The organism is Streptomyces sp. NPDC002092, assembly GCF_053593775.1.
The window spans coordinates 55,957-165,709 of sequence record NZ_JBSFDG010000011.1 but is presented as its reverse complement, the minus strand read 5'-3'; the positions used below and the strand labels follow the sequence as shown (position 1 = coordinate 165,709).

Annotated in this window: 110 protein-coding genes, 1 tRNA gene, 2 pseudogenes and 1 riboswitch (2 of these 114 running past the window's edge); of the genes and pseudogenes, 41 read left to right on the top strand and 72 right to left on the bottom strand. The window is 70.9% G+C overall.

The annotated features are described in order from the left end of the window. The 5 genes from ACWCRD_RS25745 to ACWCRD_RS25725 all read left to right on the top strand — a co-directional run. Positions 1–279, top strand: partial view of a hypothetical protein gene (locus tag ACWCRD_RS25745; protein WP_450968122.1) — the 3' end only. The gene continues 540 nt to the left of window position 1, outside the view; the window shows 279 of its 819 coding nt (coding positions 541–819); the start codon falls outside the window, past its left edge; it ends in the stop codon at positions 277–279. Between the two features lie 113 nt (positions 280–392). Then, entirely contained in the window at positions 393–1,202 is an 810-nt protein-coding gene (locus ACWCRD_RS25740) for an SAM-dependent methyltransferase (protein WP_450968121.1), read from the top strand. A gap of 37 nt (positions 1,203–1,239) precedes the next feature. After that, the gene (locus tag ACWCRD_RS25735; RefSeq protein ID WP_450968120.1) at positions 1,240–2,643 is read left to right on the top strand and encodes a glutamine synthetase family protein; all 1,404 of its coding nucleotides are present in this window, start codon (positions 1,240–1,242) and stop codon (positions 2,641–2,643) included. 2 nt (positions 2,644–2,645) lie between these two features. After that, entirely contained in the window at positions 2,646–3,776 is a 1,131-nt protein-coding gene (locus ACWCRD_RS25730) for an amidohydrolase family protein (RefSeq protein WP_450968119.1), read from the top strand. Between the two features lie 15 nt (positions 3,777–3,791). After that, complete coding sequence (locus ACWCRD_RS25725) at positions 3,792–4,328, top strand: NUDIX hydrolase family protein (RefSeq protein ID WP_115910498.1); 537 nt, start codon at positions 3,792–3,794, stop codon at positions 4,326–4,328. On the opposite strand, the gene ACWCRD_RS25720 is transcribed toward ACWCRD_RS25725, so the two are convergent. The 3 genes from ACWCRD_RS25720 to ACWCRD_RS25710 all read right to left on the bottom strand — a co-directional run bounded on the left by ACWCRD_RS25720 (position 4,291) and on the right by ACWCRD_RS25710 (position 6,428). Further along, entirely contained in the window at positions 4,291–5,121 is an 831-nt protein-coding gene (locus ACWCRD_RS25720; RefSeq protein ID WP_450968118.1) for a DUF427 domain-containing protein, read from the bottom strand. The genes ACWCRD_RS25725 and ACWCRD_RS25720 overlap by 38 nt on opposite strands. A gap of 216 nt (positions 5,122–5,337) precedes the next feature. Continuing rightward, positions 5,338–6,006, bottom strand: coding sequence for an MBL fold metallo-hydrolase (locus ACWCRD_RS25715; protein ID WP_450968117.1), 669 nt, complete (start codon positions 6,004–6,006; stop codon positions 5,338–5,340). A gap of 62 nt (positions 6,007–6,068) precedes the next feature. Beyond that, entirely contained in the window at positions 6,069–6,428 is a 360-nt protein-coding gene (locus ACWCRD_RS25710) for an excisionase (protein WP_450968116.1), read from the bottom strand. Between the two features lie 68 nt (positions 6,429–6,496). Between ACWCRD_RS25710 and ACWCRD_RS25705 the strand changes: the two genes are divergently transcribed. From ACWCRD_RS25705 to ACWCRD_RS25685, 5 genes and pseudogenes are all read left to right on the top strand, one after another. Continuing rightward, positions 6,497–7,468 carry a Clp protease N-terminal domain-containing protein gene (locus ACWCRD_RS25705; RefSeq protein WP_450968115.1) on the top strand — a complete coding sequence of 324 codons (972 nt, stop codon included), beginning with the start codon at positions 6,497–6,499 and terminating at the stop codon, positions 7,466–7,468. A 68-nt stretch (positions 7,469–7,536) separates the two neighbouring features. Next, a pseudogene (locus ACWCRD_RS25700) lies at positions 7,537–8,640 on the top strand (FAD-dependent oxidoreductase). A gap of 37 nt (positions 8,641–8,677) precedes the next feature. Further along, positions 8,678–9,616 (top strand): sigma-70 family RNA polymerase sigma factor, encoded by a 939-nt coding sequence (locus tag ACWCRD_RS25695; protein ID WP_450968114.1) that lies wholly within the window; start codon positions 8,678–8,680, stop codon positions 9,614–9,616. A 64-nt stretch (positions 9,617–9,680) separates the two neighbouring features. Next, positions 9,681–10,238 carry a dihydrofolate reductase family protein gene (locus tag ACWCRD_RS25690; protein WP_450968113.1) on the top strand — a complete coding sequence of 186 codons (558 nt, stop codon included), beginning with the start codon at positions 9,681–9,683 and terminating at the stop codon, positions 10,236–10,238. Next, complete coding sequence (locus tag ACWCRD_RS25685; RefSeq protein ID WP_450968112.1) at positions 10,235–10,546, top strand: EthD family reductase; 312 nt, start codon at positions 10,235–10,237, stop codon at positions 10,544–10,546. The genes ACWCRD_RS25690 and ACWCRD_RS25685 overlap by 4 nt, the downstream gene beginning before the upstream one ends. A 21-nt stretch (positions 10,547–10,567) precedes the next feature. Here ACWCRD_RS25685 and ACWCRD_RS25680 read toward each other — a convergent pair whose 3' ends face one another. Both ACWCRD_RS25680 and ACWCRD_RS25675 read right to left on the bottom strand, forming a co-directional pair. Continuing rightward, positions 10,568–10,900, bottom strand: a complete 333-nt coding sequence (locus tag ACWCRD_RS25680; protein WP_450968111.1) for a DUF2218 domain-containing protein — start codon at positions 10,898–10,900, stop codon at positions 10,568–10,570. A 50-nt stretch (positions 10,901–10,950) separates the two neighbouring features. Next, on the bottom strand, positions 10,951–11,682 hold the full coding sequence (locus ACWCRD_RS25675) for a flavodoxin family protein (RefSeq protein WP_450968110.1): 732 nt from the start codon (positions 11,680–11,682) through the stop codon (positions 10,951–10,953). A gap of 177 nt (positions 11,683–11,859) precedes the next feature. Here ACWCRD_RS25675 and ACWCRD_RS25670 point away from each other — a divergent pair, with 177 nt between their 5' ends. Further along, the gene (locus ACWCRD_RS25670) at positions 11,860–12,312 is read left to right on the top strand and encodes an SRPBCC family protein (RefSeq protein WP_450968109.1); all 453 of its coding nucleotides are present in this window, start codon (positions 11,860–11,862) and stop codon (positions 12,310–12,312) included. Between the two features lie 8 nt (positions 12,313–12,320). Continuing rightward, on the top strand, positions 12,321–12,650 hold the full coding sequence (locus ACWCRD_RS25665) for a TfoX/Sxy family protein (protein ID WP_450968108.1): 330 nt from the start codon (positions 12,321–12,323) through the stop codon (positions 12,648–12,650). Between the two features lie 11 nt (positions 12,651–12,661). Here ACWCRD_RS25665 and ACWCRD_RS25660 read toward each other — a convergent pair whose 3' ends face one another. Then, positions 12,662–13,645 carry an aldo/keto reductase gene (locus tag ACWCRD_RS25660; RefSeq protein WP_450968107.1) on the bottom strand — a complete coding sequence of 328 codons (984 nt, stop codon included), beginning with the start codon at positions 13,643–13,645 and terminating at the stop codon, positions 12,662–12,664. Between the two features lie 88 nt (positions 13,646–13,733). Beyond that, on the bottom strand, positions 13,734–14,396 hold the full coding sequence (locus tag ACWCRD_RS25655) for an NUDIX domain-containing protein (protein ID WP_450968106.1): 663 nt from the start codon (positions 14,394–14,396) through the stop codon (positions 13,734–13,736). Here ACWCRD_RS25655 and ACWCRD_RS25650 point away from each other — a divergent pair. After that, on the top strand, positions 14,383–14,979 hold the full coding sequence (locus tag ACWCRD_RS25650) for an SMI1/KNR4 family protein (RefSeq protein WP_450968105.1): 597 nt from the start codon (positions 14,383–14,385) through the stop codon (positions 14,977–14,979). The two genes, ACWCRD_RS25655 and ACWCRD_RS25650, sit on opposite strands and share 14 nt — an antisense overlap. Here the strand turns inward: ACWCRD_RS25650 and ACWCRD_RS25645 are convergent. The 6 genes from ACWCRD_RS25645 to ACWCRD_RS25620 form a co-directional block, all read right to left on the bottom strand. Further along, positions 14,901–16,340, bottom strand: a complete 1,440-nt coding sequence (locus tag ACWCRD_RS25645) for an alpha-amylase (RefSeq protein ID WP_450968104.1) — start codon at positions 16,338–16,340, stop codon at positions 14,901–14,903. The genes ACWCRD_RS25650 and ACWCRD_RS25645 overlap by 79 nt on opposite strands. Further along, positions 16,337–19,090 carry an MGH1-like glycoside hydrolase domain-containing protein gene (locus ACWCRD_RS25640; RefSeq protein ID WP_450968103.1) on the bottom strand — a complete coding sequence of 918 codons (2,754 nt, stop codon included), beginning with the start codon at positions 19,088–19,090 and terminating at the stop codon, positions 16,337–16,339. The genes ACWCRD_RS25645 and ACWCRD_RS25640 overlap by 4 nt, the downstream gene beginning before the upstream one ends. Before the next feature lie 94 nt (positions 19,091–19,184). Next, on the bottom strand, positions 19,185–20,789 hold the full coding sequence (locus ACWCRD_RS25635) for a serine/threonine-protein kinase (RefSeq protein WP_450968102.1): 1,605 nt from the start codon (positions 20,787–20,789) through the stop codon (positions 19,185–19,187). A gap of 287 nt (positions 20,790–21,076) precedes the next feature. Next, positions 21,077–22,165, bottom strand: a complete 1,089-nt coding sequence (locus ACWCRD_RS25630; RefSeq protein WP_450968101.1) for an FAD-dependent oxidoreductase — start codon at positions 22,163–22,165, stop codon at positions 21,077–21,079. A gap of 162 nt (positions 22,166–22,327) precedes the next feature. Next, positions 22,328–22,510, bottom strand: coding sequence for a glutamate synthase-related protein (locus ACWCRD_RS25625; RefSeq protein ID WP_450968308.1), 183 nt, complete (start codon positions 22,508–22,510; stop codon positions 22,328–22,330). 15 nt (positions 22,511–22,525) lie between these two features. Further along, positions 22,526–23,020, bottom strand: a complete 495-nt coding sequence (locus tag ACWCRD_RS25620; protein WP_450968100.1) for a PaaI family thioesterase — start codon at positions 23,018–23,020, stop codon at positions 22,526–22,528. A 101-nt stretch (positions 23,021–23,121) separates the two neighbouring features. Here ACWCRD_RS25620 and ACWCRD_RS25615 point away from each other — a divergent pair, with 101 nt between their 5' ends. Further along, on the top strand, positions 23,122–23,595 hold the full coding sequence (locus tag ACWCRD_RS25615) for a winged helix-turn-helix transcriptional regulator (protein WP_450968099.1): 474 nt from the start codon (positions 23,122–23,124) through the stop codon (positions 23,593–23,595). A 48-nt stretch (positions 23,596–23,643) separates the two neighbouring features. On the opposite strand, the gene ACWCRD_RS25610 is transcribed toward ACWCRD_RS25615, so the two are convergent. Beyond that, a complete protein-coding gene (locus tag ACWCRD_RS25610) occupies positions 23,644–24,192 on the bottom strand; it encodes a DUF1062 domain-containing protein (RefSeq protein ID WP_450968098.1) in 549 nt (182 codons plus the stop codon). A 190-nt stretch (positions 24,193–24,382) separates the two neighbouring features. Further along, entirely contained in the window at positions 24,383–26,359 is a 1,977-nt protein-coding gene (locus ACWCRD_RS25605; RefSeq protein ID WP_450968097.1) for a heavy metal translocating P-type ATPase, read from the bottom strand. Positions 26,360–26,525: 166 nt separating this feature from the next. Here ACWCRD_RS25605 and ACWCRD_RS25600 point away from each other — a divergent pair, with 166 nt between their 5' ends. Continuing rightward, positions 26,526–26,885, top strand: coding sequence for an ArsR/SmtB family transcription factor (locus tag ACWCRD_RS25600; protein WP_450968096.1), 360 nt, complete (start codon positions 26,526–26,528; stop codon positions 26,883–26,885). Here ACWCRD_RS25600 and ACWCRD_RS25595 read toward each other — a convergent pair. Next, a complete protein-coding gene (locus tag ACWCRD_RS25595) occupies positions 26,882–28,051 on the bottom strand; it encodes an acyltransferase family protein (protein ID WP_450968095.1) in 1,170 nt (389 codons plus the stop codon). The two genes, ACWCRD_RS25600 and ACWCRD_RS25595, sit on opposite strands and share 4 nt — an antisense overlap. Positions 28,052–28,186: 135 nt before the next feature. Further along, positions 28,187–29,104 carry an SGNH/GDSL hydrolase family protein gene (locus ACWCRD_RS25590; RefSeq protein ID WP_450968094.1) on the bottom strand — a complete coding sequence of 306 codons (918 nt, stop codon included), beginning with the start codon at positions 29,102–29,104 and terminating at the stop codon, positions 28,187–28,189. Positions 29,105–29,392: 288 nt separating this feature from the next. Here ACWCRD_RS25590 and ACWCRD_RS25585 point away from each other — a divergent pair, with 288 nt between their 5' ends. From ACWCRD_RS25585 to ACWCRD_RS25575, 3 genes are all read left to right on the top strand, one after another. Further along, complete coding sequence (locus tag ACWCRD_RS25585) at positions 29,393–29,644, top strand: hypothetical protein (protein WP_450968307.1); 252 nt, start codon at positions 29,393–29,395, stop codon at positions 29,642–29,644. Positions 29,645–29,659: 15 nt separating this feature from the next. Beyond that, positions 29,660–30,847: a flotillin family protein gene (locus ACWCRD_RS25580; protein WP_450968093.1), complete on the top strand. Its 1,188-nt coding sequence runs from the start codon at positions 29,660–29,662 to the stop codon at positions 30,845–30,847. A gap of 187 nt (positions 30,848–31,034) precedes the next feature. After that, entirely contained in the window at positions 31,035–32,156 is a 1,122-nt protein-coding gene (locus tag ACWCRD_RS25575; protein WP_450968092.1) for a PP2C family protein-serine/threonine phosphatase, read from the top strand. A 153-nt stretch (positions 32,157–32,309) separates the two neighbouring features. On the opposite strand, the gene ACWCRD_RS25570 is transcribed toward ACWCRD_RS25575, so the two are convergent. Continuing rightward, positions 32,310–33,326, bottom strand: a complete 1,017-nt coding sequence (locus tag ACWCRD_RS25570; protein WP_450968091.1) for a sigma-70 family RNA polymerase sigma factor — start codon at positions 33,324–33,326, stop codon at positions 32,310–32,312. A 164-nt stretch (positions 33,327–33,490) separates the two neighbouring features. On the opposite strand from ACWCRD_RS25570, the gene ACWCRD_RS25565 reads away from it, so the two are divergent. The 6 genes from ACWCRD_RS25565 (at position 33,491) to ACWCRD_RS25540 (ending at position 40,278) form a co-directional block, all read left to right on the top strand. Further along, entirely contained in the window at positions 33,491–34,228 is a 738-nt protein-coding gene (locus tag ACWCRD_RS25565; protein WP_450968090.1) for an SDR family NAD(P)-dependent oxidoreductase, read from the top strand. A 151-nt stretch (positions 34,229–34,379) separates the two neighbouring features. Beyond that, complete coding sequence (locus ACWCRD_RS25560) at positions 34,380–35,147, top strand: DUF899 domain-containing protein (RefSeq protein ID WP_450968089.1); 768 nt, start codon at positions 34,380–34,382, stop codon at positions 35,145–35,147. A gap of 87 nt (positions 35,148–35,234) precedes the next feature. Further along, positions 35,235–35,921: an SDR family oxidoreductase gene (locus tag ACWCRD_RS25555; RefSeq protein WP_450968088.1), complete on the top strand. Its 687-nt coding sequence runs from the start codon at positions 35,235–35,237 to the stop codon at positions 35,919–35,921. A gap of 582 nt (positions 35,922–36,503) precedes the next feature. Continuing rightward, complete coding sequence (locus tag ACWCRD_RS25550; protein ID WP_450968087.1) at positions 36,504–37,193, top strand: aggregation-promoting factor C-terminal-like domain-containing protein; 690 nt, start codon at positions 36,504–36,506, stop codon at positions 37,191–37,193. A 137-nt stretch (positions 37,194–37,330) separates the two neighbouring features. After that, entirely contained in the window at positions 37,331–39,328 is a 1,998-nt protein-coding gene (locus ACWCRD_RS25545) for an ArnT family glycosyltransferase (protein ID WP_450968086.1), read from the top strand. 104 nt (positions 39,329–39,432) lie between these two features. Next, the gene (locus ACWCRD_RS25540) at positions 39,433–40,278 is read left to right on the top strand and encodes a trypsin-like serine peptidase (protein WP_450968085.1); all 846 of its coding nucleotides are present in this window, start codon (positions 39,433–39,435) and stop codon (positions 40,276–40,278) included. Here ACWCRD_RS25540 and ACWCRD_RS25535 read toward each other — a convergent pair. The 3 genes and pseudogenes from ACWCRD_RS25535 to ACWCRD_RS25525 all read right to left on the bottom strand — a co-directional run bounded on the left by ACWCRD_RS25535 (position 40,265) and on the right by ACWCRD_RS25525 (position 41,671). After that, the gene (locus tag ACWCRD_RS25535; RefSeq protein WP_450968084.1) at positions 40,265–41,092 is read right to left on the bottom strand and encodes a polyprenyl synthetase family protein; all 828 of its coding nucleotides are present in this window, start codon (positions 41,090–41,092) and stop codon (positions 40,265–40,267) included. The two genes, ACWCRD_RS25540 and ACWCRD_RS25535, sit on opposite strands and share 14 nt — an antisense overlap. Further along, positions 41,076–41,342 (bottom strand): annotated as a pseudogene (locus ACWCRD_RS25530) (squalene/phytoene synthase family protein); the annotation flags it as partial. The gene ACWCRD_RS25535 and the pseudogene ACWCRD_RS25530, both read right to left, overlap by 17 nt. A gap of 255 nt (positions 41,343–41,597) precedes the next feature. Then, a tRNA-Pro gene (locus ACWCRD_RS25525) sits at positions 41,598–41,671 on the bottom strand. 154 nt (positions 41,672–41,825) lie between these two features. Here ACWCRD_RS25525 and ACWCRD_RS25520 point away from each other — a divergent pair. Both ACWCRD_RS25520 and ACWCRD_RS25515 read left to right on the top strand, forming a co-directional pair. Beyond that, a complete protein-coding gene (locus ACWCRD_RS25520) occupies positions 41,826–42,533 on the top strand; it encodes a transketolase (RefSeq protein WP_450968083.1) in 708 nt (235 codons plus the stop codon). A 51-nt stretch (positions 42,534–42,584) separates the two neighbouring features. Beyond that, positions 42,585–43,508: a transketolase family protein gene (locus ACWCRD_RS25515; RefSeq protein ID WP_450968082.1), complete on the top strand. Its 924-nt coding sequence runs from the start codon at positions 42,585–42,587 to the stop codon at positions 43,506–43,508. Positions 43,509–43,678: 170 nt separating this feature from the next. Here the strand turns inward: ACWCRD_RS25515 and ACWCRD_RS25510 are convergent, their stop codons facing one another. The 11 genes from ACWCRD_RS25510 to ACWCRD_RS25460 form a co-directional block, all read right to left on the bottom strand. After that, on the bottom strand, positions 43,679–44,941 hold the full coding sequence (locus ACWCRD_RS25510) for an MFS transporter (protein WP_450968081.1): 1,263 nt from the start codon (positions 44,939–44,941) through the stop codon (positions 43,679–43,681). 325 nt (positions 44,942–45,266) lie between these two features. Next, a complete protein-coding gene (locus ACWCRD_RS25505; RefSeq protein WP_344400365.1) occupies positions 45,267–45,626 on the bottom strand; it encodes an MmcQ/YjbR family DNA-binding protein in 360 nt (119 codons plus the stop codon). Between the two features lie 78 nt (positions 45,627–45,704). After that, the gene (locus ACWCRD_RS25500; protein WP_450968080.1) at positions 45,705–46,238 is read right to left on the bottom strand and encodes an N-acetyltransferase family protein; all 534 of its coding nucleotides are present in this window, start codon (positions 46,236–46,238) and stop codon (positions 45,705–45,707) included. After that, positions 46,235–46,822, bottom strand: a complete 588-nt coding sequence (locus tag ACWCRD_RS25495) for a helix-turn-helix domain-containing protein (protein ID WP_450968079.1) — start codon at positions 46,820–46,822, stop codon at positions 46,235–46,237. The genes ACWCRD_RS25500 and ACWCRD_RS25495 overlap by 4 nt, the downstream gene beginning before the upstream one ends. Before the next feature lie 65 nt (positions 46,823–46,887). Then, positions 46,888–47,790 carry a LysR family transcriptional regulator gene (locus tag ACWCRD_RS25490; protein WP_450968078.1) on the bottom strand — a complete coding sequence of 301 codons (903 nt, stop codon included), beginning with the start codon at positions 47,788–47,790 and terminating at the stop codon, positions 46,888–46,890. 36 nt (positions 47,791–47,826) lie between these two features. Then, entirely contained in the window at positions 47,827–49,020 is a 1,194-nt protein-coding gene (locus ACWCRD_RS25485) for a glycine C-acetyltransferase (RefSeq protein ID WP_450968077.1), read from the bottom strand. Positions 49,021–49,056: 36 nt separating this feature from the next. Next, positions 49,057–50,085 carry an L-threonine 3-dehydrogenase gene (gene tdh, locus ACWCRD_RS25480; RefSeq protein WP_450968076.1) on the bottom strand — a complete coding sequence of 343 codons (1,029 nt, stop codon included), beginning with the start codon at positions 50,083–50,085 and terminating at the stop codon, positions 49,057–49,059. Positions 50,086–50,286: 201 nt separating this feature from the next. Next, positions 50,287–51,183 (bottom strand): hypothetical protein, encoded by an 897-nt coding sequence (locus tag ACWCRD_RS25475; protein ID WP_450968075.1) that lies wholly within the window; start codon positions 51,181–51,183, stop codon positions 50,287–50,289. 157 nt (positions 51,184–51,340) lie between these two features. Further along, positions 51,341–51,715, bottom strand: coding sequence for a YybH family protein (locus ACWCRD_RS25470; RefSeq protein ID WP_450968074.1), 375 nt, complete (start codon positions 51,713–51,715; stop codon positions 51,341–51,343). A 32-nt stretch (positions 51,716–51,747) separates the two neighbouring features. After that, positions 51,748–52,461 carry an SDR family NAD(P)-dependent oxidoreductase gene (locus ACWCRD_RS25465; RefSeq protein WP_450968073.1) on the bottom strand — a complete coding sequence of 238 codons (714 nt, stop codon included), beginning with the start codon at positions 52,459–52,461 and terminating at the stop codon, positions 51,748–51,750. A 129-nt stretch (positions 52,462–52,590) separates the two neighbouring features. After that, a complete protein-coding gene (locus ACWCRD_RS25460; protein WP_450968072.1) occupies positions 52,591–53,529 on the bottom strand; it encodes a LysR family transcriptional regulator in 939 nt (312 codons plus the stop codon). Positions 53,530–53,637: 108 nt separating this feature from the next. On the opposite strand from ACWCRD_RS25460, the gene ACWCRD_RS25455 reads away from it, so the two are divergent. The 3 genes from ACWCRD_RS25455 to ACWCRD_RS25445 are packed head-to-tail and all read left to right on the top strand — an operon-like array spanning position 53,638 to position 55,803. Continuing rightward, positions 53,638–53,940, top strand: coding sequence for a muconolactone Delta-isomerase family protein (locus ACWCRD_RS25455; RefSeq protein ID WP_450968071.1), 303 nt, complete (start codon positions 53,638–53,640; stop codon positions 53,938–53,940). Further along, a complete protein-coding gene (locus ACWCRD_RS25450; protein WP_450968070.1) occupies positions 53,937–55,184 on the top strand; it encodes a YbfB/YjiJ family MFS transporter in 1,248 nt (415 codons plus the stop codon). The genes ACWCRD_RS25455 and ACWCRD_RS25450 overlap by 4 nt, the downstream gene beginning before the upstream one ends. A gap of 13 nt (positions 55,185–55,197) precedes the next feature. Beyond that, the gene (locus ACWCRD_RS25445) at positions 55,198–55,803 is read left to right on the top strand and encodes a GPP34 family phosphoprotein (RefSeq protein WP_450968069.1); all 606 of its coding nucleotides are present in this window, start codon (positions 55,198–55,200) and stop codon (positions 55,801–55,803) included. A 155-nt stretch (positions 55,804–55,958) separates the two neighbouring features. Here ACWCRD_RS25445 and ACWCRD_RS25440 read toward each other — a convergent pair whose 3' ends face one another. The 10 genes from ACWCRD_RS25440 to ACWCRD_RS25395 all read right to left on the bottom strand — a co-directional run bounded on the left by ACWCRD_RS25440 (position 55,959) and on the right by ACWCRD_RS25395 (position 64,423). Continuing rightward, the gene (locus ACWCRD_RS25440; RefSeq protein ID WP_450968068.1) at positions 55,959–56,561 is read right to left on the bottom strand and encodes a TetR/AcrR family transcriptional regulator; all 603 of its coding nucleotides are present in this window, start codon (positions 56,559–56,561) and stop codon (positions 55,959–55,961) included. Positions 56,562–56,617: 56 nt separating this feature from the next. After that, positions 56,618–57,199, bottom strand: a complete 582-nt coding sequence (locus ACWCRD_RS25435) for a GAF domain-containing protein (protein WP_266963216.1) — start codon at positions 57,197–57,199, stop codon at positions 56,618–56,620. A gap of 60 nt (positions 57,200–57,259) precedes the next feature. After that, positions 57,260–57,859 (bottom strand): GTP-binding protein, encoded by a 600-nt coding sequence (locus ACWCRD_RS25430; protein WP_344400351.1) that lies wholly within the window; start codon positions 57,857–57,859, stop codon positions 57,260–57,262. After that, a complete protein-coding gene (locus tag ACWCRD_RS25425) occupies positions 57,837–58,208 on the bottom strand; it encodes a DUF742 domain-containing protein (protein ID WP_030936141.1) in 372 nt (123 codons plus the stop codon). The genes ACWCRD_RS25430 and ACWCRD_RS25425 overlap by 23 nt, the downstream gene beginning before the upstream one ends. Before the next feature lie 2 nt (positions 58,209–58,210). Further along, positions 58,211–58,645: a roadblock/LC7 domain-containing protein gene (locus ACWCRD_RS25420; protein ID WP_030936144.1), complete on the bottom strand. Its 435-nt coding sequence runs from the start codon at positions 58,643–58,645 to the stop codon at positions 58,211–58,213. Between the two features lie 74 nt (positions 58,646–58,719). Further along, positions 58,720–60,921 carry an ATP-binding protein gene (locus ACWCRD_RS25415; protein ID WP_450968067.1) on the bottom strand — a complete coding sequence of 734 codons (2,202 nt, stop codon included), beginning with the start codon at positions 60,919–60,921 and terminating at the stop codon, positions 58,720–58,722. 384 nt (positions 60,922–61,305) lie between these two features. Next, positions 61,306–61,716, bottom strand: coding sequence for a VOC family protein (locus ACWCRD_RS25410; RefSeq protein ID WP_450968066.1), 411 nt, complete (start codon positions 61,714–61,716; stop codon positions 61,306–61,308). 105 nt (positions 61,717–61,821) lie between these two features. Further along, positions 61,822–62,214 (bottom strand): helix-turn-helix domain-containing protein, encoded by a 393-nt coding sequence (locus ACWCRD_RS25405; RefSeq protein WP_450968065.1) that lies wholly within the window; start codon positions 62,212–62,214, stop codon positions 61,822–61,824. A 111-nt stretch (positions 62,215–62,325) separates the two neighbouring features. After that, complete coding sequence (locus ACWCRD_RS25400; protein ID WP_450968064.1) at positions 62,326–63,114, bottom strand: DUF429 domain-containing protein; 789 nt, start codon at positions 63,112–63,114, stop codon at positions 62,326–62,328. A gap of 55 nt (positions 63,115–63,169) precedes the next feature. After that, complete coding sequence (locus ACWCRD_RS25395) at positions 63,170–64,423, bottom strand: MBL fold metallo-hydrolase (RefSeq protein ID WP_450968306.1); 1,254 nt, start codon at positions 64,421–64,423, stop codon at positions 63,170–63,172. Between the two features lie 288 nt (positions 64,424–64,711). Here ACWCRD_RS25395 and ACWCRD_RS25390 point away from each other — a divergent pair, with 288 nt between their 5' ends. Together ACWCRD_RS25390 and ACWCRD_RS25385 are read left to right on the top strand one after the other, a co-directional pair. Further along, a complete protein-coding gene (locus ACWCRD_RS25390; RefSeq protein ID WP_450968063.1) occupies positions 64,712–65,890 on the top strand; it encodes a Glu/Leu/Phe/Val dehydrogenase dimerization domain-containing protein in 1,179 nt (392 codons plus the stop codon). A 323-nt stretch (positions 65,891–66,213) separates the two neighbouring features. After that, positions 66,214–66,834: a TetR/AcrR family transcriptional regulator gene (locus ACWCRD_RS25385; protein WP_450968062.1), complete on the top strand. Its 621-nt coding sequence runs from the start codon at positions 66,214–66,216 to the stop codon at positions 66,832–66,834. Positions 66,835–66,956: 122 nt separating this feature from the next. On the opposite strand, the gene ACWCRD_RS25380 is transcribed toward ACWCRD_RS25385, so the two are convergent. The 4 genes from ACWCRD_RS25380 to ACWCRD_RS25365 all read right to left on the bottom strand — a co-directional run bounded on the left by ACWCRD_RS25380 (position 66,957) and on the right by ACWCRD_RS25365 (position 72,585). Further along, on the bottom strand, positions 66,957–67,742 hold the full coding sequence (locus tag ACWCRD_RS25380; RefSeq protein ID WP_450968305.1) for an SGNH/GDSL hydrolase family protein: 786 nt from the start codon (positions 67,740–67,742) through the stop codon (positions 66,957–66,959). 161 nt (positions 67,743–67,903) lie between these two features. After that, positions 67,904–68,617, bottom strand: coding sequence for a DUF6250 domain-containing protein (locus tag ACWCRD_RS25375; protein ID WP_450968061.1), 714 nt, complete (start codon positions 68,615–68,617; stop codon positions 67,904–67,906). A 519-nt stretch (positions 68,618–69,136) separates the two neighbouring features. Beyond that, positions 69,137–70,036: a M23 family metallopeptidase gene (locus tag ACWCRD_RS25370; RefSeq protein ID WP_450968060.1), complete on the bottom strand. Its 900-nt coding sequence runs from the start codon at positions 70,034–70,036 to the stop codon at positions 69,137–69,139. Positions 70,037–70,040: 4 nt separating this feature from the next. Next, positions 70,041–70,208, bottom strand: a riboswitch (cyclic di-AMP (ydaO/yuaA leader). Between the two features lie 307 nt (positions 70,209–70,515). Continuing rightward, on the bottom strand, positions 70,516–72,585 hold the full coding sequence (locus tag ACWCRD_RS25365) for an alpha-galactosidase (RefSeq protein WP_450968059.1): 2,070 nt from the start codon (positions 72,583–72,585) through the stop codon (positions 70,516–70,518). A 170-nt stretch (positions 72,586–72,755) separates the two neighbouring features. Here ACWCRD_RS25365 and ACWCRD_RS25360 point away from each other — a divergent pair, with 170 nt between their 5' ends. Beyond that, on the top strand, positions 72,756–73,553 hold the full coding sequence (locus ACWCRD_RS25360; RefSeq protein ID WP_450968058.1) for a tyrosine-protein phosphatase: 798 nt from the start codon (positions 72,756–72,758) through the stop codon (positions 73,551–73,553). A 17-nt stretch (positions 73,554–73,570) separates the two neighbouring features. Here ACWCRD_RS25360 and ACWCRD_RS25355 read toward each other — a convergent pair whose 3' ends face one another. From ACWCRD_RS25355 to ACWCRD_RS25260, 20 genes are all read right to left on the bottom strand, one after another. Beyond that, complete coding sequence (locus ACWCRD_RS25355) at positions 73,571–73,696, bottom strand: DUF6126 family protein (protein ID WP_099932732.1); 126 nt, start codon at positions 73,694–73,696, stop codon at positions 73,571–73,573. Beyond that, complete coding sequence (locus tag ACWCRD_RS25350) at positions 73,693–74,298, bottom strand: helix-turn-helix domain-containing protein (RefSeq protein ID WP_450968057.1); 606 nt, start codon at positions 74,296–74,298, stop codon at positions 73,693–73,695. Before ACWCRD_RS25350 ends, ACWCRD_RS25355 begins: the two co-directional genes overlap by 4 nt. Before the next feature lie 64 nt (positions 74,299–74,362). Continuing rightward, positions 74,363–75,748, bottom strand: a complete 1,386-nt coding sequence (locus ACWCRD_RS25345) for an aspartate aminotransferase family protein (RefSeq protein WP_450968056.1) — start codon at positions 75,746–75,748, stop codon at positions 74,363–74,365. After that, on the bottom strand, positions 75,745–77,679 hold the full coding sequence (dxs, locus tag ACWCRD_RS25340) for a 1-deoxy-D-xylulose-5-phosphate synthase (RefSeq protein WP_450968055.1): 1,935 nt from the start codon (positions 77,677–77,679) through the stop codon (positions 75,745–75,747). The genes ACWCRD_RS25345 and dxs overlap by 4 nt, the downstream gene beginning before the upstream one ends. A gap of 27 nt (positions 77,680–77,706) precedes the next feature. After that, a complete protein-coding gene (gene ispG, locus ACWCRD_RS25335; protein ID WP_450968054.1) occupies positions 77,707–78,864 on the bottom strand; it encodes a flavodoxin-dependent (E)-4-hydroxy-3-methylbut-2-enyl-diphosphate synthase in 1,158 nt (385 codons plus the stop codon). Between the two features lie 4 nt (positions 78,865–78,868). Next, positions 78,869–79,891: an adenosyl-hopene transferase HpnH gene (hpnH, locus tag ACWCRD_RS25330; RefSeq protein ID WP_232650550.1), complete on the bottom strand. Its 1,023-nt coding sequence runs from the start codon at positions 79,889–79,891 to the stop codon at positions 78,869–78,871. Positions 79,892–79,896: 5 nt separating this feature from the next. After that, positions 79,897–80,538 carry a phosphorylase family protein gene (locus ACWCRD_RS25325; protein ID WP_450968053.1) on the bottom strand — a complete coding sequence of 214 codons (642 nt, stop codon included), beginning with the start codon at positions 80,536–80,538 and terminating at the stop codon, positions 79,897–79,899. Next, entirely contained in the window at positions 80,538–82,559 is a 2,022-nt protein-coding gene (shc, locus tag ACWCRD_RS25320; protein WP_450968052.1) for a squalene--hopene cyclase, read from the bottom strand. The genes ACWCRD_RS25325 and shc overlap by 1 nt, the downstream gene beginning before the upstream one ends. Before the next feature lie 116 nt (positions 82,560–82,675). After that, complete coding sequence (locus ACWCRD_RS25315) at positions 82,676–83,740, bottom strand: polyprenyl synthetase family protein (protein WP_450968304.1); 1,065 nt, start codon at positions 83,738–83,740, stop codon at positions 82,676–82,678. 68 nt (positions 83,741–83,808) lie between these two features. Then, positions 83,809–85,239: a hydroxysqualene dehydroxylase HpnE gene (hpnE, locus tag ACWCRD_RS25310; protein ID WP_450968051.1), complete on the bottom strand. Its 1,431-nt coding sequence runs from the start codon at positions 85,237–85,239 to the stop codon at positions 83,809–83,811. Further along, entirely contained in the window at positions 85,236–85,337 is a 102-nt protein-coding gene (locus ACWCRD_RS25305; protein ID WP_450968303.1) for a DUF6380 family protein, read from the bottom strand. Before ACWCRD_RS25305 ends, hpnE begins: the two co-directional genes overlap by 4 nt. 35 nt (positions 85,338–85,372) lie before the next feature. Further along, a complete protein-coding gene (gene hpnD / locus ACWCRD_RS25300) occupies positions 85,373–86,323 on the bottom strand; it encodes a presqualene diphosphate synthase HpnD (RefSeq protein ID WP_450968050.1) in 951 nt (316 codons plus the stop codon). Next, positions 86,320–87,207, bottom strand: coding sequence for a squalene synthase HpnC (gene hpnC, locus ACWCRD_RS25295; protein ID WP_450968049.1), 888 nt, complete (start codon positions 87,205–87,207; stop codon positions 86,320–86,322). The genes hpnD and hpnC overlap by 4 nt, the downstream gene beginning before the upstream one ends. Positions 87,208–87,608: 401 nt before the next feature. After that, complete coding sequence (locus tag ACWCRD_RS25290) at positions 87,609–88,397, bottom strand: ABC transporter ATP-binding protein (protein WP_450968048.1); 789 nt, start codon at positions 88,395–88,397, stop codon at positions 87,609–87,611. Beyond that, positions 88,390–89,319 (bottom strand): ABC transporter permease, encoded by a 930-nt coding sequence (locus ACWCRD_RS25285; protein ID WP_450968047.1) that lies wholly within the window; start codon positions 89,317–89,319, stop codon positions 88,390–88,392. Before ACWCRD_RS25285 ends, ACWCRD_RS25290 begins: the two co-directional genes overlap by 8 nt. Positions 89,320–89,415: 96 nt before the next feature. Next, positions 89,416–90,297, bottom strand: a complete 882-nt coding sequence (locus ACWCRD_RS25280) for a glycosyltransferase family 2 protein (RefSeq protein WP_450968302.1) — start codon at positions 90,295–90,297, stop codon at positions 89,416–89,418. A gap of 5 nt (positions 90,298–90,302) precedes the next feature. Then, positions 90,303–91,082 (bottom strand): CDP-alcohol phosphatidyltransferase family protein, encoded by a 780-nt coding sequence (locus ACWCRD_RS25275; RefSeq protein WP_450968046.1) that lies wholly within the window; start codon positions 91,080–91,082, stop codon positions 90,303–90,305. Beyond that, positions 91,060–92,121 (bottom strand): iron-containing alcohol dehydrogenase family protein, encoded by a 1,062-nt coding sequence (locus ACWCRD_RS25270; protein WP_450968045.1) that lies wholly within the window; start codon positions 92,119–92,121, stop codon positions 91,060–91,062. The genes ACWCRD_RS25275 and ACWCRD_RS25270 overlap by 23 nt, the downstream gene beginning before the upstream one ends. After that, complete coding sequence (locus ACWCRD_RS25265) at positions 92,109–92,861, bottom strand: phosphocholine cytidylyltransferase family protein (RefSeq protein ID WP_450968044.1); 753 nt, start codon at positions 92,859–92,861, stop codon at positions 92,109–92,111. Before ACWCRD_RS25265 ends, ACWCRD_RS25270 begins: the two co-directional genes overlap by 13 nt. Beyond that, positions 92,858–94,645 (bottom strand): DUF5941 domain-containing protein, encoded by a 1,788-nt coding sequence (locus ACWCRD_RS25260; protein WP_450968043.1) that lies wholly within the window; start codon positions 94,643–94,645, stop codon positions 92,858–92,860. The genes ACWCRD_RS25265 and ACWCRD_RS25260 overlap by 4 nt, the downstream gene beginning before the upstream one ends. Positions 94,646–94,921: 276 nt before the next feature. Between ACWCRD_RS25260 and galE the strand changes: the two genes are divergently transcribed. From galE to idi, 3 genes are all read left to right on the top strand, one after another. Continuing rightward, positions 94,922–95,947, top strand: a complete 1,026-nt coding sequence (gene galE, locus ACWCRD_RS25255; protein ID WP_450968042.1) for a UDP-glucose 4-epimerase GalE — start codon at positions 94,922–94,924, stop codon at positions 95,945–95,947. A gap of 182 nt (positions 95,948–96,129) precedes the next feature. Further along, entirely contained in the window at positions 96,130–97,071 is a 942-nt protein-coding gene (locus ACWCRD_RS25250; RefSeq protein ID WP_450968041.1) for a cation diffusion facilitator family transporter, read from the top strand. A 255-nt stretch (positions 97,072–97,326) separates the two neighbouring features. Then, positions 97,327–97,920 carry an isopentenyl-diphosphate Delta-isomerase gene (gene idi, locus ACWCRD_RS25245; RefSeq protein WP_030936227.1) on the top strand — a complete coding sequence of 198 codons (594 nt, stop codon included), beginning with the start codon at positions 97,327–97,329 and terminating at the stop codon, positions 97,918–97,920. Between the two features lie 6 nt (positions 97,921–97,926). Here the strand turns inward: idi and ACWCRD_RS25240 are convergent, their stop codons facing one another. Beyond that, positions 97,927–98,439 (bottom strand): ATP-binding protein, encoded by a 513-nt coding sequence (locus ACWCRD_RS25240; protein ID WP_450968301.1) that lies wholly within the window; start codon positions 98,437–98,439, stop codon positions 97,927–97,929. A 245-nt stretch (positions 98,440–98,684) separates the two neighbouring features. Between ACWCRD_RS25240 and ACWCRD_RS25235 the strand changes: the two genes are divergently transcribed. After that, entirely contained in the window at positions 98,685–99,434 is a 750-nt protein-coding gene (locus ACWCRD_RS25235; RefSeq protein WP_365839014.1) for an enoyl-CoA hydratase/isomerase family protein, read from the top strand. Here the strand turns inward: ACWCRD_RS25235 and ACWCRD_RS25230 are convergent. Next, the gene (locus ACWCRD_RS25230) at positions 99,421–100,056 is read right to left on the bottom strand and encodes a DJ-1/PfpI family protein (RefSeq protein WP_450968040.1); all 636 of its coding nucleotides are present in this window, start codon (positions 100,054–100,056) and stop codon (positions 99,421–99,423) included. The genes ACWCRD_RS25235 and ACWCRD_RS25230 overlap by 14 nt on opposite strands. Before the next feature lie 10 nt (positions 100,057–100,066). After that, positions 100,067–101,032: a GlxA family transcriptional regulator gene (locus tag ACWCRD_RS25225; protein WP_450968039.1), complete on the bottom strand. Its 966-nt coding sequence runs from the start codon at positions 101,030–101,032 to the stop codon at positions 100,067–100,069. Positions 101,033–101,145: 113 nt separating this feature from the next. Here ACWCRD_RS25225 and ACWCRD_RS25220 point away from each other — a divergent pair, with 113 nt between their 5' ends. From ACWCRD_RS25220 to ACWCRD_RS25205, 4 genes are all read left to right on the top strand, one after another. Beyond that, on the top strand, positions 101,146–102,015 hold the full coding sequence (locus ACWCRD_RS25220) for an SCO6745 family protein (RefSeq protein ID WP_450968038.1): 870 nt from the start codon (positions 101,146–101,148) through the stop codon (positions 102,013–102,015). A 179-nt stretch (positions 102,016–102,194) separates the two neighbouring features. Beyond that, on the top strand, positions 102,195–102,326 hold the full coding sequence (locus tag ACWCRD_RS25215) for an LPFR motif small protein (protein WP_308117073.1): 132 nt from the start codon (positions 102,195–102,197) through the stop codon (positions 102,324–102,326). Between the two features lie 100 nt (positions 102,327–102,426). Beyond that, complete coding sequence (locus tag ACWCRD_RS25210) at positions 102,427–104,841, top strand: Tex family protein (protein ID WP_450968037.1); 2,415 nt, start codon at positions 102,427–102,429, stop codon at positions 104,839–104,841. A 59-nt stretch (positions 104,842–104,900) separates the two neighbouring features. Further along, positions 104,901–105,464: a putative glycolipid-binding domain-containing protein gene (locus ACWCRD_RS25205; protein WP_450968036.1), complete on the top strand. Its 564-nt coding sequence runs from the start codon at positions 104,901–104,903 to the stop codon at positions 105,462–105,464. A gap of 77 nt (positions 105,465–105,541) precedes the next feature. Here ACWCRD_RS25205 and ACWCRD_RS25200 read toward each other — a convergent pair whose 3' ends face one another. Continuing rightward, the gene (locus ACWCRD_RS25200) at positions 105,542–107,182 is read right to left on the bottom strand and encodes an ABC-F family ATP-binding cassette domain-containing protein (protein WP_450968035.1); all 1,641 of its coding nucleotides are present in this window, start codon (positions 107,180–107,182) and stop codon (positions 105,542–105,544) included. A gap of 36 nt (positions 107,183–107,218) precedes the next feature. Continuing rightward, on the bottom strand, positions 107,219–108,241 hold the full coding sequence (locus ACWCRD_RS25195; RefSeq protein ID WP_450968034.1) for an oxidoreductase: 1,023 nt from the start codon (positions 108,239–108,241) through the stop codon (positions 107,219–107,221). A 66-nt stretch (positions 108,242–108,307) separates the two neighbouring features. Between ACWCRD_RS25195 and ACWCRD_RS25190 the strand changes: the two genes are divergently transcribed. Next, on the top strand, positions 108,308–109,264 hold the full coding sequence (locus tag ACWCRD_RS25190) for an FAD-dependent oxidoreductase (protein ID WP_450968033.1): 957 nt from the start codon (positions 108,308–108,310) through the stop codon (positions 109,262–109,264). Positions 109,265–109,410: 146 nt separating this feature from the next. Here ACWCRD_RS25190 and ACWCRD_RS25185 read toward each other — a convergent pair whose 3' ends face one another. Next, positions 109,411–109,753, bottom strand: the final stretch of a protein-coding gene (locus tag ACWCRD_RS25185) for a Xaa-Pro dipeptidyl-peptidase (RefSeq protein ID WP_450968032.1). 1,625 nt of this gene lie beyond the right edge of the window; 343 of the gene's 1,968 nt are visible here — the last part of the coding sequence; the start codon falls outside the window, past its right edge — the gene reads right to left on this strand; it ends in the stop codon at positions 109,411–109,413.

Genomic DNA, 109,753 nt, shown 5'->3' with positions numbered 1-109,753 from the left:
CGGACGGTCCAGGTGACCTCCGCCTCGGTGCCCAAGCAGGGCGACGCCCGGCAGGGCCTGCACGTGACGGTGCAGGGCACCGCGAACGGCGCTCCCGCCACCCTCACCCTGGACGTGGCCGCCGTACGCGTGGGCGGCGACGCGATCACCGTCACCGCCGGCGGCCTGGCCGGGGGCGCGCGCTCCTCGCTGGAGCTGGCGGTGCGAAAGGGCGCCCAGCGGCTCAAGGACGTCCAGTCCGGCAAGACGCCCGCCGCCGGTCCCCGCCGCACCGGCTGACGGCTGTTCAACGGGCCTACTCCGCACACCTGATCGGCCGATTCCCGGGACAGCGTGATCACCGGGCGGCACAATGGCGGCGACGGCCACAGGTGTTGAGAAGGAGCAGAGTTGTGAGTGAGAGCCACACCCCGGGCGGGTCGGCGAGGCTGAACACCGGTGTGGCGCACAACGCGCGCGTGTGGAACTACTGGATCGGCGGCAAGGACAACTACGAGGTCGACCAGCAGGTCGGCGAGCACGTCGCCGGGATGTTCCCGATCATCCGGGAGATCGCCCGCGCGGACCGCTGGTTCCTGGGCCGTGCGGTGCGGTTCCTGGCCGAGGAGCGCGGGGTGCGGCAGTTCCTGGACATCGGCACCGGGCTGCCGACCGCGGACAACACCCACCAGATCGCTCAGCGGATCGCCCCCGACGCCCGGATCGTCTACGTCGACAACGACCCCATCGTGCTCGCCCACGCCCGCACCCTGCTGACGGGCACCCACGAGGGCGTCACCGACTACATCGACGCGGACGTCCACGACCCCGACGCCATCCTCGAACGTGCTTCCGGAACCCTCGACCTGACCCAACCGGTCGCGGTGATGATGCTGGGCATCCTCAACTTCGTGCTGGACGCGGAGCAGGCCCGGGAGATCGTACGGAAGGTCGTGGCGGCGGTGCCGTCGGGCAGCTTCCTGGTCCTCACCCACCCCACCTTCGACGACGAACTGGGCGGCGCGGGCCAGATCCCGGCGATGAAGTTCTGGAACGAGAACGCGACCCCGCCGATCACCGCCCGCAGCGGCGAGGACATCGCCGCCTTCTTCGAGGGACTGGACCTCCTGGAGCCGGGCCTGGTGTCGTGCTCGCAGTGGCGTGCCGAGCCCGGATCGCCCGCCGTGGTACCGCAGTTCGGCGCGGTGGCCGTGAAACCCTGAGGGAGCAGCCCTGACGGACGCCGAGCGTGGAGGACGTATGACGACCCTTGCCGACCCCGTCCCCGGCGGCCGCCCGGGTGACGTCGAGCGGGCCACCGCGCTCGGCGACGAACTGTCCGGGCGGGGCGTGCACGGCATCGTCCTGGCCTACGTCGACACCGCGGGCGTGGGCCGGGTGAAGACCGTCCCCACGGCCAAACTCGCCTCGGCGGCGGCCTGGGGCGTCGGCATGTCACCGGTGTTCGACACGTTCCTGGCGAACGACACCATCGTCACCACCGACGTCCTGGGCTCCCCGGACGGCGACCTGCGCCTCTACCCCGACCTCGACCAGCTCGTCGTCCTGGCCGGGCAGCCCGGCTGGGCATGGGCGCCGGTCGACCGGATCACGCAGGAGGGCGAGCCGCACCCGGGCTGCAGCCGCACCGTCCTGCGCCGCGTCGTCTCCGAGGCCGCCGAACGGCACGGCCTCACCTTCAAGGCCGGCATCGAGATCGAGTGGGCCGTCGGCCGGCGCCCGGCGGAGGGCGGCGACTTCGTGCCCGCGCTCTCCGGTCCCGCCTACAGCGCCATCCGCCAGGTCGAACTCAGCGACTGCACGGCCGACCTGCTGGCCGCGTTCGCCGCGCAGGGCGTGGACGTCGAGCAGATCCATCCCGAGTACGCGGCCGGGCAGTTCGAGATCTCGGTGGGCGCCCTCGACCCGGTGGCGGCGGCCGACCGGAGCGTGCTGGTACGGCAGACGATCCGGGCGGTGGCCCAGCGCCACGGGCTGGCGGTGTCCTTCGCCCCGGCGGTCTTCGCGCAGGGCGTCGGCAACGGCGGCCACGTCCACCTCTCCGCCTGGCGCGACGGCGTCAACCTGCACTCCGGGGGCGAGGGCCGCTACGGCATGACCGCCGACGCGGAGTCGTTCGCGGCCGGGGTGCTGGCCCGTCTCCCGGCCCTCACGGCGGTGACCGCGCCCAGTCCGGCAAGCTACCTGCGCCTCAAACCCTCCCAGTGGGCCGGGGTGTTCACCGCCTGGGGCCGCGAGACCCGCGAGGCCGCGGTCCGGGTCGTCACGGGCACGGCGGGCCTGCGCGACCAGGCGGCGAACCTGGAGGTCAAACCGGTCGACCTGGCCGCCAACCCGTATCTCGTCCTCGCCTGCCTCATCGCCGCCGGACTCGACGGCCTGACCTCGTCCACGCCCCTGCCCAAGGAGATCACCGGCGATCCGGCCCGCCTCGACCCCGCGGACGCGGCGGCCCGGGGCGTACGCCGCCTGCCGACCTCACTCACCGAAGCCGTCGAGGAGTTCCGCAAGGACGAACGGCTGAGGGCCGCGCTCGGCCCGGTCCTCGCGGACGCCGTGATCGCCGTACGGCAGGGGGAGATCGCGGCGGCGCACGGGCTGGACGACGAGCGGCTGGCGGCGGCCTACCGCTGGAAGTACTGATCATGGCCGGCCCGGTCCAAGAGGGGCTTGAGGCACTGGAGTTGGTGGACCACCACTGCCACGGCGTCGTCACCGCCGACCTGCCACGGGAGGGCTTCGAGGACCTGATCACCGAGGGCGCGGCCTGGCCCGGCATCTCCCCCTTCGACAGCCCCGTCGGCGTATCGATCCGCCGCCACTGCGCCCCGCTGCTGGACCTGCCGCGCCACGCGCCACCCGATGAATACCTGGCCCGGCGGGCCGAGTTGGGCCCGGGCGAGGTACACCGCCGCTTCCTCACCGCCGCGCGGACCGGCACCTTCTGCGTGGACACCGGGTACGCCCCGGAGCGCCTCACCACGCCCGCGGAACTGGCCGAGGCAGCGGGCGGGACGGCGTACGAGGTCGTACGGCTGGAGGGCGTCGCCGAGGCGGTGGCGGCGCAGGGCGTCGAGCCCGACGACTACGGCGACGCCTTCCAGGCGGCCGCGCTGGAGGCCGTGCAGCGGCCGGGCGTGGTGGCGGTGAAGTCCGTGGCCGCCTACCGCACCGGCTTCGACCTGGACCCGGCCCGCCCATCCGACGCGGAGGTCACCGAGGCGGCCCGGCACTGGTCGGCGCGCGGCGGCCGGCTGGACGATCCGGTCCTCGTACGGCACCTGCTGTGGACCGCGGTCGACCTCGGCCTCCCCCTGCAGCTCCACACCGGCTTCGGCGACGACGACATCCGGCTGCACCGCGTCGACCCCGCCCACCTCACCGACTGGCTGCACCTGACCACCGGCACCATCCCGGTGCTGCTCCTGCACTGCTGGCCGTACCAGCGCCAGGCCGCCTATCTGGCCGCGGTGTTCGAGCACGTGTACCTGGACGTGGGCCTCACCCTCCACTACGTCGGCCCGGCGCGCGCCCGGGCGGTCCTGGAGGAGGCCTTGGAGATCACACCGTTCCGCAAGCTGCTGTACAGCTCCGACGCGTACGGTGTGGCCGAGTTCTACTGTCTGGGCGCGCTCGCCTTCCGCCGCGGTCTGGCCGGTCTGCTGCAGGACCGGGTGGACGCCGACGAACTGAGTCTGCCGGACGCGCTGCGGTTCGCCGAGTGGGCGGGAGCACACAATGCGCGCCGGGTCTACGGCCTTTCCGGCCCCTCCTGAAAGTATGATCAAGCAATGTCTGACATGACCGAAACCACGCCGGGCTGGCTCAGCTCGGACGACCTCGAGCTGGCACGCGCCCGTATGCCGATCCTGTACGTCGAGGCCGTGCCCGTGCGCGTCGACGACAGCGGCGAAGTCACCAGTGTCGGCCTGCTGCTGCGCATCGGCCCGGACGGGACGGTCAGCCGGACCCTGGTCTCCGGTCGCGTCCTGCACCACGAGCGGGTCCGTGACGCCCTGCTGCGGCACCTGGAGAAGGACCTCGGCCCGGTGGCGCTGCCCCGGATCCCGGCCTCGCTGCAGCCCTTCACGGTCGCGGAGTACTTCCCGACACTGGGCGTCACGCCGTACCACGACCCGCGCCAGCACGCGGTGTCCCTGGCCTACGTCGTCCCGGTCACCGGCGACTGCCGGCCCCGGCAGGACGCCCTGGACCTGGTGTGGTTCAGCCCGCAGGAGGCCGTCTCGGAGGCCGTGCAGAGCGAGATGCCCGGCGGGCACGGGGTGCTGCTCAGGCAGGCCCTCGCCCACGTCGGCTGCTCTGTTTGAGCATCGTGCTGAAGGGTGTGACGGGGCGCTCCACGCGCTCCCCGTCCACGGTGATGTCGGCCGCCTCGTTGTAGAACGCGAGGAGTCCCTTGATCGTGCCCACGGCGGGCAGCGGCTGCGGGTAGCTCCAGACGATGTTCGGCGGCACGTCGGCCTCGCCGCGCACCGACCAGTACTGTGCCGTGCCCTTGTAGGGGCAGCCGGTGTGGTGCTCGGTGGGTTCGAGGAGGTCGAGGCGGACGTCCTCGCGCGGAATGTAGTAGCGGGTCGGCAGACCGGTCTCGAAGAGCAGCACGGGCCGGTGGGTGTCGGCGACGAGCATGCCGCCGACCGACACCTGGACATGCCGGCTGCTCGCGATGGCATCCACCCGCTTGTGCGGGTCACGGGGGTGGATGAAGATCTCTTCCTCCTCCTCGTACCAGTGGTCCAGGCCCCTGCCGCTGCGCCGGAACCACTCGAAGGCGATGTACCCGGCCAGGTCGGCGGCCGGGAAGGTCCAGGCGGCGTTCTCCAGCAGCTCACCGTCGACTTCGAGGTCGTAGAAGATCCTGGATCCGGTGTGGGCGCCTGAGCGCGGGTTCTTCGCGGGGCGCAGCAGGTCCTCGCGTACGTCCGCGCGCGGGAAGGCGTACTGCGGTACGGGCAGCGAGGGCTCCCAGACGAGGACGGGGTGCCGGCTGTCGACGACGGTGACGTCACCCTTGCGGCCGCGCACCCAGCGTTCGCTGGGCTCCCACAGGAGTCCTTCGGGGGTGGTGCGCAGGGATCGTTCGGTGGGGAGTGCACTCATGGACCGCTCTCCTTCGGCTCGTTCCGGAGCACCACCAGCTTCGCCGTTTCGGCGCGGGGAAGCGAGGACCGGGTCGGTCGGGCGCCGGAGCGGCGCGAGACCTCGCACCACCGGTTGTCGTCCGGGTCGCCGAGCGCGGTGCGGAGGGCGCTTGCTGTTCGGCTTCTCACGACATCCCACGTTCTGCAACCCGGTGGACGCCGGGCACTCGGGTCGTCAGCCGACGGTGGCCGCGTCTCGCAGGGCGGCTGCCGCGCCGTGGCCGATCGGGTCGCCGTGGCCGAGGACCGCCGTGTCGACCTTCAGTTCGGCCAGGCGGTGCAGCGACTGGACGGCCCGGGCGCGGTCGGTTTTGAAGACGCCCGGCATGGTGCGGCCGACGTTGGCGACGGCGTCGCCGGTGAACAGGACGCTCGGCCCGGGCAGGTGGAGAGCGATCGACCCGTCGGTGTGCCCGGGCACCGACACCACCACTGCGCCGCCGCCGAAGTCCAGCACATCACCATCCGCCACCTCCCGGTCCACCCGGCACGGCGGAGCCGGGGGCAGGGGCGCAAGCGCCGCCCGGATCGGCACCTCGAAGTTTTCGAGCACCGTCGGCGCCCCGGCCGCCTCTCCCCGGATCACCGGTGCCTCCAGTCGATGCGCCAGCACCCCCGCGCCGTGCCGGACGGCCAGTTCGGCGGCCGAGCCCGTGTGGTCCTCGTGCCAGTGCGTCAGCACGATCCGCCGAAGCTCGCCGCCGAGTGCTTCCTCGATCTGAGCGGCGCGGTCCGCCGTCCCGGTGTCGAGCAGAGTCAGCTCGCCGCCGTCCCGCCACAGACAGGCCGTCCCGACCGCCAAGCGGAGCACCCGCAGCTCCGGCAGTACCTCGATCACATCCATGCCTTCAGCTGGCGGGCCGCCCTTCCGGTGGTGCGGTCGTTCGCTGACGGCTCAGCAGGCGGTCACTTCCGTTCCAGCGCGGCCAGCCGCAGTTCGAGCTGGTCGACCCGGTGCCGTAGCAGGGCGACCTGGGCTTCCAGGCTGATTTCCCGCTCCGCCCGGCGCTGAATGCGCGGGGATGCGGCGGCGCGCTCGATCACCGCGTCCAGCTGGACCAGGCGCTGCGGGCCGTTCGGGCCGTCCACCAGCCGGGACTGGATCTCGCCGTTGCGGTACCAGGCCCGCAGGGCCGAGCGGGAAACGCCCGTCTCCGCTTCCGCCTTGGCCAGTGTGACCCAGGGTTTCTCGTCCAGCTGCTCGAACAGTTCCAGCTCGTTCTGCCAGCGGGCGAGCCGGTCCTCCCAGTCCGACGGTGTCTCCATCACACCCTCCCTTCGACACGGTGACCCTATCAATAACAGTGTATTGACAGGGCTGAGACCATGAAGGCATGACTTTTGAGAGGTTCACGGGGAAAGCCCGTCAGGTGGTCGTCGCTGCTCAGGAACAGGCGAGGCTGCTCAAGCACAACTACATCGGTACGGAGCACCTCCTGTTGGGGCTGCTCGAGGTGCCGGACGGCACGGCAGCGAAGGTCCTGCACCAGCTCGGGTACGGCAAGGAAGCGGTGCAGGCCGACATCGCCGCGATCGTCAAGCCCGGCACGCAGGAGCTGAGCGGCCACATCCCGTTCACGCCGCAGTCGAAGAAGACGCTGGAACTCGCTCTGCGCGAGGCGCAGCGACTGCAGCACAACCACGTCGGTACGGAACACATCCTGCTCGCCCTGGTCAGGGAGGGTGCGGGCATCGGCGCGAAGGTGCTCGGCGAGCGGATCCATCCGGTCAGCAAGATCCGTACCGCGGTGCTGGCCTTGAGAGAGGGGTCGCAGGACGTCGCCGACGGCCCCTGGCCGACCGGCACACCTGCCACCGAGGACACCATCTCCACCGCCGGCGCACTGGCCGGCGGCGCTCCGGTCGGCAGCCATCACCTGCTGGAGGCGATGCTGCGGGCGGAGAACAGCATGGCGGCCAGGGTGCTGCGCGAACTCGGCGTCGACCCGGACGCCGTGGCCGCCAAGATCGACGAACTGGACCCGGAGACGACCACGGACGCGAACCCGGAGGAGGCCGCCGCCCGCAAGATGGAGATCCGTCTGGTCGACGACGAGGTGCACCTGATCCTGCGGGACCCGGCAACGGTCGCGACGGCCAAGAGGGTGACCGAGCTGTCCGGCGGCCCGATCCGGGGCGTGGGGCCGGTGGCAGGCCTGTTCGTCCCGCTGTGGCGCTCGGCCGACCAGCTCCTCCGGCAGATCCAGCGCATGCTGGAACCGGAGCCCGAAGAAGACGACGCATCCGCCGCGAGCAAGGTCGCCAGGGCCGTGCGCACGGTCCTCGCGCCCCGGCTCCGTCGGTGAACCGGGTGACAGGCGGGCCGGAGCCTGCCCACGGGACGGGCGAGGACGGGGGCTCGGGGAGCCGAGCCATCGCCATCGTGGGAGCCGGCTTAGGTGGTCTGGCACTTGCCCGTGTGCTGCACGTGCACGGCATCAACGCCGCTGTCTACGAGCGTGAATCGTCGCGCGGTGCGCGCGGTCAGGGCGGCATGCTCGACATCCACTCCGGCCAGCGGGCACTGCGCGAGGCCGGTCTGATCGACCAGTTCCACGCGATTGCCCGTGGTGAAGGCCAGGACATGCGTCTTCTCGAACCGGACGGCACCCTGCTGCTCCAGGAGGACACGCCCGACGACGCCCCGCTCGACCGACCCGAGGTCGACCGTGCCGATCTGCGCAACCTGCTGCTGGACTCCCTCCCCGACCACACGGTGCGCTGGGGGCACCCGGTCGAATCCGCCGACGACGGCCTGCTGCGCTTCGCCGACGGCAGCAGTGCGACGTACGACCTGCTGGTCGGTGCCGACGGCGCGCAGTCCCGGGTCCGTGCGCTCCTCACCGACGCCCGACCGGCGCACACCGGCCAGAACGTCGTCTAGCTCGGTATTCCCGACATCGACCGCACCCACCCCGACCTCGCGGCGATGGTCGGACGCGGCAACTACTGGGTGCTCGGCGACGGACAGTCCCTGTCGGCGCAGCGCAACGGCGACGGCCGCGTACGTGTCTACCTCGGCTTCCACAACACCGCCGAGGACTGGTTCGCGACGAGCGGGATCCCGTTCGGCGACCCGGCCGCCGCCCGGGGGCGGCTGATCGACCTGTTCGCCGACTGGGACCCACGGTTCACCGCACTGATCGCAGCCTGTGACGACACGGTCCTGCCGCGGTCGATCGCCACTCTCCCGGTCGGCCTGACCTGGCCGCCGAGGCCGGATGTCACACTGGTCGGCGATGCCGCGCACCTGATGCCACCGGTGGGCCAGGGCGCCAACATGGCACTGCTGGACGGCGCCCTGCTCGGCCTCGCACTGGCCGCGCACCCGGACGACCATCCCGCCGCCATCAAGAAGTACGAACGCGAGATGTTCGAACGCACCGGCGCCGCCGGCCGGCAGTCCGCGCGCATGCAGCAGCTCCTGTCGTCACCGAACCCCGCACGCAGACTGCTCGCGTTCTTCCAACCGGGCTGAAAGAAACCGCACGGGCCACGCCGGGCATGATGACCCCATGGACCTTGAGCCGTACCGGGGCGAGTTGGTGGCGTACTGCTATCGGATGGTGGGCTCGTTCCACGAGGCCGAGGATCTGGTGCAGGAGACCATGCTGCGGGCGTGGAAGGCCCGGGAGCGGTACGACGCCTCGCGCGCGTCGGTGCGGACCTGGTTGTACCGGATCGCGACCAATGTCTGTCTGACCGCGCTGGAGGGGCGGGCGCGGCGGCCGTTGCCGTCCGGACTCGGTGCGCCGAGCGAGGACCCGGGGGCGCCGCTCATGCCGGCCTTCGACATCCCGTGGCTGCAGCCGTTTCCCGACGCCCGCTACGACGTCGAGACGCGGGCCGATCTGCGGCTGGCGCTGGTGGCGGCGATGCAGCTGCTGCCGGCGCGGCAGCGGGCGGTGCTGGTGTTGCGGGAGGTGCTGGAGTTCAGTGCCGCGGAGGTCGCGAAGCAGCTCGGGACGACGGTCGCCGCCGTCAACAGCTCGCTGCAGCGGGCCCGGGCCGCGGTCGCCGAGGCGGGCGATCCGGGCGAGGTCCAGGAGCCGGACGACGCGGAGGCGCGGGAGGTCGTGCAGCGGTACGCACGTGCCTTCGAGGCTGCCGACGTCCCCGCCCTGGTGCGGCTGCTGACCGACGCTGCCGTGCTGGAGATGCCGCCGGTGCCGCTGTGGTACCGGGGCCGCCGCGACTACGGCCTGTTCATGGAGCGGGTCTTCGAGATGCGCGGGACGGGGTGGCTCACACGGCCGCTCACCGCCGGCGGACAGCCCGCTCTCGCCGCCTACGCGCCCGCCCGGGGCGGCGGGCACCGGCTGCACACGCTGCAGGTGTTCACGGTGGCCGGCGGGCGGGTCGCGCGGAACGTGGTGTTCGCGGATCCGCGCGTCTTCGAGGCGTTCGACCTGCCCGGGGAGATTTCTTCGGACGACTTCGGCCGCGGGCGATGAGTCCGGGAGGTGGCGCCGGTACATACCGGTGACCACCGATCGAGACTTCCGAGAGGACCTCGTCATGAGCGTCATCGTCATCGCATTCACCACGCTGGACGGCTTCGTCTCCGACCCGGACGGCCGCGACGGCACACCCGGCGGCGGCTGGATGTTCCGGCACGGCCCCGAGGCGGTGGCCGGGGACAAGTTCCGGCTCGGGGCCGCCCTCGACGAGGGGGTCCTGCTGCTGGGCCGCACCACCTGGGAGTTGTTCTCGCAGCTGTGGCCGCACCGCGACGACGCGTTCTCCGTGCGCATGAACGCCGCCCGGAAACTCGTCGCCACCCGCACCCTCACGGACGTGTCCGCCTGGGCGAACTCGCAGATCCTCACGGGCGACCTGGTGGACGCGGTCAAGCAGGAGAAGCGAGACGTGGTCGTCACCGGCAGCCTCAGCGTCGTCCGCGCCCTGATGGCCGAGGACCTGATCGACGAATACCGCCTGATCACCTTCCCCACGCTTCTCGGCACCGGCGACCGCCTCTTCCCCACGGACACACCGCCCGTCCACCTCGAATGCGAGTCGGCTGAGCAGACGGGTCCTGCCGTCTTCGCGCGCTACCGGAGGGCCGGGCGATGACGGCACGCTTCCTCGTCCTCTACGAGACTCCGCACGACCCGGCGGCGTTCGACCGGCACTACCGCGAGGTCCACCTCCCGCTCGCCCGCAAGCTGCCCGGGTTGCGCCGGTACACGCTCGGCCGCGAGGCCACCGCCGTGCGCGGGGGCGAACCACCCCATCTGGTCGCCGAGTTGGAGTGGGACACGATGGAGGAACTACGCGCGGCGTTCGCCTCCCCTGAGGGCCGCGTCTGCGCCGAGGACGCGGAGCGCCTGCAGAGGCTTGCGCCGGTGCGCAGCATGGTCTTCACCGTGGGCGAGGCCTGACGCCGGCCCTGGTCACGGGGGTCAGGCCGGGTCCTGCGTCCTGCGCTGGGTGGTGCCGGGGGTGCCGGTGTCGCGGTGCCATTCGACGACCAGTTCGTCCTTGGTGCCGAAGCGGACCAGGTGGCGGCCTACGACGTCCTCGAGCAGGTCGAGGTGCTCGGCGTCGGTCTCCACCGAGAGCAGCAGGGCTCCCTCGGTCGCGGTGAGGGAGCCCGTCCCGTTCTGGAAGACCAGGCTTCCCTCCCCGCTCCCCTCGTCCCAACCGGTCTGGATGCGGCGGCCGAGGTGGGAGGCGAGCTGCTTGGCATAGCGGTGCGGGCGGTCGGTGGTGACGCGGGCTTCGGAGCGGGGCATCGGCGGACTCCCGGGTTCGCAGTGACGCGGCTGGAGTCGATGGTAGGGAGTCAGCGGTGTTCGGGGTTCTCCGCGTCGAAACGGCAGCCGGCGTCCCATTCGGAACGCTGGTTGCCGTGGGCGGGGATGCCCTTGGCGCGCTTCAGCATGGCGGCCAGATGCATCAGGTTCCAGGTCATGAACGTGGTGTTGCGGTTGGTGAAGTCGTTCTCCGGGCCGCCCGATCCGGGATCCAGATACGACGGTCCGGGCCCCGCCGCTCCGATCCAGCCGGCGTCGGCCTGCGGCGGGATGGTGTAGCCCAGGTGCTGGAGGCTGTAGAGGACGTTCATCGCGCAGTGCTTCACGCCGTCCTCGTTGCCGGTGATCAGACAGCCGCCGACCCTGCCGTAATAGGCGTACTGTCCGGCGGAGTTGAGCAGCGAGGAACAGCTGTAGAGCCGCTCGATGACCTGCTTGGTCACCGAGCTGTTGTCGCCGAGCCAGATCGGCCCGGCGATGACCAGGATGTCGGCGGCCATCACCTGTTCGTACAGCGCCGGCCAGTCGTCGGTGGTGAAGCCGTGCTCGGTCATGTCGGGGTAGACGCCGGGGGCGATGTCGTGGTCGACGGCGCGGATCTCGGAGGTGGTGACCCCGCGGGACATCATGATCGACGCGCTCTTGTCGATCAGCCCCTGGGTGTGGCTGACCTGGGGCGAGGGCTTGAGGGTGCAGTTGATGAACAGGGCGGTGAGGTCCTCGAAGCGGTACGCCTCGTCGGTCGCGGGCGATGCGGTCATGGGCGTACTCCTTCAGACGGGATCGCCGGGCCGGTCCGAACCGCGGCTCAGCAGCAAGCCTCTCGCCGGGGCGGCGATTTGTCCTGCTCTGGTGGGGCGGCGTAAGACACCCGTCACATCGGGACGCCGTATGCCGTACGCCGCGCGCCCGACGCCCGGCGCGGGGATCCTGGGAAGGTGACGATCGACGTGTCCGTGGCGCGCGTGATCCCGCTGTCGCCCGAGCGGGTGGCCAAGTACGCCATGGACTGGCGCCACGACGCCGACTGGACGCAGGGCATTCGCACGGCGGAGCTGACCCGGGAGGCGGACGGGGGCGGCTTCGGCGTCGGCGCCGAGGTCACCCGGACAGCGTTCTTCCTCGGCCGGCGCATCGACTACGTCCTGCGCGTGGCCGCACACGACTTCCCGCGGCTGCTGGACATGGTGTCGGTGGCGGGCCCGATGCCCATGCACGTGACGTACTCCTTCGAGCCGAACCCGGCCGGCACCCTGGCCCGGATCCGGGTCCAGGGCGGCTCGGGCGGTTTCTACCGGCCGGCCGCGCCGCTCCTGGCCCGCCGGGTCCGCTCCTCCCTGCGCAAGGACCTCCGCGCTCTCGAACGCAGACTCACCCCTCGCATGGATTGAGGCCCCTCATGGCGTACGACGAAGGACTCGCCGAACGGATCCGGCAGCACCTGGGCGCCGATCCCGGCGTCGCCGAGAAGCGGATGTTCGGCGGCATCGCCTTCCTGCTGCACGGCAACATGGCCGTCGGTGTGACCGGCGACCACCTGATGGTCCGCGTCGGCCCCGACGCGACGGACGCCGCGCTGGCCCGCCCGGGTGCCCGTCTCTTCGACATGACGGGCCGCCCGATGCGCGGTTGGGTCGTCGTGGACTCCTCGGCGGTGACCGAGGACGAGACACTCGGCGAGTGGATCGACGAGGGCTACGCCTTCGCCGCCGGTCTGCCGCCCAAGTGAGGGTGAGCAGCTCAGTGCGCGGCGTCCAGCCGGGTCCGCTGCTCCTCGGTCAGGTCCAGGTCGACCGCGGCCAGGTTCTCCTCCAGCTGGGCGGGCGTCGAGGCTCCGGCCAGCGGGATGATCGGGAGATCGCCGCCCAACTGCCAGGCCAGTACGACCTGGTTGGCGGTGGCGCCGGTCTCGCGGGCGATCTCGTGCAGCACGGTGAGACGGGCCGGGGTGCCGGGATGGTCGTAGTCCGAGGGCAGCCGGTCGGGGTACGTGTAGCTGCCCTTCAGGAGCGGTGAGTACGCGACCAGGGTCAGGGCCGGGTCGGCTCGCAGATACGTCAGCAGGTCGGGGCCCGCGTGACCGAGGCTGCCGTACGGGAACATGTCGCTGGGCACGTCGGTGCGCGGGCTCAGATAGCTGTGCTCGTACTGGAGGACCTCGTAGCCGGGCAGTCCGGCCGCAGCGGCGATCGCACGGGCCCGCTCCACCCGCCAGGCGGCCTGGTTGCTCACGCCGAGCAGTCCGACCGTGCCCTCGGCGACCAGTTCCGCGAAGCCCTCGACCGTCTCCCGTTGGGGCACGGTCGGGTCGTCGATGTGGGCGTAGAGCAGGTCGAGCTTGTCGACGCCGAGGCGTTCGCGGCTGCGTTCGGCGGACTCGCGGATGACCTTCGCCGAGAGGCCCTCCGGGTTGTCGATGTAGCTGGTGCCGGGGGCCAGCGGGCGGGCGCCGAGCTTGGTCGCGATGAAGACTTCGTCGCCGATTCCGCGGCTGCGCCGCCAGCGGCCGAGGAGTTCCTCGCTCTGGCCGCCCTGGCCGCCGTCGACCCAGAAGGCGTAGTTGTCGGAGGTGTCGATGAAGTTGCCGCCGGCCTCGACGTACCGGTCGAGCAGGGCGAACGATGTCTCCTCGTCCGTCCGCGAGCCGAACAGCATCGCGCCGAGCGCGAGCACGCTCACCTCGCGGCTGGTGTGCGGGTCTGTTCCGATGGTGCGGTACTTCATGCCGGGTCCTCCCGTTCGCGCCCGCGGTTTCGGGTACGAACGGGAGTCTTCAGCTTGAAGCGCACACGAAGTCAAGGGGCCCCGCGCGCTACTTGCCGAACGGGCCCTCCAGCGCCGCCCACTGCAACAGCATGATCGTCTTGGCGTCGGCAATCTCGCCGGTGCGGATCATCTCCAGGGCGCGGCGGAAGGGCAGTTCGACGATCTCGATGTCCTCGCCCTCCTCGTCGAGGCCGCCGCCCTCGTGGGTGCGGGTCGAGGGACCGTAGGCGGCGGCGTAGAAGCTGACGCGTTCGGTGACCGAGCCCGGGCTCATGTAGACGTCGAAGACGTGCTGGACCTCGCCGATGGTGTGCCCGGTCTCCTCCACCACCTCGCGGCGGACGGCGAGTTCGGGGTGCTCGTCCTCGTCGTCGAGGAGTCCGCCCGGAGTCTCGACCAGCATGCCGTCGGGGTGTCCGTTGACGTACACCGGGAAGCGGAACTGCCGTGTGAGCAGCACGGTTTCGCGTTCGGTGTCGTAGAGCAGCATGGTGGCGCCGTTGCCGCGGTCATGCGTCTCGCGCTGCTGGGTGGACCAGGTGCCATCGGCGTGCCGGAAGTCGAAGGTGGTGGCCCGCTCCACGTACCAGTGGCTGGAGAGCAGTTTCACCTCCCGCACCTTCACACGGGGATTGCCGGTCAGGTCGAGTCCGGCGCGGTCCAGGCCGGTGCGGCCGCGGCCGTCCGGGGTGTCGATGCCGGCGGTCATCGGGCACCACCGGTCCTGCGGAAGGCTGTGCGAGAGTGGTTCATGCTCGCTTCTACCATGGCCGCCACCATCCGCGGCTGAGGCCCGGAGGCCTGGAGGACAGATGAAGCCGCGTCCCATCAGCGAGTCATGGTCTCGCATCGAATGCTGGTTACGAGATCGCGAACGCATCCGAGAGCTGGCTCCTGCCGCCACCGGTCAGGACATCGCCCAAGCCGAGGAACCCCTCGGCGTGAATCTCCACCCGGACCACAGGCAGCTGCTGCTCGGTCACAACGGCAGTGGTAGGTTCGCCCTCCCTCCGTACTACGAGATCCTCAGCACCAGCGAGGTCGTGGACAAATGGCGACTCAAGACGGACGTCTGGGCCGACCAGCCCTGCTCCCCCTACCGCCCTCACTGGGTGCCCTTCGCTGCCGACCGGGCCGGCGGTGTGCTCTATCTCGATGTTGTGGGAGATTTCCACGGACCCGGCGTCCTGATCGCTGCTGCCGCGGCCGCCGGTCAGGTCACGCTCAGCACGTGCGCGTGCCAGGCCGGCAGGTCGACGAAGAGGCCCGGGGTGAGCAGTTGGTCGCCGTAGCGGTCGTAGGTCTGGCCCGTGAGCAGGTCGGTCAGGTGGCCGGTCAGGTCCGGCCAGGGTAGGGGGACTTGTCCCTGGGACGGGGTGTCGGAGTAGTTGACGATCACGAGGTGGCGGGTGCCGGGGCCGGTCCAGCTCCAGGCGAGCAGGTTGCGGTGGGTGTCGTTGTCCGGCCAGCCGGTGGTGGCGAGGAGGCGCCAGTCTCCTTCGCGTACGGCGGTCGCGGCAGGCAGCAACCGGCCGTAGAAGGTGCGGAGTTGCTCGTCCGGCGGTTCCTGTGGGCGGCGCGCGAGGAAGACGGGTGGGCGGACCTTGCGGCCGTCGAACTGGCCCTCGTGCCAGAGCGTCGCGCCGGGCAGGGTGGCGATGGTGACGGCTGCGGCGCGCTCCTGCGCGCCCGGCAGGGTGGCGGCGGCCCGCGGCTCGTCGTGGTTCTCCAGGAAGCGGACCAGGCCGTGCTGGTAGGTGAGGTCGGCCTGGAGGTGGGCGCGGGTCGACTCGGCGTCCTCGTGGAGGAGTCGGTCGTAGAGCCGCTTGTCGTAGCAGTGGTCGAAGCCCTGCTGCTGCAGGGCCCATTCGAGGTCCCAGTACGCCTCGGCGACGAAGAGAAGGCCGGGGTGGTGCGCCCGGACGCGCGGGACGACGTACGGCCAGAAGTCGTCCGCGGGCAGCGGGCCCGCCCGGTCGCCCCAGGTCTTGGCGAAGACGTCGTTCATCAGCAGCATCGCCATGTCGCACCGCACGCCGTCCGCCTGGTCGCCGATGGAGACGAGGGTGTCGACGGCCGCGGTGCGCAGGTCGTCGCTGAAGGCGTTGAGCTGGACCACGTCCGGCCAGGGGGCGAAGTACGGGTCGCGGCCGTTGGCGTAGATGCGCCCGCCGACGTCGAGGAAGGCCTCGGGCGACCGTTCCAGGTCCTCGCGGGTGCCCTGGATCAGGCGCTCGGGGTGCTCGGTGAGCCAGGGGTGGTCGGGAGCCACATGGTTGGGCACGTAGTCGAGGATCAACCGCACGCCCCGGGCGGCCAGCTGGGCACGCGCCTCGGCGAGACCGTCCGGGCCGCCGAGGGAGGCGTCGACGACGTAGTTCCGTACGCAGTACGCGGATCCGGCGATGTCAGCCTCGGTCAGGTCGGGCAGCGCCTGGCGGAACGACGCGAGCAGGGACTCGTCGCGCAGGGCGATCGCGAGGCCGGCGGGACTGCGTTCCCAGACGCCCATCAGCCAGACGGTGTCGATGCCGGGCAGGCTCACCTCGTCCCAGACCTCCGCGGGGACCTCGCCGAGGGTGACGCGGCGCCCGTACCGGCCGCTCAACTCACCCAGCCAGACAAGGGTGTTGATCTCGTGGATGACGGTCATGACAGGGGCTCCTCGTCGCCCGAGCCCGCGAACCGCTCGTCCCGTTCGTCCCGTTCGCGCACCGGGCGCAGGGACTCCCGGCCGCCGCGGTGCCAGTCTTCGGCGCTGATGGAGTGGAAGAGGGTCGCGGTGGCGGCCACCAGTCCGGTCCAGCCGGTCTGGTGGGAGGCGCCGAGGCCCGCGCCGTTGTCGCCGTGGAAGTACTCGTAGAAGAGGATCAGGTCCTTCCAGTGGGGGTCCTTGGCGAACTTGGGCTGCGCGCCGTGGACCGGGCGGTGACCGTCCTCGCCGGCCAGGAAGGTGGCGGTGAGCCGGTCGGAGATCTCGCGGGCGACCTCGTAGAGGTTCAGCCGGCGTCCGGAGCCGGTCGGGCACTCCACGGTGAAGCCGGGGCCGTGGTAGCCGTGCAGGTTGAGCAGGGCGCGGATGAGGAGGAGGTTCATCGGGAACCAGACCGGGCCGCGCCAGTTGGAGTTGCCGCCGAACATGCCGGAGTCGGACTCGGCGGGCAGATAGCCGACGCCGTACGTCTGGCCGTTGACGTCGAAGTGGTAGGGGTGCTCGGCGTGGTAGCGGGAGAGGGACCGGATGCCGTGCGGGCCGAGGAATTCGTCCTCGTCGAGCATGCGGGCGAGGATGCGGCGCAGCCGGTCCTCGCCGAAGAGGGCGAAGAGGTAGCGGCCGTTCTCGTCGGCCGTGCCCAGGTCGTGCTGTTGGACGACGGCTTCGACGGCCGGGTGTCGCCGGATGAACTCCTTTGCTCCTTCTACGAGTGCGGGGAAGGTACGGTCGGCGCGGCCGCCGATGACGCTGGTCGCCGCCAGCGGTATCAAGCCGACCAGGGACCGCACCTTCAGGCGGGTGGCGGTGCCGTCGGGCAGCCGTAGCACGTCGTAGAAGAAGCCGTCCTCCTCGTCCCAGAGGCTGGCGTTGTCCTTGCCGATGCGGTTCATGGCGACCGCGATCCAGGCGAAGTGCTCGAAAAGCATCTGCGCCTGCTCGACGTAGACGGGGTTGTCGACGGCGAGTTCGATGGCGATGTCGAGGAGGTTCTGGCAGTACAGCGCCATCCAGGCGGTGCCGTCGGCCTGGTCGATGTGGCCGCCGGTGGGCAGGGGCGCGCTGCGGTCGAAGACACCGATGTTGTCGAGGCCGAGGAAGCCGCCCTGGAAGACGTTGTTGCCGTCGACGTCCTTGCGGTTGAGCCACCAGGTGAAGTTCTTCATCAGCTTCTGGAAGGCGTTCTCGAGGAAGGCGCGGTCGGCGTGGCCGGTGCGGTGCTTCTCGAGTTCGTGGACGAAGAGGACCGCCCAGGCGTGCACGGGCGGGTTGACGTCGCCGAAGTTCCATTCGTACGCCGGGATCTGGCCGTTGGGGTGCAGATAGAGGCGGCGCAGGAGGAGCTCCAGCTGCCCCTTGGCGAAGCCTATGTCGACCATGGACAGGGCAAGGGTGTGGAAGGCGAGGTCCCAGGCCGCGAACCAGGGGTACTCCCAGGTGTCCGGCATCGACATGACCTCGTCGTTGACCATGTGGTACCAGGCGCTGTTGCGGACGTTCGGGTCGGCTGCGAGGGGGTCGACGCCGTGTTCGGCCAGCCAGCGCTCGACGTCGAGGTAGTAGTACTGCTTGCTCCACAGCATCCCTGCAAGGGCCTGGCGCACCAGTCGCCGCTCGTCCTCGCCCATGCCGTCGGGGACGACGTCCTCGTAGAAGGCGTCGGCCTCGGTCCGGCGGATGTCCATGGTGGCCGCGAAGTCCGCCCAGGGATCGGCGAGTTCTGCGTCCGAGAGCCGCAGCCGGACACTCGCGCTGTCACCGGCGGGGACGGTCAGGGTGTGGTGGAGGGCGGCCTTGGTGCCGGTCTGTGCGGGGTTGACGGCGCCCGTCTCGCCGTGGACGACGCAGCGGTCGATGCCGTCCTTGACGTAGGGCGTGCTGTTGGGGCTGTGGAAGATGCGCTGGTTGTTGGTCTCGTTGTCGGTGAACAGGGCGGGGGCGTCGGTGTCGCAGTACAGCCATCGCGGGCCGAGTTCGTCGTGGTCGGCACGGATGGCGTCCGCCGTCTTCCTGAGGTTCGGTACGGCGGTGCCGCCCGCCCAGGACCAGGTGTGCCGGAACCAGAGGGTCGGCAGGAGGTGGAGGGTGGCCTCGTCGGGGCCGCGGTTGTGCGCGGTGATCTCGACGAGCATGTCCTCGGGGCCGGCCTTGGCGTATTCGACGAACACGTCGAAGTAGCGGTCCTCGTCGAAGATGCCGGTGTCGAGCAGCTCGTACTCGAAGTCGCGGCGGCCGCGGGCCTTGTTGGTGTCGACGAGCTCGGCGTAGGGAAACTCGCCCTGCGGGTACTTGTACAGGTACTTCATGTACGAGTGGGTGGGCGTGCTGTCGAGGTGGAAGTAGTACTCCTTGACGTCCTCGCCGTGGTTGCCCTCGGCGTTGGTCAGGCCGAACATCCGTTCCTTGAGGATCGGGTCGCGGCCGTTCCACAGGGCCAGCGAGAAGCAGAGCCGCTGCTTGTCGTCGCTGATGCCGGCGATGCCGTCCTCGCCCCAGCGGTAGGCGCGGGAGCGCGCCTGGTCGTGGGTGAAGTACGACCAGGCCTCACCATCGGGGCTGTAGTCCTCCCGGACGGTCCCCCACTGCCGCTCGCTGAGGTAGGGACCCCAGCGGCGCCAGTCCGCCCGGGACGCGTCGGCCTCCGCCAGCCGCTGCCGCTCGGCGCCCACCGTGCCACTGTCCGCCGCCATCGCCGTCTCCTCCGCCCAGCCAGGCATTGCTCCCAGACTCGGACGTCTCGGACGGGGCCGCAATGGGTGGGGGGCGAAGGGGTGTCGTGGAGGATCAGCTCTCGGCGGGCATCACCGTGCTGATCGTGCCCTTCGTGTCCGCCACCAGATAGCCGGTCTGGCCGTAGTCGTTGCTGAGGTAGATCCTCATACCGGTGGCAAAGCCGAAGGCGTTGCCCGGGAGGTTCAGCAACAGGTATCGGGTGTTCGCCTTGGATACCTTGAGTTTCTTCTTCGCCTGGGCCAGGAGTGAGGGGACCTTCTCCCAGTCGAAGCCGTCCAGGCGGACGGGTTTCTCTTCGCCGGACAGTGTGCCGTTGATGATGTCCTTCTGTACGCCTTGGCCGGGGCGGTAGGTGTACGAGTCGTACGCGGTGTCGCTGCCCGTCACCATCACCCCGGCCGATACATACCCCGGGTAGACCGTCAGGTCGCCGAAGCGGTCCCGGCCGGTCTCCTTCTCGATGGCCGCGATCGCGGTCCGGATGCCCTGCGGGGTCAGCAGGTCGGTCGTGGCGGTCTGTTCCGCGGTCGTGGGAGAAGCGGTGGATCCGGCCAAGGGCGTTGCCGTGGTGCGGGAGCCCGTGCCCCCGGACGCGTGCGTGCCCGACCCCGGCAGCAGGTTCCACACGAGTACGCCGGCGAGGGCGACTCCGGCGGTGGGCAGGACGAGCAGCGTCCAGCGGCGGCGACCGGCAGGCACCGGGGTGGTCGGTGGGGCGTACGGCGGTGGGGCGTCCTGCGGCGGGGTGTCCCGCGGTGGCACGGCCGGGGGCTGGAGGGGGAAGGACGTGGGGGTCTCGGTCTGGGGCTGCCGGGCCACGTCGGCCAGCATCCGTTCCAGTTGCCGGGCGCCGGGGCGGGCCTGGGGATCGCGTACGAGGACGCGGGCGAGGACGTCCGTCAGGGGGCCGGCCTTGACCGGCGGCGGTATGTCGTCGGTGAGGACCGCGGCCAGGGTCGCAAGGGTCGTGCCCCGGCGCAGTGGATGGTGGCCCTCGACGGCGACGTACAGCATCATCGCGAGCGACCAGATGTCCGAGGCCGCGCCGCCGTCCTTGCCGGAGACCCGCTCGGGTGCCATGTAGTCGGGGGTGCCGATGACCGAGCCGGTGGCGGTGAGGGCGGTGGCGTCGCGGATGGCGGCGATGCCGAAGTCGGTGAGCACCGGGCGGCCGTCGGGGCGCAGCAGGACGTTGGCCGGTTTCACGTCGCGGTGTTCGATGCCGGCCTCGTGGGCGGCCCGCAGCGCGACCAGCACTTCGAGGCCGGTGCGTGCCGCCTCGGTCGGGTTCATCGGGCCGAGGGCGAGGCGGTCGGCCAGGGAGCCGCCGGTCACGAGTTCCATGACGATCCACGGGTAGGTCCCGGGGCCGCCGTCGACGATGTGATGGATCGTCACCACGTTGGGGTGGTCGACCCGGGCCAGTGCACGGGCCTCCCGCAGCACCCGCTCCCGCAGCAGCCGTGCGGCCCCCGGGTCGCACTCGGCGAGGCCGGGGTCGGACGGCCGTACCTCCTTGATGGCCACATTGCGGTGCAGCATCAGGTCGGTGGCCCGCCAGACCATGCCCATGCCGCCGCCTCCGAGCCGTTCCGTCAGCTCGAACCGTCCGTCGACAACCCGTCTCGCAGGGGTGTCTCTGCCCTCGTCGCTCATGCGCGGGAGCCTAGTGGGCCGCCCTGACAACCTCGCGTCCAGTTCAGCGAGCGGACCCCGGCGACTGCGCCGGGCCGGTGCACGACGGGTGGACCTGGCCCTGGCTCTGCCTGGCGGTGTCGGAGCCGCTGTCCGGGGGAGGCTGATCATGGGCCGCGGCAACGAGTAGGCCTCGCAACTGCCTCATGCCTTCAGCGCGGTTGCGGGTGACCGGGCCGGCGTCCGTCTCCCGTTTCAGCGTCCTGACCCGCCGGGGCGGGGGTGGCCTGGCCGGTGACCGGCGCGTCTTATGCCGTGCGCCCCAGCCGGAAGCGGGGGTGCGGCTCGGTGCGGCCGGTCGCGAGGTCGGCGGCCATCGCGCCGATGAGCGGGGTGAACTTCGCGCCGTGTCCGGAGCACGGGGAGACGATGACGAAGGGGCCGTGCCGGTCGAGGACGAAGTCCTCGTCGGGGGTGGTGGTGTAGAGGCAGGTGGCCTCGGCGACGGGGGCGGGTTCGAGGCCCGGGAGACGGTCGCGGACGAAGCCGCTGACCCGCGTCCGCGACGACGCATCGACGACCCCGCTGCGGGTGCGGGCGGTGGTGGGCGTGCCGCGGTCGTGCTCGGCGACCTTGACCGTGGCCAGCGGGCCGCCGTCACTCCCCGACGGCAGCCCGTAGAGGTGCAGCGCCCCGTCCCAGACCAGGGTCGGCCACTGTACGGACGGGTCCCGCTGCGGGAAGTGGAAGACCTGCTGCTGGGTCACCTCCAACGGCGGCAGCGGTACGGGCAGTTCGAGTTCCGGCAGCCAGGCGCCGACGGCGATCACCACGGTGTCCGCGAGGACCTCGCGGCCGTCGTCGGTGTGCAGGAGCACCCGCTCCCCGCCCCGTGCGTCGATGCCCGTGACACGGGTGCCGGTGATCGCTTCCGCGCCGTGCTCGATCGCCCGCCGGACGCAGGCCGCCACGGTCTGGTCGGCGTCGACGACGCCCGCGTCCGGGTGGTGGAGCACCGGGCCCGTGATGCGGATGTACGGCCAGCGCTCCGCAGCTTCCTCCGGGCCGAGGAGCTCATGGGGCACTCCGGCCGCGGAGAGGAGCTCGGCGATCGCCTTCGTGTCGCGCTCCTCCCCGATGTCGAGGCCACCGGTCGTACGCAGCAAGGGGGTTGAGCTGTCGTGCTCCAGTTCCCGCCACTGCTCGTACGCCTGTCCGGTCAGCTGTACGTAGAAGGGGTCGGCGTACGCCCGCCGGATGATCCGTGAGCTGCCGTGCGAGCTGCCCTTCTTGTGGCCGACGCCGTACGCCTCGATCAGCGTGGCCTCGTGGCCGCGCCGGGCCAGCTGCCAGGCGGTGGCCGCGCCCATCAGCCCGGCACCTACGACGGCGATCACAGGCCCTCCCCGGCGATCCAGTTCGTACCCGCGAGCGGGACGCGGGCCATGGCGGCGGATTCGATGGTAAGGGCAACCAGGTCCTCGGGCTCGAGACGCAGGAGGCGTGCCTTGCCGCAGGGCGGGCGAGGGCCTGGGCCTGGGCCTGGGCCTCCATGGTCGTCACACGCAGGCAGTTCGCGAGGCGGCGACCGGCCTCGACCGGGTCCAGGTGGGCGGCGAGCTCCTCGTGATGGGCGGAGATGACGGCCGGTCGCCGCCGATCGCGATCAGCGCGGCCGTACCGATGGCGACCGCGTCCGCGCCGAGTGCGAGGGCCTTGGCCGGGTCGGCAGGGCTGAGCAGGACGGGAGCCGGGCCTCAGGCGCCCGGCACCGGGAAGAGCATGCAGCTGCTGGTGGCGTGGGCGAGCAGGCGGTCCGCCGAGTCGAAGAGCCGCGCCTCGGCGAGTGCGGTGCGCCGACCGCTGCTCAGGATGCTGCCGACGGCGCGGACCTTGCCGGTGTCGGCGGTGATCGGACGCAGGAACTTCACGGTCAGGTCGAGCGAGGTGTAGCCCATGCCCGGCGGCAGGGTGGACTGCACGGCGCAGCCGGCCGCCGAGTCGAGCAGCGTGGCGTAGATGCCGCCGTGGACGCTGCCGATGGGGTTGTAGTGCTCCTCACCGGGCTCCAGGGAGAACACCGCGTGGCCGTGGTCGACCTCTTCGACCGACATTCCCAGCGTGGCGGCGATCGGCGGCGCGGGCAGCCGGCCGGCGAGGATCTCGCGGAGGAAGTGCAGGCCGGAGCCCTGCCCGACGGCGCCCGCCGAGATCGCGGGGTCGCCCCACTCGTACGTACGAGAGCGTTCCATGCGGCTGCGATTCCTCCCTGACCCACTGACTATGTTTCTCGAAGCTAGCTCCGCGGTCAGCTGACTGTCAATGTAGAAGCCAGGTGTTCTACGATGGCGGTATGAAGTGGCTCGAGATGAGCACCGAGAACTGTCCGGTCCAGCGCAGCCTCAATCTGATCGGCGAGAAGTGGTCGCTGCTGCTTCTGCGTGACGCCTTCAACGGGGTGCGGCGCTTCGACGACTTCCGCCGCCATGTGGGGCTGTCGGAGGCGGTCCTGTCCGACCGGCTGCGCAAGCTGGTCGCGGCCGGGATCCTGCGGACGGTCCCCTACCAGGAGCAGGGCAGCCGGACCCGCTACGAGTACCGTCTCACCGCCAAGGGCCGCGATCTGTGGCCGGTCATCGTGGCGCTGCGGCAGTGGGGCGAGGCGTACGTCGGGGATCCCGAGGGACCGGTCCTGGAGGTCCGGCACCGCGACTGCGGCGCTCCGGTGCGGGTCGTGGTCGAGTGTCCCGACGAGCACACCGAGCTTTCCCCGAGGGAGGTCACGGTGACGCCGGGGCCGGCGGCGCGCCTGCAGCCTGAGGACTGAAGGCCTGTCCGGCGGAGCTGCCGGACAGGCCCGTGTCCCGGGGAGGGCTCAGCGCTTGAGCGTGAAGGTGAAGTCGCCGGAGAGCTTGCCGCTCAGCCGGACTGCCGAGACGAGCTTCCCGTCCGTGATCAGATGCGCGACCTCGGCCCGCGAGAGACCGCAGCCGTCTGCGATCAGCCGCACCGGCCGGACCGGGATCCGTGCGGCGAAGCGCACGGAGACGTCGATCACCTCGCGGTCCAGGTGATCCGTTCCGCGGGTGTCGAGGCGCCAGGCGCCGTCCCAGTCGAGGGCTGTGCGATTAGGGCGCTGCAGGGCCGGATCCTGGAGCAACTCGGCTGCCAGATCAGGGTCGTTGGCGTACATCCGGTCCAGCAGCTCAGGTCGTATCGAGCGCACGTTCGTCCGGTCCAGGACCGTGAGCTTCGCCGTGTCGCCGCAACCGGTGCAGAGCACCAGCAGCCAGGCGTCGAGGAGCTTGTGGTGTGCGTTGACGCGAAACTTGCCGTTGGCCCGGAAGCGTTCGGAGGCGCACGCGTGGCAGCGGCGCAGCACGGTCGGCAGGCAGGTGGGCATGACCCCCCAGGTATGGAGCACAGAAGTACACCGGTTTCAGTGAGAAGTCCGCAGCAAGAAGCAGCGCGGCGCAGTTGCGCGACGCGCGACAGATCAGCTCTCGGGGGGTCTCACACGGTGTACAACGGCACGTCCTTGCCTGGGCGACTCGGGTCGGCAGCACGGTAGGACAGGGCAGCGGCGCTGATCCACCGGTTTTCGGCCGCGGACGTCAGCCGACCTCGGTGACCGCCCGGCGCCAGGCCCGCTCCCCCAGCAGTCGCAGCCCGTTGAGCCCGACGAGGACGGTGGAGCCCTCGTGGCCGGCGACGCCGAGGGGCAGCGGCAGGGTGCCTGCGAGGTCCCAGACGACGAGGCCCGCGATGAAGGCCCCGGCGATCACCAGGTTCTGCACGACCAGACGCCGGGCCCGGCGGGAGAGGGCGATCACCGCGGGCACGGTGGCGAGTTCGTCGCGGACGATGACGGCGTCCGCCGTCTCCAGCGCCAGGTCGGATCCCGCGCGGCCCATGGCGACACCGGTGTGGGCGGCCGCGAGGGCCGGGGCGTCGTTGACGCCGTCCCCGACGACCAGCACCTTGCGTGCCGCGCGCTCCAGTTCCGTCACCGCGCTCACCTTGTGCTGCGGCAGCAGTCCCGCGCGGACGTCCTCGATGCCGACCTCGGCGGCCAGGTGCGCGGCCGCACGCGGGTTGTCGCCGGTCAGCAGGGTCGGGGCGGTGCCGGTGAGGCGGGTGAGGGAGGCGACCGTGGCGGCGGCGTCCGGGCGCAGCCGGTCGGCGAGGCCCAGGAGCCCGGCGGGGACGCCGTCGGCCACGACGAGGACGGCGGTACGGCCGGCCTCCTCCAGGTCGGCCGCATGGACCGCCGCGTGCGCCACCGCGTCGGTCGCGCCGCTGAGGAGCCGGGCCGGGGCGCCGACCGTGACCCGCCACCCGTCGACCGTCGCCGTCACTCCGACACCGGGCGTCGAGTCGAAGTCCCGCGCTGACGGCAGGAGCAGCTCCCGCTCACGCGCCGCCTCCACGACGGCCCGCGCCAGCGGATGCTCGCTGGGGTGCTCGGCGGCGGCCGCGAGTGTCAGCAACTCCCGTTCTCCCATGCCGGATCCGGGCAGCGGCCGTAGGTCGGTCACCCGGGGTACGCCCTCGGTCAGGGTGCCGGTCTTGTCCAGCGCGACGGTGTCGACCTGGCCGAGCCGCTCCATCACCACCGCCGACTTGACCAGCACGCCGTGCCGTCCGGCGTTGGCGATGGCCGACAGCAGGGGCGGCATGGTGGCCAGGACCACCGCACACGGCGAGGCCACGATCATGAAGGTCATGGCCCGCAGCAGCGCCCCGGTCAGCTCGGCGCCGAAGGCGAGCGGCACGAGGAAGACGGCAAGGGTCGCCGCCACCATGCCCAGCGAGTAGCGCTGTTCGACCTTCTCGATGAACAGCTGGGTGGGCGCCTTGGTCCCGGACGCCTCCTCGACCATGCGGACGATCCGCGCCAGCACCGAGTCGGAGGCGTCCCGTTCGACGCGGACCCGGAGCGCGCCCGTGCCGTTGACGGTCCCGGCGAACACCTCGTCGCCGGGCTCCTTGAGGGCGGGCAGCGGTTCACCGGTGATGGTCGCCTGGTCGACCTCGCTCGCCCCGTCCAGTACGCGGCCGTCGGCGCCGATCCGCTCACCGGGCCGTACGAGAATGGTGTCCCCGATCGTCAACTCCTCGACGGACACCGCCCGTTCGGAGCCGTCCGGGGCGATCCGGGTCGCCGTGGCGGGCGCCAGGTCCAGCAGGCCGCGCACCGAGTCGGCGGTCCGGGCCGTGGCCAGCGCCTCCAGTGCGCCCGAGGTCGCGAAGATGACGATCAGCAGGGCGCCGTCCATGACCTGCCCGATCGCAGCGGCCCCGAGGGCGGCGACGACCATCAGCAGGTCGACGTCGAGGGTCTTCCCGCGGAGCGCCTTGAGCCCCTCCCAGCCGGGCTCCCACCCGCCGGTGACGTACGCCGCCGCGTAAAGCGGCGCCCAGGCCCAGGCCGGTGCACCGGTCAGCTGGAGCGGCAGCGCGAGCAGGAAGCAGACGGTGGCCGCGGCGGCCCAGCGCACCTCGGGCAGCGCGAGCATCCGGGTGCGCCGTGGGGGCACGGGCCCGGACGTGACCGGGGCGGCCCGGGGCGGAGTGAGCGTGGAGGTCATGCTCCGACCATACAGGAACACATGAAGACTCATTCATTTCTTCATGAGTGCATGGTCATGAGTGCATGGTCATGAGTGCATGGTCATGAGTGCACGTTCATGGGTGCACGTTCATGGGTGCATGGGTACGGGACTGCGGCCGCTCACCCTCCGTAGGATGAGCGGCATGGGCCATGGAGCTGACACCACCACCGCCGCAACGGCACGCGAGCGCCTGGAGACAGTGGGTGCCGCCGACGTGGCCGCCACGCTCCAGGCCCTGGCGACCCCGTCCCGGCTGCGCATCCTGGCCCATCTGCAGGAGGGCCCGTGCGCGGCGACCGAACTCGCCGACGCCGTGGGCATGGAACAGTCCGCCTGCTCCCACCAGTTGCGTCTGCTGCGTAATCTCGGCCTGGTCACCGGCGAGCGCCGCGGCCGCTCGGTCATCTACGCGCTCTACGACAACCACGTGGCCGAACTGCTCGAGCAGGCCCTCTACCACGTGGAGCATCTGCGGCTGGGCCTGCGCGACAGTACGGCCTAGGCGTCCTGACCGTCCGGCTGCCGCACGACCCCGCGGCGCTCGGCGGAGGGGCGGCGGCGCAGCAGCAGGCGTCTCGCGGGGCGCTCCACCGCCTCGTACAGGACCCAGGACAGGCCGAGGGACACGGCGAACACGACGGCCGTCACGGCCAGGCCCGCCGTCGGGCCGAAGAGCGGTTTCGTGCCCAGCACGTTGGTCCCAGCCCGCAGCACGAGCAGGTGGACCATGTAGAACGCGAAGGAGAGCTCCCCCAGCCGTACCAGTCGCCGGTGGCGCCACATCGAGGGCAGACCGTGCAGGTCGGCGACGGCCGCCGCCGCGATGAGCAGGGCGAAGCCGATGACGGTGCAGACGGTGGACGGGTAGCCGTCGGTGATGTGCGGGACGTGCGGGACGAGGAAGTAGCCGATGATCGCGAGGGCGAGCGAGGCCTCCAGGCCGGGTCCGCGCCACCGGTCGAGCAGCACCAGCCGGGCGACGGCCACACCGAGGACGAACTCGGGCAGCCGCGCGGCAGGGAAGGAGTAGATCTGCTGGCCCAGCCAGTGGTGCGCGTCCACCCACGCCAGCCCCAGCACCGCCAGCACCGACGCTCCGGCCAGGGCGGTCGCGCCGCGGGCGCCGAGACGGCGCAGGAGCAGCGCCAGCAGCGGGAAGACGGCGTAGAAGAAGGCCTCGCAGGCCAGTGACCAGCTGACCGGGTCCAGCGTCTGCCACCAGGGCCGCCACCAGGAGTGCACCAGCAGGACGTTGGCCAGCCCCTGGCTCAGGGTCGGCTTGGACTGGTGGGCCAGCGTGTATGCCATGAGCAGCGCGATCGCGGCGGTGACCAGGTGCACCGGCAGGATGCGGGCGATACGGCGGCGCCAGAAGGCCGGCGCGCGGTCGCCCGGCCGGGCCGACCAGGTCAGGACGAACCCGGACAGCACGAAGAAGAACGACACCCCCGTCGCGCCGGCCCCGAACGCCCAGGTGACGAGGGAGCCGGCGTTGCCGTCGAAGTAGTGGAAATTGTGCACGTGCAGTCCGAAGACCAGCAGTGCGGCCATCCATCGCAGGCCGGTGAGGGACGGCAGCGAGGGCGCCGGAGCGGACGGGGAACTCCTCGTGGTGCTTGCGGTCTCGGTGCTCGACGGCGTCCGGGGCGCCCTGGTCGCCGTCGTCATCGAATCACCTGCAGGGAACTGTTCGTGCTGTGCATGAAGCGGGGCATGAAGGGGAAGCTTGCCAGTTCAGCACCTTTCATTCATCCCCGTACCCGACGTCACACCAATGGGGCCGAACCTCGGCACCGCAGCGGCTCAATCGCGGCCGTGCCCCTTGCCCAGACGTTCGAGAACGGCACGCGCCATCGCTTCCTCACCCTTGGCGTTGGGGTGCGCGGGGGCGGCGGGCGAGGCCGGCTGGAGCGGTTCGATCCAGCGGACGTCGGGTGCCTTGCACATGTCGTGGCCCACCGTGGGCCCGTAGGTGTCGACGTACCGCGCGCCGTCCCACTCGGCGACCAGCCGCAGCATCAGGTTCAATCGCTTGCCGGTGTCCCGCAGATAGGCGAAGTCCTTGGCCGCGAACGGCACTGCGGGATAGCAGCCGCTGCCGTCGTCGGGCAGCAGGTCGGGGTAGCCGACGACGAGCACGCGGGCGCGCGGGGCCCTGGCGTGCACGGCCCGCAGCACCGCGTCGATCTTCGGCGCGGTCCGCGCGATGGCGACGGTGAGCTGGTCGATGCCGGACGAGGCGTAGTAACGCCGGCACGGGTCACCGGTCGGGTCCTGGGAGCTGAGGCGGGCGCAGGTGCCGATGATGGAGCTGAAACCGATGTCGTTGCCGCCGATCTGGACCGTCACCAGACCGGTGTCGCGGTTCAGCGCGTCCAGCTGCGGCTCGTTGCTGCCCTGCGCCTTCCACATGTTGTCGGTGGTCGCTCCGCTGCAGCTCACGTCCTTGAACGCGGTCGCCTTGCGCACCGCCGCCACGATCGAGGGGTAATTGTGGTCGGAGCGGGCGCAGTTGGCGTCCACCTGCTGCGGGATGAGGGGGCCAGCCGTATAGGAGTCCCCGAGCGACACATAGCGGGTGTCCCGGCCGTGTCCCCCTCCGTATGCCGCGGCCGGCGTCGTGGACGCCGCGACGAGAGCGCAACCGCCGAGCGCCGCCCCCACCGCCATCCCCCGCCGCCGGCGTCTCGCCGCTGAGCCCGAACGCGTGTCGTCCGCCATGCGATTCCTCCCCCTGAGACCCGGACGTCGCGCGGAGCCGCACCGGGGCGCGGCATCACACGCGACGCAGTCTGTATACCGCTCGGTATGTCTCCGGGGCCAGAGGCGGGAGGCAGGCAACTGGCCTTTCCCGAAAAGGGAATCGACCGGTTCCGGGGGCCGGACTCCCCGCCGGCCGCGGACGAAGGCGTCCCTGCGGCGCGCGCCGGATCGACATGCCCGTTGGGTCCGCGACCCAGGTAGGTCTATCGTCTGAATCGTGGGCCAGAACATAGGAGAGCGGCCATGATGCCGCAGGACGAAGCCGTGATCGGCTGCACGGGGAAGGTGCTCGTCGGAACGCGCGGATCCGCGGGGCCCGGCGAAATCCTGGTGCGGGTCAGAGGCGGTTCCGAGACCTTCCTCGCCTGGTCCGAAGATCCCCTGCCCACGGGGGCGACGGTGCTGGTGATCGAGTCGCGCGGATGCCGGGAGGTCGGCGTCATCGAGTGGGTGGATCCATTGGACGCGCTCGACGGCGACGCCGTCGGCGCAGACTGAGGAGTAGAAAGAAACATGTTCGGATACCGCGTTCCCGCTCCCGACGAGGCGATGTTGATCTCGGGAGGCAGGCGGGGACTGGGGGGCGCGCCGTTCCGAGTGGTGACGGGGCACGGCAAGTTCGTGATCCCGTTCTTCCGCAAGACCCGCTTCCTGACCCTGTCGATGTGCGAGGCCGAGGTCACGGAGACCTGTGTGACCAAGCAGGGCATCGCCCTGCACGTCCGCGCGGTCATCGCGTTCAAGGTCGGCAACGACCACGAGAGCATCATCAACGCCGGCCAGCGCTTCCTCTCCGACCAGGACCAGATGTCGGTCCTGACCGGGCGGATCTTCGCCGGTCACCTGCGGGCGATCATCGGCTCGATGACGGTCGAGGAGATCGTCACCGAGAGGCAGAAGCTCGCCGCGGAGGTCCTGGACACCTCCAAGACCGAGATGGCGAAGATCGGCCTGATCGTGGACTCGCTGCAGATCCAGTCGATCGACGACGGCGACGCCGGTTACATCGACGCGATGTCCGCCCCGCACAAGGCGGCCATCCAGCGGCAGGCCCAGATCGCCCAGGCCCAGGCCACCCAGGCCTCGGTCGAGGCGGAGCAGGAGGCGGCCCGCAAGCAGGCCGAGTACGCCCGGCAGACCGCCATCGTGAAGGCGGAGTACTCGGCCGAGGTGGACCGCGCCCAGGCACAGGCCTCCCAGGCCGGACCGCTGGCCCAGGCGCACGCCCAGCAGGAGGTGCTCGCCGCACAGACCGAGCTGGCCCAGCGGCAGGCCAAGCTCCGTCAGCAGCAGCTGGTCGCCGAGATCGTGAAGCCCGCCGAGGCCGAGGCCGAGCGGATCCGGGTGCTCGCCGCCGCCGACGCGCAGCGCATGAAGATCCAGGCCGAGGCGGCGGCCTCGTACGACCGGGTCGCGCTCGACCGGATGCTGATCGACCAGCTGCCGCAGATCGTGAAGGAGGCAGCGGGCGGCCTGGCGGGCGCCAACGTCAACGTCCTCAACGGCGCGGACGGTCTGGGCGAGATCGCCGCCGGTCTGGTGTCCCAGGGCCTGACCATCCTCGACTCGGTCCGGCAGAACCTGAACGGCCAGGACGCCACGGACGGGCGCCGGCCCGAGGAGAACCCGGGCAGCGGGCTGCTCCAGCTGCGCTCGGGCAAGGAGAGGAAGTCGGACGACGGGCCGGTCGACGTCGACTAGGCGCTCCGCTGGTGCAGCCGCGATGGGCCGTCGTTTGTCCGCGGCTCCGTCGTGGCTGGTCGCGCCCCGCGGCGGAGCCGCAAGATCGATGCTGCCCCGCGCCCCTCTGGGGCGCGGTCGAACCGCCACGGACTCCCCCCGGCCTGGCATAACGTAGATGGTGATCACCATCTGACCGGGAGTCGCCATGACCGGTAGCCGACGGAAGAGACCCGTCGAAGTCTCCGATGCCATCGAGCCGCCGAGCAACGCCGAGCTGGTCGTGGGCGTGGTGTCGGTGACGGTGCTCGTGGAGGTCCTGGGGGTGCTGTCCGGGTCCGCGGTGTGGCTGCTCGGGCTGCTGGTCTTCCTGCCGGGGACGGCGTCGGCGCTGTGCACCGTGCGGCAGACGGGGTTCGTCGCCGCGTGGACCTCGCTGGTCGTCACCGCGACCGCGGTGGTGCGGGCCCCGGTGGGCGGACACTGGCTGGACCGGCTGCTGCTGGTCCTGTTCACCCTCGCGCTGGGAGTGGCCTCCGTCTACGCCTGTCAGTGGCGCATCCGGCGCGAGCACGAGATGCTGCGGCTGCGCTCGACCGCCGCGGCCATGCAGCGGCACATCCTGCACCCGCTGCCGCTGGTCACCGACGACGTGCTGGTCAACGGCGTCTACGAGCCCGTGCAGGAGGACCGGCTCGTCGGCGGTGACATCTACGACGTCGTCGACTCGCCCTTCGGCACCCGGGTGCTGATCGGCGACGTGCAGGGCAAGGGGCTGGCCGCCGTGGGCGCCGCGTTCGCCGTCATCGGTGCCTTCCGTGAGGCGGCCCACCGGGAGCCCACGCTCACCGCGCTCGTCGACGCCCTGGACGCCGCGGTCGTCCGCCACAACTCCTACGCCGAACAGACCGGCGAGGACGAGCGGTTCGTCACCGCACTCATCCTCGGCGTCGACGCCGACAGCGAGGTGCAGGTCGTCAACTGCGGCCATATTCCTCCCCGGTTGATGCACGAGGGCCTCGTCACCACACCGCCGCTGGACTCCGGTGTCCCGCTCGGTCTCGCCGAACTGGCCGCCGAACCCACGACCGTGGACTGGTTCGACTTCCCGGCCGGTGCGACGCTGCTGCTGACCACCGACGGCCTCACCGAGACCCGCGCCGACGACGGCACGTTCTACCCCCTCGACGAGCGACTGACCAAGCACCTGGGCCTCTCCCCCACCGAACTGCCCCGGGCGCTGCACGAGGACGCCCTCACGTTCACCGACGCCGACCGCCGGCACGACGACATCGCCGTCCTGACCGTCCGCCGCTCCCCGCGCCTCTGAGCACACCGTGGTCGGTGGTGCCGGTCGGCATCAGAGTTCCGGCGTGGCTCCCAGCAGAGGCGACGAACACGTTCGCCCCGTCGCGACGCCCGGCACGCCGAGAGCAAGCACCGGACGCCGCTCCTTGACGGGCAGACGTTGCCTGCGGGGGCACTAGTCGCGCAACGTCCGGGGCAATCCGAACATGGGGAAGAGGCCGTTGTCACCGAAGCGGGTGATGGCGGAGATCCTGTCGCCCTCCAGTGCGAGCACCACCAGCCCGTAGGCGTGCGCGATGGGGCTGGTGGGATCGCGCAGGTAGGAGCCGAAGGCCGGCTGGCCGTTCGCCCGCGCGGGCACCAGCCGGAGCGCCTTGCTGCCCCACCAGGCGAGATTCTCGTAGAACCGGGCGATGGCCGCGCGTCCCTGGTATTCGACAGGCTCGGGCGGCATCGTCAGCCAGGCGTCGTCGGTCAGCAGGGCGACCAGCCCGTCGACGTCGGAATTCTCCATCGCGTCCACGAACCGGCCGACGAGTTCGCGTTCACGCGGTGAGCGAGGCAGGGGCGCCCGGTCGCGGTCGCGCGCGGGCAGTTGGCCGCCCAGGGCCGCGCGCGCCCGCTGCAGGGCGCTGTTCACCGAGACACCGCTGCTGTCCAGCAGGTCGGCCACCTCGGCCGCACGGAAGCCGAGCACGTCGCGCAGCACCAGCACCGCGCGCTGCCGCGGCGGCAGCCGTTGGAGTCCGGCCATGAAGGCCACGGCCAGCGACTCCCGCGACTCGTAGCGGGCGTCCGGTCCCGGCGCCGTGTCCGGCAGGTCCTCCAGCAGGGTGTCCGGGTAGGGCTCGAACCACAGCGGTTCGGAGCGGCGCGTCGGCTCGGGCACATCGAGCGGAGGGCCGGCCGAGGGCTGCCGAGGGCGGGGGCGGCGCGCCGTGTCGCGCAGGGCGTTCAGGCACCGGTTGGTCGCGATGCGGTACAGCCAGGCGCGTACCGAGGCCCGCTCCTGGAATCCCCCGAGCCCGCGCCAGGCGGCCAGCAAGGTCTCCTGAACCGTGTCCTCCGCGTCCTGCACGGACCCCAGCATCCGGTAGCAGTGCACCTGGAGCTCACGCCGGTAGGGCTCGGTGAGCTCACGGAACGCCTCCCCGTCGCCCGCCCGCGCCCGCGCCAGAGTCGATTCGATCACCACGGTGTCCTCGCTTCGCCTCGTCGCTCGTCCTCCCGGTATGGACACCGCCCGGGCCGAAAAGTCATCGGTGACTTCCTCGATGCGGCCGTGTCTCAACGGACGACTGCAATTCACGCCGGTTTCCACACCGCATTCCATGAACAACAAGGGAGATCGCCACCATGACGAACATCGCGGGCAGTGCAGTACTGATCACCGGAGGCAACCGCGGCATCGGCCGGGCGCTGGTCGAGGAAGCCCTGAAGAGGGACGCCGCGCACGTGTACGTCGGTACACGCGTACCGTTCGACCACCCGGACGAGCGGGTCGCTCCCCTGAGGCTGGATGTGACCGCCGCCGACCAGTTGCGCCGGGCCGCCGAGGAGGTCGAATCCCGCGGCGTCCTCGACGTGCTCGTCAACAACGCCGGCATTGCCCGCTACGACGACCTGAGCGACCGCTCCGTCCTCGAACGGCACCTCGCCGTCAATCTCCTCGGCACCTATGAGGTGACGAACGCGTTCCTGCCACTGCTGCTCCGCTCCAAGGGAGCGATCGTCAACAACCTGTCGACCAACAGCCTCGCCCCCTTCCCGCTGATCGCGTCCTACTCGGTCTCCAAAGCGGCCGCGTTCTCCCTGACACAGTCGCTGCGTGCCCTGCTGGCTGAACAGGGCGTGCGTGTGCACGCCGTACTGACCGGACCGGTGGACACCGAGATGAGCCGGGGTCTCGACGCGCCCAAGGCATCCGCGCAGTCCGTCGCGCGGGCCGTCTTCGACGGGGTGGAGAACGACGAGGAGGACATCTTCCCCGACCCCGCCTCGCAGTCGCTGGCCGAGGGCTGGCGCGGTGGCGTGGCAAAAGCCATGGAGCGGCAGTTGGCGGAGCTTTCGGTGGCACACCGCGCCAAGTACTGAACCAGTGAGCCGCCGCGAGGACATACGCACCGCGTTCGCGTTCGGGCTCTCCCGCGTCGGCTCGTGCACCGGGCTGATGCTGATGCGGCACGGGCCGCACACGTCCGATCAACAAGAAGAAGCGTCAAGAAGCAAAGGGGAGCGAGAGACCATGACCGACCACAGGACGGGAACCCGGGAAGAGTGGCTCGCGGCCAGGCTGGATCTCCTCACAGCCGAGAAGGAACTGACCCGGCGCAGCGACCAACTGGCCCGGCAGCGGCAGGAGTTGCCGTGGGTGCGCGCAGAAAGGGATTACCGCTTCGAGACCGACGAGGGGCCGGCGTCCCTCGACGACCTCTTCGCCGGCCGCCCCCAACTCCTCGTCTACCACTTTATGTTCGGGCCCGACTACGAGGCGGGGTGCCGGTCCTGCTCGGCGATCGCGGACGGCTTCGACGGTTCCGTCGTCCACCTCGCGCATCACGACGTCACGCTCTGCGCGGTCTCGCGGGCGCCGCTTCCCAGACTGCAGGCGTACAAGCGGCGGATGGGCTGGAGCTTCCCCTGGGCGTCGTCGTACGGCAGCGCCTTCAACTACGACTTCGGGGTGGCCCACACCGAGGAGGAGTGGCGCGCGGGAGCCGTCACCTACAACTACCGCGAGAACCGTGACCTCCGGCTGCCGTCCGGCGAACTGGGAGACCGGCTGACCGAGTTCGCGTCGAGCGTGGGGACGGACTGGGACACCTATCGGCGCGAGGGGCCCGGCATGAGCGCGTTCGTCCGCGAGGACGGGGTCGTCTATCACACCTACTCGGCGTACGAGCGTGGCGTCGACGGCCTGTGGGGCATGTACCAGTGGCTCGACCGCGCTCCGCTCGGCCGCAACGAGACCGGCATGTGGTGGCGCCGCCACGACGAGTACGGCAGCCAGTGACACGTATCGGCGACCTCACCCCGATTTCCCGAGCCCGGAGGTGCGCGAGCGCCGGCCCGCGACCTCGACCGTATACGGAGGAACACCATGACCATCCGCAACGCCCTCGTCATCGGGGCCGGCAGCGGCGTGGGCCGTGCCACAGCCGATGCCCTCGCCGCCCAGGGAGTCGAGGTCCTGGCCACCGGGCACGAGCGGGACGCCACGGATCCCGCGCAGGTCGCCGCGCTCCTCGACGAGGCCGAACCGGATCTCGTCGTGGTCGCCGCGGGTACACGTCCGCGGATGGCGCCGATCGGGGAGCAGAGCTGGGAGTCGTTCTCGGCGCCGTGGAACGTCGACGTCAAGATCGCCTTCGAGGTGGGCCGGGCCTCACTGGCACGCCCGTTGCGGGCGGGATCGACGGTGGTGATCGTGTCGAGTGGGGCGGGACTCGGCGGCTCACCGCTGTCGGGCGGGTATGCGGGCGCCAAGCGGACGCAGATGTTCCTGGCCGCCTATCTGCAGTCCGCCGCCGACGCCCGCGGGCTCGGCATCCGGTTCGCCGCCCTGGTCCCGGGCCAGTTGCTGGTGGGCACCGCGATCGGTGAGGCCGCGGCCGCCGCGTACGGTGCCGAGCGTGGCCGGTCGGCGGAGGCATATCTCAAGGAGCACTCCCCGGCGCCGCTCGACGCCACCGGGGTCGCCCGTGCCGTCCTCGAGATCGCCCAAGGCGAGGAACACCGGAGAAACACACTGGTGGCCGTGACGGGCAAGGGACTCGAGGCCCTCTGAGGGGGGATGACCGAGGCGGGCCCAGGTACCGCCAGGAGTTGATCCCGGCCTGGGTCGGTGCCGTGCCGTTCGGCACCGCGTGCCCGCCACGAGGGCGCTGACGCGGTTCTCGTACGCGCGGCGGGCCCTGAGTTGCGCCGGGATCGCTGCGGCGCCGTCTGGCGGTGTCCGAGGGCGAGGGCGGCGATGGACTGGCCGCCATTGCCGGGCCTCGCCGAATGGCATCGGACGGCCGCCCTGAGGTGATGCTGGACAACGGCGCGTGCTGGGCCTCGCCACCCGGCAGGCCGTCCGGGCGAAGTTCCGGTTCGGCCCGGAGGCTCCCCGGACCGTCCCCGTGGAGTTCAGCATCGAGGGCGGCCCCGCGTCCTGTGGCGGATCGGCCGCGACCTCCTCCACCAGGGGTCCGCGACCGCGGATCTGCTCCAGGAACCCACTGACCTCTGTGTGACCATCCACACCTCCTTCACCATTGCGCCACCCGCCCCCGCACGGCAGAGTGTTCGAACTGCCTGACAACGCAGGCGAGTTGCCCGTGTACGTCACCTGCATGGCCGCACGGGCGAAGCGGAAGGAAGACGTGTGAGCCCGATTTCGGTCCGGGGACTGGCAGTGGCTTCGGCCTCCGCGGTCACCGCTGTCGGAAGCGTCGTCGGAGCCACCTCGCCCGGCGCCGCGCAGGCGAACGATGCCGAAGCGACGGCCGCCGGCTCCACGCTGCTCGCGGACTTGCCCGCAGGGCAGCAGGCCCAGGTGCAGACCGCGTCCCTGACGCAGCAGGCCGACGCCCAGGGCGTCCAGGCGGACGCGAGCGCCAGGAAGGACGCCGAGGAGGCGGCCCGCAGGGCTGCCGCCCAGACTGCGGTCGCGAAGAAGGAAGCCGCGCAGAAGGCCGCGGCGGAGAAGGCCGCAAAGGAGCAGACCCAAGCCAAGGTGGCCGCCGGCCACAGCAGCACGGTCGTTCCGGCCAAGAGCTCGTACACCGTCGCCGAGATCCAGGCGATAGCCCGGCAGATCGTGCCCGGCGGCCAGTTCCAGTGCTTCAGCAACATCGTGGACCGCGAGTCCGGCTGGAACATGCAGGCCCTCAACGCCTCCTCCGGCGCCTACGGCCTCATGCAGGCGCTGCCCGGCTCCAAGTACGCGTCCGCCGGCTCGGACTGGCAGACCAACCCCGCCACCCAGATCAAGTGGGGCCTGAACTACATGAACAGCACGTACGGCAGCCCCTGCCAGGCCTGGGCCTTCTGGCAGACCCACCACGCGTACTGAGCCGCGGCACCACGCCGGTCGTACGGCTGCGGTACACCTGATTTTCACCTGAATGTGAACCGACCCCAGGCATCCCCAGCGGTGTCCTCCCCCTCTTGCACGTCGTACGTCTGACGCGCGTTCGGGAAGGTTCGTCCATGGGGGTCAGCACCTCGGAACTCATCAGGCCGGTTCAGCGCACGGGTGGCCCGCCGCCTGCGCGCGGGAAAGGGTTCAACGCCGGACTGGCCTGGTGGGTGATCATGCTGGCGGCGACGGTGCTGTTCACCTGGGACATCCAGCACAGCACCTACCACTCCTTCTACTCCGAGACCGCGCGCAGCATGACGGAGAGCTGGAAGGGCTTCCTCTTCGGCTCGTTCGACCCGGGCAACACGATCACCATCGACAAGCTCCCGGGTTTCCTGTGGCCGCAGGCCCTGTCCGCGCGGATCTTCGGCTTCCATCCGTGGGCGCTGACTCTGCCGCAGGTCGTCGAGGGCGTCCTCTGCGTCGCCGTGCTGCACCGCGCCGTACGCAGCTGGGCGGGGGAGCGTGCGGGACTCCTCGCCGCCGGCGCCTTCACACTGACCCCTGTGGTCGCGGGGATGTTCCGTACGGAGGTCGAGGACCCGGCGTTCACCCTGTGTGTCCTGCTGGCCGCGAACGCCACGCTGCGCGCCGCGCGCGAGGCCCGGCTGCGTCCGCTGCTCATGGCCGGGCTGTGGGTCGGCCTCGGCTTCCAGGCCAAGATGCTGGAGGCCTGGGCGGTGCTTCCCGCACTCGGCCTGCTCTACCTGGTGTCGGCCCCGGCGACGCTGCGCCGCCGGCTGACCCATCTGGCGGCGGCCGGAGCAGTGTGCGTCGCGGCGTCGGCGTCCTGGATGGTCCTGGTGGCCCTGACTCCGGCCCAGGACCGCCCGTTCATCGACGGCACGACCGACAACTCGGCGTTCAGCCAGGTCGTCGGATACAACTTCCTCAACCGTTTCGCCAGCCTCGGCATCAGCGCCGACTCCACCGGCAGCGTCGCCGCCACGACCATGGCCGGCACCGCACCGGCACACTCCGGCGCCGGCCGGCACGCCGCCTGGGCCAAGATGTTCGGCCCGTCGCTCGCCTCCCAGGTGGGCTGGCTCTACCCGGTGGCCGCGCTGTCCGTGGTGTGCGGCCTGGTCTGGCTGCGCGGCAGACCCCGTACGGATCCGCTGCGGGCGGGCTTCCTGCTGTGGGGCGTGTGGCTGGCCACGTACTTCCTGGTCTTCAGTGCCGGCGCGGTAGGCGCCCACACGTACTACATGGGAGTGGTGGCGGTCCCGCTCGCCGCGCTGTTCGGAGGCGGCATCGTGCAGTTCTGGCGGGCGTGGCAGCGCTGCGACCGGACCCGCTCGTGGGCCCTGCCGACGGCGGTTGTCAGCACCGTGGCATGGTCGGCGTTCATCGCGACGCGGTACTCGTTCCTGCCCTGGCTGGCACCCGCCGCGATCGTTGCGGGGGCCGCAGGGCTGCTGCTGCTCGCACTGTCACGCACCACCGGCCGGCAGGCGCCCGCCCGGATCGCGGTACTTGGCATCGGGGCGGTCATCGTGGGCATGCTGCTGCCGTCCGCCGCCTGGGCGTCAACGGTCCTGGACCCGAAGTACGGCCACTCGGGCATGGGCGCGGCCGGACCGGCCTCCACCTGGCACCACCGGCACGACTGGGCCAAGACCCGCGCCTCGGCGTACGACCCGGCCCCGAGCGACAGCTCCCCCCGTGCAAGGAACCCGCACAAGAACACAGTCACGTACGACTACCGGACGGCACTCACCCCCGAACAGCAGCGCTTCCTGGCCTTCATGAAGGCCCACCAGGGCCATGCCACCTTTGTCTTCGCCACGACCAGCTGGCGCTCGGCCTCCCCCTACGTCCTCTTCGCGGGCGCCGAAGTCCTCCCCATGGGCGGCTTCACGGGCGCCGCGCCCACGCCCACCGGCGCCGCGTTCCACAACCTGATCGCCACCGGCCGACTGCGCTACGTCGTCCTCGGCGGCGTACCGACCGCCCCGGGCCGCGCCGCCGCGCAGTGGGTACGCGGCCACTGCGCACCCATGCCCCACCAGACGTTCCGTGTCTACGACTGCGCGTCGGCATCCGCCACGCCGAACAGGCACTGACACCTTGGTGAAATTGCGAAGTCTGGCGTCCGTAAGGGTTTCACAAGAAATTCTCAGCCAAGTCGAGCGGCTGCCCTCACCTTCGTGAGACAGAGTGATCACTGATGGAGCGCATCTCACGCATCATGGTCACCTCGCGTCACGCGTTGCTCGGCGTCGTGATGATGTTCACCCTGGCCTCGTCCGTGGCCGCCGCGGAGGTCGGGTACAGGCACCCGGGGCGGGCGTCGGAGGTCCCGTCGTCCGGCGGAAAAGCGGGCCCCGCGGGGCAGGCGCGACCGCCGACGCAGGCCTTAGGGGCCACCGTCGACGTCGTCGCCGATCGTGCGTCGGCGCGGATCGGCGCACTGTTCGGCGCGGACCGGGCCGACGACCTGGCCGGCGGACACAGCTGCACGGCCTCGGTCGTGCACAGCCCCCGGCGCGACCTCGTCGTCACCGCCGCGCACTGCGTGGGCGACGTCAGTACCGACCTGGTGTTCGTGCCGGGCTACCGGGACGGACACGCGCCGTACGGGGTGTGGAAGCTGGACCACCGCTATCTGCCCGACGGATGGACCAAGGCCCAGGACGAGGACAGCGACCTGGCCTTCGCCACCGTCGACGAGCAGGACGGCAGGGCGATCGAGGACGTCGTAGGAGCCAACCGGTTCACGCCCGGAACGGCCACGGGCGCCACCCCCGTGACCGTCGTCGGCTATCCCGACTCCCGGGAGACGCCCATCAGCTGCACCAACAAGCCGACCGCCTACAGCAGCACCCAGCAGCGCATCGACTGCCCCGCTTTCACCCAGGGCACCAGCGGCAGCCCCTGGATCAACGACGCCGGCCAGGTCGTCGGCGTCCTCGGCGGCTACGACCAGGGCGGCGACACCGACGACGTGTCCTACAGCGTGACACTGGGCAGCCAGGCGGCCGACCTGTACAAGACCGCCATCAGCGATCCGTGATCCGCGCGCTCCGCCCGCCGCCTTCCCGTCCGCGTCGGTCACCTCGGCGATCGCGTGAGCGGGAAGCTGCCGAGGATCCGGTCACGCATGGGTGTTGCGGGTGCGGCGGTGGGAGGCGAGAAGCGCCAGGAGTGCTGCTCCGGTGAACCACAGGAGCTCGATGGCGAGGTGGGTGGGGGTCGGGGTGGTGGTGCACTCCGCGGCGGTAGGCGATGTCGCGGATACGGTCAATGGTCTGCGATGTGCAGTCGGGACTCCCGAGAGCGGCCTTGACGGTGTTGTGTTCCTCCGCGCTGGTGGCGGCGAGCAGGTCACGGACCAGGTAGGTGAGGCGGCCGGCCCGCAGGTCGGCACCGATGGGCTTGCCCGTGAGGTCCGGATCACCGAAGAGGTCGAGGTAGTCGTCCCGCATCTGGCCGCTGATGCCGGCCAGCGCGGCGTAGCGGCGCAGGCTCTCCTCATACTGGGCCAGGCCCTCGCCCGCGGCCGGCAGGCCCAGGCGCAGGGGGGCGAGGATGGAGTAGCGCGCGGTCTTGTACTCGCACACGGTCTCCAGCAGCCCCTCATCAGCCGAGGGGGTGACGTCGCGTTCGAGGTCGAGGATCTGACCGATGACGGTATCGGTGGTCACGCCGAGTTGGACGTCGAGCATGGCCTGCTTGCGGTCGGCGGGGAGGTCTGCCTGCACCAGCACGCGCAGGGCCAGGAAACCGGCGAGAGCACCTGCCATCATGGCCAGTCCCAGTGCGGCCTGCGGGTTCTCCGGAAGGTCTTCGCGGCACGCGTAGTACGTCGAGAGGCCACCGCGGCGCAAAGGTGAACCGGTACACCTGCGCAGTGTGGGCGAACGCCTGCCCCAGCGGATCGGTGCACTGGCCGCGGCGTAGATCTGTGAGCGTCCGCTGACGCCACACCTCATACCTGCCGGCGCGTTCCTGGGGGTCGCCGCTGTCCAACAGCTGATCGGCCCACCGGCCCAACGCATAAACGGCCCAGGCGTGTGTCCGTTTGCCCGCCGGCAGCAGCAACGAGCCCGCCCAATGAAGACGTCCGTCGAAAGTCACCAGCAACCGGCCACACAGCCGGTACGCCTCCCGCAGCACCGGATCAGTAATCCCGGCCCGATCCGGAGCACCCTGGTCACCCCACACTCAGCGCCACCGTTCGGTCGGTACCTGCTCTTACTGGCGTCCCATCAGGGAAACGAAAGCCGGCAACGCCCGGCCCCAGTGCGCTGATCCTCGATCGGTCCCCAGGAATGATCAAAAGGCCGTTTCAGATGTCCTCTGAAACGGCCTTTGACCTGCGACTTCAAAAAGTCGGGACGACAGGATTTGAACCTGCGACCCCTTGACCCCCAGTCAAGTGCGCTACCAAGCTGCGCCACGTCCCGGTGCCCGTCTGACCTGGGGTTTCCCCCGGCCGAACGTGCATGGAAACCATACCGCACTCGGGTCGATGGTCGCGCATGGCTTTTGCGCGCGGCACACGAGGAGCGGCTGGCGGCGCTTGACCTGAAGCTTGGTTGAGGTTGCACGATCGTCCGCATGACGATCACCGAGGAAGAGCGGCGTACGTACGCGTACGAGGACCTGCCCAGGCTCATGGGACTGATGACCGGCGACGAGAAGCACGGCCCGGCGGCGACGTCCACGCTGGACGTGCTGTGGGTGCTGTACGACCGGGTGCTGGGGGTGGGGCCGGAGCGGATGGGCGACCCGGGGCGGGACCGTTTCCTGCTGTCGAAGGGGCACGGTCCCATGGCGTACTACGCGGTCCTCGCCGCCAAGGGCTTTGTGCCCGTGGACTGGCTGCCGCGGTTCGGCTCGTACGACTCTCCGCTCGGGCACCACCCGGACCGTGTGCTGGTGCCAGGGGCCGAGATCGGCAGTGGGTCCTTGGGACACGGACTGCCGATAGGCGTGGGTACGGCGCTGGGGCTGCGCGCCCAGGGGTTGCGCGAGCCGCGGGTCTGGGTGCTGATCGGGGACGCCGAGCTGGACGAGGGCAGCAATCACGAGGCGATCGCCTTCGCGGGGCCCGCCGGGCTGGAGCAACTGCACACCGTCGTCGTCGACAACTCCTCCGCCAGCCACGCCCGGCCCGGCGGCATCGCCGCCCGTTTCGAGGCGGCGGGCTGGTCCGCGGTCACGGTCGACGGCCGCGATCACGAAGCGCTCCATGCTGCCTTCACCTCTCCGCATCCGGGCCGCCCGCATGTCGTCGTGGCCCGGGTGGAGCCGAAGGCCGGCTGAGCCCGCTCCTCCTGCGTTACTGCCTCCACCACGAGAAAGGCTCGACCCTCCATGGACACCATGCGTGACCGTTTTGCACCTGTCGTCTCACGGCTGCTCGACGAGGATCCGCGGGTCGCCGTCGTCCTCGCCGAGATCGGCAAGGACGGTTTCGCCGAGGCGCGGCGGCGACATCCGGACCGGGTCCTCAACGTCGGCATCCGCGAGCAGTTGTTGATCGGGGCCGGTGCCGGGCTGGCGCTGACCGGGCTGCGACCCGTCGTCCACACCTTCGCCAGCTTCCTCGTCGAGCGGCCCTTCGAGCAGGTCAAGCTGGACCTCGGGCATCAGGACGTGGGCGCTGTGCTGGTCAGTGCCGCCGGGTCCTTCGACTGGCCGGCCGGCGGATACACGCACATGGCTCCCGGGGACGTAGCCCTCCTCGACACCCTGGACGGCTGGACCGTGCACGTGCCCGGGCATCCCGACGAGGCCGAGACGCTGCTGCGGCACGCGGTCGCCGCGGGCGACGACAAGGTGTACGTGCGGTTGTCCGTGCAGGCGAACGCGGAGGGGCTTTTGGTCGACGGCGAGCGTTTCCTCACCGTCCGCGAAGGCCGCTCCGGTGTTGTCCTCGCCGTCGGACCGATGCTGGACGCCGTGCTCGCCGCGACGGAGGGGCTCGATACGACCGTGCTGTACGCGACGACCGTACGGCCCTTCGACTCGACCGCACTGCGCCGGGCGACGGAGACGGCCGGGACGGATGTCGTCCTTGTCGAGCCTTATCTGGCGGGCACGTCGACGACTGCGGCGAACGACGCGCTCTCCGACCTGCCCCACCGCGTACTCGCACTCGGCGTGGGCCGCCGCGAGCTTCGCCGGTACGGCCGCATCGAGGAGCACGTGTCCGCACACGGCCTGGACGCCCGGTCACTGCGGGAGCGGATCGGCGGGTTTGTCTCGGGCGGGCGGGTGGCCGCGCAGGTCGGGTGAGGCGGGGCGTCAGGGGTGCGCGGGGCCTCAGCGGGCGAGCCAGGCCCGAGCGCGAGCGGCGCGCGGTGTCGGAGGGTGAGCCAGGGGTGGCGGCGTGAGTCAAGTCCTTGGCACGTGGCGGCTGAGCGTGTCGGGCGAGAGAGCGAGCCGAGCAGCTGGATGTCCCCCCCTCAGCCCGTCGTCTGCGAGCGCGACCGCCGGGCTGGCGCCCCCGTGCCCGAGTCCGACGCCGGTGCGTCGGCGCGTATCAGGTCGCGTATGGCCGGTACCGACAGGAGGGAGACCGGGATGGCGAGGCTCATCGCTGCGGCGGCGAGGAGGACATGGTCGGCGCCGACGGCCGTGGCGGCGGGGCCGGCGAGGGCCTGGCCGACCGGCATCATCGCGAGGGAGCCGGCGACGTCGTACGCGTGGATGCGGTTGAGGACGTCGGGCGGGACCTGGGTCTGGACGCTCGTCGCCCACATCACGCCCCAGAACGACATCCCGGCCCCGGCGACAGCCGCTCCGGCAGCCATGGCCGGTACGCCGAGCCCGGCCCCGGCGGTCGCCGGGAAGCCCGCGAAGGCGAACAGGGAAATGGCACCTGCGCGCAACATGCGGCGGGGGCGCAGACGCAGCGCGATCAGGCCGCCGATGACGGTGCCGGCGCCGAGGGCGGAGTTGACCAGGCCGTAGGCGCGCGGGCCGTGCTGCTGCACGACCTCCGCCGCGATCAGCGGGACCGAAGGGCCCCAGACGGCGATCATGTACACGCACCAGACGGCGATCACAGCCCACAGCCAGGTGCGCGCTCTGAACTCCCGCCATCCTTCGATCAGATCGGCCCGGAAGGCCTTGCCGCCACCGTGTCCCGTCGGGCCGCTGCCCGGAGCGAGCGGGGGCAGGCGGAGCAGCAGGAGGCACAGGGCGCTGACCGCATATGTGGTCGCATGGGCCGCGAAGACACCGCCGGGTGAGGCGAAGCCCACCAGAACGCCGGCGAGCGCGGGGCCCGCGAGCTGGGCGGCGGACTCGGCGATGCGTATGGCGCCGTTCGCGCCCTGGATGTCGGAGGCGAGCCGGGGCACCGTACTGGCGACGCCGGGCTGGAACACGGCGCCCGCGACACCGTTGACGAAGCCGATGGCGCAGATCTCCCAGAGCACGACGTGACCGGAGTAGAACAGCGCCGCGGCAAGGGACTGTGTGCCGAGGCGTACGAGGTCGGCGCCGATCATCAGCTTCCGCGTACTGATGCGGTCGGCGATCACCCCGCCGAAGACCACGAGCCCGGCGAAGGCGACGGAGGTCGCGGCCATCGCGAGGCCGACCGCGCCCGCTCCGTACCCGTGCTGCAGCAGGCCCGCGGCGAGGGCGACGGGCAGCATGGTGTCGCCGAGCCGGGCGACGGCCCGCGCGACGAAGAACAGCGCGAAGTCCCGCGACCACACCGGCCGCGTGTCCCCCTGTCGCCCCTGTCGTCGTCCGTTGGCGCCTGCCGCCTCCCGTCCCGCAGTCCGGGCTTCGGCAACGATGTCATGAGTTCCGCGGGTCACTCCTTCCGGGCCGCCCTGTTGATCGCCTGCGCCCGTCCCGGCCCCCAGGTCCGACGGCTGCGATGACGTCCCGGTCACCCGTCCAACTCCCCTCCCCGTTGCCCGATCCCACACAAGCCCCGCGCCCCGACGTCTCGGTGGTAGCCGAAGCCCCCTCCGCCCCGGCTCCCGCACCGCCTTCGGATCATGCCACGCGCCACTGACAACGCTCGAAGCGTTTTCAGTCCGCGCCCGGCAGCCCCAACTCCGGGTAGGCGTCAAGCAGTCGGGGCGGCGCCGCCTGGCGCCAGGAGTCGGCGAGGATGTCGCGCAGTTCGCCCTCGTCCTCGATCGCGGCGAGGCGGGCTCTCACCCAGGCGAACTGTGCCTCGTGGTCGGCGATCCAGAACTTGCCCGGCTCGGCCAGCACCAGTTCGTCGCGCTCCTCCTTGGGGCAGCGCACCGCGATGGAGGTCTCGTCCTCGGGCAGCGTGGCGAACATCTTCCCCGCCACCCGGAACGTGGGCATGCTCCAGGCGATCTTCTCCGTCGTGTCCGGCAGAGCAAGGCAGATACGGCGTACGTCTTCGGCATCCGGCATGCTCCGCACCGTAGCCGCTGCCACTGACAATCACCTGGTGAGGGTGTGTGGCAGCCATCTGGCGAGGGCGTTGGGCGATCACCTCACGAGGTCGGTGGGTGCCAGCTTCTTGAAGTAGATCGACGTCGGTCGCAGCACGCCGTCCGGGGCGGCCGCGTAGTCCGGTATCGCGCCGATCCGGGTCCAGCCGGCCGCGCGGTAGAGGTGCTCGGCGAGGCTGTCGGTCTCGGTGTCCAGGTGCAGCAGGGTGATGCCCGTCGCGGCGGCCGCCTCCTCGGCGGTGGTCAGGAGTGTGCGGCCGAGGCCCTGTCCCCGGGCGTCCCGGTGCACCATCAGCTTGACCAGTTCTGCACGGTGGCGGCTGTTGGGCTTGTCCGGGAAGGCCAGGCTGACGGTGCCCACGATCCGCTCGCCGTCGCGCGCCGCCCACACGGCGAGCTGCCCGGCGGCGACCGCAGCAGCGCGCTCCTTCCACCAGGCGAGGGCATCCGCACGGTCGAGCGGTGCGAGGAAGCCGATGGAGGCGCCGCCGTCCACGGTGTCGACGAGAAGGTCCGCCAACGCGTCCACGCGCGCGTGCAGTTCATCGCGGTCCAGCCGGTGCACGATCACGGCAGCACCACCGCCAGGACGTAGCGCACGTCGTCCGGTCCCACGCACCGGAACCGCGTCGGCCCCCACACCCGCAGCCGCAGACAGTCCCCGGTGCCGAGGTGGTGCTCCACCTCCTGTGCCGTCACCTCGAGCGCTCCTTCCAGAACCCAGATGTGCTGTTCGAGGCCGGGCACGGGCGGGCGGTCGTACGCGATGTCCGCGCCCGACGTCAGCCGTCCCTCGACGAGTTCGCCGCGCAGCCCGGCGTGCGGCGGCGACACGCAACGTCGTACGAAACCGGAGGCCCTGTCCTCCCAGACCTGCTGCTCGGCGGCCGGCACCAGCAGCGCGGGCTCTGCCTCCACCTCGCTGAGCAGCTGGGACATCGTCCGCCCGTACACACCGCACAGGCGGTTCAGGAGCGAGGCGGTGGGGCTGATCTCGGCCCGTTCGGCGCGGGAGAGAGTCGAGCGGCTGATGCCGCTGCGCTCCGCCAACTCCCCCAGTGACCAACCCCGTTCGGCCCGCAGCTCGGCCAGCCGGGCACCGAGCCGTGCGTCGACCGGGTCGGGCCCGGCCTCGGAAACGACATCTTGTTTCATATTCGGGATGCTATCCCAGATCAGAGACGCTCACCCTTGTGGCTCCCGTCACACAGCGGGGCTCTCTACGCCCGCGCCGCCTCGTCCAGCGCCTCCAGTACCGGCCTGATCAGCGGGTGCTCCTCGGCTCCCCGACGTACCGCCGCGAAGACCCGGCGGGTGGGGGCGACCCCGTCCACCGGACGTACGACCACGCCCGTGAGGTCCATTCCGCGCAGCGCCGAGCGCGGGACCAGAGCCACGCCCGCGTCCGACGAGGCGAGGGCGACGACGGCCCTGAAGTCGTCGGAGGAGTGTTCCAGGCGTGGCTGGAATCCGGCGCTCTCGCAGGCCAGGACGACCACTTCGTGGCAGGGGTTGCCGGGGTACGGGCCGATCCACGGGTCCTTGGCCAGGTCGGCCAGCGGGATCTCGGCGGCCTCTGCCAGCCGATGGCTCACCGGGACGACCGCGTCGAAGGGCTCGGCATACAGAGGTAGGTGGGTGAGGCGCGGGTCGTCGGCGGGCGGCGCCCCGCGGTACTCGACCGCCACCGCGACGTCGACCTGGCGGTCCAGGACCATCGGCAGGCTGGCGTCGCCCTCGGCGTCCTGGACGCGGATGCGGATGCCGGGCGCGGAGGAGGCGAGCCGCGCCACGGCCGGCGCCACGACCAGGGCGATGCCGGTCGCGAAGGAGGCGACGGTGACCGTTCCGGCGGCGCCCGAGCCGTAGGCGGCGAGCTCGGCCTCCGCCCGCTCCAGCTGGGCGAGGACCGCGTTGGTGTGGCTGAGCAGGATCTCGCCGGCCGGGGTCAGCCGTACGCCCTTGGCGCTGCGCTCGACCAGGCGGTGGCCCGTCTCCTGCTCCAGCGCCGTCAGCTGCTGGGAGACGGCGGAGGGGGTGAGATACAGCGCGGCGGCAGCCGCCGTCACCGTGCGGTGGTCGGCCACCGCACGGAGGATGTGGAGCCGCCGCGCTTCGATCATGGGATCGATTATCTCAATATGTCCGGGACGGCCGGATCAGGCCTCCAGTTCCGCCCGCGCCGCCACGAAGGCGTCGACGGCCCGGTCGACGTCCTCCGTCGAGTGCGCGGCGGACAACTGCACGCGGATGCGGGCCTGCCCCTGCGGCACCACGGGGTACGAGAAGCCGATCACGTACACGCCACGCTCAAGGAGCAGTTCCGCGAGGCGGCCCGCCTTGGTCGCGTCGCCGATCATCACGGGGGCGATGGCGTGGTCGCCGGGGAGGATCTCGAAGCCCTCCTCGGTCATCCGGCGGCGGAACAGGGCGGTGTTCTCGGCGAGGCGGATGCGCAGATCGTCCGCCGACTCGAGGAGGTCGAGGACCTTCAGCGAGGCGGCGGCGATCACCGGGGCGAGAGTGTTCGAGAAGAGGTACGGCCGTGAGCGCTGGCGCAGGAGCGCGACGATCTCGGCGCGGGCCGCGACATAGCCGCCGGACGCGCCGCCGAGTGCCTTGCCCAGGGTGCCCGTGATGATGTCGACGCGGTCCATGACTCCGTGCAGTTCGGGGGTGCCGCGGCCGCCGGGGCCGACGAAGCCGACGGCATGGGAGTCGTCGACCATGACCATGGCGTCGTAGCGGTCGGCGAGGTCGCAGATCTCCCGCAGGGGTGCCACGTAGCCGTCCATGGAGAAGACGCCGTCGGTGACGATCAGGCGGCGCCGGGCGTCGGAGGCGTCCTTCAACTGCCGTTCCAGATCGGCCAGATCGCGGTTGGCGTAACGGAAGCGGCGAGCCTTGGACAGGCGGATGCCGTCGATGATCGACGCGTGGTTCAGGGCGTCGGAGATGACGGCGTCCTCGGGGCCGAGCAGCGTCTCGAAGACACCGCCGTTGGCGTCGAAGCAGGAGGAGTACAGGATCGTGTCCTCCTGGCCGAGGAAGGCGGACAACCGCGCTTCCAGCTCCTTGTGCACCTCCTGGGTGCCGCAGATGAAGCGGACCGAGGCCATGCCGTAGCCCCAGCGGTCCAGCGCCTGGTGCGCGGCGGCGACGACCTCGGGGTGGTCGGCGAGGCCGAGGTAGTTGTTGGCGCAGAAGTTGAGGACCTCGCCGGGGCGGCCGCCCGCGGTGACGTTCACGGTCGCGGACTGCGGGGTGCCGATCACGCGCTCGGGCTTGTGCAGGCCGGCGGTACGGATCTCGTCGAGGGTGGCGCGCAGGTCGTCGCGCACGGAGTCGAACATGGGAAAGCTCCTGAAAGTGCTGACGGGTGAAGGGAGTTACACGGTCCAGTCGAGGATGACCTTGCCGCCGCGGCCGCTCGCCGCGTCGGCGAACGCCGCCTCGAAGTCGCCGTAGCCGTACCGGCCGGTGATCACGGGTGACAGGTCGAGGCCGGCTTCCAGCAGCACCGACATCGCGTACCAGGTCTCGAACATCTCCCGGCCGTAGATGCCCTTGATGGTGATCATCGAGGTGACGATGCGGGCCCAGTCGACCGGGAACTCCTGGGCGGGCAGGCCGAGCATGGCGATACGGCCGCCGTGCGTCATGTTGGCGATCATGTCGCGCATGGCCTCGGGCCGGCCGGACATCTCCAGGCCGATGTCGAAGCCCTCGCGCAGCCCCAACTCCCGCTGTCCGTCGGCGATTTCCGACTCGGCCACGTTCAGCGCGAGGCTCACGCCGATCTTCCTGGCCAGCTCCAGCCGCTCCTCGCTGACGTCGGTGATGACGACGTTGCGGGCGCCCGCGTGCCGTGCCACCGCGGCGGCCATCAGGCCGATCGGCCCGGCCCCCGTGATGAGCACGTCCTCGCCGACCAGCGGGAAGGAGAGCGCCGTGTGCACGGCGTTGCCGAACGGGTCGAAGATCGCGGCGACGTCGAGGTCCACCGGCGCCCGGTGCACCCACACATTGGCGGCGGGCAGGGCGACGTACTCCGCGAAGGCCCCGTCCCGTCCGACACCGAGTCCGACCGTGGCCCGGCACAGATGCCGCCGCCCGGCCAGGCAGTTGCGGCACTTCCCGCAGACGAGGTGCCCCTCGCCGCTCACCCGGTCGCCGACGGCGATGTCCGTGACATCACGCCCGGTCTCCACGACCTCACCGACGAACTCGTGCCCGGCCACCAGCGGCGTACGGATGGCCTGCTGCGCCCAGCCGTCCCAGGCCCGGATGTGCAGATCGGTCCCGCAGATGCCGGTGCGCAACACCTTGATCAGTACGTCACCGGGTCCGACGCCCGGCTCCGGCACGTCCGCGAGCCACAGTCCGGGCTCAGCCTTCTCCTTGACCAGCGCCTTCAACGCTACGGCTCCTGTCGGTGAACCCCGGGCCCGGGCATGCCGAAGGAGCCCGTAGCCGGGGAGAGGGGTGGAATCGCGTAGCAATCTGCCGCACGACGCCACCCCGGGTCCATCGAGCTTTTCTTAACCCGCGCCACAGCTCCGCTTCACACCCGGCCCACGGGCCTCAGTCCTGCCCATCGATGTGCGTGGCCGGCTCGGTCATGGTTGTGCCTCTGCGGCTTTCGCCTGCTCGATCCGGGACTGCGCGGCCGTGAGCGTCATGCTGCCCTCGCACACGGCGCGGTGCAGGGAGTTCTCCAACCGGTCGTCCGCACTCGCCTGGGAGAGCGGCACGGGGCGCAGGTTCGCCGGGTCGGACGGGGCCCCGCCCAGTTCCAGGGGGATGATGTGGTCCTCCTCGTAGTGCGAGGGGTCCTTGTCCGCCGCACTGGACGCCGCGAGCTGCTGTCTCTTCAGTTGCTCGGTCACATCGACCGGCGGGCGTATCGTCGCCGTCCAGCCCGGCACACAGATGGTCGAGTGGATCGTGGACTGGGTCACGGCCGGATTGAGGGCCCCGGCCGTGCCACTCGGCGCCGTGGGCACCGGAGTGGGAGTCGGGGGACTCGTGGCTACGAGGTGCAGCGAGCCGTAGGTGATGGTGCCGTTCTCGACGATGTACGAACCGGCGTAGTCGGCGGTGCTTCCATCGGTGTGCGTGGCGTGGAGGTGGACATCGACCGTGTTGCCGTTCACATCGTCGATGCTGATGACGTCGGCGGCCGTGTCGGCGAAGCCGCCCGCGAAGTCGGCGTAGGGCCGGCCGAGGTGGCTTCCCCCGAGATCCCACGCCCGGCGGTAGTCGTGGGCGTTGATCGCGGCGTAGAAGCTCTCGACGACGGAGGCAGGATCCGCCGGCGTGCTACTGGGAGCCGGGGGCGGCAAGGACGGCGTGGACGGCGCCGCCGACGTGCTGGGCGGCGGCGGGCGCGGTGTCCCGGTTGCGGTCGATGCGGTCGGGGGCGAGGCCGGGGACGTACCGGCGTGCTGGGTACAGCCGGCGAGACCGAGGCTGACGGTGAGGCCGAGTGCGGCAGCAGTTCTCGACGCCTTCATACTTCACGACCGGCGGGGCAGGCATGCGGATATTCCGGGCCCCCAGTGCTCCATCGGGTCAGGCGCGGCGGTCGAGGCGTTCTCGCACACACTCCGAGAGTACTTTGCCCACTTATATGCCGATAAGCGGGACCCTGCATTCCGCAGGGCCGGCCCCTCACTCCAGGCGGGACACCTGGTAGTGAGCGATCGACCACCCCTCCCCCACGCGTTTCACCAGGACGGAGAGCTTGACGGCGATCGCCGGCCGGTCGGTGAAGGTGAAGTCGACGTCCAGGTAGCCGAGCACCAGGTCCTCCGTGAACCGTCTGGTCTCGAGGATGCGGTAGGCCGCCTTCATGCCGAGGGGCTGGGAGTCGTAGTACCCGGCTACGCCCTGTCGTCCGACGCTGTACGGATGCAGGCCCTGGAAGACGGCGTCCTCGGTGAAGCGGGAGGCGACGCGCTCCGGTCGGTGTGCGTCGACGTCGGCCTTCCAGGCGTCGAGGACCGCGCTCAGGATCTCTTTGTCGTCCGTTGTGGTGGTGGTCATGGCCGCTCCTTGGTGAGTGATCTGACGAAGCGTCAATGTCCGGCGCTCATACCGCCGTCCACATGCAGGATCTCGCCGGTGACGAACGGAGCCGTCTCCAGGAAGAGCACGGCGTCGACGATGTCGCTCACTTCGCCCATCCGGCCCACCGGGTGCAGGGCGGCGAGGAAGTCATGTGTCTCCTCGGGGTGCATGGGGGTCTTGACGGTGCCGGGCGAGACGGCGTTGACGCGCAGGCCGCGGGCGGCGTACTCGATGGCGAGGGACTTGGTGGCGGACTGCAGGCCTCCCTTGGTCAGCGAGGCCAGGACGGAGGGGACTCGGGAGTCAGCGGCGTCCACCAGGCTGGTGGTGACGTTGACGATGTGGCCGCCGCCCTGGGCGAGCAGATGCGGTACGGCCTGCTGGGTGAGGTGAAAGAAGCCGGCGACGTTGATGCCGGTCACGGCGGCGTAGTCCTCGGCCGTGTAGTCCGTGAACGGCTTGGCGACGAAGATGCCGGCGTTGTTGACCACCGTGTCGATACGGCCGAAACGCTCGACGGCGGCCGCGACGACCCGCTCCGCCGTCGCCGGGTCGGCGATGTCTCCCTGGACGGTGAGGACGTCGGCGTCGTCGGCGGGGGCGATGGTGCGCGAGGTGGCGACGACCGCGTGGCCGAGCTTGCGGTAGCCCTCGACGAGGGCGGCGCCGATGCCCTGCGAGGCGCCGGTGATGATCGCGACCTTCTGATGCTGCGTGCTCACAGTGACCTTCTTCCGAGGGGCTGGCCGGTCACTAGCCGACCGGTCGACTATTTGGAAGGTAGGTCGAAGCGCTCGGCGACGGAAGGATCGGCTTGCTCCTGCGTGGGAGGTGCAGGCTTTCAGAACGGGTCAGCCCCGGAGCCGGTAGGGATCGTCGGCGGGCAGCCAGGCATCCGGGGCGTGGATGCCGAGGTCGTCGACGCCCTCGCACAGGGCGTCGACGGCGGCGAGGACGCCCGCGCGGTCCTCGGCCTCCCGCCAGACCAGGGACCAGGTCCAGTAGGCCTTCGGGGCGACGACCTCTCTGCGGACCAGGTCGGGCGGGAGCGGAGTGGTCTGCCCCTTGGGCGAGTTGAGGACCGGGCGGCGGCAGCGGCGGACGTGGTCGAAGAAGGCCGGTCCGGTGATCGCCCCGTCCGAGATGCGTACGACCCGCGCACCGGTGACCTGCGCGAGTTCCTCGGCGTACACGTTCCAGGACGCCCAGGAGGTGATGTCGTCGTCGATGAGGACGTCGGTGTCCTGGGCCGCCACATCCGGTGCGTCAGGGGAGTCGCCGCCCTTGGCGACGGCGTACAGCCGGTCCGCGCCCATCAGCCGGGCCCGCAGACCGAGCCGTTCGAGGTCCTCGGTGCGCAGCCAGCACACCGCGAGGTCCAGGCTGCCGTCGGCCACCCGGGCGGCCTGCGTGTGCGAGGGAGCCACCCATGCGTCGACGTGCACCCGGGCCACCGCTGCCGTACGTGAAGTCAGGTCCGAGGGCAGCCAGTTGACGTAACCGAGCCGTACCGACTGCGAGCCCGACAGCCGGCCGGCCCGGTGCTTGAGGTCGTCGGCCCGTTCCAGCAGGGCGCGGGTGTGCGGGAGCAGGTCGGCCCCGGCGGGGGTGAGGGAGACCGAGCGACGGTCCCGGTCGAACAGCCGGACGCCCAGATCCCGTTCGAGGGCCTTGATCTGCTGGGAGAGCGAGGGGCCCGCGATGAGCAGCCGCTCGGCGGCCCGGCCGAAGTTCAGTTCCTCGGCGACCGCGACGAAGTAGCGCAGCTGGCGCAGTTCCACGCGCGCCATGCTACGCGCGCTGGGAGGCTGCGCCTATCAGCAGCGAGGAAGCCGGTCGTGGCATCGGTGCTGGTCACGGGCGCACCATGGGCCCACCAACGACGATCGGAGCACATCATGCGCGAGTTCCTGGTCGAGATCACCACCACGATCCCCGCGGGCACCGGCCAGGACGAGGTCGACCGGCGGCGGGCCGCCGAGGCCGTCCGTGCGCGGGAGCTGGCCGCCACCGGCAATCTGGCCCGACTGTGGCGCCCCGTGGGCGAGTTGCGCAGCATCGGCGTGTGGCGGGCCGCCGACGAGGCGGAGCTGCACGAGAAGGTGCTCGGCACGCTGCCGCTGCGCCCGTGGATGACCCTCGCCGTCACGCCGCTCGAGTCCCACCCCAATGACCCGGGCCGGGTCGACGGCACCCGATGAGCACCCCCTTCTCCCCCTGGACCCATGTCGCCCGGGCCGCGGCGGCGCTCGCAGCGGGCATGGGAGTCGGCCGCTTCGTCTACACGCCGATCCTGCCCCTGATGCACACCCAGGCGGGCCTGTCCGCCGACGCCGGAGCGAATCTGGCGACCGCCAACTACGTCGGCTATCTAGTCGGGGCGCTAGCGGGCATCCTGCTGCCCTGGCTGGTGCGATCACGTGCCCTCCTGCGGGGCTCGCTGCTCGCGCTGACCGCGACACTCGCGGCGATGCCCCTCACGCACAGCACCGCGATGTGGGGCGGGCTGCGGCTGCTGGCCGGGGTGGTGAGCGCCCTGGTGTTCGTCGTCGCGGCCAGTTCTCTGCTGCACCATCTGCGCGGGCACCCGGCACACCTGCCCGGCTGGGCCATCGGTGGTGTCGGCGCCGGCATCGCGCTGTCCGGACTGCTGCTCCTGGCCCTGCGGTCCGTCGCGGACTGGCGGGTCGCCTGGTGGGCCTCGGCCGCGCTCACGGCGCTGCTCACCGTCGGCGCGTGGAACCTGCGCCCGGAGGCGGCTGCGCCCGCGAGCAGCGGGACACCGGAGAGTGCGGCGCCCCGCACACACCGCTGGTTCGGCGCGCTGCTCGTGAGCTACTCCCTGGAGGGCATCGGCTACATCGTCGCCGGAACCTTCCTGGTCGCCGCGATCGGCCAGGGCTCCCCCGGCTGGGTCGGCAACGGCTCCTGGGTGCTGGTGGGGCTGGCCGCCGCCGCGTCCCCGGCGCTGTGGGCGCGGCTGGGACGACGCTGGTCCCGGCCCGCGCTGCTGCTCGCCGCGCTGGTGGTGCAGGCGGTCGGCATCGCCCTGCCCGCCCTGATCGGCGGAACAGCTGCCGCACTCATCTCGGCGCTGCTGTTCGGCGGCACCTTCCTGGGCATCAGCATGCTCGCCCTGGCCACCGGCGCCCAGCTGCGCTTCCCCCGCTCGGTCGCCCTGCTGACCGCCGGCTACTCCGTCGGGCAGATCCTGGGCCCGCTGGTCGTCGCCCCGCTGCTGCACCACGGCTACCACCGGGCGCTGCTGTCGGCCGCCCTCGTGGTCCTCGCCGCGGCCGCGGCCGCCGCCGTGCTGCGGATCGGCTTCCCGCACCACATGGTCGTAGTACGACACACAGCCGCGCCGCGGCAGCGAGAATCGTCCGAGGACGCCCGGCCTGCAGAGGCCGGCCCCGATGCTCTCGCCCCGCACCCGGCCAACTGACGTGGAGCCGCCGATGAACACCGCACGGGACCTCGCGATCGTCGCCCTGGACGCGGCGCCCAGCCACCAGGTCCAGCAGGGCGAACTGTCGCTCGCACTCGCGGGAGCCGAGGTGCTCGACCTCATCGAGGCCCTGGCGCTCGCCCTGGACGGCGACCGCATCCTCCCCAGCGCCCCGTCACCCACGGGCGACCGCCTGCTGGACGAGGCCGCCTCCTCCCTCGTACGACAGGAGCCGTACGAGACGGTCGAGGAGTGGCTGTGGCGCCGGGGCCGCGGGCTGTCCTCGGCCTACGTCGACGACCTGGAGCGGGTGGGACTGACCGCCCGGCCGCGCGGGCGCCGGATTCCGCTGCGGGCCGGGCGGGCGGAGCTGGTCGACTCGCCGGCCCGGCGGCAGGCCGAGGAGCGCTGGGCTTCGGGCGAGCCGGTCCTCGCCGCCCTGGCTGCGGCCGCCGGGATCCACGAGGAGCAGGTCGCTGACCAGGACGAACTCTCCGGTGAGGCGGTCACGACCGTGCTGGCTGCCGTCGGCGATGCGGTGATGGAACTGGAGGCCGTGCGACAGCGGAAGGCCATCGAGGACGCTGCGTTCGACAACGTGTGGCGCGGGTACTAGGCGCTCCGCGCGAGGGCGCCGCGACGGGCCGTCAATCGTGTGCGGCTTCGTCGTGGCTGGTCGCGCCCCGCGGCACTGCCGCAGATCGACACAGCCCCGCGCCCCTCAAAAGCCGCTGCCGACCCGCGGCGGACTCCGCCAGGCTCTCTCGGCGGCTACGCGGGACCCGTGGCGCCCAGCAGTGCCCGGCAGTTGTCCCACAGCGGGGTCAGGCGCCGGGGGTTGTTGTAGAGCTTGGCGAACATCACCTGGCCCTCCAGTTGGGCGACCACCGCCCGGGCCGCCTCGCCGGTGTCGGGGGCGGTGACGTCGCCGCGGTCGCGGGCCTCGCTGATCACCGCTTCGACCATGTCGACCTGGGCGTCGAAGATCTCCTGCAGCCGGCGGCGGACGGCCTCGGCCTGGTTGCTCAGTTCCAGGGTGAGGTTGCCGAAGAGGCAGCCCGACACGGTGCCGCGGCCCTGCTGGGCGGCGAGCTGGTCGGCTTCCGTCTCCTCGAAGAGCCGCCGCAGCCGCTCCAGCGGTTCCCCGTCACCACCCAAAGTGCGTGCCCAGGCGCGCTGTTGAGCCGCCCAGTGCTCGTCGACGACGGTGAGTGCGAGGGCCTCCTTCGACTCGAAGAAGTAGTAGAAGCTGCCCTTCGGCACCCCGGCCGCCTTGCAGATCTCGGCCACGCCCAGCGCCGTGTAGCCGCATCCCTCGATGAGCGAGCGTGCGGCACCGAGGATCTTCTGCCTGGCGTCACTGGTGCGTCCCACGCGGCAAGAGTACGTAAGTACCAGACCGGCCGGCTGGTGACCAGCCGCGCCCGCCGTCACAGGAGCGGGAGCCCGTCCGCCTCCCGTCGCTCCAGCCGGGCGACCAGGTCGGCCGCCGTCGACTTGATGGTCTCCAGGCCCGGCCTGCCCCAGGGCCGTGGCTCCACGTCGACGACGCACACGGTGCCCAGCACCATCCCCGTGCTGTCGATCAGCGGTGCGCCCAGATAGGAGCGGATGCCGAACTCGTCGACCACCGGATTGCCCGCGAACCGCGGGTAGTCGCAGACGTCCTCCAGGACCAGCGCCTTGCGTCGGACCACCACATGGGGGCAGAAGCCATGGTCGCGGGCCAGTTCGCGGCCCAGCACCGGGGTGGTGCCGTCCGCCTTCACCACGGGCCGGGCCACGTCCGAGAGATGCAGGCCCGCGAAGAACTGCCGGTTCTCGTCGATGAAGTTGACCATGGCGTACGGCGTCCCGGTGAGCTCGGCGAGGTGGTCCGCGTAGGCGTCGAGGGCGGGGTCCGGGTGTTCTGCGAGGCCCAGTTGACCGAGGCGCCGGGCCCGGGCGGGGGCCTCCTTGTCCTCGGGGGTGAGCAGCAGACGACCGGCCGGGCGCGACGGGTCGTACCTCATGAGCGGGCTCCGTCACTGTGGACGCAGGGCATATACGGGCTCCGTGGCGGTGTGCGGGGATCACATGTGGGCGCCGTGGCTCGGCGCATGCGCCGGGGCGTGGGCAATGAGGTGTCGTACGAGGGTCAGCAGGGTCTGCACCCCTGAACTGGAGATCCGGGCGTCGCAGCGCACGACGGGGATCGCCGGGTCAAGGTCGATGGCGGCGCGGACCTCCTCGGGGTCGTAGCGGTACGAGCCGTCGAACTCGTTGATCGCGACGATGAAGCCGAGGCCGCGCTGCTCGAAGAAGTCGACCGCCGCGAAGCACTCCTCCAGGCGGCGGGTGTCGGCGAGGATGACCGCCCCGAGCGCGCCCTCGGAGAGCTCGTCCCACATGAACCAGAACCGCTCCTGCCCGGGCGTCCCGAACAGATAGAGCACATGTTCGCGGTCGAGGGTGATACGGCCGAAGTCCATGGCCACCGTCGTCTCGACCTTGTTCTCGATCCCTTCCAGAGAGTCGGTCGCGGCGCTGACCGTGGTGAGCAGCTCCTCCGTACTCAGCGGCGCGATCTCGCTGACCGCGCCCACGAAGGTCGTCTTGCCTACTCCGAACCCGCCCGCCACCAGGATCTTCAGTGCGGTGGGGAAGGGGTCAGAGCTGTCGTCGTAGTCCATCGAGCACTGCCTCCAGAAGGGCCCGGTCAGTCGGGTTGTGGTGGAACTCGGGTGGCTTGGTGGTGAGCGCCCCGCAGTCGACGAGGTCCGACAGCAGCACCTTGGTGACCACGGCCGGCAGCTTCAGTTGGGCGGCGACCTCGGCGACCGAGACGGGCGCGCGGCACAGATCGAGCGCCTGCGCGTGTTCGGGGCCGAGGTAGCCGAGGGGGGTGGCTCCGGTGGCCATCACGTGCGACAGGAGGTCGAGCGCGATGGTGGGCCGGGTGCGGCCGTTGCTGACCGTGAAGGGGCGCACCAGCCGACCGGCCGCGTCGTCGAGCCAGGGCCCGTCGCCGACCGCCGCCACGCTCAAGGCCTCATCGCCGTGGGTTCGACGGCGTGCTGCCGGGGCGCGGTGACCAGGTAGGGGCGAACGCTCTTGACCAGCATCGCCATCTCGTAGCCGAGCACCGCCGCGTCGGCCTCGCGGCCGGCCAGTACGGCGAGACAGGTGCCGGAGCCGGCGGTGGTCACGAACAGCAGGGTCGAGTCGAGTTCGACGACGACCTGGCGGACGTCGCCGCCGTCGCCGAAGCGGACCCCGGCACTGCGGCCGAGGGAGTACAGGCCGGAGGCCAGGGCGGCCATGTGGTCGGCGCTGTCCGGGTCGAGGCCGTGGACCGACTTCACAAGCCCGTCGCAGGACAGAAGTACCGCACTGGTCGTGTGGGGTACGCGCTGCACGAGGCCGCTCATCAGCCAGTCGAGATCGGATACATGGCCGGTGGGCGCATCGCTCGCCATGGTGGATCGACTCCTTGGGGTACGAAGGTCTGCGGGAGCGGTGGGGGTGGTGACGGGGGTGGGAACGGGCGTGGTCATCCGGCTGGTGCGCTCCCGTCGTGCCGGCTGGGATGGTTGGTGCCGCGCGCGGACGCGGGGCGCGCCTCGGCTATGTGGGCCGGATCCATGTGCGATACGTCCACGGAGGACGGCGGGGTGGTGGCGGTGACATCCGTGTGGAGCACGCCCCGGGGCGAGCTCGGGACGATGGGCGCGGCCTCTGTGTGAGCCGGGTCGGTGAGGGGACGCGACTCGATACGCGCCGTCTCCTCCATGGGCTCGACGGCCATGGAGGCGGACTCCGTGTGCGCCGACTCCGTGTGCACCGACCCCATGTGTGAAGCCCCCATGTGTGACGACCCCATATGAGGCGATTCCATATGCGGCGACTCCATATGCGGCGAAGCCATGTGGTCCGGCTCCAGATGCGCCGAGGACACCGTGTGTACGGCCCCTGTGTACTCCGATGTGTACTCCGACTGCTCCGCGTATGCGGTGGCCTCCGACTCCAGGTTCTGCTGGGCCTCCGCCAGACCGATGCCGCGCTGGAAGGCGGCCATCAGGCCCGGGTCGTGGCCGGCGAGGTACTCGGACTCCTGACGGGGTGCCGGGCCGTCCCGCAGCTGGGGTGCGATGTGCTCCTGGGCGCGGCGGCGCGGCAGTTGGGGCTTGCCCATGGTGCCGCGGACCGTGCCGGCGCGGGGCGTGGGCGGTGTGCCCGCGTTCTCCGCCACGAGCCGCCGGTCGTCCGGCCGGATGCCGGGCAGGGCCTCCGCGGGATTGGCCCGCTCCTCGTGGGCGCCGCGCACCGGGAGCGGCGCCGCTCCGCTGCCGGCCGCCGCGCTGCCGCCCAGCGGACTGCCGTTCGGCACGGCGGCCGTGGACTGCGGCGGCGTGACCCGAGGCCCGACGGTCTCGGATCGGGGGTCGGGCGGGGCCTGTGGCTGGGACCGCGGCGGTACGGACGGCTCGGGCATCCCCATCACGCCGGTGACACTGTGCGGTTGCCCCGCGCCCCCGGGAACGCCCGGCGTCGAGCCCAGCAGCCCCTGCGGTACGACGAGCACGGCCTGCACGCCGCCGTAGATGTTGGTCTGCAGCCGGACGTTGATGCCGTGCCGCCGCGCGAGCTGCGAGACCACGAACAGTCCGATGCGGCCGTCCGCGAGCAGGCTCGCCACATTGACCTGGTCGGGGTCGGCGAGCAGGGCGTTCATCTTCTTCTGCTCGCCGACCGGCATACCGAGGCCGCGGTCCTCCACCTCGACGGCGAGTCCCGATGTGACGAGGTTGGCGCGCAGCAGGACCTGGGTGTGCGGGGCGGAGAACACCGTGGCGTTCTCGACGAGTTCGGCCAGCAGGTGGATGACGTCGGCGACGGCGTGGCCGCGCAGGGTGCCGTCGATCGGCGGCACCAGCTTGACCCTGGAGTACTGCTCGACCTCGGCGATGGCGGAGCGCAGCACCTCGGTCATGGAGACGGGGTTGCTCCACTGCCGGCGGGAGACGGCGCCGCCGAGGACGGCGAGGTTCTCGGCGTGCCGGCGGATACGGGTGGCGAGATGGTCGACGTGGAAGAGGCCCTTGAGCAGGTCGGGGTCCTCGATCTCGTTCTCCAGCTCGTCGAGGATGGAGATCTCCCGGTGCACCAGCGACTGCAGACGCCGGGCGAGGTTGACGAAGACTTCGAGCTTCTGTTCGCTGCCCGCCTGGCTGGAGAGCTGGGCGGCCTGGACGACGGCGGTGACGGCTCCGTCGTGCGCGCGGGTCAGGTCGGCGGCGAGCAGCTCGAAGTCGTCGGCATCCTCCGGGGGTGAGCTGCGCGGCTTGCGCGGGGGCGGGGTGTCGCCGCGGCGCAGTGACTCGACGAGGGCGCACAGGTCGGCCTCGCCGCGGCCGCTGATGCGGCGCAGGGCGCCGAGGCGGTCGCTCACCGACTTGGCGGCGCGGTCGGCGGCGACGGAGGCGATCAGGATCCCTGCGAACGCCACCGCGGCCGCACCGGCGAGCACGCCCCACAGGGTGAGGCTGGGCCGCGCTCCGGTGGAGCGGACCGTGAACAGGACGGCCGCGCTCGCGCTCAGGGCGACCGCGATGGGCGGCAGCACGGCGAGCCGCAGCAGCTGTGGCCGTATGTGCGTCTCGGGCAGCGAGGGCACGGGACGGGCAACCGGCCGTCCGTGCCGCCCGCCCTCGCGGCGGTCTGCGCGTGCGGCCGGTGCGCGAAGGTGAGACATCGGTGTCCTCGTCGTACTGATCCGTCGGTGCCTGGGGCGCGTGTTGCGCGGTTCGGGCATGCGTTGCCCGATGGACACTCACAGTAGTCGCCAACGCATCATGTGCGGTGGGCAGTTGACAAAGTCCCACGCACAGCGTCCCGCTCTGGTATGAGCGCTCGTACGACAGACCGATAAACCCAGCGGGCGCGTGATCCCGCTGGATGACGGATCGATCAGAGCTGGTCAGATGCGGTCGCCGGGAAAAGGTGAGGGCCGGGGAGCGACTGCTCCCCGGCCCTCACCGCATGCTCTTTTCTGTCCGCCCGACAACCCGCCGGGACCGTTTCAGGACGCTCACGCGCCTTCGGAGGTCATCCCCCGAACGTCACGCAACGTATAGATCTAGCCCTTCGGCTGGGTGAAGCGGATGCTGTTGCCGAAGGGGTCACGCAGGCCGCAGTCGATCCCGTACGGCCGCTCGGTGGGCTCCTCGGTGAACTCGACGCCCTTGGCCTTGAGGGTCTCGTACGTCTTGCGGCAGTCCTCGGTCCGGAAGATGAGGAAGCCGCCCGTCGCGCCCTTGGTCAGCAGCTCGCGGACCTGTTCCGCGGTCTCCTCGGACAGCCGCGGCGGGCCCGGGCGCTCCAGGAGGACCTCGCGGTCGGGCTGGCCGGGGACGTTGACGGTGAGCCAGCGCATGAAGCCGAGGTCGGCGTCGGTGTTGACCTCCAGGCCGAGCTTGCCGACGTAGAAGTCGAGGGCCTCGTCCTGGTCGAGGACGTAGATCTGCGAGTGCGTGATTGCTGTGAACATGAGCATCACGCTACGAGTCCGGCGCCTCGAAAACTTATCCAAAACTGCTCTGTCCGCCGAAGAACGAGCAGAAGGACGAAAACGATCGGACGGACGAGGCAGCTGTCAGGCGCTCGGCCGCATCCACGCCATCGTGAAACAGGTGGGGACGTCCAGGGCGACGGCCCGTTTGCGGTAATCCCTGGGCGAGCGGCCGACGACGTCGCGGAAGGTGCGGCTGAAGGTGCCAGGGCTGCCGAAGCCGACCTCGAAGCAGATGTCCGTGATGCTGCGGTCGGTCTCCCGGAGCAGGAACATGGCGCGCTCGACGCGGCGGCGCTGCAGATAGCGGTGCGGTGTCTCGCCGAACGTGGCGCGGAAGGTGCGGGCGAAGTGTGCCGGGGACACATGGGCGATCCGGGCCAGGGCGGGCACGTCCAGCGGCTGTGCGTAGGCGCGGTCCATCGCGTCCCGGGCCCGCAGCATGCGGCGGTTCGTTTCTTCTGCGGCACGGCTCACGGCGCCATCACACCATGCTTCGACGCGACGAGGTTGCCGTGCGCCCCGACGACCGACGGCGCGGGCCCGCAACAGCGGCAAGGGCTGAGACGCCGCCCCTGCATACGGCGGTCAGCGAAGCGCGGCCGGCTCCCCGTCCGGCAGGTGGATCCAGCCCTCCTGCCCGGCTGCTGCGCGCTCCTGCGCAGTCTCCGGCCACCGGGTGTCCCCGACCAGAACGGCCCTCGCCACCAGGGCGCAGAGCAGGGCGTCGAGATGGTCGTGGCTGTCGGTGCACGTGGTGCGCACGGGCTCGGGCAGGGCCACTCCCAGGCCCTCCTCGACCGCGAGAACGATGCGCTCACGGACCTCGCGCGCTTCGGGCGTGGCGCTCTTGTAACTGCTGACCGGGCGGATGCCCCACCGTCGCAGCGCGGCGGCCGGGTACACCTCGGCGATCCGGCCCGACCCGTCCCGGGGCACCGGGGTGCCGGTGGCCGCGAGCGCGTCCAGGAGGCGGGCCGCACGCAGCGCCACGACGCCCAGCAGATCGGTGGACACCGACAGCGGAGGGCGCATCGCCGTCGCCTTCCAGGTCACGTCGTCGGTCAGCCGGAACCGCAGCGCGTCCAGGCCGGGTCGGCCGTCCGTGCGCTCCTCGAAGCGGGCCGACGGCGGCAGCCGTAGACCCTGGTGGTGGGCGAGGACCGTGTCCACGAAGCTCGACGGCCAGCCGAGCGGGCAGTCGAGGCCGGTCTTGTCGGCGGCCCGGACCAGCGCCAGCAGGTCCTCGTCCGCTTGCGGCACGACGAATTCGGCCGTCAGGGCACCGTCGGCCGCCCACACCACACGGCACACGGCGGTACGCCGTGCACTCGCCGCCAGGTCGATCCCGACCGTCACCGTCTGCTGATGGCCCATGCCGGGATCCTCTCCTGGGCATACCCGGTCGGGGCCCGGGCCTCCCCCGCCGAGGTCAGCCCGCCGACACCGTCTCGGGCTCCCCGGTGCCCTCCGCGGACTTGCCGTCGGCCTCGGCCTGGGCGTCGGCACTGGAGTCGGCGGTCGTCTTGATCGCCGCCTTCGTCAGTACGTCCGCCGTCGGCCAGCCGCCGGCCGGGGCCTGCGCGACGGCGCGCCACCACGGCTCGGAGGGAACCGTCTCGGCGGTGGGCTCGAAGGGCTCTCCGGGGCGGGGCAGGGCGACTCGGGAGCCTGTGGCGCGGGCGGCCGCGACCGTGCCCTCGCCGGGCTCCGCCCACGGGTGTGTCGCCAGGTTGAAGGTGGCCCAGTGGATCGGCATCATCACGCCGTGCGGTTCGCCGCCCTGCAGGTCGAGGTGGGCGCGCATGCCCTCTTCGGGGGTCATGTGGATGTCGGGCCAGAAATCCGAGTACGCGCCGATCTGGATCATCGTGGCGTCGAAGGGCCCGTGCTCGGCGCCGATGTCCTTGAAGCCCTCGAAGTAGCCGGTGTCGCCGCTGTGGAAGATCCGGTGCTCGTCCCCGGCGACGGACCAGGAGGCCCACAGGGTGTGCTGGGTGTTGCGCAGGCCGCGGCCGCAGAAGTGGCGGGCGGGGGTGGCGGTCAGGGTGAGACCGCCGACCTTGGTCGCCTCGTGCCAGTCCAGCTCGCGCAGCCGGTCGGCGGAGACGCCCCAGTGCTCGAGGTGGGAGCCGACGCCGAGGGGGACGGCGAACAGCGTGTCCGTGCCGGCCAGCGCCTTGATGGTGGGCAGGTCCAGGTGGTCGTAGTGGTCGTGCGAGATGACGACGACGTCGACCGGACCGAGCGCGGCGATCGGCAGCGGTGCCGGGTGCAGGCGCTTGGGACCGACGAAGGAGAACGGGGAGCAGCGCTCGCCCCACACGGGGTCGAAGAGCACCCGCTGTCCGTCGATCTCGGCGAGCACACTGGAGTGGCCCATCCAGGTCAGCCGCAGTCCGGTCGCGGGCGGCTTCGCGATGTCGGCGAGCGTCGTGGGGTGCACCGGGATCGTGCCCTTGGGGGCCCGCCTGGGGCGCTCGTCCTTGTCGAAGAAGACCTTCGCGAAGTCCAGCGCGGAGCCGGAGGGCCGGGTCCGTGCGGTGCCTCCCGGATTCTGGAAGACGCCGTCCTTGAAGTGCGGTGATCTGCGGATGCGCGCGAGGCGCTCACCGCTCGGGTCCGCGCCGAAGCCCGCGGGCTGCAGCGCGCGGAGCCCGGAACTCAGGGGACGGAAACCGGACACGGGTACCTCCAGCTGGAGTCGATGAGGCATTCCATTATGGTCGGCTCCTCCGACAACACCTGGGTCGTCCGGGTCGCTGCGGGCTCATTCCAAGGAAAGCCCAAAGATTGCCTACCGATCGGTGAACGGCGGACCGTCGGCGTCCATTCCCGCCGCCCTGCCGGCGCCGAGGTGATCGATCCGCCCGTTGACAGGGTGTGCCCCCGGTTTCGATACTGACTGTCGATTCAGTAAACGGGGCCTTCGACACTCTGTCGCCCCCTTGATCACCAGCCGCGAGGAGCTCGCATGCCCGCCCCCCTGATGTCGGTCACCTGGACCGACCACCTCACCGGCCGCCAGGGCTTCCTGGTCGTCGACCGGTTGGTGCGCGGTGTCTCCAGCGGCGGACTGCGCATGCGCGCGGGCTGCGGCCTGGACGAGGTCGCCGGGCTCGCGCGCGGGATGACCATGAAGGAGGCGCTGCACTACAACCCCGAAGGCCGGTACGTCCCGCTGGGGGGCGCCAAGGGCGGCATCGACTGCGACCCTCAGGACCCGGGGGCGTACGCGCTCCTGGTGCGCTATCTGCGCGCCATGAAGCCGTACGTCGAAAGCTTCTGGACCACCGGGGAGGACCTCGGTCTCAGCCAGGAGCTCGTGGACCGGGCGGCGGCCGAGGCGGGGCTGGTGTCGTCGATCCAGGCCGTGTATCCCCTGCTCGACGACGAGGTGGAGGCGCGGCGGCGGCTCGCGGACGCGTTCGCGATCGAGGTGGACGGCATGGGACTTGACGAGCTGGTCGGCGGGTGCGGGGTCGCCGAGTCGGCGCTCGCGGCTCTCGACCGGGCCAAGGTGGCGTACGCCGGAACCCGCGTGGCCGTGCAGGGGCTGGGCACGATGGGTGGGGCGACCGCGCGTTTCCTCGCGCGCGCCGGGCTCACCGTCGTCGCCGTCGCCGACATCAAGGGCACCATCGCCAACCCGGCGGGCCTCGACGTCGAGGCGCTGCTCGCCGCGCGGGACGCGTACGGCACCGTGGACCGTGCGGCCCTGCGCCCCGGCGACCGTGAACTGCCCGGCGACGCCTGGCTGTCGGCAGAGGCGGAGGTGCTCGTGCCGGCGGCGGTCTCCTACGCGATCGACACCACCGACCAGGAGCGGATCACCGCCCGTTGGATCGTCGAGGCGGCCAACATGCCCGTACTGCCCGAGGCGGAGGAGCTGCTGGCCGCGCGCGGGGTGACCGTGCTGCCGGACGTGGTCGTCAACTCCGGGACGAACGCCTGGTGGTGGTGGACCCTGTTCGGCGACATCGGCCCGGACGCTCAGGAGGCGTTCGCCCACATCCGCCGCTCGATGCGCGCCCTGACCGAACAGATGCTCGCCCGCGCGGAAGCCGACGGGACGAGCCCGCGGGCCGCCGCCCACGCCATCGTCGCGGACCGGCTGCCGGTGATCGCGGAACGCTTCGGCTGGTACCGGTGACGACGGTCCGGACACGTGTACCGGACATCCCGGCCGCCGGGAGAACACAAGCAGGTGTACGGCCGCACCGCGCACCCCCTCGAACCCGCCAACTGCCGACCTCACCCGCGCCAAACGAGGTGTCCGCCCACACCCGCCGCTCGATGCGCCCCCTGACCGAACAGATGCTCGCCCGCGCGGAAGCCGACAGGACGAGACCGCGGGCGGGCGCCGCACCAGTGACGAGCAGGGCAGGAGCACGGCCGACACCGCGCACCCTCTCGAACCCGCCAACTGCCGACCTCGCCCCGGCGTCACCAGCGGCGACGGAATAGGGTGACCGCGTGGCGAGAGTGCGGTTGAGTGTGGCCGAGCGGCGCGAGGAGTTGCTGCGGGCCGCCATCGGGCAGATCGAGGCGCGGGGTGTGGCGGCGGTCAGGATCGCCGACGTGGCCTCGGCGCTCGGCGTGAGCAACGCGCTGGTGCTGTACCACTTCTCCACCAAGGAGAAGCTGGTCGCCGCCGCGTTCACCTTCGCGGCCGAGGACGACCTCGCCCATCTGCGCAAGCTTCTCGGCCGCCGTACGACGGCGCTGCGGCGACTGCGGTCGGCGGTGCGCTGGTACGCGCCGACGGGCCAGGCCAAGGGCTGGCGGCTGTGGATCGAGGGCTGGGCGGCGGCGCTGCGCGAGCCCGCGCTGCAGCAGGTCACACGTGACCTCGACAAGCAGTGGAAGGCCGCGATCACCGAGGTCATCGCGGAGGGCGTGGCCGCGGGCGAGTTCAGCTGCCCGGACCCGCACGGCGCGGCCCTGCGCCTGACCGCCCTGCTGGACGGGCTCGCCGTGCAGCTGACCTCGTACGCCGGTGCGGTGTCGCGGGCGCGGGCGCAGGAGTGGGTCGACGAGGCGCTGGCCCGCGAACTGGGGCTGGAGCGGGCGGCGTTGACGGCTTCGGAGCACTGAGCCCCCGCACCGGGCGGGGGCTCGTGCCACCGGGCCGCTTCACCGCCCGCCGCAGCGAGGCCGCTCCCAAGCCATCACGAGCGCCCCGCCCAGCACGGTTTCAGGCGACCATCAGGCAGCCCTCAGGCCACCGAAGCGATCCGCATCTTGATGTCGTCCGGCGACAGCGCGCCCTTCGCCGTGACGTGGTCCCCGGACGACTCGCCGCGCAGCCGGCGGCCGATCCACGGCACCAGGTACTCGCGCGCCCAGTGCACGTCGTCCCGTCGCACCTCGAGGGTGCCGCGCGGCGGGAGCGGTGGCCAGGGCTGATCGGGGTCGGCCGGCACCTCGAGACCGAGGACCTGCCCGGCGCGCAGCGCCACGCGCGTGTGCCCGTCGGGTGAGAGGTGGAGGCGGTCGCCGTCCCACGCCCTGCGGTCCTGGACGGTCTTCAGGGACCACAGGTCCAGGACGGGACAGCCGTACCGGTCGGCGATGGCCCGGACATGTCCGTTGTAGGTGGCGATCTTGCCGCGCAGGTGCTTGAGCACGGGAACGCCACGGGTGTCGAAGCCGGTGGTCACCATGACCGTGCCGGCGACTTCGGTGAGCTTGGCCACCGCCCGCTCGAAGCGCTCGGCGACCTCGTCGGGGTCGGTGCCGGGACGGATGATGTCGTTGCCGCCCGCACAGAAGGAGACCAGGTCCGGCGCCAGTTCGACGGCCTGCGGTACCTGGTCCTCCACGATCTGGTCGAGCAGTTTGCCGCGCACGGCGAGGTTCGTGTACCTGAAGTCGCCCTCGGGTCGCCGGTCCGCGAGAAGTACCGCGAACCGGTCGGCCCAGCCGACGAACGCCCCGTCGGGGCCGGGGTCGCCGACGCCCTCGGTGAAGCTGTCCCCCACCGCAACGTACGACCCGATCACTGATCTGCTGTCACTCTTCGAATCGTCTGCCACATCGACCATGATTCACCTTCGAATGTGACCTACGCGACCGTAGGAAGGGGTTGACGCGCGGTGAGATAAGCCACTTCTAAAGTGTTCGCCAAGCCTGGAATAACCCTCCGACCAGGGATGTTGAGGCGTCAGCGATATTGTGGGGCGAGCCGCCGGACCCTGAAGTCGGCGATCCGGAAATGGCTCCATGTGGTCCGGAAGGCGAAGTGCCCCCTTGTGTACGGCTGCTGGTCCATGTAGTCGAAGACGAGCCGCCCGTTGTTCCACCAGCGGACCGTCGAGCCGTCGGAGACGATACGGACGCGGTTGGGTTCGTTCGCGACCAGGAGCGGCTCCGTGTAGTCGTAGATCAGCGGACGGACACCGGGTTCCCCGACATAACGGCGCAGCCGGGTCGTGGTGTTCGTGTTGGCGCCGTAGCCCACGTAATACGTCTTGAGGTGGTCGTACTCGGCCAGTGCCCCGCCGCGGTGGGTGGCGAAGAGGTCGTCCGGAGAGCGGACGTCGGTGGCGTTCCAGAAGTTGTTGAGGTCGGACACGCGGTCGTTCGCGCCGCCTTCCGAGACGGGCGTCGCCGTGTACTCGATGACGTACGACCCTTCGAGTCGCTGTCTGAACCAGACCGTGGCCCCGGCGGGTACGTCGACATCCAGCACCCCTCGGGAGGCGGTGACGGTGCCGCCCTGCTCCAGTTCGACGACCCACTTGCCGAGGCCGTGGCGGAAGTCGTCGCAGGCCATGAGGCGGCCGCGGGGCGAGGCACTGGCGGCGGTTGCGGGGGCGAGGGCGGCCAGGGCGGCGCCGGCGGCCAGCGCTCCGAATGCTCTACGGGTGCTCGTCACGGGAGGCGGCTCCTTGGTGTGGGGTGAGGGGTGGGTCCGAGAAGGGTGAGCAGGTGGCCGGCCACTTTGCGGGGGCCCTGGACACTGGGGTGGAGGGTGCCGTCGAAGTCCCTGTCCGCCGCGGACAGTCAGTCAGTGGTGTCGACGAAATCGGTGCGCAAGCCGACCAGTTCACCGACCACGGCGGCAATGTCGTCGGCGTGAGCTCCGTTGAATCGGCAGAGCCGTACGCGCTGTCGTTGGTGCACAGGTTCACGAGATCACATCGGCCTGACGGTGCGTCGATCGACGCCGGGCACGGGAACCTCCGTAGGCCTCGGAAGGCAAGGGTGGGGAAAGCGCTTTCATCGCTCCGGAGATCACTGTGCCCCGCCCCTCCCCCGACTGTCGACACCCATGCAGTCCCCGCCACAAGAACGCAACACGGCGAACGTGCACACAGCCGGACACACCGAAGGCCGGACCCGGGGATCGGGGTCCGGCCTTCGGCGGCGTGTCAGGCAGGTGGTTCCGAGGGGGTCAGCCGACGCCGACGCCCTTCGAGCGGAGGTAGGCGACCGGGTCCACGTCGGAGCCGTAGTCGGGCGTGGTGCGGATCTCGAAGTGCAGGTGCGGGCCGGTCACATTGCCGGTCGCGCCGGAGAGGCCGAGCTGCTGGCCCTCGGCCACGGTCTGGCCGGCGGAGACGGAGATCTGGGACATATGGCCGTACTGGGCGTAGTAGCCGTCGGCGAGCCTGACGACGACCTGGTTGCCGTAGGCGCCGCCCCAGCCCGCGGAGACGACGGTGCCCGCGCCGACTGACTTGATGGAGGTGCCGGTCGGGACGACGAAGTCGACGCCGGTGTGGTAACCGCTGGACCACATGCTGCCGGCCACGTGGTACCCGGTGCCGATGGTGCCGCCGATCACCGGGAGGGTGAAGCCGGTCGGGGCGGACTCGGAGGCCTTGGTGGCAGTCGCCTTGGCCGCCGACGAGGACGTCTTCGAGGCGGACGAGGGCGACGACGCGGTGGTGTCCTTCGCGGCCTTCCGGCCGATCGTCAGCTTCAGGCCCGGGTGGATCAGCGACGGGTCGTCGCCGACGGCCCGGCGGTTGTCCGAGTAGAGCCTGTGCCAGCCGCCGGCGACATGCTGCTCGTCGGCGATCTTCGAGAGGTAGTCGCCGGTCCGCACCGAATAGGTCCGCACGCCCGCATTGCCGGCGACGCTCTTGTGGGCCGCCTTCTTCTCGGCGACCGGAAGGGACTGGACGGCCTTATTCGAAACCGTCTGGGAAGCGGACTGAGTGGTGGCGGCATGGGCGCCGGTGGCCCCGATGAGCGGGAGAGCGAGTGCGGCGCCACCGGTTCCGGCGACGGCGATGGAGCGAGTGAAGCGCTGGGGCTTCGGACGGCGGTGCTTACCCTTCGCGGGCATGACGAATTCCTCTCCGGCGCCTGCGAGGTGAGCTGTCGGGTTCGGGCTGGAGATGCCCGGCCGCGCATGCGACGCGGCTTTACCCCTAGCCGTTCCGGAGACCGGAACAGGCAGTTGTACCTGTGGGTCCCCCGCTCCTGCCGTTCACGGGTGAGTTCTGCGGGCACCGGGCGGCGGCAGGATTGGGCGTCCGTCCGGATTGGTGGCGAACGTAAGCGACCAGGACGCAAAGGAACAAGTGCCGGTTCCCCGAGAATGCATTTCTATTGATCCCTTGAGAGAAAACCCGGTGACCCTGCGTGAATTCCCGGGTGATCGTCTCCGTCAAACGTCCTTGTAAAGCACCTGAATTACGTGGACATGACGCGCCACGCACCGTCACGGATATGACGCTCCTCACGTGCCCCTGCTCCAGGATCCCCTATTCGGGAGCGAGTTGGAATGAAGAGGCAGAAGAAGCGCCAATCCGGACAGAAGGCTCAGATGCGCCGCAGACGGAAAACTGCCGCGTCGAGGTCACCGCGCAATCCGGTACGCAGTCCGTGATGCAGCAATACGGCACCACTGTGGATTTCGCCTGTTTCAGGGCATTCATACGAGGCTGTCGAGTCGAGGCCCCGCAGTCGCAGCGCCGGTACGGGCTCGCCATGGCTCTGCGCCTGGAGCCAGGCCAGGACGACCGCCTCGTCCCCGCGCACGTACTGCACCGCACTCAGCCCACCCCGCGGCGGCCGCAGCCGGTAGAGGTCGCCGTGCTGCACCAGCGGCCGGATCTCCTTGTAGAGGGCCACCCATTCACCGGCCTCGGCGAGCTCCTCCTCGGTCCACCGGGTGAGGTCGCCGCCGACCCCGAGCACGCCGGCCATGGAGCTCACGAACCGGAAGCGCAGCGAGCTGACCCGGCCGTTGAGCTGGGTGTTCGGGCTGTCGGTGACCCAGGCGGCCATCACCCGCGCTGGATGGATCTGGCTGAAGCCGTGCTGGATGGCGAGCCGGTCGAGCGGGTCGGTGTTATCGGAGGTCCACACCTGGTCCGTACGGCTCATGATCCCGAGGTCGATGCGGCCGCCGCCGCCCGAGCAGGACTCGAAGGCGACATTCGGGTGGGCCGCCCGCAGCCGGTCCAGCAGGGCGTACAGAGCACGGACATGATCGACCCAGAGGCGCTGCGGGTAGGGCTCCCCGGGCCAGCCCGCGTCGGTGAAGCAGCGGTTGAAGTCCCACTTCACATAGTCGACCGGGGCGCTGGAGAGGAGTGCGTCGAGCTGCTCCCAGAGGTATTCCTGGACGTCTTCCCGGGCCAGGTTCAATACGAGCTGGTTGCGGAACTCCGTCCGCTTTCGTCCCGGTTGGAACTGCACCCAGTCGGGGTGGGCACGGTAGAGGTCGCTGTCCGGGTTGACCATCTCGGGCTCGACCCAGATGCCGAACTGCATGCCGAGGGCGTGCACGTAGTCCGCGAGGGGTTTGAGGCCGTTCGGGAAGCGGTCCCGGTTGACCGTCCAGTCGCCGAGTCCGGCGCGGTCGCTGGTGCGCTTGCCGAACCAGCCGTCGTCGACCACGAACAGCTCGACGCCGATCGCCGCGGCCCGCCGCGCGAGGGCGCCCTGCTGCTCCTCGGAGATGTCGAACTCGGTGGCCTCCCAGGAGTTGAACAGCACCGGCCGGTCCTGGTCGGCGTCCGGGATGACGTATGCGCGCTGATAGGCGTGCCAGGCGCGGCTCGCGCCGCCGAAGCCGCCGTCGCTCCAGAGACCGGCGAAGACAGGGGTGGTGTACGACTCCCCCGGTTCCAGGCGCAGCAGCCCGGAGTCGTCGTAGCCGGGGCCGCCGGTGATCTGCACGCGCGCGTCCGGGAGTTGCGCCACCGCGATCCGCCAGGAACCCGACCAGCCCAGAGCGCAGCCGTAGACCTCGCCGTGTTCCTCGGTGGCGTCGGTGTCGAGGGCGACCCAGGGCAGGTGCTGGTGTCCGGTGTGGCCGCGGCGGCTGCCGATGATCTTCTCACCGTAGGTGAGAGGCGAGGCGGTCAGCCGGGACTCGGCGGCCCAGCGGCCGTGCAGTTGGGACAGCCGCCACTCCTGGCGATCGGGCAGCGTCCAGGTCGCGGAGTCGGCCCGCAGCAGTTCCAGGGCGGGCCCCTCGTTGTCGAGGGTCACCCAGCGTTCCACGACGTCGTGCCGCATCCGGTAGTGCAGCGTGATCGCGAGCCCACCGTCCCGGAAGCCCAGCCGGAGGTGATCGCCCTCCGTCTCGTACTGCTCGAAGCGCCACTCGGTGCCGCGCCGTTCGTCGCCGCGCACGGACAGGGCGGGCCGGACGAACCGGGGGCCGCCCTCGACCGGGTACTCCTCGCGCCCGTCGAGCGGGGACTCGAAGGGCCGGTAGTCGGGCAGCGGGCGGACGGCGAGCGCCTCGGCGTCGGCGAGCGCGATCCGGGGGCCCCAGTGCAGGTGCAGCAGTTCGTCGTCCTCGGTGAGGTGGACGGCGTAACTGCTGGCCGGCCCCGAGAGGAGCCATGTACGGCCGTTGTCTGCGATCTCCAGCATCAAGCCCTCACACATTCGAACAGGTGCGACCAATCGGCAACATCATCAAGGCACGTGAGGCCTGGTCGCAACGCCTGTGGACAACTCATTGCCTCAGGAATCCATGTCGTATCGTCGGGAGAGCGCCCGACGACGAGCCGCGCCGGTCGGGCGGACTGGGAGGAGCCCCCGTGACGCAGCAGATCCCGTCGACCGAACCCGAGCTGGCCGGAGTCCGCAACTTCCGTGATGTGGGAGGACTTCGGACCGTGGACGGACGGCGGGTGCGCTACGGGGTGCTGTTCCGCAGCGGCCACCTCGCGCACGCGACCGAGGAGGACGCCGAGTTCCTGTCCTCCCTGGGACTGCACACGATCTTCGACTTCCGCAATGCGGCGGACCAGAAGCTGGAGGGCCCGGACGTCGAGCTTCCGGGAGTGCGCAATGTGAACCTCCCCCTGACGGACCCGGCGGACGGCGCCGGGTTCTGGAAGATGGTCAGGGAGGGCGAGATCGAGCAGCTGCGCGAGCTCCTCGGCGACGGCAAGGCGGCGAACCGCATGATCGTCTCCTACCGCACGATCATCAAGGAGCGCACCGCCGAGCACGCACGCGTGCTGCGTTCACTCGCCGAGGACAGTGTGCCCACCCTGATGCACTGCGCGGCGGGCAAGGACCGTGCGGGCCTGTCGATAGCCGTGACACTGCTCGCGCTGGGCGTCGAGCGTGAGGCGATCGTCGCGGACTACCTGGAGTCGAACGCCAAGCACCGCCGCTACAAGGTGCACCGCAGCAGCAACTCCGCCGCGGCCTACTCCCCCGAGGTGATGGAGCTGCTCAGCCCCCTGTTCGAGGCGCGCGCCGAGTATCTGGCGGCGGCCTTCGAGACGATCGAGGGGACGTGGGGCGACGTCGACACCTATCTGGAGCAGGGCCTCGGGCTCACCCCGGAGCTCCGCGGACTGCTGCGCGAGCGGCTGCTCGACTGATCACGTGGGCCGTTCCGCTATTTCGCCCCCACTTCGAACAGCAGGTAGATGAAGGCCGCGAAGAGGTGCCCCACCGCGATGTAGATGATCAGGCGCACCCACAGGGCGCGGGGGAACTTCTCCTCCATGTTGCTGTTGCTCATGGCATCTCTCCGGTGATCGGGCCCAGGCACAGCGTGGCCGTCGGGCTCTGCAGCAGGGTGTGGACGAACAGGAGCTCCACGCCGTCGGGATCCTGGGCGGCGAGCCGGTGCGGGGTCAGCGAGTCGAAGTGCGCGCTGTCGCCGGGAGCGAGCAGGTGCGTGGTGTCCCCGAGGCGCAGCCGCAGCCGCCCCTTGAGGACGTACAGCCACTCCTCGCCGGGGTGCACCCGTACGATGTCGCCCTGCGAGCCGTGCGGTACGTGGACCCGCAGGGCCTGCATGCCGCGGCCGGGCGCGCCGGCCTGGAAGTAGGTCCAGCCGCCTGCGGCGGTCGGTTCCATGTCGGCGGCGCGCACCACGGCGTCCCGGTCGGCGACCGTCTCGCCGAGCAGTTCGGACACCGTCGTACCGTAGATACGGGCGAGGGCCAGCAGCATCGGCAGCGACGGCTGGCGCTGCCCGGTCTCCAGCCGGGAAAGGTGTGCCGCCGACAGTCCGGCGGCACGCGCCGCGGCCTCCAGCGTGAGGGAGGCACGGCGGCGCAGCGCGCGCAGCTGGGGTGCCACAGCGGGAAGCTCCGCTTCGGCTTCCTGAGAGCTCATGCCCTCCATTCAGCCGGAGCTTTGCCTGTGCGGCAAATTTCTTGCCTCACAGGCAAGATGCGGCCTACCGGTTGGCGACCGCCTGCTTCACCAGCGTCTTGCCGAAGTCCCACATCAGGCCGCCGCCGCTGTGCGCGTCATCCATGACGGCGGTGAAGGCGTCGACGAACCGGTCCACGTCCTGCTCACCGATGGTCAGCGGCGGGATCAGCTTGATCACCTCCAGGTGGTCGCCGGAGACCTGGGTGAGGATCCTGTGCCGCTGCAGCAGCGGCACCACGACCATCTGCGCGAACAGGCCTTTCCGCGCGGCCTGCAGCATGGTCCAACGACTGCGCAGCTTCAGCGACTTGGGCCTGCCGAACTCGATGCCGATCATCAGGCCGCGGCCGCGGACGTCCGCGAGCAGCTCGTACTTGTCGATCAGCGCAGTGAGCCGGGATTTCAGCTGCTCGCCGGTCACGCGCGCATGGGCGACGACCTGCTCGTTCTCCATGACGGACAGCACGGCGAGGCCGGCCGCCATGGCCTGGGCATTGGACCCGAAGCTCGCCGAGTGGACCAGCACCCGGTCCATCGACGAGTACACCTTCTTGAAGATCCAGTCCTTGCCGAGGGTGGCGCCGACGGGCACATAACCGCCGGAGAGCGCCTTGGCCACGCACACCAGGTCCGGCTCGACGCCCTCCTCGTGCTGGTGGGCGTAGAAGTCCCCGGTCCTGCCCAGGCCCGTCTGCACCTCGTCGGCGATGAGCAGCGCCTTGTGCTTGTGCAGCAGTTCCTGCGCGGCCCGCAGATAGCCGGGCGGGGCCTCGTGCACGCCCTTGCCCTGGATCGGTTCGACGATCAGGGCGGCGACGTCGCCCTTCTTCAGTTCCCGTGCCAGGGCGTCGAGATCACCGAGCGGTACGGCCGTGTCGGGCAGCAGCGGGGCGAAGCCCTCGCGGAAGCCGTCCTCGCCGTTGACCGAAAGGGAGCCGGTGGTCAGGCCGTGGAAGGCATGGTCGCAGTACAGGATCCTCGGCTTCCCGGTGGCGTACCGGGCGAACTTCAGCGCGGTCTCCACCGCCTCCGTACCGCTGTTGCCGAAGAACACCCGGTCCAGGTGTGGGCTGTAGGCAAGCAGCTTCTCGGCCAGCAGCCCGGGCAGCGGCTGGCAGTCGAAGCGGGTGAGGTCGGCGAGGGAGGCGTCGAGGACGTCGTGCAGCGCCTTGCGGACGACGGGGTGGTGGCGGCCCAGGCCCATCACCCCGAACCCGGCGAGCATGTCCAGGTAGTCGTTGCCGTCCGCGTCCCAGAAGTGGGCGCCCTCGCCGCGCTCGTAGACCTTGTCGAAGCCGATGGTGTGCAGCATGCGCGGGAGCTGGTGGTTCAGGTACTTCCCGTGCAGCTCGTAGCGTTCGGCTCCGCGCTCGGCCAGGAGTGCGCCGAGGTCGAACTCCTTGGTCATTCAGCCTTCTCCTTGACTGTGCCGTCCAGCTGTTCCTTGACGGCCAGGGTGTCCTCGGCCTCCTTGACGGCGAGGCTCGCGCTGATCCGTCCGGCCACCTCGACCGGCGTGAGGCCGATGTCGGCCAGCACCTCCCCGCGCTTGGCGTGCGCGAGGAACTGCTCCGGGATGCCGAACCGCCGTACGGGGACGTCGACGTCGGCGTCACCGAGCGCCAGCGCGACCGCGGCTCCCACCCCGCTCGCGCGGCTGTTGTCCTCGACCACGGCCACCAGCCGGTGCTCGGCGGCGAGCCCCGGGAGCGACGGGTCGACGGGCTTGACCCAGCGCGGGTCGACGACGGTGCACGAGATGCCGCGCGCCTCCAGCAGCTCGGCGGCCTGCAGGCACACGGGTGCCATCACGCCGACGGCGACCAGCAGCACATCGGGGGTGTCCGGGCCGCGATGCAGGACGTCGAGACCGCCCACCCGGTCGATCGCCGGGATCTCGGGCCCCACCGACTCCTTCGGGAAGCGGACCAGCGTCGGCGCGTCGTCGACGGCGACGGCCTCCCGCAGCTGCGCCCGCAGCTGGTCGGCGTCGCGTGGCGCGGCGATCCTGAGCCCCGGCACGACCTGGAGGATCGACATGTCCCACATGCCGTTGTGGGAGGGCCCGTCGACGCCGGTGACACCGGCCCGGTCGAGCACGAACGTCACCCCGCAGCGGTGCAGCGCCACGTCCATCAGCAGCTGGTCGAAGGCACGGTTGAGGAAGGTGGCGTAGACGGCGACGACGGGGTGGAGCCCGCCGGTCGCCAGGCCGGCCGCGGACACGGCCGCATGCTGCTCGGCGATGCCGACGTCCCACACCCGGTCGGGGAAGCGGGCGGCGAACTTGCCGAGCCCCACCGGGTGCAGCATGGCCGCCGTGATCGCCACGACGTCCTCCCGCTCCTCGCCGATCGCGACGATCTCGTCGCCGAACACCGAGGTCCAGGAAGGCCCGTTGGAGGGGGCGAGGGGCTCGCAGGTGAGCGGGTCCATCACACCGACGGTGTGGAAGTGGTCCTCCTCGTGCGCGATCGCGGGCTCGTAGCCGCGGCCCTTCTCCGTCAGGCAGTGGATGAGGACCGGTCCGTGGAAGCGCTTGGCGCGCCGCAGCGCGGACTCGACGGCCCCGATGTCGTGTCCGTCGATCGGGCCGACGTACTTCAGGCCCAGGTCCTCGAACATGCCCTGCGGGGCGAATGCGTCCTTGAAGCCCTTCTTGGCGCCGTGCAGCGATTCGTAGATGGTGTTGCCGACGACCGGCGTGCGCAGCAGCACGTCCTTGCCCCAGGCGAGCACCTTCTCGTAGCCGTCGGTGGTGCGCAGGGTGGCCAGGTGGTTGGCGAGGCCTCCGATGGTCGGCGCGTACGAGCGCTCGTTGTCGTTGACGACGATGATCAACGGGCGGTCCTTGGCGGCCGCGATGTTGTTCAGTGCCTCCCAGGCCATGCCGCCGGTGAGGGCGCCGTCGCCGATGACCGCGACGACGTGTCCCTTCTCGCCCTGCACCTCGCGGGCCTTGGCGAGGCCGTCGGCCCAGCCGAGCGCCGTGGAGGCGTGGCTGTTCTCGACGATGTCGTGCTCGGACTCCTCCCGCGAGGGATAGCCGGACAGGCCGCCCTTGCCGCGCAGCTTGGAGAAGTCCTTACGGCCCGTCAGGATCTTGTGTACATAGCTCTGATGACCGGTGTCCCAGACGATGCGGTCGACGGGCGACTCGAAGACCCGGTGCAGCGCGATGGAGAGTTCCACCACCCCCAGGTTGGGCCCGAGGTGCCCACCGGTCCTGGCCACCGCGTGCACCAGGAACTCCCTGATTTCTTCGGACAGTTCGCGAAGCTCCGTCTCGGACAGCGCCTTCAGGTCGCGTGGTCCCCGGATGTTCTCCAGAATGGTCACGCTCGGGCCCCCTTCGGTCCGTGCTGTTCAACTCACGGTGACGGCCGGCTCCCCCGACGCGGTACCGTCCTGTTCCATCTGTTCGGCGATCTTCATCGCCTCCTCGATGAGGGTCTCCACGATCTTCGACTCGGGTACGGTCTTGATGACCTCGCCCTTGACGAAGATCTGCCCCTTGCCGTTGCCGGAGGCGACACCCAGGTCCGCCTCCCGCGCCTCACCCGGGCCGTTGACCACACAACCCATCACGGCTACCCGCAACGGGACTTCCATGCCCGTCAGGCCCGCCGTGACCTCGTCGGCCAGTTTGTAGACGTCGACCTGGGCGCGGCCGCAGGACGGGCAGGAGACGATCTCCAGCCGGCGCTGCTTGAGGTTCAGGGCCTCCAGGATCTGCAGGCCGACCTTGACCTCCTCGGCGGGCGGGGCGCTGAGCGAGACCCGGATGGTGTCGCCGATGCCCTGCGAGAGCAGGGCGCCGAAGGCGACCGCCGACTTGATCGTGCCCTGGAAGGCGGGCCCGGCCTCCGTCACGCCGAGGTGCAGTGGGTAGTCGCACTGGGCGGCGAGCTGCTTGTACGCCTCGATCATCACGACCGGGTCGTTGTGCTTGACCGAGATCTTGATGTCCCGGAAGCCGTGCTCCTCGAAGAGGGAGGCCTCCCACAGCGCGCTCTCCACGAGTGCCTCCGGAGTCGCCCTGCCGTACTTCTGCAGCAGCCGCTTGTCCAGCGACCCGGCGTTGACCCCGATCCTGATCGGCGTGCCGTGGTCCTTCGCGGCCCGCGCGATCTCCTTGACCTGGTCGTCGAACTTCTTGATGTTGCCGGGGTTCACCCGCACCGCGGCACATCCGGCCTCGATCGCCGCGAACACGTACTTCGGCTGGAAGTGGATGTCCGCGATCACCGGGATCTGCGACTTGCGGGCGATGGTCGCAAGCGCGTCCGCGTCGTCCTGCGTGGGGCAGGCGACGCGCACGATCTGGCAGCCGGACGCGGTGAGCTCGGCGATCTGCTGCAGGGTGGCGCCGATGTCCGAGGTACGGGTCGTCGTCATCGACTGCACCGACACCGGGGCCCCGCCCCCGACCGCCACCGGCCCGACATGGATCTGCCGCGACACGCGCCGCTCGGCGATCGGCCGGGCCGGTACCTCGGGGACGCCCAAGGAGATGGCGGTCATCGTGTCACTCCCGGTTTCCGGAGACCGTCTCGCGCATCGCGCGCAGGGACTCCTTCAGGGAGCCCATGGTGGCGAGGACGGCGGTGGGCTCGTAGCCGCAGTGCGCCATGCAGTTGGCGCAGCGCGGGTCCTTGCCGCGGCCGTACTTGTCCCAGTCGGTGTCCTCGATGAGTTCGCGGTACGTCGGCACGTACCCGTCGCTCATCAGGTAGCAGGGGCGCTGCCAGCCGAAGAGCGAGTAGTTGGGGATCGCCCAGGCGGTGCACGGGAAGTCGACCTTGCCCTCGAGGAAGTCGAGGAACAGCGGCGAGTGGTTCAGCCGCCACTTCCGGCGGTTGCCGCCCGCGAAGGCCTTCTTGAACAGTTCACGGGTCTGCTCCACGCCCAGGAAGTGCTCCTGGTCGGGCGCCTTCTCGTAGGCGTAGGCGGGCGAGATCATCATCTCGTCGACCTTGAGGTCGTCGTTGAGGAAGTTGAGCACCTCGATGATGGTCTGCGGAGTGTCCGTGTTGAAGAAGGTCGAGTTGGTGGTGACCCGGAAGCCGCGCCGCTTGGCCTCCTTGATCGCCTCCACGGCCTCGTCGAACACGCCCTCCTTCGCCACCGACTCGTCGTGGCGCTCACGCAGCCCGTCAATGTGCACGGCGAAGGCGAAATAGGGAGAGGGCTTGAACTTGTCCATCTTCTTGCGCAGCAGCATCGCGTTGGTGCAGAGGAAGACGTACTTCTTCCTCGCCACCAGCTGCCGCACGATCTCATCGATCTGAGGGTGCATCAGGGGTTCGCCGCCCGCGATGGACACCATGGGGGCACCGGATTCGAGCACCGCCCCGACGGCCTGCGCGACCGGCATGCGCTGCTTGAGCACACCCGCCGGATGCTGGATCTTGCCGCAGCCCTCGCACTTCAGATTGCACGCGAAGAGCGGTTCCAGCTCCACGATCAGCGGAAACTTGTCCCGCTTGCGGAGCTTCTGTTCAGCCAAGTACGTAGCGACCTTGATGGACTGACGCAGCGGCATGGCCATCTGGCTCACCTCCTGGGGAGCAGCAAAGAACGGTGCCATTCGAAGAAAGCTGGAAGTACGGCACGAAGGACACGGAAAGCTGATATTCCACCGCGGACCGTGCCGATTCGAACAAGTTCATGTTCAGGAGCGTCCACGACCACCCGCACGGCCGCAACCGGGCGCACGCCGGTGCGCACGGCGCTCAGCAGCGTCGCCGCGGACTCCATGTCGACCGCGATCGCGCCGGTCGCGAGCAGATCCGACCGCTCGTGACCACGTACGACATGATCGGAGCCGGTGACAGGGCCGGTGTGGACGGTGCGCCCCGGCACCGCACGCCCGAGTTCCTTGACGAGCAGGTCGGTCCCCACGCACGGAACGGTTCCGTCCGGGTCCCGGGTCTCCTCGGCGACGACCAGGTCCCCGGGGTGCATGCCGGGGGCGAGCCCCGCGCAGAAACCGGTGGCCAGCACGGCGGCCCCGCTCCAGTCCGGGTCCGCGAGCATCCGGGTGACGGAGCGCTCGGCCGCCCTGGGCCCCATGCCCGTACGGAGCAGGGTGACGGGCCCGCCGGCCCCGCCGCGGTCGCCGGCGCGCAGGGCGAGGTGCTCGATGCCGAGCGCACAGGCGATCAGCAGCGGGGCCGGGGCGGGCCGGGTGCTCATCAGCCCCCCTCGGCCTCGGCGAGAGGCTTCTTGCTGAGAGGCTTCTTGGCGAAGGGCTCCCCGTTGACGTACCGGCCGAGTGCGGTCAGCGGGAAGACCTGCCGGTAGAGGTGGTAGTTGATCGAGAAGTCCCAGGGGAAGCCGGTGCCGGTGAAGTACGGCTCGTCCCAGGAACCGTCCTCCCGCTGGGTGGCCGCGAGCCACTCCACACCGCGCTCGACGGCCTTGGAGTCCTGCTCCCCCGCGGCCAGCAGGGCCATCAGCGCCCAGGCCGTCTGCGAGGCGGTGGAGGCTCCCTTGCCGCTCCACTCCTCGACGTACTTGTAGGAGCGCAGGTCCTCGCCCCAGCCGCCGTCGTCGTTCTGCACCGACTCCAGCCAGGTCACGGCCCGCCGGATCGCGGGGTGCGAGCCGGGGAATCCGGCCGCGACGAGGGCGGGTACGACCGATCCGGTGCCGTAGACGTAGTTGACGCCCCAGCGCCCGAACCAGGAGCCGTCCGGTTCCTGCTCGGCGAGCAGCCACTCGATGCCGCGGCGGGTGCGCGGGTCGTGCGAGAGGCCCTCGACGGCCAGCATCTCCACCACGTGAGCGGTCACGTCCGCGGACGGCGGGTCGATCACCTCGCCGAAGTCGCAGAACGGCAGCCGGTTGGGGAAGGGGCTGGTGTTGTCGACGTCGAAGGCGCCCCACGCCCCGTTCTTCGACTGCATCCCGAGGTTCCAGCGCACCCCGCGCCCGATGGCCTTCTCCACCCGCTCCGGGTCGTGGTGCTTGACGCGGCGCAGCGCGAGGACGACCTCGGCGGTGTCGTCGATGTCGGGGTAGTTGTCGTTGTGGAACTCGAACGCCCAGCCGCCGGGCGGCAGTTGGGGTCTCCTGACCGCCCAGTCGCCGGGCCGGACGATCTCCTCGCCGAGCATCCAGTCCGCGGCCTTGACCAGCTGCGGATGGTCGGCGGGCACGCCCGCGTCGACGAGCGCGATGGTGGCGAGGCAGGTGTCCCACACGGGTGACTGACAGGCCTCGATCATCCGGGCCCCGTCCTCACGCCACACGGCGAAACGGTCCAGCGACGCCAGGCCCTCGCGCAGCACGGGATGTTCGAGGTCGTAGCCCAGCAGATACAGGGCGATCACCGAGTACACGGCCGGGGGCTGGATGCCGCCCCAGCAGCCGTCGTTCTCCTGCCGCTCGATGATCCAGCGGGCGGCGGAGTTCATGGCCGCCTTGCGCAGTCCGCGCGGGATGACCTTGCGCGCCCGATGCAGCACCTTGTCCAGGCGCTGGAAGGCGCCGTCCCAACTCGCCACCGGGGCAAGGGGCTTGGGCGGGTTCGGACGGTTCGGGTCGGTGTGCAGCTCGTCGAGCGGGAAGGGCGCGGGCCGCACCGGCCGCTTCGCGGAGACGACCGTCAGCGGGACGATGGTCTGCCGGGCCCAGCACCCGAAGTCGTAGATGTTGAGCGGTACCCACTTGGGGAAGTAGATGAGCTCCGGCGGGAGTTCGGGCAGGTCCTCCCACTTCCACCAGCCGAACAGGGCCAGCCAGATCCGGGTGAAGACCCGGGCCGCGGCGATCCCGCCCTGCTCGCGGATCCGGGCGGAGGCCTTCGCCATGTGCGGGGCGTCCGGCGTGTCGCCCGCCAGACGCAGGGCGACGTATGCCTCGATGGTGGTGGAGAGTTCGCCCGGCCCGCCGTAGAAGGTGGCCCAGGTGCCGTCCTCGCGCTGCTCGCCGCGGATGAACAGGGCGGCGGCGTGCGCGGTGTCCTTGTCGAGGATGCCCAGGAACTGCCTGAGGAGCAGGTCCTCGGCGTCCATGGTCACGTTGGTCTCGAGGTCGCCCTTCCACCAGCCCTGGGCGTCCTGCCGGGACAGCAGGAAGTCGGTGGAGCGTTGTACGGCGCGTACGGCGGCATCGCGTACCCCCGCCGCCACGGGGCTCGTGCTGTCGGTTTCGCTGGCCGAGGCTGCCCGGGGCGGCAGGGCCCCGGTGCTTCCGTCGGTCGTCGCTGTCATGGCTTCCCCTTCGTGCAGTCGTACAGATCGTGCTGCTGTGGGTCCGCCGTCGGCCGGTGCTCGTGTTCCCGCGGCACCGGCCGGCGACTACGCGAGGGCTATTCGACCGATAGTGATCATCTCTTTCGTACGACGACGAAGTCGGCGAGCGCCGTGAAGCGGTCCCGGACCGGGTCGGGCATGTCGATGGCGTGCAGGGCCTCGATGGCGGTGTTGTGCTGACGACGGGCCTCTTCGGCGGTCCACTCGCGGCCGCCGGCCTCCTCGATGAGGGCGGCGCGGGAGGCGAACTCCTCCTCGGAGAAGTTCTCGAAGTCGCTGCTCTTGGCGTCGGCGGCGAGGATCTCCCCGAGCCGCTCGGAGGCGGATCCGCCCGCCGCCAGCGCGGCCACGACCGGCAGGGACTTCTTGCGCTGGCGCAGGTCGCTCCAGGTCTGCTTGCCGGTGGAGACCGGGTCGCCCCAGATGCCGAGCAGGTCGTCGACGGCCTGGAAGGCGAGACCCAGGTGGTAACCGTACTTTTCCAGGGTGTCGGCGGTGCGGTCGTCCGCGCCGCCGAGCACGGCGCCGATGGAGGAGGCGCAGGCGAGCAGCGCGCCGGTCTTGTTGCCCTCCATCTCCAGGCACTCCTCGACGCTGACGCGGTCGCGGTGCTCGTAGGAGATGTCCTGCGCCTGGCCGTCGATCAGGGCGCGGGTCGCGGTGGTCAGACGGCGGGTGGCGCGGCCGGCCTCGACGGTGCCGAGTTCGAGGAGGATCTCATTGGCGAGGGCGAACAGGGCGTCGCCGACGAGGATCGCCTGGGCGGGGCCGTGCACCTTCCAGACGGTGTCGCGGTGGCGGCGCTGCTCGTCGCCGTCCATCAGGTCGTCGTGCAGCAGGGAGAAGTTGTGGACGAGTTCGACGGCCACGGCGCCGGGGATGCCGACCTCGGGTGCTGCGCCGGTGACCTCGGCGGACAGTACCGCGAGGGCGGGGCGCACGGCCTTGCCGCCGTCGCCGTCGGCGGGGTTGCCCTCGGCGTCGATCCAGCCGAAGTGGTAGGCGGAAACGGTGTCCATGGGAGGGGCCAGGCGGTCGACGGCCGCCCGCAGTACCGGTGTGGCAAGGGTCCGGCCGCGCTCCAGGAGCGCGGTCACGTCCACTGCGGTCGCTCGATCGGCCGTCTCGGCCGGGGGCACAGTGGGCACAGTCTCTCCTCTTGTTGCGGTACCGGGGGTGCGGGGACCTGCCGCATGCTGATCGAGCATCAGGCCGCCTCCTCGAAGTCGAAGAGGTGACTCGGACGGGGCCGGCCCAGGGCGGCGAGCGCGGCGTCCGCCGCACTCACTCCACTGCGGACCGCACTCTCCATGGTCGCGGGCCACCCGGTGGCGGTCCACGCTCCGGCCAGGTAGAGGCCGGGGGCTTTGGTACGGGCGCCGGGCCGCAGCCGCCCGACGCCGGGGGTGGGGGCGAACGTCGCCGTGCGCTCCCTGGTCACGAAGAAGTCCTTCACTTGCGCACCGCGCGTACCCGGAAGCAGCCGTTCCAGCTCGGGCAGATAGCGCTCGCGCAGCACGGCGACCGGCTCGTCGATCTCGTCCTGCGCGGCCGACTGGGACAGCGCCAGGTACTGCCCCTCGCGCAGGCCGGAGGCCGCGGTGCGGTCGAAGACCCACTGCACGGGGGTGCCGAGCGCCGCGAAGAAGGGCTTGTGCAGCACCGTGCGGTCGTAGACGACATGGACGTTGAGGATCGGCGCGGTGCCGATCTGCAGAAGATTTCCGGGGGCGTCCAGCGCGCCCTGGGGCAGCAGGTCGTGGGCTTCGCGCTGGGGTACGGCGAGCACGACGGCGTCCGCGGTGAGGGTCTCGCCGGGAACCTGAACGCTCCAGCGCCCGTTTTCGTCAGTGAGGATGGAGGTGACGCGTGTACGGACCTCGGTACGGACGCCCGCGGAGTCGAGCGCCTTGCGGGCCAGCCGGTCGTGCAGTTCGCCCAGCGGAACGTGCGCCCATCCGATGTCGGCCGCGCCCGGGTCGGACAGCAGACCGGTCTTGAACACCATCGCGGCGAGCCCCAGCGAGGCGTCGCCCGCGACCGCGTTGAGGGTGGCGACCCCGACCAGGTCCCACAGGGCCTCGACGGCACGCGCCGACTGACCGTGCGCGGTCAGCCAGCTGCCGAAGTCCTGGGTGTCCAGGTCCGGATCGGCGAGGTCGAGCCCCTTGAGCGCGAGCGCGGCCCGGCCCACCTTGGACCGCTCGGCGAGCGAGAGATGCGGATACGTGGCGAGGCTGCGCCCCAGGTGCAGAGGCACCGGCAGGGCGTCGCGCCGCAGCCTGCCCAGTCGCCGTCCTTCAGGCTTGTCGACGTCGAGTACGGGCACGTCGAGACGATCCTGCAGCGGTGCCAACGCCGTTCCCTCGATGCGGTCGAGGAACCAGCGGTAGGCGGTGCAGCAGCGCAGGTAGACGTGCTGTCCGTTGTCGACGGTCAGCTCGCCGCGCTGGAAGGAGAAGGCGAGGCCGCCGAGGCGGGGCCTGCCCTCGATCAGGGTGACGCGGACTCCCGCGTCGGCGAGTGCGAGTGCGGCGGTGATGCCGGCGAGCCCCCCGCCGACCACCACGGCGTCCCTTGCGGAACGCCCCGCCGGATCCGCGAGCGGCTCGTCGGCCCGCGTGCCGTCGTCGCTCATCGTGCACCCTCCCCTGCGCGACCGCCGTGGTTGAACAGTGCACGGCAGACCGCTGCAGTCAGGGACGCCGTCCCCGCCCGGAGGGTTGCGTGCCGCATTTCGCCGGTGGCATCACCTTGGCCCTGTTTGTCCATCAGGGACGCCTCCTGACGGTCCTCCGCGTCACATGCCGGGCGTCCAGCCCGGACAGCCCGCGTACGGCGACGTAGGCCTTCTCCCGGCCGGGAAGCGAGACCCGGCCGCGCAGCACGGCCTCCGGGTCGCGCTCGATGCGGTCGAGCAGCCGGCGGTAGATGCCGGCCATCGCGGCGACGCAGGCGCCGCTGCGCCGGTCCAGCATGGGCAGCAGCCGGTAGCCCTCGGCGAAAAGGGCGCGGGCCCGTCGCACTTCGAAGTGCACGAGGCCCGCGAAGTCGGAGCCCTCCGGTGGGGTCGGGCCGCTGAACCCGGCCGAGCACCCGAATTTCGCGAGGTCGTCGGAGGGCAGGTAGGTGCGGCCGCCCTCGGCGTCCTCGCGGACGTCTCTGAGGATGTTGGTGAGCTGCAGCGCGAGGCCCAGGGTGTCGGCGTACTCCGGCGCGCGATCGGCGCCGCGCGCCCCGGGTTCGGTGCCGAACACGCCGAGCGAGAGCCGTCCGATGGCGCCCGCGACACAGCGGCAGTAGACCTTCAGGTCGTCCCAGGTCTCGTAGGTCTCGCCGCGCACGTCCATCAGCACGCCGTCGATCAGCTCGTCCAGGCCGTCGAGCGGGATCGGGAAGGTCTCGGCGGCATGGGCGAGGGCGACGGCGACCGGGTCGACGTCGTCCTCGGCGACCGACCCCTCACGCACCCGGGTCAGCAGCGCCCGGGTGTCCTCGAGTCTTGCCGCCTTGACCTCTCCGGCCAGTGCGCCGTCGCCGATGTCGTCGACGCGCCGGGAGAACGCGTAGAGCGCCGACATCGCGCGGCGCTTGGGCGTCGGCAGCAGCCTGATGCCGTAGGCGAAGTTACGGGCCTGCTGTCCGGTCACGGCCTCGCAGTAGCTGTAGGCGGCGAGTACTGGTGCGGACGCGTGTTGTTCCGACTCCACGGCCCGGATCACCCCTCTCCTCGCAGAGTCACGCCCACCTCGCGCAGCAGCTGGACCTTGCCGGGCTTGGGCGGGCCGGGAAGTACGTCGTATTCCGCGGCGGCGATCGCCTTGATCGCCGCCCTTCCCCCCGCCACGAATCCCGCCAGCAGCAGCTTCAACCTGCCGTGGACGCTACCCACGAGGGGGGCGCCTTCATTCAGGAGATCGCGGGCGCGTTGTGCTTCGTACGCAACCAGTGCGCGCAACGATGCGCCCGCGGTGGACGTGGCGAGATCCGCCTCCTGGACATGGAAGTGCTTCATGTCCTCGGCGGGCAGGTAGATGCGGTCGCGGCCGAGGTCCTCGGCGACGTCCTGCAGATGTTCGACGATCTGGAGGGCGGTGCAGATCGCGTCCGAGAGGCGGACGCGTTCGGGCGTCGAGGTGCCGGTGACGGACAGCACCAGGCGGCCGACGGGGTTGGCCGACAGTTCGCAGTACGCGAGCAGGTCGTCGTAGGTCTCGTAGCGGCTGACGAGCTGGTCCTGGCGGTTGGCGGCGATCAGGCCGTGGAAGGGCCCGGGGGTGAGCGAGCAGCGGCGGACCGTGTGCTGGAGGCGGCGCAGCAGGGGGTGTCGCGGGGTCGAGTCGAAGACCCGGTTCAGATCGGCCTCGAAGGCGTCCAGGAGCAGCAGCCGGTCCTCGGCGTCCTCGGGTGACACGCCGAGCAGACGGGCGTCGGCGCCGCCGGGGGCCAGGTCGCCGTCGCCGATGTCGTCGACGAGGCGGGCGAAGCCGTACACGGCCATGAGGTCGGCGCGCCAGGCCCTGGGCAGGAAGAAAGGCGCCACGGGGAAGTTCTCGCCCGCGGCCTTGTCGAGCGTGTCGCGCTCCGGATCAACGGCGTGCGACATGCCGGTTCCCGTCACCGGTGACTGCCCGGGGCGGGGACGGCACATGCTGCGTTCAGCTGGGGAGTTTCCGTAGCCATTGCCGTCACATCTCCCGTTCTACACTGCCGACCCAATGCATACTATTTCGGACACGCCGCCCGGCCGTCCGCGCGGCTGTCCCGGCCGAGGGTGTCGTGCCTTATCGCCCCACTTGCTGCGTTTCGGGACCGGTACAGCTTACGTTGTACAACGCAGCGAGCTTCCCTGGGGTGTCCTGCACATCACAACAACACACCGATTGGTGTCAAGATTCCTAAGGCGAGCCGGAGTTGACGTTTCCTTTGCAGACGCGGGGCCCCGCCGCAGAGGTTGCGGCGGGGCCCCGCGATACGTCCTGGCCGGTGCGTCCAGGCCCGGATGCACTACTTGCCGGTGAACTTCTCGTACTCCTTGAGGACCTCTTCGGTCGGTCCGTCCATGCGCAGCTCGCCGCGTTCCAGCCACAGGACGCGGTCGCAGGTGTCGCGGATCGACTTGTTGTTGTGGCTGACGAGAAACACCGTGCCGGCCTCCTTGCGCAGCTCACGGATGCGTTCCTCGGAGCGCTTCTGGAACTTGCGGTCGCCGGTAGCCAGCGCCTCGTCGATCATCAGGACGTCGTGGTCCTTGGCGGCGGCGATGGAGAAGCGCAGTCGGGCCGCCATGCCGGAGGAGTAGGTGCGCATCGGCAGGGTGATGAAGTCGCCCTTCTCGTTGATGCCCGAGAAGTCGACGATCTCCTGGTAGCGCTCCCGGATCTGCTCGCGGGACATGCCCATGGCGAGCCCGCCCAATATGACGTTGCGCTCGCCGGTCAGGTCGTTCATCAGGGCCGCGTTCACGCCCAGCAGCGAGGGCTGGCCGTTGGTGTAGACGCGGCCCTTCTCCGCCGGGAGCAGGCCGGCGATGGCGCGCAGCAGGGTGGACTTGCCGGAACCGTTGGAGCCGATGAGGCCGATGGCCTCACCGCGGTAGGCGACGAAGGAGACGCCCTTGACGGCGTGCACCTTGCGCACCCCGCGCTCCTCGCCGCGCTTGATGATGCGGCTGAGGGCGGCGGTGGCGCTGCCCTTTCCGGTCTTCGCGCCGTGCACGCGGTAGACGATGTGGAGCTCGTCGGCGATGACGGTGGGGATCCGCTCGCCGGTCTGCCGGCCGGTCTGCTCAGCCACGGCCGTACCTCTCCTCCGCCTTCCAGAAGTACAGGAACCCGCCGAGGGCGATCAGGGCGGCCCAGCCGCTCGCGACCACCCAGACGTGGTCGGGCAGGTTCTCGTAGCCGTAGCCGTCGATGAGGGCGAAGCGCATCAGGTCCATGTAGATGGCGGCCGGGTTCCACTGCAGGACGTTCGCCAGCCACTGCGGCTTGTCGGCCAGCATGATCGGGATGGAGAACATCACGCCGGACGCGTACATCCACGTCCGCATCACGAACGGCATCAGCTGGGCGAGGTCCGGGGTCTTGGCGCCCGCGCGGGCCATGATCAGTGCGAGGCCGGTGTTGAACAGGAACTGCAGGGCCAGTACCACGGGGATCAGCAGCCAGGACATGTCCGGGATGCTGCCGAAGCCGATCGCCACGGCGAACAGCACGATCATCGAGAAGAGCAGCTGCTGGAGCTGCTGCAGCGCGAAGGAGATCGGCAGCGAGGCGCGCGGGAAGTGCAGCGCGCGCACCAGGCCGAGGTTGCCGGAGATCGCCCGCACGCCCGCCATCACCGAGCTCTGCGTGAAGGTGAACACGAACACGCCGGTGACCAGGAACGGGATGTAGATGTCGCGCGGCAGTCCGCGGTTGGCCTTGAGGAGCATGCCGAAGATGAAGAAGTACACGGCCGCGTTCAGCAGCGGCGTCGCCACCTGCCACAGCTGGCCCAGCTTCGCCTGGCTGTACTGCGCGGTCAGCTTCGCCCGGGAGAAGGCGAGGATGAAGTGACGCCGGTCCCAGAGCTGGCGGACGTACTCGACGAGGGAGGGGCGCGCGCCGCTCACGGTCAGCCCGTACTTGGCGGCCAGCCGGCTCGCCGGGAGGCCCTCGTCGGGCGGCACGGCCGCGCCCAGGGCGACCGTGCCGTCGTGCGTTGTCTCACTCACTGGTGGAAACTTTCGTCTTCGGGATGCGCAGCCTGTGCGGGCATGCGCAAGAGCCTGGGGCCCGGGTGGGGCCGATGGCTCACAGTTACGAGCTTGTCAGATCACCGGAGGTCGGCCCAGCCGGGTCAGCCGCCACACGGTACGCCACTTCATCGGCCGGCGTGGCCCGCACGGAGTCGTCCAGCCTTCCCTGAACCCGCCGAACCATGCCTTCAGGGCGGGCCGCGAGGGGCGGCGGACGAGGGTGAGCAGCAGCCATACCCCGAGGTAGACCGGGACCAGCGGGGCCGGAAGGTTTCGGCGGGCCAGCCAGACCCGGTTGCGGGCGACCATGCGGTGGTAGACCGCGTGCCGCGAGGGCGCGGTCGTCGGGTGGTACAGCACCATGTCGGACCGGTAGTCGATCATCCAGCCCGCGTCGAGGGCCCGCCATGCCAGGTCGGTTTCCTCGTGGGCGTAGAAGAATTCGTCCGGGAGTCCGCCGACCTCGGCGAAGACCTTGGTACGGACGGCGTTGGCGCCGCCGAGGAAGGTGGTGACCCGGGAGGAGCGCATCGGGTCGGCGGCGCGCAGGCGCGGCACGTGGCGGCGCTGGGTGGCCCCGGTGTCGGGATCGGCGATGCGGAAGCTGATGATGCCGAGCTTCGGATCGGCCTCGAAGGCCCGGCGGCACAGCTCGGCGGTGTCGTGCTGGGCGAGGAGCCCGTCGTCGTCGAGGAACATCAATATGTCGACGTCGCGGCCGCTGGGGCCGAAGGCCTCGATGCCGACGTTGCGGCCACCGGGGATGCCGAGGTTCTCGGGCAGCTCGATCGTACGGACACCCGACGAGAACTCCGTGACGTCCGGGACGGGCGAGCCGTTGCCGACCACGACCACCTCGACACGGTCGCCGTCCTGCTTGGCGACCGAGTCGAGCAGGGCGCGGAGCTCGTCGGGGCGGTTGCCCATGGTGATGATCACCGCGCCGACCTTCATGCCGCTCACTTCAGCCTGCTGGAGGCGAGGATGGACACCAGGTGCAGCAGGGTCTGCAGCAGCGCGATGCCGGCCAGCACCGCGACGCCGAGCCGGGAGAAGAACAGGTCGCCGCGCACCTGGTCGACGACGGCCAGCACCAGGATCAGCAGGGACGCCTCGATGCCGAGGATCAGCCGGTGAAACTTCAGCAGGGATGCGGCCTTGCGGGCCAGTGCCATGCCGGACGAGCGCATCTCGGCGGCGGCCTCCTGGACCGGCGGCTTGCCCGTCTGGTGCCGGGCGACGCCGACCAGGTCCGTCTCGGCCTTGATCAGGATGGCGCCGAGGGCGGCCAGGGTGCCGAGGAAGGCCCACAGCCAGTCGATACGGCCGCTGCCCCACAGGTCGGCGGCGCGCAGCCCGAAGCCCACGAGGACGGCGGCGTCGGTGAGGTAGGCGCCGACCCGGTCCAGGTAGACACCGTTCAGCGAGTACTGCTTCTTCCAGCGGGCGATCTCGCCGTCGACGCAGTCGAGGAGCAGATACATCTGCACGCAGACCACGCCGAGCACGGCGCCCGTGATCCCCGGCACCAGCAGGGCCGGGGCGGCGAGCACGCCGAAGACGGTCATCAGATACGTGAGCTGGTTGGGCGTGACCCTGGTGTTCACCAGGTAGCGGTCGACCCGCAGGGACACCTCACGCATGTAGAGGCGTCCCATCCAGTGCTCACCGCTGCGCCGGTCCTTGACCCCTGCGGGGTGGACGACCGGACGGAGTTCAGCTACCGATGGCCTTGACATAGTCGGCGTAGATGTCCTTGATCTGGTCGGTTTTCAGGTCGAGGTGTTCGAGGATGGTGTAGCGGCCGGGCCGGGTCTCCGGGGCGAACTCCACGACGCGGACGAACTCGTCCACCGTGAAGCCGATCTCCTCCGGCAGCACCGGAAGCCCGTGCCGGCGCAATACCTCGGCCGTGTACGCCGACTCCTCGTGCGCGCCGCGCAGATACATCGCGAAGGCGGCGCCGAGGCCGCACTGCTCGCCGTGGCTGGCGGCCCGCTTGGGATAGAGCAGGTCGAAGGCGTGGTTGATCTCGTGGCAGGAGCCGGAGGCGGGGCGCGAGTCGCCGGAGATCGACATCGCGATGCCGGTGAGGACCAGCGCCTCGGCGAGCACCTGGAGGAAGTCGTTGTCGCCGATGCCGCCGGGGTGGCGGAGCACCGCCTCGCCCGCCTGGCGGGCCATGGCGGCGGCGAGACCGTCGATCTTCTCTCCGTTGACGCGGTTGGACAGCTCCCAGTCCGCGATCGAGTTGATGTTGGAGATCGCGTCGCCGATGCCCGCGCGCACGAACCGTGCCGGGGCCTGGCGGATGACGTCCAGGTCGATGACGGCCGCGATCGGGTTCGGCACGCCGTACGAACCGCGGCCGGCGTCGTTGTCGAGGGTGGCGACCGGCGAGCACAGCCCGTCGTGCGCGAGGTTCGTCGGCACGGCGACCAGGGGCAGGCCGACCCGCGCCGCGGCGAACTTGGCACAGTCGATGATCTTGCCGCCGCCCAGGCCCACGACCGCGTCGTAGTGGCCGGCCTTTATGTCTCCGGCCAGCCGGACGGCGTCGTCGAGGGTGCCGCCGCCGACCTCGTACCAGGTGGCACCGGGCAGGGTCGGGGCGATGCGCTCGCGCAGCCGGGCACCGGAGCCGCCGCTGACGGCGACGGCGAGCCGGCCCGAGGTCGAGATGCGTTCGTCGGCGAGCACGCAGGCCAGGTCGTCGAGGGCACCCGGGCGGATGTCCACGACGAGCGGCGAGGGGATGAGCCGGGTCAGTACTGGCACGCGATCTCCCGTCCGCGGGCGAGATCCTCGTGGTTGTCGATCTCGACCCACTTGACGTCGCCGATCGGCGCCACATCGATCCGGAAGCCGCGGTTCACCAGTTCCTGGTACCCGTGCTCGTAGAACTGCTGCGGGTCGGTCTCCCAGACCGCCTTCAGGGCGTCGGCCAGCTCGGGGGCGGCGTCGCCCTCGATGAGGGTCACGCCGATGTACTCGCCGGTCGCCTCGGCCGGGTCCATCAGCTTGGTGATCTTCGTCATGCCCTGTTCGGGGTCGACGACGACCTTCATCTCCTCGTCGGCCAGGTCCTTCACCGTGTCGAGGGCGAGGATGATCTTCTTGCCGTCTCCGCGGGCGGCGAGCAGCGTCTGCTCGACGGAGACCGGGTGGACGGTGTCGCCGTTGGCGAGGATCACACCGTCCTTGAGGGCGTCACGGCCGCACCACAGGGAGTAGGCGTTGTTCCACTCCTCGGCCTTGTCGTTGTCGATGAGGGTGAGCTTGAGGCCGTACTTCGCCTCCAGGGCGGCCTTGCGCTCGTACACGGCCTCCTTGCGGTAGCCGACGATGACCGCGACCTCGGTCAGACCGATCTCGGCGAAGTTGCCGAGAGTCAGGTCCAGGACCGTGGGTTCGCCCTCTATGCCCGCGGGCCCCACCGGCACCAGCGCCTTGGGAAGGCTGTCGGTGTAGGGGCGCAGACGGCGTCCGGCGCCGGCCGCCAGCACGAGGCCGATCATGCGGGTTCTCCTTCATCGTGTACGGCGGGGGCCCCTGCGGACACCCAGAAGCGGATGCTCTCGACGAGCACCACCAGGGCGACGGCCACGGCGAGTACCGCGAGCGCGACCTTGAACTGCGAGGCGGTGAGCGCGGCGGCCAGGACGGTGACGAGCAGCGTCCGCCCTTCGTGCCCCCCGATGGCGCGCACCAGCCAGGCCGGGGGCGCTCCGGCGTTGCCGCGGATGCGGTACACCGTGTCGTAGTGATGGTAGGCGACGGCCGCCACCAGCCCGAAAGCCGCGGGAAGCGCCCCGTTCACGTCCGCTCTGGCCGCCAGTACCAGGACGGTGCCGTACTCGGCGAACCGGAACAGTGGGGGCACCAGCCAGTCGAGGGCGCCCTTCAGTGGGCCGCGCAGAGCCTGACCTGCGGTGTTCGCGTACACGAGGGCGCCGACGACGGGGGCCCAGGTCACACCGGAGAACAGGGACACGGCGAGCACGGCCGTGCCCGCGAGGGCGATCAGGAATGGACCCCCGAGCTGGCGGGGTGTCACACGGCCCAGGAAGGAGGCGAGCGGCCCGTTGTCCGCGAGGTCCGCCAGCGCCTTCGCCGCCCGGTCGGTGCGCTGGGCCTTGCGGGTCAGCGAGCGCAGCACCCGGCCCGCGGTCGTGTAAGTCGCCGCGAACGCGCAGCCGATGAGCAGCACGTAGAAGGTGATGCGGGGAGTCGCGACCGCCGTGAGGACCGCGATCATCGCCCAGCGCTCGCCGATCGGCAGCACGATCATGCGGCGCACCCACACCGTCCAGCCGACGCTGTCCAGCTTGTCGGAAAGGGCGGCCGTGGGGCTGGTGTTGGCGGTGGCGTCGTGGTTGGCCTCGTTGAAGGAGAAGTCGACGACGTGCCGGCAGGTCTGCAGGATCATCGCGCCGAGCGCGAGCGCCCATACGTCGTCGCCGCCGCGGGCCGCTCCCAGCGCCAACCCCGCGTAGTAGGCGTACTCCTTGGCCCGGTCGAAGGTGGCGTCCAGCCAGGCGCCGAGCGTGGAGTACTGCAGCGAGTAGCGGGCCAACTGGCCGTCGGTGCAGTCCAGTACGAAGGAGGCGATCAGCAGGACGCCCGCGGCGACGAAGCCGGTCCTGGTGCCGGTGGCCGCGCAGCCCGCCGCGATCAGGGCGGTGAGCAGGGAGGCGGTGGTGACCTGGTTGGGGGTCAGGCCGCGGCGGGCGCACCAGCGGGCGATGTAGCGGGAGTACGGGCTGATGAAGAACGTGGTGAAGAAGCCGTCGCGGGACTTCACTGCCGACTTCAGACGTACGGCCTCGTCGTCGACGTTCGCGACGGCCTGCCGTGCCTCGTTGCGGGACTGCGGGTCGGCGGGAACGGCCGCGACCAGGCTGCCGAGTTCCGGGCGGTGCACGTCCGCGCCGTCGCCGTCGAGGGCGGTGACGATGCGGTCGGTGAGGCTGTCGACGGCGAGTGCCGTGCCGCCGCCGGCCGAGTTCTCGCGGGCCATCGCACGGGTCAGGGTCTGCCGGCCGGCCGGCTGGGCCGTGACGGCGCCCGGGATCACGACGAGCGGGAAGCGGGGGTCGGTGAGGCCGAGGCGCAGGGCGTGCAGGTGGCCCACGAAGCGGGCGTCGACCACGGCGACCCGCTGCTCAGCGGGGACCTGGGCCAGCAGCGTCTCGGCGTCGGCGGTGTCGGCGGCGATCCGTACGTCGAAGCCGAGGGACCGCAGATCGCCCTCGATCGACGATCCGGGGACCGGCTGACCGGTGAGGATGGCGGTCGACAACCGAACTCACTCCCTGGGTGCCGACGCGTCGGCGCCGGTCATGTGCATGGTGGGCGCCCCTTGGCTGCACCAGGCGGGCGGCATGTCGGCAGAGGCTATCGGATGTCGGAAGAGCGGAGTTCACCGCCCGTTCACGGGTCGATCAACGCCGTCTCCACTGGCCTTTGCCGCGGTCATCATCGGTGATCCGGGGTCCCGCCGACAAACCGCGGTGCCCAGATCAGGCATCCGGGACATTGGGGAGCGCCGGGTGGTGTCGGCATAGGGTGGGCGACCATGACATGGCTGATCACAGGTGGAGCGGGATACATCGGGGCCCATGTGGCGCGGGCCATGACCGGCGCCGGGGAGCGCGTCGTCGCACTCGACGACCTCTCGGCCGGGGTCCCCGAGCGGCTGCCGGCGGACGTGCCGCTCGTCGAGGGCTCGACGCTCGACGGCGACCTGCTGAAGCGGGTGTTCGCCGAGTACGGGGTGACCGGCGTCGTCCATCTCGCCGCGCGCAAGCAGGTCGCCGAGTCCGTGGCGCAGCCCACCCGCTACTACCGGGAGAACGTCGGCGGTCTCGCGACGCTCCTGGAGGCGGTCGCCGAGGCCGGGATCGGGAAGTTCCTGTTCTCCTCGTCCGCGGCCGTCTACGGCAACCCCGATGTGGACCTCATCACCGAGGACACCCCGTGCGCGCCGGTGAACCCGTACGGCGAGACCAAGCTCACCGGTGAGTGGCTGGTCCGGGCGGCGGGCCTGGCACACGACATCTCCACGGTCTGCCTGCGCTATTTCAACGTGGCGGGCGCCGCCGCGCCCGAGCTGGCGGACACGGGCGTCTTCAACATCGTCCCCATGGTCTTCGACCGGCTCACCCGTGACGAGGCCCCGCGGATCTTCGGCGACGACTATCCGACGCCGGACGGCACCTGCATCCGCGACTACATCCACGTCGCCGATCTGGCCGCGGCGCATCTGGCCGCGGCACGGCGGCTCGCCGGCCGCAGCGGTGACCTCACGGTGAACATCGGCCGTGGCGAAGGCGTCTCCGTCCGCGAGCTGATCACCGTCATCGGCGAGGTGACCGGCGACCGGCGGCCGGCCCTCGTCGAGGGCCGCCGCCCCGGCGACGCGCCCCGCGCGGTCGCCTCCGCCGCCCGGGCCGCAACGGAGCTGGGCTGGACCGCACGGCGCGGAGTGCCCGAGATGGTCGAGTCGGCGTGGCAGGGCTGGCTGCTGCACCACGGCAGGTACTGCAATATCCCGGGGGACAACCCCCGGACCCCCGGCAGAAAAGCAGACCGGCCAACGTGACCGGCTCTGCCCTGGCGAGGCAAGCCCGAGCAACGCCGCGGCAAGGGAACTGAGGCTGCCCTGACCTGCATATCGTTTCCGCAGGTCAGGGCAGATGACAACGGTGTTCAGTGCCGCGTTGCCCGATACCCCCCGCCCGTAGTTCACTGTCATCCCGGGCGCAACACAGGAAGGCGGCTGCCATGGGGGCTGGGCACGATCACGGGCACGGGCACTCGCATGCCCCGCCCACCGGTACGGCCGCGGCGGCGTACCGCGGGCGGCTGCGCGTCGCGCTGTCGATCACGCTCACCGTCATGGTGGTCGAGATCGTCGGCGGTCTGCTCGCGGACTCGCTCGCGCTGATCGCGGACGCCGCCCACATGGCGACCGACGCCCTCGGGCTGGGCATGGCGCTGCTCGCGATCCACTTCGCCAACCGCCCGCCGAGCGGCAACCGCACCTTCGGGTACGCCCGCGCCGAGATCCTCGCGGCGCTCGCCAACTGTCTGCTGCTGCTCGTCGTCGGCGGCTACGTCCTGTACGAGGCGATCCAGCGGTTCGTCACGCCCGCCGACACCGCGGGCGGGACGACCATCGTGTTCGGTGCGATCGGTCTCGTCGCGAACATGATCTCGATGACGCTGCTGGTGCGCGGCCAGCAGGACAGCCTGAACGTGCGCGGCGCGTTCCTGGAGGTCGCCGCGGACGCGCTCGGCTCCCTCGCCGTGATCATCTCCGCACTGGTCATCCTGGCCACCGGCTGGCAGGCCGCCGACCCGATCGCCTCGCTCGTGATCGGCCTGATGATCGTGCCGCGCACCTGGAAGCTGCTGCGCGAGACCCTGGACGTCCTGCTGGAGGCGGCTCCGCGGGACGTCGACATGGCGGACGTACGGGCCCACATCCTGGATCTGGACGGGGTCGAGGACGTCCACGACCTGCACGCCTGGACGATCACGTCCGGGATGCCGGTGCTGTCCGCGCACGTGGTCGTGCGCTCCGACGTCCTCAGCGCGATCGGCCACGAGAAGATGCTCCACGAACTCCAGGAGTGCCTCGGCGACCACTTCGACGTGGCCCACTGCACCTTCCAGCTGGAACCGGGCGGGCACGCGGAACACGAGGCGAGGGTGTGCCATTGAGGCAGGTGTGCCGCAGCTTGGCCGGAATGCAGCCGTCCGGCGTGCCCCGGCGTCGTTAAGCCTCACAGCGTTGCCCCGGACGGTTCCCCGCCGACCGCTACGGGCACGATCAACTACCGGGCCCCTCTTCCGGTCTTCCACCGGTGACGGCCGTGCCCGCGCCGTGCGCGGGACATGCGGGCGCGCCGCGAAGTGCCGGGAGTGCCGGATTCGTACGGCAGACTTGGGGCGCGAAGACCGATGTGAAGGATGGGTATGCCGATCACACCTGCTACCGCGACGCACACCTCGTCGAACGGCGCCGCAGACGCGATTTTGCTGGAACTGGTCGACGAGAACGGCGTCACGATCGGCACCGCGGAGAAGCTCGCCGCCCATCAGCCGCCGGGGCAGCTGCACCGCGCCTTCTCCGTCTTCCTCTTCGACGAGCGCGGCAGACTGCTGCTTCAGCAGCGGGCCCTGGGCAAGTACCACTCCCCCGGCGTGTGGTCCAACACCTGCTGCGGCCACCCCTACCCCGGCGAGGCGCCCTTCGCGGCGGCGGCCCGGCGCACGTACGAGGAGCTGGGGGTGTCCCCCTCGCTGCTCGCCGAGGCGGGCACGGTCCGCTACAACCACCCGGACCCGGACTCGGGCCTGGTCGAGCAGGAGTACAACCACCTGTTCGTCGGCATGGTGCAGTCGCCCCTGCGGCCGGACCCGGAGGAGGTCGGCGCGACGGCCTTCGTGACGCCCGCGGAGCTCGCGGAGCGGCACGCCAAGGACACCTTCTCGTCCTGGTTCATGACCGTGCTGGACGCGGCCCGCCCGGCCGTCAGGGAGCTGACCGGCCCGTCGGCCGGCTGGTGACCTCCGTCAGAGCACCCGCAGGGGTTTGAGCGGCAGGGCGGCCCAGATCACCTTGCCGCCGCTCGACGTGTGCTCGACGTCGCAGACACCGCCCGCCTCCCGGGCGACCTCGCTGACCAGGAGCAGCCCCCGGCCGCCCTCGCCGCTGTGATCCGTCTCCAGAGCGGTGGGGCGGTAGGGGTGGTTGTCCTCCACGGACACCCGCACCCACTCGGCGCCGACGGCGACCTCCACGGCGAGCATCGGCGAGAGCAGCGCCGCGTGCCGGACGGCGTTCGTGACCAGCTCCGAGACGATCAGCAGCAGGCCGTGGACCAGATCGTCGGAGACGGGCACCCCCTGGCGGTGGAGCAGGTCCCGCACGGCGTGCCGCGCCTGCGGGACCGAGGCCTCGATGGCAGGGGCGGTGAACCGCCAGACGCCTTCGTACGGCAGCGGGTCCGCGGGCGGCCCCGGGTCGCGGGGCTCGTCGGCGCCGCCTTCTGGGCGTGGGCCGGACCCGCGCCCATGGTTGTCCATCGTCCGGTCGCCACCCTTGCGCTCGATTGTCACCACACGTCGAGTGTTGGGAACGACCCGCGGCACTCCGGATGACTGAACACAAGTCAGCAGGTATCGAGCACTTATGACCGTTGGCGTATGACACGGTCAGTTGTGGGACTGGTCTTTTCACGCTTCAGCCGACTTCGCGAACTCTTCGGGTTGTACGGGTTAGGCCGCCCCCTTCTTGATCACGTGCCCGGCGCGGCGGCTAGCATCCGGCCATGGAGCCCCAGCTGCTGCACAGCGTCACCGACTCGGTCGCCACCGTCGTCATCCACCATCCGGCGAAGCGCAACGCCATGACGGCCGCGATGTGGGCCGCCCTGCCACCGCTGCTCGACACCCTCGCGGCGGACCCGGGCGTACGGGCGCTGGTGCTGACCGGGGAGGGCTCGACGTTCTGCGCGGGGGCCGACATCTCCACGCTCCAGGGGTCGCCGGAGGAGGCGCAGGGGCTCGCGGTGCGGGCCGAGGAGGCCCTGGCCGCCTTCCCGAAGCCGACGCTGGCCGCGGTCCGCGGGCACTGCGTGGGCGGCGGGTCGCAGCTGGCGGCGGCCTGTGATCTGCGGTTCGCCATGGAGGGGGCGCTGTTCGGGGTGACGCCGTCGAAGCTCGGGATCGTGTATCCGGCCTCCTCCACCCGCCGGCTGGTGTCGCTGGTGGGTCCGGCGGCCGCCAAGTACCTGCTGTTCTCCGGCGAGTTGATCGACGCGGAGCGGGCGCTGCGCACCGGCCTGGTGGACGAGGTGCTGCCGCAGGGCGAACTCGCCAAGCGGGTCGCGGAGTTCACTCGGATCCTGGTGTCGCGTTCGCAGCTGACCCAGGCCGCGGCGAAGGAGTTCGCGAACGGGCGCACCGACCGGGACGCGTACTGGACGCAGCAGGCGCGCGGCAGCGGCGACACCGTGGAGGGAGTCGCCGCTTTCCTGGAGCGCAGGCAGCCGCGCTTCACGTGGACTACGTCAGGATGAAACGGCTCTTGGAGCGGAACTCCTCGACGAGGTGCGCGGGCGCCTTCTCGGGCGACCCCGCGTCGTAGGGCGGCTGCGGGTCGTACTCGGTCAACAGCTGGACGGCCTGGGCGTGTTCGTCGCCGGCGATGCGGCCGAGGAGGGTCAGGCCCATGTCGATGCCGGAGGAGACGCCGGCCGCGGTGACGTACTTGCCGTCGAGGACCACCCGCTCCCCCGTAGGCTCGGCGCCGAACTGCTTCAGGAAGTCCAGGGCCAGCCAGTGGGAGGTCGCGCGGCGGCCCTGAAGGAGGCCGGCCGCGGCGAGCAGCAGGGAGCCCGTGCAGACGGATGTCGTCCAGGTGCTGGTGGCGTCGGCGGTGCGCAGCCAGTCCAGCAGGGTCTCGTTCTCCATCTGCGGGGTCTGTCCGGGGCCGCCCGGGACGATCACGATATCGGGGTGCTCCACCTCGGCCAGGGTCTTGTCCGCGACGATCGCGAGGTTTCCGGTGTCGGTGCGGACGGGGCCGGGCCGTTCGGCGACGAAGACGGTCTCCGTGTCCGGAAGGCGTCCCAGGGTCTCGTACGGGCCGACGGCGTCCAGTGCGGTGAAGCGGTCGAAGAGCAGGATGGCGATCTGCATCGGGGTCCTTTCAGCGGGTGGGTGCGGTCCGGAAGCGGCGGCGGTATTCCGCCGGGGCGGTGCCGAGCGTCCTGACGAAGGCGCGGCGCATGGCCTCGGGGGTGCCGTAGCCGCTGGCACGGGAGATCTCCTCGACCCCGTCGGCGGTGTCCTCCAGGAGGCGGCGGGCGTGTTCGAGGCGGACGCGGTCGACATAGCGGCCCGGGGTCATGCCGGTCTCCGCCTGGAAGGCGCGGGCGAAGTGGCGGGGCGAGAGGGCGGCGCGGGCGGCGAGGGACTCGACGTCCAGGTCGGCGTCGGGATGCTCGGTAATCCATTGCTGCACCTCGCGCAGCGGCTCGCGCCGGGCGGTCTGGGCGGCGAGCTGGGCGCTGAACTGGGCCTGATTCCCGGGCCTGCGCAGAAAGACGACCAGGTGGCGGGCGATGGTCAGCGCCACCTCCCGGCCCAGGTCCTCCTCGACCAGGGCGAGCGCGAGGTCGATGCCGGAGGTGACGCCGGCCGAGGTGAAGACGTGACCGTCGCGCACATAGATGGGGTCGGGGTCGACCTCGACGGACGGGTGGTCGCGGGCGAGCTTGTCGCAGTACGCCCAGTGGGTCGTGGCGCGGCGCCCGTCCAGCAGGCCCGCCTCCGCGAGGAGGATGGCGCCGGTGCAGACGGAGACGAGGCGCTCCGCGCGCGGGCCGCACTCGCGCAGCCAGTCGGTCAGCCGTGGGTCGGGCCCCGGACGGCGGGTGCCCTGGCCGCCCGGCACCAGAAGGGTGTGCGGGGCAGGCGCGTCCGCGAGGGCCAGGTCCGGTACGAGGGTCAGGCCGCTGGAGGTACGCACGGGTGCGCCGTCCGGGGAGGCCGTACGGAGGCGGTAGGTGCCCGGGGTGTGCAGTTCGGCGCCCGCGAAGACCTCAAGGGGGCCGGTGACGTCGAGGCTCTGGACGCCGTCGAAGAGGACGAGCAGGACGGTTCGCTGCGGCATACCCACGATTCTTGGCAGCCGGGCGGATGGCTGCAATGACGAGTTCCCCACCTTTCCTGCCATCCGGCGAGCGGCACTGGAGCCCGTACCGACCAGTCGGTAACCTGCCGGGCATGACTACTGCCGCCATCGACCCGCACGCCGGTCGCCGCTGCCACAACGCGCTCAACTCCCTGCATGCGACGTACTACTTCTCGCCCGATCTGGGCAGGGAACTGGGCGTTCTCGGCATCACCCACCCGAGGGCCGTGAACTTCGCGGCCCGGGCGGCCGCACTGGGGCCGGTCGGTCCGGGCACGGTGGCGGCGACGTTCTACAACTACAAGTACGAGCTCGTGGCCCGGTATGTGCCCGCCGTGTGGGAGACCGCCGCACCCGGGCAGATCCTGGCCGCACGCGCGCGTGCCGTCGATGCCACCCTGAGGCGCCTGCTGGGCGAGGACACCGTGAGGTCCGAGGAGATGGCGGAGGCGGCGCGGCTGGCGCTGCGGGCCGCCGAGGCCTGTTCCCGCGCGGCGCGGCCGCTGTACTCGGCGTATGCCGACCTGTCGGTGCCCGAGGAGCCGCATCTGGCCTACTTCCACGCCGCCACGCTGCTGCGTGAGCACCGGGGCGACGGGCATCTCGCGGTACTGATGTCCGCGGAGCTGGACGGTCTGGAGGCCGTGGTGACCCACACCGCGACCGGCAAGGGCATGGCCCCGAAGTGGGTCTTCGGCAGCCGCGGCTGGAAGCAGGAGGACTGGGACGCGGCCTGCGGGCGGCTGCGCGAGCGCGGGCTGCTGGACGAGGCGGGCGAGCTGACGGAGCGGGGCGTCGCGCTGCGGGCGCAGATCGAGACGGAGACGGACCGGCTGGACCGGGCGCCGTACGAGCACCTGGGGGCAGAGGGCGTCGCCCGTCTGACGGAGCTGGGAGCGGGGTTCGCACGTACCGCACTCGCCGCCGGGGCCTACCCCGCGGATCTGATCGGCAAGCGCTGACGAAAGACCGAGGCAGAGGGCGTCACCCGGCCGACGCCTCCCGGGACAGGCACCGCGCCGCCGCACCGCCGCCGGGCTACCCGACAGATCTGATCGGCAAGCGCTGACGAAACCCGGGTACCCGGACCTCGCCCGGCCGTCGTGGCCGGGCGGGAAACGGGGACAGAAAGGGGAGTTTCGTGTTCCGCGCCATTGCAGACGTGCTGCGGCAGATCGGCGGGGCGATCGCCACCGTCGTCACCCTGCCCTTCCGGGCGCTGGCCCGGCTCTTCGGCGGAGCCTCCGGCTCCGCGCGGGGCCACGGGGCCTGATTCCGCCGCCCCGCCTCGCCGGTTGCCGCCCTGATCCCCGACTGTCGGTGCCGCCTGCCACAATTGCGGCGCAACCTCAGTGAGAAGGCGGTACGGGATCGTGACGACACCCGGGTCCAGCGGGTCCACCAACGTAGGGTCCATCGAAGGCAGGATCGCCGAGGAGCTCGGCGTCCGGGAGCGGCAGGTCAGGGCTGCCGTGGAGCTGCTCGACGGCGGTTCGACGGTGCCCTTCGTCGCCCGCTACCGCAAGGAAGCGACCGAGATGCTCGACGATGCGCAGCTGCGCACGATCGAGGAGCGGCTGCGCTATCTGCGGGAGCTGGAGGAGCGGCGGACCGCGATCCTGGAGTCGGTGCGCGAGCAGGGCAAGCTGACCGCGGAGCTGGAGGCGCAGATCCGCGGCGCCGAGACCAAGGCGCGGCTCGAGGACATCTACCTGCCGTACAAGCCCAAGCGCCGCACCAAGGCGCAGATCGCGCGCGAGGCCGGGCTCGAGCCGCTCGCCGAGGGCCTGCTCGGCGATCCGACGGTCGAGCCGCTCGCCGCGGCCTCCGCTTTCGTCGACGCGGACAAGGGGGTCGCCGACCCGCAGGCCGCCCTGGACGGCGCCCGCGCGATCCTCACCGAGCGGTTCTCCGAGGACGCCGACCTGATCGGCGAGCTGCGCGAGCGCATGTGGGTGCGCGGGCGGCTGGCCGCCAAGGTGCGGGACGGCAAGGAGGAGGCGGGCGCCAAGTTCGCCGACTACTTCGACTTCGCCGAGCCGTTCACCGAACTGCCCTCGCACCGCATTCTCGCCATGCTGCGCGGCGAGAAGGAGGAGGTCCTCGACCTCGTCCTGGAGCCGGAGGAGCCCACCGACGGCCCTTCGTCCTACGAGGGCATCGTGGCCGCGAGGTTCCAGATCGCCGACCGCGGCCGTCCCGCCGACAAGTGGCTGACGGACACCGTCCGTTGGGCCTGGCGCACCCGCATCCTGGTGCACCTCGGCATCGACCTGCGCCTCAGGCTGCGCACGGCCGCGGAGGACGAGGCCGTCCAGGTGTTCGCCGCGAACCTGCGCGACCTGCTGCTCGCCGCCCCGGCCGGCACGCGCGCGACCCTGGGCCTGGACCCCGGTTTCCGTACGGGTGTGAAGGTCGCCGTCATCGACGCCACCGGCAAGGTGGTGGCCACGGACGTCATCTACCCGCACGTCCCGGCGAACAAGTGGGACGAGGCGATCGCCAAGCTGGCCCGCCTGGCGAAGGAACACGCGGTCGAGCTGATCGCGATCGGCAACGGCACGGCGTCCCGCGAGACCGACAAGCTCGCCGGTGAACTCATCAGCAAACACCCCGAGTTGAACCTGACCAAGGTGATGGTGTCCGAGGCCGGCGCGTCCGTGTACTCGGCGTCCGCGTTCGCCTCGCAGGAGCTGCCCGACATGGACGTGTCGCTGCGCGGCGCCGTCTCCATCGCTCGCCGCCTCCAGGATCCCCTGGCCGAGCTGGTGAAGATCGACCCCAAGTCGATCGGCGTCGGCCAGTACCAGCACGACCTGTCCGAGGTGAAGCTGTCGCGCTCGCTGGACGCGGTGGTCGAGGACTGTGTGAACGGCGTCGGCGTGGACGTCAACACGGCCTCGGCCCCGCTGCTCGCCCGGGTCTCCGGCATCACTTCCGGGCTGGCCGAGAACATCGTGGCGCACCGCGACGCCAACGGTCCCTTCACATCCCGCACCCAGCTCAAGAGCGTGGCCCGGCTGGGCCCGAAGGCGTACGAACAGTGCGCGGGCTTCCTGCGGATCCGCGGCGGCGACGACCCGCTGGACGCCTCCAGCGTGCACCCGGAGGCGTACCCGGTCGTCCGGCGCATGGTGAAGACGTCCGGGCAGGAGGTGGCGTCGCTCATCGGCAACACGAGCGTGCTGCGCTCGCTGAAGCCGGGTGAGTTCGTGGACGAGACGTTCGGTCTGCCGACCGTCACCGACATCCTCAAGGAGTTGGAGAAGCCCGGGCGCGACCCGCGGCCCGCGTTCAAGACGGCCACCTTCAAGGAGGGCGTCGAGAAGATCTCCGACCTGGCCTCCGGGATGGTCCTGGAGGGCGTGGTCACGAATGTGGCGGCCTTCGGTGCGTTCATCGACATCGGTGTCCACCAGGACGGGCTGGCGCATGTCTCCGCGTTGTCCAAGACGTTCGTCAAGGACCCGCGGGACGTGGTGAAGCCCGGGGACATCGTCAAGGTGAAGGTGCTGGACGTCGACATTCCGCGCAAGCGGATCTCGCTGACGCTGCGCCTGGACGACGAGGCAGCGCCACAGGGAGACGGCGGCGAGCGCCGGCAGCGGGGTGCGCGTCCGCCTCAGCAGCGGCAGCAGCAGCCACGGCAGGGCGGGGGTCGTGGCGGGCAGGGCGGCGGCCGTGGCGGCCAGAGCGGCGGTTCGCGCCAGACGGCGGCGCCTGCCAACAGCGCGATGGCGGATGCTCTGCGCCGGGCGGGGTTGCTTGATCCGAAGGGCAAGCGGTGAGCTGAGGGGGAGGTCTTGGGGGGCGCTGCGAGCGCCCTCTCAGACCTAGAGTGGCCGGCATGGTCACATCGCATGCCGTCACCTGGGAAGTGCTGGAGAGCCGGGGGTACGAGACCGCCTGGGTCGAGTTCGGCGATGGCTCGCTGCGGGCCCGCGGGCGGGCCGTCGGAACCGTTCCGGAGCCGTATTGGATCTCGTACGAGCTCGAGACCGGTGCAGGGTTCGTGACCCGGCGGCTGGCGGTCACTGCGGAGACCGAGAGCAGTACCCGCACTCTCGATCTGCGGCGCGACGACGCCGGGCGGTGGACCGCGGACGGCGGACCGGTGCCCGGTGTCGAGGGTGCGCTCGACTGCGATCTGGGACTGTGCCCGCTCACCAACACCATGCCGGTGCTGCGGCACGACCTTCATCGGGCGCCCGGCGAGCGGGAGTTCCTGATGGCGTGGGTGTCGGTGCCGGGACTGGTGGTACGGCCCTCGCCGCAGACCTACACCCACCTCGGGCGCACCGACGGCGGCGGTCGTGTCCGGTTCACGTCCGGCGAGTTCCGCAGTGACCTGGAGTTCGACGCGAACGGCTGCGTCGTCGACTATCCCGGTCTGGCGACGCGCCTGCGCTGAGCCGTTCATCCGGGCACGAAGGCCGGTTCGCGCATCCGTGCGCCCCGAAGGGGCCCGGGGCTGTGGCACAGCCGGCGCTAGCGCTCCGTGACCTTTCCGTCCGCCACCTCGAGCCGCCGGATCACATGGACCGCGTCCAGCATGCGGCGGTCGTGGGTGACCAGGAGGAGGGTGCCCTCGTAGGCGTCGAGAGCCGACTCCAGCTGTTCGATGGCCGGCAGGTCGAGGTGGTTGGTCGGCTCGTCGAGGACGAGCAGGTTGACGCCCCGGCCCTGCAGCAGCGCCAGGGCGGCGCGGGTGCGTTCGCCCGGGGAGAGGGTCGCCGCCGGGCGCAGGACGTGGTCGGACTTGAGGCCGAACTTGGCCAGCAGGGTGCGTACTTCCACCGGCTCGGTGTCCGGTACGGCGGCGCAGAACGCGTCCAGCAGGGCCTCCGGGCCGTGGAACAGCTTGCGGGCCTGGTCGACCTCGCCGACCAGGACGCCGGAGCCGAGGCTCGCATGGCCCGCGTCCAGGGGGATCCGCCCGAGCAGGGCGCCCAGCAGGGTCGACTTGCCGGCGCCGTTCGCCCCGGTCACCGCCACCCGGTCCGCCCAGTCGATCTGCAGGGACACCGGGCCGAAGGTGAAGTCGCCGCGCCGTACCTCCGCGTCCCGCAGGGTGGCCACGACGGCGCCCGAGCGCGGGGCCGACGCGATCTCCATGCGCAGCTCCCACTCCTTGCGGGGTTCGTCGACCACGTCCAGCCGCTCGATCATGCGCTGGGTCTGGCGGGCCTTCGCGGCCTGCTTCTCGCTGGCCTCGCTGCGGAACTTGCGGCCGATCTTGTCGTTGTCGTTGCTCGCCTTGCGACGGGCGTTCTTGACGCCCTTGTCCATCCAGGAGCGCTGCATCTGGGCCCGGTCCTGGAGGGCGGAGCGCTTGTCGGCGTACTCCTCGTAGTCCTCGCGGGCGTGCCTGCGGGCGACGTCCCGCTCCTCCAGGTAGGCCTCGTAGCCGCCGCCGTAGAGCGTGATCTGCTGCTGGGCGAGGTCGAGTTCGAGGACCTTGGTGACGGTGCGGGTGAGGAACTCGCGGTCGTGGCTGACGACGACGGTGCCGGCGCGCAGGCCGGAGACGAATCGCTCCAGGCGTTCCAGGCCGTCCAGGTCGAGGTCGTTGGTCGGCTCGTCGAGGAGGAAGACGTCGTAGCGGGACAGCAGCAGGGAGGCGAGTCCGGCGCGTGCCGCCTGGCCGCCGGAAAGGGACGTCATCGGCTGGTCCAGGTCCACGGCCAGGCCCAGGGAGTCGGCGACCTCCTCGGCCCGCTCGTCCAGGTCGGCGCCGCCGAGGTCGAGCCAGCGCTCCAGGCTGGTCGCGTACGCGTCATCGGCGCCGGGTGCGCCGTCGACCAGGGCCTGCGTGGCCTCGTCCATCACGCGCTGCGCCTCGGCGACACCGGTACGGCGGGCGAGGAACTCCCGGACTCTCTCGCCGGCGCGCCGCTCCGGCTCCTGCGGCAGGTGGCCGACGGTCGCGGTCGGCGGGGAGAGCCTGAGCTCCCCCTCCTCCGGGGCCAGCAGCCCCGCGAGCATCCTGAGCAGGGTGGACTTGCCCGCGCCATTGGCGCCGACCAGCCCGATCACGTCTCCGGGCGCGACGACGAGATCGAGCCCGGAGAAGAGGGAGCGGTCGCCGTGGCCGGCGGCGAGGTTCTTGGCGACGAGGGTGGCAGTCATCAGGGCGCCGATTTTAGCCGCCGTGTCGCCCCGCCCTCAGCGCGCCATCGCTTCCACCAGCACGCTCCCCGCCGTCCGTGCCACGACGAACGACTCGCCCTTCACCGCCTTGGCGTCCAGGGCGATGCGGTGGCGGCCCGGTTCGAGGACGCCGTCGAAGACCTCGTGGGTGTGGGTGCGGTAGAGGCGGTCGAGGCGGTACGTGGTGAGGCGGACCCGGCAGGGCGAGGTGACCTCGACGCCCGCTTCGCCGTCGGCCGCCACCAGGCCGGTCAGACGGCGCTGCTGCGCCGGGCTGCGGTCCAGGGCGTGTTCGATCTGGGCGACGAGGAGCGGCACGATCGGGGCGAGGCCCTCGACGTACACCACGTCGACGCCCGCCTGCTCGAAGGAACGGCGTACGGCGGTGCGTTCCTCCCGGGTGACGGCGCGGCCGAAGGTGACGGCGCCGTAGGCGCGCAGTTCGTCGGCAGGGACGCCGTCGGCGTCATGGGCGATGTCGGCGCCGATGCCGATGGTGCGCAGCGCGGCGGCGAGCTTGGCGAGCAGGGCGACGCGGGCGCCGATGAGCAGGACCCGGCGGCGGGCGCCCGGGGACTCGCCTTGGAGGAGGGCGGCCAGCGCCTCGCGGTACTCGGCGCCCCGGAAGCGGAAGGGTCCGATGCCGTGGTAGCCGTTGAGTTCGAGATCGGCGTGTTCGTCGGTCTGCCAGGCGAAGTCCCGCCAGATGTAGTCCTCACCGTCCTGTTGGATGATCGCGGTGACCGCGCCGCAGGCCAGGTCGGCGCACTCGGGGCAGCCGTAGATGACGTAACGGCCGCCCGGAAGCGGTGGGTCCGCCTCCAGCAGGAGGCCCCGGACGTGTTCGGTGAAGATCGCGGGTGGGATGTCGGAGGCCAGCGGGGAGACCGCGTCGAGGTCGGAGAGCTGGAACAGCAGCGGACGTCCGTCGACGATGAAGTCCACGAAATCCCGGTGCACTTGGTAGTCACCGTTGGCGAGGACTCCACCGGCACGCATCGCCGGTGCCAGGCCGAAGGCCGCGTATTCGGCAGACATGCTGTGAGTATTCCCGGAGTGGCAGCTGTCTGAGCACGGCATGACACATTCCGCTAACGTCCCCGCGTGGACAGCGTGCGGAACAACGATGTCATCGTGGTGGGCGCCGGGGTCATAGGGCTGACGACGGCCGTCGTCCTCGCCGAGCGTGGCGTACGGGTGCGGGTGTGGACGCGGGATCCCGTGGCGGCGACCACCTCCGCGGTTGCGGGCGCGCTGTGGTGGCCGTACCGGATCGAGCCGGTCGCACGGGCGCGCGCCTGGGCACTGCAATCGCTCGATGTGTACGAGGAGTTGGCGACGCGGCCCGGATCGACCGGCGTACGCATGGTCGAAGGAGTACTGGGCGAGGCGGATCTCGACCGGGCCGAGGCGTGGGCGGCCGCCCGGGTGCCCGGGCTGCGGGTCTCGACGGCGGAGGAGTACGCGGGGAGCGGGCTGTGGGCGCGGCTGCCACTCATCGACATGTCGACTCATCTGCCGTGGCTGCGGGCGCGGTTGGTGAAGGCGGGTGGAGCGATCGAGGAGCGTACGGTCACCGACCTCGCGGAGGTGAACGCGCCGGTGGTCGTCAACTGCACCGGGCTGGGGGCGCGTTCACTCGTACCGGACGCGTCCGTGCGCCCCGTGCGCGGGCAGTTGGTAGTGGTGGAGAACCCGGGCATCCGGACGTGGCTCACTTCCACCGGGGAGGACGGGGAGATGGCGTATTTCTTTCCGCAGCCCGGCCGGCTGTTGCTGGGCGGCACGGCGGATGAGGACGCCTGGTCGCTGGAGCCGGATCCGGAGGTGGCCTCGGCGATCGTACGGCGGTGTGCCGCTCTGCGGCCCGAGATCGCGGGGGCGCGGGTGCTGGAGCATCGGGTCGGGCTGCGGCCCGTGCGGTTCGCTGCGCGGCTGGAGCGGGAAGTTCTGCCCGGTGGGCGGGTGCTGGTGCACAACTATGGGCATGGCGGGGCCGGTGTGACCGTGGCCTGGGGGTGTGCGGAGGACGCGGCCGGGCTGGCTTGCCCGGCCGCGTAGCGCTCCGCGGGCGGTGCCGCGATGGGTTGTCATTCGCCTGCTGCGCCGTCGTGGCTGGTCGCGCCCACGCGGCGGAGCAGCATATTGACCCAGCCCCGCGCCCCTTCAGGGCGCTCCTGGACCGGAGGGGACCTGCGCAGCCCCGCTCAGCCGATGGGCGGCCAGCCGTCCCCGGGAACTCGATCGGTACCGGCCGGGTTCCGTACGCCCTTCAAGATCGTGGCCGCAGGTGCGGTTGCCGGCTTGCCGGAAGTGGCACGGGCGAAGGCTGCCGCGCCGCCGACCAGCGGGACGTCGGCCGAGGTGTGGGTCAGGTCCAGGGTGAGGGTGGGCTTGTCGGCCGGAGGGTCGATGAGGTCCTTGTCGGTGCCCGCGACGATCAGGGCGAGGCGGTGGCCGGCCGGGACGACGTGGTCGGTGGCCGCGAGGTCCAGGGTGATGGTGTACGCCTTGCCCGGGGTGAGCGGGACGCCCTTGCGGGCGGAGGCG

What these genes read in the sequence shown, in the direction of transcription:
- ACWCRD_RS25735 (WP_450968120.1), top strand. Translation starts at nt 1,240, where the DNA reads ATGACGACCCTTGCCGACCCCGTCCCCGGCGGCCGCCCGGGTGACGTC.
- ACWCRD_RS25730 (WP_450968119.1), top strand. Translation starts at nt 2,646, where the DNA reads ATGGCCGGCCCGGTCCAAGAGGGGCTTGAGGCACTGGAGTTGGTGGAC.
- ACWCRD_RS25725 (WP_115910498.1), top strand. Translation starts at nt 3,792, where the DNA reads ATGTCTGACATGACCGAAACCACGCCGGGCTGGCTCAGCTCGGACGAC.
- ACWCRD_RS25720 (WP_450968118.1), bottom strand. Translation starts at nt 5,121, where the DNA reads ATGAGTGCACTCCCCACCGAACGATCCCTGCGCACCACCCCCGAAGGA.
- ACWCRD_RS25715 (WP_450968117.1), bottom strand. Translation starts at nt 6,006, where the DNA reads ATGGATGTGATCGAGGTACTGCCGGAGCTGCGGGTGCTCCGCTTGGCG.
- ACWCRD_RS25710 (WP_450968116.1), bottom strand. Translation starts at nt 6,428, where the DNA reads ATGGAGACACCGTCGGACTGGGAGGACCGGCTCGCCCGCTGGCAGAAC.
- ACWCRD_RS25705 (WP_450968115.1), top strand. Translation starts at nt 6,497, where the DNA reads ATGACTTTTGAGAGGTTCACGGGGAAAGCCCGTCAGGTGGTCGTCGCT.
- ACWCRD_RS25695 (WP_450968114.1), top strand. Translation starts at nt 8,678, where the DNA reads ATGGACCTTGAGCCGTACCGGGGCGAGTTGGTGGCGTACTGCTATCGG.
- ACWCRD_RS25690 (WP_450968113.1), top strand. Translation starts at nt 9,681, where the DNA reads ATGAGCGTCATCGTCATCGCATTCACCACGCTGGACGGCTTCGTCTCC.
- ACWCRD_RS25685 (WP_450968112.1), top strand. Translation starts at nt 10,235, where the DNA reads ATGACGGCACGCTTCCTCGTCCTCTACGAGACTCCGCACGACCCGGCG.
- ACWCRD_RS25680 (WP_450968111.1), bottom strand. Translation starts at nt 10,900, where the DNA reads ATGCCCCGCTCCGAAGCCCGCGTCACCACCGACCGCCCGCACCGCTAT.
- ACWCRD_RS25675 (WP_450968110.1), bottom strand. Translation starts at nt 11,682, where the DNA reads ATGACCGCATCGCCCGCGACCGACGAGGCGTACCGCTTCGAGGACCTC.
- ACWCRD_RS25665 (WP_450968108.1), top strand. Translation starts at nt 12,321, where the DNA reads ATGGCGTACGACGAAGGACTCGCCGAACGGATCCGGCAGCACCTGGGC.
- ACWCRD_RS25660 (WP_450968107.1), bottom strand. Translation starts at nt 13,645, where the DNA reads ATGAAGTACCGCACCATCGGAACAGACCCGCACACCAGCCGCGAGGTG.
- ACWCRD_RS25650 (WP_450968105.1), top strand. Translation starts at nt 14,383, where the DNA reads ATGCCGGCGGTCATCGGGCACCACCGGTCCTGCGGAAGGCTGTGCGAG.
- ACWCRD_RS25655 (WP_450968106.1), bottom strand. Translation starts at nt 14,396, where the DNA reads ATGACCGCCGGCATCGACACCCCGGACGGCCGCGGCCGCACCGGCCTG.
- ACWCRD_RS25645 (WP_450968104.1), bottom strand. Translation starts at nt 16,340, where the DNA reads ATGACCGTCATCCACGAGATCAACACCCTTGTCTGGCTGGGTGAGTTG.
- ACWCRD_RS25640 (WP_450968103.1), bottom strand. Translation starts at nt 19,090, where the DNA reads ATGGCGGCGGACAGTGGCACGGTGGGCGCCGAGCGGCAGCGGCTGGCG.
- ACWCRD_RS25635 (WP_450968102.1), bottom strand. Translation starts at nt 20,789, where the DNA reads ATGAGCGACGAGGGCAGAGACACCCCTGCGAGACGGGTTGTCGACGGA.
- ACWCRD_RS25620 (WP_450968100.1), bottom strand. Translation starts at nt 23,020, where the DNA reads ATGGAACGCTCTCGTACGTACGAGTGGGGCGACCCCGCGATCTCGGCG.
- ACWCRD_RS25615 (WP_450968099.1), top strand. Translation starts at nt 23,122, where the DNA reads ATGAAGTGGCTCGAGATGAGCACCGAGAACTGTCCGGTCCAGCGCAGC.
- ACWCRD_RS25605 (WP_450968097.1), bottom strand. Translation starts at nt 26,359, where the DNA reads ATGACCTCCACGCTCACTCCGCCCCGGGCCGCCCCGGTCACGTCCGGG.
- ACWCRD_RS25600 (WP_450968096.1), top strand. Translation starts at nt 26,526, where the DNA reads ATGGGCCATGGAGCTGACACCACCACCGCCGCAACGGCACGCGAGCGC.
- ACWCRD_RS25595 (WP_450968095.1), bottom strand. Translation starts at nt 28,051, where the DNA reads ATGACGACGGCGACCAGGGCGCCCCGGACGCCGTCGAGCACCGAGACC.
- ACWCRD_RS25590 (WP_450968094.1), bottom strand. Translation starts at nt 29,104, where the DNA reads ATGGCGGACGACACGCGTTCGGGCTCAGCGGCGAGACGCCGGCGGCGG.
- ACWCRD_RS25585 (WP_450968307.1), top strand. Translation starts at nt 29,393, where the DNA reads ATGCCGCAGGACGAAGCCGTGATCGGCTGCACGGGGAAGGTGCTCGTC.
- ACWCRD_RS25580 (WP_450968093.1), top strand. Translation starts at nt 29,660, where the DNA reads ATGTTCGGATACCGCGTTCCCGCTCCCGACGAGGCGATGTTGATCTCG.
- ACWCRD_RS25575 (WP_450968092.1), top strand. Translation starts at nt 31,035, where the DNA reads ATGACCGGTAGCCGACGGAAGAGACCCGTCGAAGTCTCCGATGCCATC.
- ACWCRD_RS25565 (WP_450968090.1), top strand. Translation starts at nt 33,491, where the DNA reads ATGACGAACATCGCGGGCAGTGCAGTACTGATCACCGGAGGCAACCGC.
- ACWCRD_RS25560 (WP_450968089.1), top strand. Translation starts at nt 34,380, where the DNA reads ATGACCGACCACAGGACGGGAACCCGGGAAGAGTGGCTCGCGGCCAGG.
- ACWCRD_RS25555 (WP_450968088.1), top strand. Translation starts at nt 35,235, where the DNA reads ATGACCATCCGCAACGCCCTCGTCATCGGGGCCGGCAGCGGCGTGGGC.
- ACWCRD_RS25545 (WP_450968086.1), top strand. Translation starts at nt 37,331, where the DNA reads ATGGGGGTCAGCACCTCGGAACTCATCAGGCCGGTTCAGCGCACGGGT.
- ACWCRD_RS25540 (WP_450968085.1), top strand. Translation starts at nt 39,433, where the DNA reads ATGGAGCGCATCTCACGCATCATGGTCACCTCGCGTCACGCGTTGCTC.
- ACWCRD_RS25520 (WP_450968083.1), top strand. Translation starts at nt 41,826, where the DNA reads ATGACGATCACCGAGGAAGAGCGGCGTACGTACGCGTACGAGGACCTG.
- ACWCRD_RS25515 (WP_450968082.1), top strand. Translation starts at nt 42,585, where the DNA reads ATGGACACCATGCGTGACCGTTTTGCACCTGTCGTCTCACGGCTGCTC.
- ACWCRD_RS25505 (WP_344400365.1), bottom strand. Translation starts at nt 45,626, where the DNA reads ATGCCGGATGCCGAAGACGTACGCCGTATCTGCCTTGCTCTGCCGGAC.
- ACWCRD_RS25495 (WP_450968079.1), bottom strand. Translation starts at nt 46,822, where the DNA reads ATGAAACAAGATGTCGTTTCCGAGGCCGGGCCCGACCCGGTCGACGCA.
- ACWCRD_RS25490 (WP_450968078.1), bottom strand. Translation starts at nt 47,790, where the DNA reads ATGATCGAAGCGCGGCGGCTCCACATCCTCCGTGCGGTGGCCGACCAC.
- ACWCRD_RS25485 (WP_450968077.1), bottom strand. Translation starts at nt 49,020, where the DNA reads ATGTTCGACTCCGTGCGCGACGACCTGCGCGCCACCCTCGACGAGATC.
- ACWCRD_RS25475 (WP_450968075.1), bottom strand. Translation starts at nt 51,183, where the DNA reads ATGAAGGCGTCGAGAACTGCTGCCGCACTCGGCCTCACCGTCAGCCTC.
- ACWCRD_RS25470 (WP_450968074.1), bottom strand. Translation starts at nt 51,715, where the DNA reads ATGACCACCACCACAACGGACGACAAAGAGATCCTGAGCGCGGTCCTC.
- ACWCRD_RS25460 (WP_450968072.1), bottom strand. Translation starts at nt 53,529, where the DNA reads ATGGCGCGCGTGGAACTGCGCCAGCTGCGCTACTTCGTCGCGGTCGCC.
- ACWCRD_RS25455 (WP_450968071.1), top strand. Translation starts at nt 53,638, where the DNA reads ATGCGCGAGTTCCTGGTCGAGATCACCACCACGATCCCCGCGGGCACC.
- ACWCRD_RS25450 (WP_450968070.1), top strand. Translation starts at nt 53,937, where the DNA reads ATGAGCACCCCCTTCTCCCCCTGGACCCATGTCGCCCGGGCCGCGGCG.
- ACWCRD_RS25445 (WP_450968069.1), top strand. Translation starts at nt 55,198, where the DNA reads ATGAACACCGCACGGGACCTCGCGATCGTCGCCCTGGACGCGGCGCCC.
- ACWCRD_RS25435 (WP_266963216.1), bottom strand. Translation starts at nt 57,199, where the DNA reads ATGAGGTACGACCCGTCGCGCCCGGCCGGTCGTCTGCTGCTCACCCCC.
- ACWCRD_RS25430 (WP_344400351.1), bottom strand. Translation starts at nt 57,859, where the DNA reads ATGGACTACGACGACAGCTCTGACCCCTTCCCCACCGCACTGAAGATC.
- ACWCRD_RS25420 (WP_030936144.1), bottom strand. Translation starts at nt 58,645, where the DNA reads ATGGCGAGCGATGCGCCCACCGGCCATGTATCCGATCTCGACTGGCTG.
- ACWCRD_RS25415 (WP_450968067.1), bottom strand. Translation starts at nt 60,921, where the DNA reads ATGTCTCACCTTCGCGCACCGGCCGCACGCGCAGACCGCCGCGAGGGC.
- ACWCRD_RS25410 (WP_450968066.1), bottom strand. Translation starts at nt 61,716, where the DNA reads ATGTTCACAGCAATCACGCACTCGCAGATCTACGTCCTCGACCAGGAC.
- ACWCRD_RS25400 (WP_450968064.1), bottom strand. Translation starts at nt 63,114, where the DNA reads ATGGGCCATCAGCAGACGGTGACGGTCGGGATCGACCTGGCGGCGAGT.
- ACWCRD_RS25390 (WP_450968063.1), top strand. Translation starts at nt 64,712, where the DNA reads ATGCCCGCCCCCCTGATGTCGGTCACCTGGACCGACCACCTCACCGGC.
- ACWCRD_RS25370 (WP_450968060.1), bottom strand. Translation starts at nt 70,036, where the DNA reads ATGCCCGCGAAGGGTAAGCACCGCCGTCCGAAGCCCCAGCGCTTCACT.
- ACWCRD_RS25365 (WP_450968059.1), bottom strand. Translation starts at nt 72,585, where the DNA reads ATGCTGGAGATCGCAGACAACGGCCGTACATGGCTCCTCTCGGGGCCG.
- ACWCRD_RS25355 (WP_099932732.1), bottom strand. Translation starts at nt 73,696, where the DNA reads ATGAGCAACAGCAACATGGAGGAGAAGTTCCCCCGCGCCCTGTGGGTG.
- ACWCRD_RS25350 (WP_450968057.1), bottom strand. Translation starts at nt 74,298, where the DNA reads ATGAGCTCTCAGGAAGCCGAAGCGGAGCTTCCCGCTGTGGCACCCCAG.
- ACWCRD_RS25345 (WP_450968056.1), bottom strand. Translation starts at nt 75,748, where the DNA reads ATGACCAAGGAGTTCGACCTCGGCGCACTCCTGGCCGAGCGCGGAGCC.
- ispG (WP_450968054.1), bottom strand. Translation starts at nt 78,864, where the DNA reads ATGACCGCCATCTCCTTGGGCGTCCCCGAGGTACCGGCCCGGCCGATC.
- hpnH (WP_232650550.1), bottom strand. Translation starts at nt 79,891, where the DNA reads ATGGCCATGCCGCTGCGTCAGTCCATCAAGGTCGCTACGTACTTGGCT.
- ACWCRD_RS25325 (WP_450968053.1), bottom strand. Translation starts at nt 80,538, where the DNA reads ATGAGCACCCGGCCCGCCCCGGCCCCGCTGCTGATCGCCTGTGCGCTC.
- shc (WP_450968052.1), bottom strand. Translation starts at nt 82,559, where the DNA reads ATGACAGCGACGACCGACGGAAGCACCGGGGCCCTGCCGCCCCGGGCA.
- hpnE (WP_450968051.1), bottom strand. Translation starts at nt 85,239, where the DNA reads ATGAGCGACGACGGCACGCGGGCCGACGAGCCGCTCGCGGATCCGGCG.
- ACWCRD_RS25305 (WP_450968303.1), bottom strand. Translation starts at nt 85,337, where the DNA reads ATGCGGCACGCAACCCTCCGGGCGGGGACGGCGTCCCTGACTGCAGCG.
- hpnC (WP_450968049.1), bottom strand. Translation starts at nt 87,207, where the DNA reads ATGTCGCACGCCGTTGATCCGGAGCGCGACACGCTCGACAAGGCCGCG.
- ACWCRD_RS25280 (WP_450968302.1), bottom strand. Translation starts at nt 90,297, where the DNA reads ATGAAGGTCGGCGCGGTGATCATCACCATGGGCAACCGCCCCGACGAG.
- ACWCRD_RS25275 (WP_450968046.1), bottom strand. Translation starts at nt 91,082, where the DNA reads ATGTCAAGGCCATCGGTAGCTGAACTCCGTCCGGTCGTCCACCCCGCA.
- ACWCRD_RS25265 (WP_450968044.1), bottom strand. Translation starts at nt 92,861, where the DNA reads ATGATCGGCCTCGTGCTGGCGGCCGGCGCCGGACGCCGTCTGCGCCCC.
- galE (WP_450968042.1), top strand. Translation starts at nt 94,922, where the DNA reads ATGACATGGCTGATCACAGGTGGAGCGGGATACATCGGGGCCCATGTG.
- ACWCRD_RS25250 (WP_450968041.1), top strand. Translation starts at nt 96,130, where the DNA reads ATGGGGGCTGGGCACGATCACGGGCACGGGCACTCGCATGCCCCGCCC.
- idi (WP_030936227.1), top strand. Translation starts at nt 97,327, where the DNA reads ATGCCGATCACACCTGCTACCGCGACGCACACCTCGTCGAACGGCGCC.
- ACWCRD_RS25240 (WP_450968301.1), bottom strand. Translation starts at nt 98,439, where the DNA reads ATGGACAACCATGGGCGCGGGTCCGGCCCACGCCCAGAAGGCGGCGCC.
- ACWCRD_RS25235 (WP_365839014.1), top strand. Translation starts at nt 98,685, where the DNA reads ATGGAGCCCCAGCTGCTGCACAGCGTCACCGACTCGGTCGCCACCGTC.
- ACWCRD_RS25230 (WP_450968040.1), bottom strand. Translation starts at nt 100,056, where the DNA reads ATGCAGATCGCCATCCTGCTCTTCGACCGCTTCACCGCACTGGACGCC.
- ACWCRD_RS25225 (WP_450968039.1), bottom strand. Translation starts at nt 101,032, where the DNA reads ATGCCGCAGCGAACCGTCCTGCTCGTCCTCTTCGACGGCGTCCAGAGC.
- ACWCRD_RS25220 (WP_450968038.1), top strand. Translation starts at nt 101,146, where the DNA reads ATGACTACTGCCGCCATCGACCCGCACGCCGGTCGCCGCTGCCACAAC.
- ACWCRD_RS25205 (WP_450968036.1), top strand. Translation starts at nt 104,901, where the DNA reads ATGGTCACATCGCATGCCGTCACCTGGGAAGTGCTGGAGAGCCGGGGG.
- ACWCRD_RS25200 (WP_450968035.1), bottom strand. Translation starts at nt 107,182, where the DNA reads ATGACTGCCACCCTCGTCGCCAAGAACCTCGCCGCCGGCCACGGCGAC.
- ACWCRD_RS25195 (WP_450968034.1), bottom strand. Translation starts at nt 108,241, where the DNA reads ATGTCTGCCGAATACGCGGCCTTCGGCCTGGCACCGGCGATGCGTGCC.